General features: G+C 66.9%; 87 protein-coding genes and 2 riboswitches. Of the genes, 49 read left to right on the top strand and 38 right to left on the bottom strand.

The annotated features are described in order from the left end of the window. Nucleotides 1-454: 454 nt before the first annotated feature. The 8 genes from queF to AC1DCU_RS18235 all read left to right on the top strand — a co-directional run bounded on the left by queF (nucleotide 455) and on the right by AC1DCU_RS18235 (nucleotide 7531). Complete coding sequence (gene queF, locus AC1DCU_RS18270) at nucleotides 455-1273, top strand: NADPH-dependent 7-cyano-7-deazaguanine reductase QueF (RefSeq protein ID WP_312964111.1); 819 nt, start codon at nucleotides 455-457, stop codon at nucleotides 1271-1273. A 206-nt stretch (nucleotides 1274-1479) separates the two neighbouring features. Beyond that, entirely contained in the window at nucleotides 1480-1773 is a 294-nt protein-coding gene (locus AC1DCU_RS18265; RefSeq protein ID WP_025878595.1) for a LysM peptidoglycan-binding domain-containing protein, read from the top strand. A 47-nt stretch (nucleotides 1774-1820) separates the two neighbouring features. After that, nucleotides 1821-2324, top strand: coding sequence for a hypothetical protein (locus AC1DCU_RS18260; protein ID WP_025878596.1), 504 nt, complete (start codon nucleotides 1821-1823; stop codon nucleotides 2322-2324). Nucleotides 2325-2695: 371 nt separating this feature from the next. Further along, nucleotides 2696-4918 (top strand): NADP-dependent isocitrate dehydrogenase, encoded by a 2223-nt coding sequence (locus tag AC1DCU_RS18255; RefSeq protein ID WP_080149697.1) that lies wholly within the window; start codon nucleotides 2696-2698, stop codon nucleotides 4916-4918. A 303-nt stretch (nucleotides 4919-5221) separates the two neighbouring features. Then, nucleotides 5222-6169 carry a hypothetical protein gene (locus tag AC1DCU_RS18250; RefSeq protein ID WP_032976420.1) on the top strand — a complete coding sequence of 316 codons (948 nt, stop codon included), beginning with the start codon at nucleotides 5222-5224 and terminating at the stop codon, nucleotides 6167-6169. Continuing rightward, nucleotides 6162-6710, top strand: coding sequence for a GTP-binding protein (locus AC1DCU_RS18245; RefSeq protein WP_025878599.1), 549 nt, complete (start codon nucleotides 6162-6164; stop codon nucleotides 6708-6710). The genes AC1DCU_RS18250 and AC1DCU_RS18245 overlap by 8 nt, the downstream gene beginning before the upstream one ends. After that, the gene (locus tag AC1DCU_RS18240; protein WP_032976421.1) at nucleotides 6703-7119 is read left to right on the top strand and encodes a roadblock/LC7 domain-containing protein; all 417 of its coding nucleotides are present in this window, start codon (nucleotides 6703-6705) and stop codon (nucleotides 7117-7119) included. The genes AC1DCU_RS18245 and AC1DCU_RS18240 overlap by 8 nt, the downstream gene beginning before the upstream one ends. Before the next feature lie 52 nt (nucleotides 7120-7171). Beyond that, nucleotides 7172-7531, top strand: coding sequence for a hypothetical protein (locus AC1DCU_RS18235; protein WP_025878601.1), 360 nt, complete (start codon nucleotides 7172-7174; stop codon nucleotides 7529-7531). Nucleotides 7532-7594: 63 nt separating this feature from the next. Here AC1DCU_RS18235 and AC1DCU_RS18230 read toward each other — a convergent pair whose 3' ends face one another. Beyond that, nucleotides 7595-8341, bottom strand: coding sequence for a KilA-N domain-containing protein (locus AC1DCU_RS18230; RefSeq protein ID WP_025878602.1), 747 nt, complete (start codon nucleotides 8339-8341; stop codon nucleotides 7595-7597). 177 nt (nucleotides 8342-8518) lie between these two features. Between AC1DCU_RS18230 and aceK the strand changes: the two genes are divergently transcribed. From aceK to AC1DCU_RS18215, 3 genes are all read left to right on the top strand, one after another. Further along, a complete protein-coding gene (aceK, locus tag AC1DCU_RS18225; protein ID WP_442251960.1) occupies nucleotides 8519-10249 on the top strand; it encodes a bifunctional isocitrate dehydrogenase kinase/phosphatase in 1731 nt (576 codons plus the stop codon). A gap of 62 nt (nucleotides 10250-10311) precedes the next feature. Then, complete coding sequence (locus AC1DCU_RS18220) at nucleotides 10312-11205, top strand: energy transducer TonB (protein WP_313446724.1); 894 nt, start codon at nucleotides 10312-10314, stop codon at nucleotides 11203-11205. Nucleotides 11206-11287: 82 nt separating this feature from the next. Then, a complete protein-coding gene (locus AC1DCU_RS18215) occupies nucleotides 11288-12163 on the top strand; it encodes an energy transducer TonB (RefSeq protein ID WP_313446726.1) in 876 nt (291 codons plus the stop codon). 58 nt (nucleotides 12164-12221) lie between these two features. Here the strand turns inward: AC1DCU_RS18215 and AC1DCU_RS18210 are convergent, their stop codons facing one another. From AC1DCU_RS18210 to trxA, 3 genes are all read right to left on the bottom strand, one after another. After that, nucleotides 12222-13796 (bottom strand): sensor domain-containing diguanylate cyclase, encoded by a 1575-nt coding sequence (locus tag AC1DCU_RS18210; protein ID WP_282279442.1) that lies wholly within the window; start codon nucleotides 13794-13796, stop codon nucleotides 12222-12224. Nucleotides 13797-14019: 223 nt separating this feature from the next. Then, on the bottom strand, nucleotides 14020-15801 hold the full coding sequence (rho, locus tag AC1DCU_RS18205) for a transcription termination factor Rho (RefSeq protein ID WP_442251961.1): 1782 nt from the start codon (nucleotides 15799-15801) through the stop codon (nucleotides 14020-14022). Between the two features lie 228 nt (nucleotides 15802-16029). Further along, nucleotides 16030-16359 (bottom strand): thioredoxin, encoded by a 330-nt coding sequence (gene trxA, locus AC1DCU_RS18200; RefSeq protein ID WP_025878607.1) that lies wholly within the window; start codon nucleotides 16357-16359, stop codon nucleotides 16030-16032. 512 nt (nucleotides 16360-16871) lie between these two features. Between trxA and rhlB the strand changes: the two genes are divergently transcribed. The 6 genes from rhlB to rpoH all read left to right on the top strand — a co-directional run bounded on the left by rhlB (nucleotide 16872) and on the right by rpoH (nucleotide 23080). Beyond that, the gene (gene rhlB / locus AC1DCU_RS18195) at nucleotides 16872-18602 is read left to right on the top strand and encodes an ATP-dependent RNA helicase RhlB (protein WP_442251962.1); all 1731 of its coding nucleotides are present in this window, start codon (nucleotides 16872-16874) and stop codon (nucleotides 18600-18602) included. Between the two features lie 126 nt (nucleotides 18603-18728). Further along, a complete protein-coding gene (gene ftsE / locus AC1DCU_RS18190; RefSeq protein WP_025878609.1) occupies nucleotides 18729-19415 on the top strand; it encodes a cell division ATP-binding protein FtsE in 687 nt (228 codons plus the stop codon). A gap of 2 nt (nucleotides 19416-19417) precedes the next feature. Further along, a complete protein-coding gene (gene ftsX / locus AC1DCU_RS18185) occupies nucleotides 19418-20365 on the top strand; it encodes a permease-like cell division protein FtsX (protein ID WP_025878610.1) in 948 nt (315 codons plus the stop codon). A gap of 7 nt (nucleotides 20366-20372) precedes the next feature. Continuing rightward, nucleotides 20373-21215: a response regulator gene (locus tag AC1DCU_RS18180; protein ID WP_025878611.1), complete on the top strand. Its 843-nt coding sequence runs from the start codon at nucleotides 20373-20375 to the stop codon at nucleotides 21213-21215. A 9-nt stretch (nucleotides 21216-21224) separates the two neighbouring features. Next, nucleotides 21225-21950: a uracil-DNA glycosylase gene (ung, locus tag AC1DCU_RS18175; protein WP_032976433.1), complete on the top strand. Its 726-nt coding sequence runs from the start codon at nucleotides 21225-21227 to the stop codon at nucleotides 21948-21950. 254 nt (nucleotides 21951-22204) lie between these two features. Next, nucleotides 22205-23080, top strand: a complete 876-nt coding sequence (gene rpoH, locus AC1DCU_RS18170) for an RNA polymerase sigma factor RpoH (RefSeq protein WP_025878613.1) — start codon at nucleotides 22205-22207, stop codon at nucleotides 23078-23080. 129 nt (nucleotides 23081-23209) lie between these two features. Here rpoH and purD read toward each other — a convergent pair whose 3' ends face one another. Genes purD through purH form a run of 3 tightly spaced genes read right to left on the bottom strand, consistent with a single transcriptional unit; the run spans nucleotide 23210 to nucleotide 27031 of the window. Next, the gene (gene purD / locus AC1DCU_RS18165) at nucleotides 23210-24493 is read right to left on the bottom strand and encodes a phosphoribosylamine--glycine ligase (RefSeq protein ID WP_032976434.1); all 1284 of its coding nucleotides are present in this window, start codon (nucleotides 24491-24493) and stop codon (nucleotides 23210-23212) included. Between the two features lie 58 nt (nucleotides 24494-24551). Next, the gene (locus AC1DCU_RS18160; RefSeq protein WP_282279438.1) at nucleotides 24552-25430 is read right to left on the bottom strand and encodes a hypothetical protein; all 879 of its coding nucleotides are present in this window, start codon (nucleotides 25428-25430) and stop codon (nucleotides 24552-24554) included. A gap of 17 nt (nucleotides 25431-25447) precedes the next feature. Next, on the bottom strand, nucleotides 25448-27031 hold the full coding sequence (gene purH, locus AC1DCU_RS18155) for a bifunctional phosphoribosylaminoimidazolecarboxamide formyltransferase/IMP cyclohydrolase (protein WP_442251964.1): 1584 nt from the start codon (nucleotides 27029-27031) through the stop codon (nucleotides 25448-25450). Between the two features lie 213 nt (nucleotides 27032-27244). On the opposite strand from purH, the gene AC1DCU_RS18150 reads away from it, so the two are divergent. From AC1DCU_RS18150 to AC1DCU_RS18125, 6 genes are read left to right on the top strand one after another with little or no spacing between them, the layout of a single operon-like run. After that, on the top strand, nucleotides 27245-27865 hold the full coding sequence (locus AC1DCU_RS18150; protein WP_025878617.1) for a CDP-alcohol phosphatidyltransferase family protein: 621 nt from the start codon (nucleotides 27245-27247) through the stop codon (nucleotides 27863-27865). Nucleotides 27866-27904: 39 nt separating this feature from the next. After that, nucleotides 27905-29656 carry a class I SAM-dependent methyltransferase family protein gene (locus AC1DCU_RS18145; protein WP_312964608.1) on the top strand — a complete coding sequence of 584 codons (1752 nt, stop codon included), beginning with the start codon at nucleotides 27905-27907 and terminating at the stop codon, nucleotides 29654-29656. After that, on the top strand, nucleotides 29656-30990 hold the full coding sequence (locus tag AC1DCU_RS18140) for a phosphatase PAP2/dual specificity phosphatase family protein (RefSeq protein ID WP_032976438.1): 1335 nt from the start codon (nucleotides 29656-29658) through the stop codon (nucleotides 30988-30990). The genes AC1DCU_RS18145 and AC1DCU_RS18140 overlap by 1 nt, the downstream gene beginning before the upstream one ends. Further along, entirely contained in the window at nucleotides 30987-31424 is a 438-nt protein-coding gene (locus tag AC1DCU_RS18135; protein ID WP_442251966.1) for a hypothetical protein, read from the top strand. The genes AC1DCU_RS18140 and AC1DCU_RS18135 overlap by 4 nt, the downstream gene beginning before the upstream one ends. Before the next feature lie 12 nt (nucleotides 31425-31436). Continuing rightward, on the top strand, nucleotides 31437-32066 hold the full coding sequence (locus AC1DCU_RS18130; protein ID WP_025878621.1) for a lysophospholipid acyltransferase family protein: 630 nt from the start codon (nucleotides 31437-31439) through the stop codon (nucleotides 32064-32066). After that, complete coding sequence (locus tag AC1DCU_RS18125) at nucleotides 32063-33058, top strand: phosphatidate cytidylyltransferase (protein ID WP_025878622.1); 996 nt, start codon at nucleotides 32063-32065, stop codon at nucleotides 33056-33058. Before AC1DCU_RS18130 ends, AC1DCU_RS18125 begins: the two co-directional genes overlap by 4 nt. A 134-nt stretch (nucleotides 33059-33192) precedes the next feature. Here AC1DCU_RS18125 and fis read toward each other — a convergent pair whose 3' ends face one another. From fis to prmA, 3 genes are all read right to left on the bottom strand, one after another. Next, complete coding sequence (fis, locus tag AC1DCU_RS18120) at nucleotides 33193-33468, bottom strand: DNA-binding transcriptional regulator Fis (RefSeq protein WP_006397198.1); 276 nt, start codon at nucleotides 33466-33468, stop codon at nucleotides 33193-33195. Nucleotides 33469-33583: 115 nt separating this feature from the next. Next, nucleotides 33584-34333 carry a DUF3426 domain-containing protein gene (locus tag AC1DCU_RS18115; protein WP_442252202.1) on the bottom strand — a complete coding sequence of 250 codons (750 nt, stop codon included), beginning with the start codon at nucleotides 34331-34333 and terminating at the stop codon, nucleotides 33584-33586. Between the two features lie 42 nt (nucleotides 34334-34375). Then, nucleotides 34376-35296 carry a 50S ribosomal protein L11 methyltransferase gene (gene prmA / locus AC1DCU_RS18110; protein ID WP_032976482.1) on the bottom strand — a complete coding sequence of 307 codons (921 nt, stop codon included), beginning with the start codon at nucleotides 35294-35296 and terminating at the stop codon, nucleotides 34376-34378. 150 nt (nucleotides 35297-35446) lie between these two features. On the opposite strand from prmA, the gene AC1DCU_RS18105 reads away from it, so the two are divergent. Then, the gene (locus tag AC1DCU_RS18105) at nucleotides 35447-36412 is read left to right on the top strand and encodes a hypothetical protein (protein ID WP_282279434.1); all 966 of its coding nucleotides are present in this window, start codon (nucleotides 35447-35449) and stop codon (nucleotides 36410-36412) included. Next, entirely contained in the window at nucleotides 36409-36783 is a 375-nt protein-coding gene (locus tag AC1DCU_RS18100; protein ID WP_025878626.1) for a hypothetical protein, read from the top strand. The genes AC1DCU_RS18105 and AC1DCU_RS18100 overlap by 4 nt, the downstream gene beginning before the upstream one ends. A gap of 145 nt (nucleotides 36784-36928) precedes the next feature. On the opposite strand, the gene accC is transcribed toward AC1DCU_RS18100, so the two are convergent. The 4 genes from accC to aroQ are packed head-to-tail and all read right to left on the bottom strand — an operon-like array spanning nucleotide 36929 to nucleotide 39726. After that, entirely contained in the window at nucleotides 36929-38296 is a 1368-nt protein-coding gene (accC, locus tag AC1DCU_RS18095) for an acetyl-CoA carboxylase biotin carboxylase subunit (RefSeq protein ID WP_032976444.1), read from the bottom strand. Between the two features lie 12 nt (nucleotides 38297-38308). After that, nucleotides 38309-38800, bottom strand: coding sequence for an acetyl-CoA carboxylase biotin carboxyl carrier protein (gene accB / locus AC1DCU_RS18090; protein ID WP_025878628.1), 492 nt, complete (start codon nucleotides 38798-38800; stop codon nucleotides 38309-38311). Between the two features lie 54 nt (nucleotides 38801-38854). Then, nucleotides 38855-39277: a lysozyme inhibitor LprI family protein gene (locus AC1DCU_RS18085; protein WP_032976445.1), complete on the bottom strand. Its 423-nt coding sequence runs from the start codon at nucleotides 39275-39277 to the stop codon at nucleotides 38855-38857. Beyond that, a complete protein-coding gene (aroQ, locus tag AC1DCU_RS18080) occupies nucleotides 39274-39726 on the bottom strand; it encodes a type II 3-dehydroquinate dehydratase (protein ID WP_025878630.1) in 453 nt (150 codons plus the stop codon). The genes AC1DCU_RS18085 and aroQ overlap by 4 nt, the downstream gene beginning before the upstream one ends. A gap of 268 nt (nucleotides 39727-39994) precedes the next feature. Here aroQ and AC1DCU_RS18075 point away from each other — a divergent pair, with 268 nt between their 5' ends. Beyond that, nucleotides 39995-41335 (top strand): acetamidase/formamidase family protein, encoded by a 1341-nt coding sequence (locus tag AC1DCU_RS18075; RefSeq protein WP_200867507.1) that lies wholly within the window; start codon nucleotides 39995-39997, stop codon nucleotides 41333-41335. A gap of 46 nt (nucleotides 41336-41381) precedes the next feature. Further along, nucleotides 41382-42209, top strand: coding sequence for an isocitrate lyase/PEP mutase family protein (locus AC1DCU_RS18070; RefSeq protein ID WP_200867508.1), 828 nt, complete (start codon nucleotides 41382-41384; stop codon nucleotides 42207-42209). Between the two features lie 11 nt (nucleotides 42210-42220). Here the strand turns inward: AC1DCU_RS18070 and AC1DCU_RS18065 are convergent, their stop codons facing one another. Next, nucleotides 42221-42622: a response regulator gene (locus AC1DCU_RS18065; RefSeq protein WP_025878633.1), complete on the bottom strand. Its 402-nt coding sequence runs from the start codon at nucleotides 42620-42622 to the stop codon at nucleotides 42221-42223. 190 nt (nucleotides 42623-42812) lie between these two features. Here AC1DCU_RS18065 and AC1DCU_RS18060 point away from each other — a divergent pair, with 190 nt between their 5' ends. Continuing rightward, nucleotides 42813-43409, top strand: coding sequence for an NAD(P)H-dependent oxidoreductase (locus AC1DCU_RS18060; protein WP_025878634.1), 597 nt, complete (start codon nucleotides 42813-42815; stop codon nucleotides 43407-43409). Nucleotides 43410-43457: 48 nt separating this feature from the next. Further along, nucleotides 43458-44021 (top strand): TetR/AcrR family transcriptional regulator, encoded by a 564-nt coding sequence (locus tag AC1DCU_RS18055; RefSeq protein WP_051585022.1) that lies wholly within the window; start codon nucleotides 43458-43460, stop codon nucleotides 44019-44021. A gap of 19 nt (nucleotides 44022-44040) precedes the next feature. On the opposite strand, the gene AC1DCU_RS18050 is transcribed toward AC1DCU_RS18055, so the two are convergent. Further along, complete coding sequence (locus tag AC1DCU_RS18050) at nucleotides 44041-44574, bottom strand: hypothetical protein (protein WP_032976450.1); 534 nt, start codon at nucleotides 44572-44574, stop codon at nucleotides 44041-44043. A 69-nt stretch (nucleotides 44575-44643) separates the two neighbouring features. Then, nucleotides 44644-45441 (bottom strand): D-alanyl-D-alanine carboxypeptidase family protein, encoded by a 798-nt coding sequence (locus AC1DCU_RS18045; RefSeq protein ID WP_032976451.1) that lies wholly within the window; start codon nucleotides 45439-45441, stop codon nucleotides 44644-44646. Nucleotides 45442-45525: 84 nt separating this feature from the next. Between AC1DCU_RS18045 and AC1DCU_RS18040 the strand changes: the two genes are divergently transcribed. Continuing rightward, nucleotides 45526-46080, top strand: a complete 555-nt coding sequence (locus AC1DCU_RS18040; RefSeq protein WP_032976452.1) for a GIY-YIG nuclease family protein — start codon at nucleotides 45526-45528, stop codon at nucleotides 46078-46080. A gap of 243 nt (nucleotides 46081-46323) precedes the next feature. Next, nucleotides 46324-47226, top strand: coding sequence for a LysR substrate-binding domain-containing protein (locus AC1DCU_RS18035; RefSeq protein ID WP_032976453.1), 903 nt, complete (start codon nucleotides 46324-46326; stop codon nucleotides 47224-47226). A 36-nt stretch (nucleotides 47227-47262) separates the two neighbouring features. Here AC1DCU_RS18035 and AC1DCU_RS18030 read toward each other — a convergent pair whose 3' ends face one another. Continuing rightward, on the bottom strand, nucleotides 47263-47979 hold the full coding sequence (locus AC1DCU_RS18030; RefSeq protein ID WP_442252200.1) for a transporter substrate-binding domain-containing protein: 717 nt from the start codon (nucleotides 47977-47979) through the stop codon (nucleotides 47263-47265). A gap of 113 nt (nucleotides 47980-48092) precedes the next feature. Between AC1DCU_RS18030 and AC1DCU_RS18025 the strand changes: the two genes are divergently transcribed. Beyond that, entirely contained in the window at nucleotides 48093-48464 is a 372-nt protein-coding gene (locus AC1DCU_RS18025; RefSeq protein ID WP_442252199.1) for a VOC family protein, read from the top strand. Nucleotides 48465-48496: 32 nt separating this feature from the next. On the opposite strand, the gene AC1DCU_RS18020 is transcribed toward AC1DCU_RS18025, so the two are convergent. Beyond that, the gene (locus tag AC1DCU_RS18020) at nucleotides 48497-49330 is read right to left on the bottom strand and encodes an arylamine N-acetyltransferase family protein (protein WP_442252198.1); all 834 of its coding nucleotides are present in this window, start codon (nucleotides 49328-49330) and stop codon (nucleotides 48497-48499) included. 202 nt (nucleotides 49331-49532) lie between these two features. Here AC1DCU_RS18020 and AC1DCU_RS18015 point away from each other — a divergent pair, with 202 nt between their 5' ends. Continuing rightward, nucleotides 49533-52070 (top strand): methyl-accepting chemotaxis protein, encoded by a 2538-nt coding sequence (locus AC1DCU_RS18015; protein WP_478013604.1) that lies wholly within the window; start codon nucleotides 49533-49535, stop codon nucleotides 52068-52070. A gap of 86 nt (nucleotides 52071-52156) precedes the next feature. Here the strand turns inward: AC1DCU_RS18015 and AC1DCU_RS18010 are convergent, their stop codons facing one another. The 5 genes from AC1DCU_RS18010 to AC1DCU_RS17990 all read right to left on the bottom strand — a co-directional run bounded on the left by AC1DCU_RS18010 (nucleotide 52157) and on the right by AC1DCU_RS17990 (nucleotide 60627). Beyond that, the gene (locus AC1DCU_RS18010) at nucleotides 52157-54682 is read right to left on the bottom strand and encodes a PepSY domain-containing protein (RefSeq protein ID WP_478013603.1); all 2526 of its coding nucleotides are present in this window, start codon (nucleotides 54680-54682) and stop codon (nucleotides 52157-52159) included. Nucleotides 54683-55485: 803 nt separating this feature from the next. After that, nucleotides 55486-56046: a TlpA family protein disulfide reductase gene (locus tag AC1DCU_RS18005; protein ID WP_032976458.1), complete on the bottom strand. Its 561-nt coding sequence runs from the start codon at nucleotides 56044-56046 to the stop codon at nucleotides 55486-55488. Beyond that, complete coding sequence (locus tag AC1DCU_RS18000) at nucleotides 56043-58433, bottom strand: protein-disulfide reductase DsbD domain-containing protein (RefSeq protein WP_140225400.1); 2391 nt, start codon at nucleotides 58431-58433, stop codon at nucleotides 56043-56045. The genes AC1DCU_RS18005 and AC1DCU_RS18000 overlap by 4 nt, the downstream gene beginning before the upstream one ends. Further along, complete coding sequence (cutA, locus tag AC1DCU_RS17995; protein WP_442252402.1) at nucleotides 58430-58768, bottom strand: divalent-cation tolerance protein CutA; 339 nt, start codon at nucleotides 58766-58768, stop codon at nucleotides 58430-58432. The genes AC1DCU_RS18000 and cutA overlap by 4 nt, the downstream gene beginning before the upstream one ends. Before the next feature lie 68 nt (nucleotides 58769-58836). After that, a complete protein-coding gene (locus AC1DCU_RS17990) occupies nucleotides 58837-60627 on the bottom strand; it encodes an endonuclease (protein WP_059065293.1) in 1791 nt (596 codons plus the stop codon). Between the two features lie 352 nt (nucleotides 60628-60979). On the opposite strand from AC1DCU_RS17990, the gene AC1DCU_RS17985 reads away from it, so the two are divergent. Together AC1DCU_RS17985 and groL are read left to right on the top strand one after the other, a co-directional pair. Next, entirely contained in the window at nucleotides 60980-61267 is a 288-nt protein-coding gene (locus tag AC1DCU_RS17985; protein WP_025878649.1) for a co-chaperone GroES, read from the top strand. A gap of 82 nt (nucleotides 61268-61349) precedes the next feature. Beyond that, a complete protein-coding gene (gene groL / locus AC1DCU_RS17980; RefSeq protein WP_025878650.1) occupies nucleotides 61350-62999 on the top strand; it encodes a chaperonin GroEL in 1650 nt (549 codons plus the stop codon). A 156-nt stretch (nucleotides 63000-63155) separates the two neighbouring features. On the opposite strand, the gene AC1DCU_RS17975 is transcribed toward groL, so the two are convergent. Continuing rightward, entirely contained in the window at nucleotides 63156-64319 is a 1164-nt protein-coding gene (locus tag AC1DCU_RS17975) for a serine hydrolase domain-containing protein (protein WP_312308415.1), read from the bottom strand. 178 nt (nucleotides 64320-64497) lie between these two features. Here AC1DCU_RS17975 and AC1DCU_RS17970 point away from each other — a divergent pair, with 178 nt between their 5' ends. The 4 genes from AC1DCU_RS17970 (at nucleotide 64498) to AC1DCU_RS17955 (ending at nucleotide 67508) form a co-directional block, all read left to right on the top strand. After that, nucleotides 64498-64998 (top strand): MarR family winged helix-turn-helix transcriptional regulator, encoded by a 501-nt coding sequence (locus AC1DCU_RS17970; RefSeq protein WP_282279422.1) that lies wholly within the window; start codon nucleotides 64498-64500, stop codon nucleotides 64996-64998. Beyond that, nucleotides 64995-65732: a DNA alkylation repair protein gene (locus AC1DCU_RS17965; protein WP_442251681.1), complete on the top strand. Its 738-nt coding sequence runs from the start codon at nucleotides 64995-64997 to the stop codon at nucleotides 65730-65732. Before AC1DCU_RS17970 ends, AC1DCU_RS17965 begins: the two co-directional genes overlap by 4 nt. Nucleotides 65733-65920: 188 nt before the next feature. Next, a complete protein-coding gene (locus AC1DCU_RS17960; RefSeq protein ID WP_025878654.1) occupies nucleotides 65921-66181 on the top strand; it encodes a hypothetical protein in 261 nt (86 codons plus the stop codon). Between the two features lie 253 nt (nucleotides 66182-66434). Further along, nucleotides 66435-67508, top strand: a complete 1074-nt coding sequence (locus AC1DCU_RS17955) for a 3-deoxy-7-phosphoheptulonate synthase (protein ID WP_478013602.1) — start codon at nucleotides 66435-66437, stop codon at nucleotides 67506-67508. 210 nt (nucleotides 67509-67718) lie between these two features. Here AC1DCU_RS17955 and AC1DCU_RS17950 read toward each other — a convergent pair whose 3' ends face one another. The 4 genes from AC1DCU_RS17950 to AC1DCU_RS17935 all read right to left on the bottom strand — a co-directional run bounded on the left by AC1DCU_RS17950 (nucleotide 67719) and on the right by AC1DCU_RS17935 (nucleotide 75905). Beyond that, nucleotides 67719-70778, bottom strand: a complete 3060-nt coding sequence (locus AC1DCU_RS17950) for an efflux RND transporter permease subunit (protein WP_442251679.1) — start codon at nucleotides 70776-70778, stop codon at nucleotides 67719-67721. Continuing rightward, nucleotides 70775-73906: a multidrug efflux RND transporter permease subunit gene (locus tag AC1DCU_RS17945; protein ID WP_442251678.1), complete on the bottom strand. Its 3132-nt coding sequence runs from the start codon at nucleotides 73904-73906 to the stop codon at nucleotides 70775-70777. The genes AC1DCU_RS17950 and AC1DCU_RS17945 overlap by 4 nt, the downstream gene beginning before the upstream one ends. After that, nucleotides 73903-75069: an MdtA/MuxA family multidrug efflux RND transporter periplasmic adaptor subunit gene (locus AC1DCU_RS17940; protein ID WP_442251677.1), complete on the bottom strand. Its 1167-nt coding sequence runs from the start codon at nucleotides 75067-75069 to the stop codon at nucleotides 73903-73905. The genes AC1DCU_RS17945 and AC1DCU_RS17940 overlap by 4 nt, the downstream gene beginning before the upstream one ends. Before the next feature lie 218 nt (nucleotides 75070-75287). After that, on the bottom strand, nucleotides 75288-75905 hold the full coding sequence (locus tag AC1DCU_RS17935; RefSeq protein WP_442251676.1) for a trimeric intracellular cation channel family protein: 618 nt from the start codon (nucleotides 75903-75905) through the stop codon (nucleotides 75288-75290). Between the two features lie 84 nt (nucleotides 75906-75989). After that, a riboswitch (glycine riboswitch) is annotated at nucleotides 75990-76093 on the bottom strand. A gap of 13 nt (nucleotides 76094-76106) precedes the next feature. After that, a riboswitch (glycine riboswitch) is annotated at nucleotides 76107-76196 on the bottom strand. A gap of 40 nt (nucleotides 76197-76236) precedes the next feature. Between AC1DCU_RS17935 and AC1DCU_RS17930 the strand changes: the two genes are divergently transcribed. The 3 genes from AC1DCU_RS17930 (at nucleotide 76237) to AC1DCU_RS17920 (ending at nucleotide 77457) form a co-directional block, all read left to right on the top strand. Further along, the gene (locus tag AC1DCU_RS17930; protein WP_032952084.1) at nucleotides 76237-76494 is read left to right on the top strand and encodes a GIY-YIG nuclease family protein; all 258 of its coding nucleotides are present in this window, start codon (nucleotides 76237-76239) and stop codon (nucleotides 76492-76494) included. Between the two features lie 72 nt (nucleotides 76495-76566). Further along, nucleotides 76567-76998 (top strand): nuclear transport factor 2 family protein, encoded by a 432-nt coding sequence (locus AC1DCU_RS17925; RefSeq protein ID WP_032976471.1) that lies wholly within the window; start codon nucleotides 76567-76569, stop codon nucleotides 76996-76998. A gap of 3 nt (nucleotides 76999-77001) precedes the next feature. Then, nucleotides 77002-77457: a hypothetical protein gene (locus tag AC1DCU_RS17920; protein ID WP_032976473.1), complete on the top strand. Its 456-nt coding sequence runs from the start codon at nucleotides 77002-77004 to the stop codon at nucleotides 77455-77457. A 405-nt stretch (nucleotides 77458-77862) separates the two neighbouring features. On the opposite strand, the gene AC1DCU_RS17915 is transcribed toward AC1DCU_RS17920, so the two are convergent. Next, entirely contained in the window at nucleotides 77863-79143 is a 1281-nt protein-coding gene (locus AC1DCU_RS17915) for an NAD(P)/FAD-dependent oxidoreductase (protein ID WP_032976474.1), read from the bottom strand. Nucleotides 79144-79264: 121 nt separating this feature from the next. Here AC1DCU_RS17915 and AC1DCU_RS17910 point away from each other — a divergent pair, with 121 nt between their 5' ends. After that, the gene (locus tag AC1DCU_RS17910) at nucleotides 79265-80059 is read left to right on the top strand and encodes an NYN domain-containing protein (RefSeq protein WP_025879390.1); all 795 of its coding nucleotides are present in this window, start codon (nucleotides 79265-79267) and stop codon (nucleotides 80057-80059) included. A gap of 57 nt (nucleotides 80060-80116) precedes the next feature. On the opposite strand, the gene AC1DCU_RS17905 is transcribed toward AC1DCU_RS17910, so the two are convergent. Beyond that, nucleotides 80117-80308 carry a hypothetical protein gene (locus tag AC1DCU_RS17905; protein WP_032976475.1) on the bottom strand — a complete coding sequence of 64 codons (192 nt, stop codon included), beginning with the start codon at nucleotides 80306-80308 and terminating at the stop codon, nucleotides 80117-80119. Nucleotides 80309-80386: 78 nt separating this feature from the next. Here AC1DCU_RS17905 and AC1DCU_RS17900 point away from each other — a divergent pair, with 78 nt between their 5' ends. After that, nucleotides 80387-81007, top strand: a complete 621-nt coding sequence (locus AC1DCU_RS17900; protein WP_025879392.1) for a glutathione S-transferase family protein — start codon at nucleotides 80387-80389, stop codon at nucleotides 81005-81007. A 113-nt stretch (nucleotides 81008-81120) separates the two neighbouring features. Here AC1DCU_RS17900 and AC1DCU_RS17895 read toward each other — a convergent pair whose 3' ends face one another. Continuing rightward, nucleotides 81121-83310 (bottom strand): primosomal protein N', encoded by a 2190-nt coding sequence (locus tag AC1DCU_RS17895; protein WP_032952166.1) that lies wholly within the window; start codon nucleotides 83308-83310, stop codon nucleotides 81121-81123. A 414-nt stretch (nucleotides 83311-83724) separates the two neighbouring features. Here AC1DCU_RS17895 and AC1DCU_RS17890 point away from each other — a divergent pair, with 414 nt between their 5' ends. The 4 genes from AC1DCU_RS17890 (at nucleotide 83725) to sppA (ending at nucleotide 88865) form a co-directional block, all read left to right on the top strand. After that, a complete protein-coding gene (locus tag AC1DCU_RS17890) occupies nucleotides 83725-84726 on the top strand; it encodes a hypothetical protein (RefSeq protein ID WP_032976476.1) in 1002 nt (333 codons plus the stop codon). After that, nucleotides 84719-85282 carry a DUF3106 domain-containing protein gene (locus AC1DCU_RS17885; RefSeq protein ID WP_032976477.1) on the top strand — a complete coding sequence of 188 codons (564 nt, stop codon included), beginning with the start codon at nucleotides 84719-84721 and terminating at the stop codon, nucleotides 85280-85282. The genes AC1DCU_RS17890 and AC1DCU_RS17885 overlap by 8 nt, the downstream gene beginning before the upstream one ends. 181 nt (nucleotides 85283-85463) lie before the next feature. Then, on the top strand, nucleotides 85464-86828 hold the full coding sequence (locus AC1DCU_RS17880) for an MATE family efflux transporter (protein WP_032976478.1): 1365 nt from the start codon (nucleotides 85464-85466) through the stop codon (nucleotides 86826-86828). A 114-nt stretch (nucleotides 86829-86942) separates the two neighbouring features. Continuing rightward, complete coding sequence (gene sppA, locus AC1DCU_RS17875; RefSeq protein WP_312109865.1) at nucleotides 86943-88865, top strand: signal peptide peptidase SppA; 1923 nt, start codon at nucleotides 86943-86945, stop codon at nucleotides 88863-88865. Nucleotides 88866-88942: 77 nt separating this feature from the next. Here the strand turns inward: sppA and AC1DCU_RS17870 are convergent, their stop codons facing one another. Further along, nucleotides 88943-89146 carry a hypothetical protein gene (locus AC1DCU_RS17870; protein ID WP_346602952.1) on the bottom strand — a complete coding sequence of 68 codons (204 nt, stop codon included), beginning with the start codon at nucleotides 89144-89146 and terminating at the stop codon, nucleotides 88943-88945. 111 nt (nucleotides 89147-89257) lie between these two features. On the opposite strand from AC1DCU_RS17870, the gene AC1DCU_RS17865 reads away from it, so the two are divergent. Then, nucleotides 89258-90034 (top strand): SDR family oxidoreductase, encoded by a 777-nt coding sequence (locus AC1DCU_RS17865; RefSeq protein WP_025879399.1) that lies wholly within the window; start codon nucleotides 89258-89260, stop codon nucleotides 90032-90034. A gap of 46 nt (nucleotides 90035-90080) precedes the next feature. Here AC1DCU_RS17865 and AC1DCU_RS17860 read toward each other — a convergent pair whose 3' ends face one another. The 5 genes from AC1DCU_RS17860 to AC1DCU_RS17840 form a co-directional block, all read right to left on the bottom strand. Beyond that, nucleotides 90081-90797, bottom strand: coding sequence for a hypothetical protein (locus AC1DCU_RS17860; RefSeq protein ID WP_442251675.1), 717 nt, complete (start codon nucleotides 90795-90797; stop codon nucleotides 90081-90083). 778 nt (nucleotides 90798-91575) lie between these two features. After that, nucleotides 91576-92283, bottom strand: coding sequence for a DUF4124 domain-containing protein (locus AC1DCU_RS17855; protein ID WP_032976669.1), 708 nt, complete (start codon nucleotides 92281-92283; stop codon nucleotides 91576-91578). Nucleotides 92284-92326: 43 nt separating this feature from the next. After that, complete coding sequence (gene tsaC / locus AC1DCU_RS17850) at nucleotides 92327-92887, bottom strand: L-threonylcarbamoyladenylate synthase type 1 TsaC (protein ID WP_032976670.1); 561 nt, start codon at nucleotides 92885-92887, stop codon at nucleotides 92327-92329. Nucleotides 92888-93008: 121 nt separating this feature from the next. Then, nucleotides 93009-95516 carry a DNA topoisomerase I gene (locus AC1DCU_RS17845; RefSeq protein ID WP_442251674.1) on the bottom strand — a complete coding sequence of 836 codons (2508 nt, stop codon included), beginning with the start codon at nucleotides 95514-95516 and terminating at the stop codon, nucleotides 93009-93011. A gap of 222 nt (nucleotides 95517-95738) precedes the next feature. Next, nucleotides 95739-96668 (bottom strand): RDD family protein, encoded by a 930-nt coding sequence (locus tag AC1DCU_RS17840; RefSeq protein ID WP_032976672.1) that lies wholly within the window; start codon nucleotides 96666-96668, stop codon nucleotides 95739-95741. Nucleotides 96669-96696 lie beyond the last annotated feature (28 nt).

Here is a 96696-nt window from a genome sequence, read left to right as displayed (position 1 = left end):
GTTGCGGGGGACGCCGTAAACCCGTCCATGGGGGCTTGGCCGCGGCATCCATGCCGCGGACACCCCCGCAACCGGACCCACCCCGCCTTCGACAGCTTCCCGCGGCTGTCGGAACGACATCCTGCTTTGGTAGGTGTCGACCTTGGTCGACACGGCGGACATCATGAACGTCTGAAGTATCGGCTTTTGATTTTGTTTTTCTGATCTTTCCCGTGGTGGATCGGCGGCAGAAATGTGTCTGGGGGCCGGGCGGGTGGGGGTGGCGGGGTATCCGCGCCATGGATGGCGCGGCTAAGCCTCCAAGGATGGATTCACGGCGTCCCCGCCAGCCCCACCCGCCCGGCCCGCACCCGGGAGTCGGGGCTTTCCGCGACCAACCAACCCCACCACGGAGGGGCTCCGCCGTTGGCCGACCCGGCCGAAGGCCCGCTCTGCGCGCGATACAATAAGCACCATGAACACCCCACAGGATTCCAGCCTCGGTCGCGAGGTCAGTTACCCGTCGCAGTACGATCCCGGCCTGCTGTTTCCCATCCCGCGCGTCGGCGCCCGTGCCGAGATCGGCCTCGACGAGGCCGCGCTGCCTTTCGTCGGCCATGACCGCTGGCACGCCTTCGAGCTGAGCTGGCTTGACCCGCGTGGCAAACCGCAGGTCGCCGTCGCCACCGTGCAGGTGCCGTGCACCTCGCCGCGGTTGATCGAATCGAAGTCGTTCAAGCTGTACCTGAACTCCCTCAACAGCACCCGCATCGACAGTGCCGAAGCCCTGCGCGAGCGCCTCGTCGCCGACCTGTCGGCCTGCGCCGGCGCCCCGGTCCAGGTCACGTTCGGCCTGCCGGCGTTGCGCGAATCACCGCTGGGCGAGTCGATCGACGGCCTTGAGGTGGACATCGACTGCTATGGCCCGCCGCAGGCGGACTACCTGTCGGCCAACGCCGATGCGCTGGTGGAGGAGACCCTGGTCTCGGCCCTGCTGAAGTCCAACTGCCCGGTCACCGGGCAGCCGGACTGGGCCACTGTCAGCCTGCGCTACCGCGGCCCGCAGATTGATCGTGCCGGCCTGCTGCGCTACCTGGTCAGCTACCGCGAGCACGCCGAGTTCCATGAGCAGTGCGTCGAGCGCATCTTCAGTGAAGTGTCCGCGCGCTGCCGGCCGCAGTGGCTGGAAGTCGAAGGCCGCTATACCCGTCGCGGTGGCCTGGACATCAACCCGTGGCGCGCCAGCCCTGGCATTGCCGCCCCGGCCGCGACCTACCGCGAACTGCGGCAGTAACCGCCGCAGGCGGTTACAGGTAGCGCCGGGCCATGCCCGGCGAGCGCAGCGGCCCCATACGGAGCCGCCCGGCATGGCCCGGCGCTACCGGTTGGGCCCCGATTGTTCAGCCGCCCCGGGGGGCGGCTTCACATCGGCACCATCCCCATTTAACAACCTCTATGACACCGTGCCAGCCATGTAGTCATACAGACGGGAGTGTGTGGATGAGTACCGAGAAGAAAGCCGATTTCTCCGGCGTCAGTGGCAGCGTCGACAGTACCGCCCAGCAGGTCCCCAAGGCGGACTTTTCCGGCGTCAGTGCTTCGGTGGACAGTACCGCCGAGGTGGTCAGCGGTGGCACCTACACCGTGCAGAAGGGTGATTCGCTGTCGAAGATCGCCAAGCAGCACCTGGGCGATGCCAACGCCTGGAAGAAGATCTTCGAAGCCAACCGCGATGTGCTCGACGACCCGGACAAGATCTTCCCGGGCCAGACCCTGAAACTGCCGCCGAAGTAATACCGGCGATCCAATCGCCGTCCGAACAATCCTTGGAGGAACCCCGAATGATCAAGACGACCCCGCTTCAGAATGCCCTGCTGGCCGCGTTGCTGGGCAGCGTCGCCCTGGTGGGCTGCAAGAAGAAGGAAGAAACCGCAGACAACAACGCAGCTCCGGCGGCAACCACGCCGGCCGAGGCGCCCGCGCCGATGACCGGCGCGCCGCCGCCGATGGCTGCATCGGCCGTAGCGGTATCGGCGGTCACTGTCGGCAAGACCGCCGCAGCTGACAAGTCGGTCACCACGGCCGCCCTGTTCGCGCCGAAGGACGATGTCATCGTCTCGGTGAAGACCGATGGCGCGGCCAACAATGTCACCGTCGGCGCCAAGCTGACCTTCCAGGATGGCCAGGTGGCCGGTGAGCAGAACGCAACCCTGAACACCAGCGGTGCAGAGACCACCAACATCACCTTCAAGAATGCCAATGGCTGGCCGGCCGGCAAGTACCGCGCCGAAGTCATGGTTGATGGTAAGGCGGCCGGAACGCCGCAGGAGTTTGAGGTCAAGTAAGTCCCGCCGACTCTCTCCCGGTTGGACTCACGATGGACGCAGCCGCGAGGCTGCGTCCTTTTTTGTTGGTGGTGTTGCGGGAAGGCCTCATCCACGCATGGCGTGGATCTACGGGTGCAGACACCTGGCCGTTCCTCGCGCGGCGATGTTTCCGCAGACCCACGCCATGCGTGGATGGATCACAGCGTTGCCGGCGTGCAGTACCGCCGCGTATGGCACGGCTTTGCCCCGCGCGGCTGAAAACGCGACAATGCAGGGGTTTCCCCGGCGCGCGCCCACCCTGACGGCGGCGGGGAAAGTGACACGGTTGCACGTGGCCCGGCGCTGGCGCCGGCCTTCCCCTGAGCACTGCTACAGAGTCCAAGTCCCCCATGTCCAAGATCCTCTACACGCTGACCGACGAAGCACCGTTCCTGGCCACCCAGTCGCTGCTGCCGATCGTCGACGCCTATACCTCCACCGCGGGCATCGCAGTGGAAACCCGTGACATCTCGTTGTCCGGCCGCATCCTGTCGCTGTTCCCGGAACTGCTGAGCGATGCGCAGAAGGTCAACGATGACCTGGCCGAGCTGGGCCAGCTGGCGACCACCCCCGACGCCAACATCATCAAGCTGCCGAACATCTCCGCCTCGGTGCCGCAGCTGAAGGCCGCCATCAAGGAATTGCAGGACCAGGGCTATCCGCTGCCGGATTACCCGGAAACCCCGGCCGACGACCAGCAGCGCGACTACAAGGCGCGCTACGACAAGGTCAAGGGCAGCGCAGTCAATCCGGTGCTGCGCGAAGGCAACTCCGACCGGCGCGCGCCGCTGTCGGTGAAGAACTACGCCCGCAAGCACCCGCACCGCATGGGCGCCTGGGCGTCCGATTCGAAGTCGCACGTTGCGCACATGGACGCGGGTGATTTCTACGGCAGCGAGAAGTCGGCCACCCTGGCCAACGCCGGCGCGCTGAAGATCACCCTGCACGGCAAGGACGGCAGCACCGTCGTGCTGAAGGAAAAGACCGCGGTCAAGGCCGGTGAGATCGTCGACGCGGCAGTGATGAGCCGCAAGGCGCTGGCCGCCTTCATCGATGCGCAGATCGAAGACGCCAAGTCGCAGGGCGTGCTGTTCTCGCTGCACCTGAAGGCGACCATGATGAAGGTCTCCGACCCGATCATGTTCGGCGTGGTCGTCAACGAGTTCTACAAGGACGTGCTCGCCAAGCACGCCGACACGCTCAAGCAGGCCGGTTTCGATGCCAACAACGGCATCGGTGATCTGGTCGCGCGCCTGCCGTCGCTGCCCGAAGCCACCCGTGCCGCCATCGAAGCCGACCTGCAGGCCGAGTACGCTCAGCGTCCGGGCCTGGCCATGGTCAACTCGGACAAGGGCATCACCAACCTGCACGTGCCGAGCGACGTGATCGTCGACGCCTCGATGCCGGCGATGATCCGCGACTCCGGCAAGATGTGGAATGCCGAAGGCAAGCTGCAGGACACCAAGGCGGTCATTCCGGACCGCTGCTATGCCGGCGTGTACCAGGCTGTCATCGACGACTGCCGCAGCAACGGTGCCTTCAACCCGGCAACCATGGGCTCGGTGCCCAACGTCGGCCTGATGGCGCAGAAGGCTGAAGAGTATGGCTCGCACGACAAGACCTTCCAGATCGCTGCCGACGGCGTGGTCAAGGTCACCGACGAGGCCGGCAACGTGGTGTTCGAACACGCCGTGGAAGCCGGTGACATCTGGCGCATGTGCCAGACCAAGGACGCGCCGATCCAGGACTGGGTCAAGCTGGCCGTCGAACGCGCGCGCCTGAGCAGCACCCCGGCCGTGTTCTGGCTGGACGCCGCCCGCGCCCACGACGCGCAGGTCATCGCCAAGGTCGAGACGTACCTGAAGGACCACGACACCACCGGCCTGGATATCCGCATCCTGCCGCCGGTGGAAGCGACCACCTTCTCGCTGGCCCGCATCCGCAAGGGCGAGGACACCATTTCGGTGACCGGCAACGTGCTGCGCGATTACCTCACCGATCTGTTCCCGATCATGGAGCTGGGCACCAGCGCCAAGATGCTGTCGATCGTGCCGCTGATGGCCGGTGGCGGCCTGTTCGAGACCGGTGCTGGCGGTTCGGCACCGAAGCACGTGCAGCAGTTCGTCGAAGAGGACTACCTGCGCTGGGATTCGCTGGGTGAGTTCCTGGCCCTGGCCGCGTCGCTGGAGCATCTGGGCAACCGCTACGACAACGCTGCCGCCCGCGTGCTGGCCAAGGCACTGGACGAGGCCAACGGCCAGTTCCTGGACAACGACAAGTCGCCGTCGCGCAAGCTCGGTGGCATCGACAACCGTGGCAGCCACTTCTACATCGCCCTGTACTGGGCGCAGGCCCTGGCAGCGCAGAACGAAGATGCCGCACTGCAGGCACGCTTCGCTCCGCTGGCCAAGGCGCTGGCCGACAACGAGCAGAAGATCGTTGACGAGCTGATCGCGGTGCAGGGCAAGGCCGTGGACATCGGCGGCTACTACCGTCCGGATGTGGCCAAGGCCGCTGCCGCGATGCGTCCGAGCGCGACCTTCAATGCCGCGCTGGAGCAGCTGCGCGGCTGATTCATCGCCGCCCGGTTGAGACCTGGAAAGAAACCCGCGCCTCGGCGCGGGTTTCTTTTTGCCCGCATGCCGTTGGTGCCTGTCCACGCGCGGACGGGAGCTGCACAAAACCGTGAAATCCGTCATCTGTCGGAACGCCGTCAACACGGCATGAAACTTGCCCGCGATGGCCGTCGCAGAACGGACGCATGCATGTTCACCACTGCCACCAATATGAGCAGTCGATCACGACGATGGCGGCAAGCCATGGCCTAGCCTTGGCGATGCGAGACCGCCGGGGAGGTGGTCGCACGGGGAACACGGATGGCACGCGTGCTCGTAGTGGGAACCGACATCCAGGGCGAACAGGCCCTGCTGCAGAGGCTGCGGATGGCCTCGGCGCTGCCGGACGGACAGATCCGCCGCAGCCAGGACCTGGACGACTGCGATCTGCTGGTGATTCGCGATACGCCTGCGCTGCGCAACGCGGCACTGCGCATGCGCCAGCAGCGCCCGCGCCTGCACTGCTGGATCGAGGACCTCGGCGGCCAGTTGCGCGAGGGCGATGGCGGCCAGGACGTACTGGATGATGGCGCGATAGGACGGGCGCTGCGCGGCATGCAGACCGGCACCGATGCGACACCGATCCGCTTGGCTGACGGCGCGCATGCGATCACCCGCCTGCTGCGCGAGCGGCTGCCATCGCGGCAGGGCCAGGCGCTGCTGGGCGAGGGTGGAGAGCCGCTGCTGCTGCTGGATCTGGAACAGGACCAGGCGGTGCTGCTGCACGAGCCGGCTACCGTGCTGGTGGAACGGCTGGCACACGGCTTCGAGCACCTGTATCTGGATGCGCTGCTGCCGGCGCAGCTGCAGGCACTGGCGGGTGACCGCACGCGACTGCCGTTGCGTCCGTTGCTGTGGCAATGGGCGCAGCGCAGCCGTCACTGGCAGGCGTTGGATGAGCGCCTGCGCGGGGCGTCGGTGAAGCTGCTGCGCTGGCCGGACTTCCGCGTGCTCGGCCACGATCACGATGGCTTCCGTCTATGTTCGCTGCTGCTCAAGCGTGCCTGCACGGTGGACGAATGCGCGATGCTGCTGGATCTTCCCGCCGCCGCCGTGCGCGATTTCATCCACGCCGCCTACCTGTGCGGTTATGCGCAGCTGCAGGTCGCACCTGCAGTACCGCTGGTGGGTGCGCGTGCCAGCACTGCCGACAACGGCCTGCTCGCACGCCTGTGGCGCACGCTGCGCGGGAGTGACCGCGATGCGTGAGCACAAGGTGGTGGTGCTCGGTGGCATGGGCAGCGGCAAGTCGACATTGGTACGCAGCATCGCCGCCGGAGCGGTGGTCGACACCGACGTAGCCAACAGCGACCGCGCGGGTGCCGACAAGGCTTCGACCACGGTGGCGCTGGACTACGCCGATATCGACCTGCCCAACGGCGAGAGGCTGCGCCTGTATGGCACGCCTGGCCAGCAGCGCTTTGATTTCCTGTGGCCGATCCTGCTGCAGGGTGCGCGCGGTGCGGTGTTGCTGCTGGACGCGCGCCGTGCCGGGGTGGCCGCTGAGCTGGACGCCTACCTGCAGGTGCTGCGCCCGTTCGGTCCGGCATTGGCCCTGGTGGTGGCGGTGACCCATCTTGACCAGGTGCCGGCAGCGGCACTGGATGACTGGGCCGAGCGCGCCCGGCTCGATGGCCAGCCGCTGCCGTTGCTGGCGGTGGATGCCCGTGATCGTGAACAAGGACTGCTGCTGATGGACGTACTGATGAGCGAAATGGAAGCGCATGCACTGGTGGCCGCACATGGCTGATGGACAAGGCGCGCCGTTGCCGGACGCGCAGCAGCGCGAGCGCCTGCAGCCGCTGCTGCAGGACCTGCAGCAGCGGGTGGAAGGGGTGCGGACCGTGGTGCTGGCCAGCGTCGATGGCTTTGCCCTGGTCAGTGCTGGTGCGGAGGGGCGTGGCGAACGCCTGGCGGCGATGACCAGCGCGATGCTGGCCCTGGCTGCAGCAGTGGGGCGCGAACTGGCACTGGGCGATCTGCAGACGCTGATGCTGGAGGCCGCCGGTGGCAAGGTGCTGATGCTGGCCATCCAGGCCGAGGGGCGAGCGCCGTTGCTGCTGATGGCGGCCTGCGACCAGCGCAGCGTGATCGGCCAGGTGCTGTGGCAGAGCAGGGAATGTGGCCAGGCGATCCTGGCCGAACTCAGCGGATCGTGAGCCCGGCCGCAGGGGAACGAGGGGCTCGAACCAACATTGAGAGGGGTGCAACGTGGCTGGATTGAATGATTCGTTGACTGCACTGATGGGTATCGATGGCGCGCAGGCCGTGGCGCTGGTCGACTACGAAAGCGGCATGCTGCTGGGCGAGGCCGGTTCGGGCATGGACATGGAAGTGGCGGCGGCCGGCAACACCGAAGTGATCCGCGCGAAGATGAAAACCGCCGCCTCGCTCAACCTCAACGATGGCATCGAGGACATCCTGATCTCGCTGGGCAAGGCGTATCACATCATGCGCCCGGTGGCGAAGAAGAAGGGCCTGTTCTTCTACATCGTGCTGGACCGGACCAAGTCCAACCTCGCCCTGGCGCGGCGCAAGGTGCAGGACGTGGAGGCCGAACTGGCGATCTGAGCCGGCCCGGTGGGACCGATCCCTGGTGCTGCACGGCAGCCCAGGGATCGGTCCGCTGTGACGTCATGTCGAAGGCAGCAGAAGCGTGCGTACGAAGGTCAGCGCCTGCCTGTCGCGCGCAGCAAAGTATCTGGGCGCATGCAGTGGGAGCCAGGTTTCGTTGAAGTGCCGGCGAAAGTCTTCGTAGAGCTCGTTCGGATAGAGCTTTGCCTGCACGTTGCGGCCGTCTGGATAGCTGTGCTCATAGGTGTCGAAGGTGTTGGGATCGATGCCCTTGTGATCGCGCAGCCACTTGCAGAACAGCCGGCCCTCGGAGATGTCCGGCACCAGCTCCTGCGGCAGCGTATAGCCCGCCTGCTCCAGTGGCGCGATCAGGTTCAGGGTCAGCTCGTTCAACATCGAGAAATGCGTGTAGGGCACTTTCGAGCGGTTCTGCATGTAGCGCTCGATGTGGGCGGGCATGACGGCGTTCGCCCGGCCCTGCTGCCATTCCACCACCCATTGCGACACCTTCACCGCGAATTTGCGTGACAACCATTGGCCGAGATTGATGGCAAGGTAAGGGTGGATCCAGGTGCCCTGCATCGCCGCATTGCCCCCGGACACCACATGGATGAGCTGGTCCTCCGGGAGGCCGGTCTGCAGGGTCAGCTCCTCGATGAACTCACCGGTGGATTTCAGCGACCGATAGTCCGACCAGCGCTTGCCCACTGACTGGCAGAGCGCCGTCGCGCTGATGTAGCCGTCGCGTACCCGTTGCGGGATTACGTTGCCTTCCTCCATGCGTGGGATCAGGGTCATTTGCTGCATGCGTCGCCTCATGCCGTTATGGGCCTGAAAGAGTAGGCAATGCAGTCGCACGGGGTCTGTAGGAATGGTTGCGTTTGTCTGGTTCTCTGAGGCAGCAGCAGCCGAGCGTGGCTCGGCTCTACACAAGCTACCCCACGCCAGCGTATGGTTAGGTCGGTTTCCCCGGATACGTCGTGCATGTCCGATCCTGTCACTGCAACCGAACTGGCACCGCGCATCGCCGAGGCCATCCGCGATGGTTTCGAGCAGTATCACGCCCGCTTTGCCGCGATCACGGCGCGTGCCCGGCTGCGTTTCCAGCAGCGCGACTGGGCGGCGGCGCGCCACGATGCGGTGGAGCGCATCGCCCTGTACGACCAGTGCATCGCCGAGCAGATGGATGCGCTGCGGCGGCTGGCCGGTGACGCCATCAGCGAACGCGCGCTGTGGCTGCAGGTGCACGCGCACTTCAGTGCCCTGCTGCAGGGCCTGATCGACGCCGAGCTCTACAAGACCTTCTACAACACGTTGTCGCGACGGCTGTTCGCCATCCGCGGTGTGGACCCGGAAGTGGAGTTCATCGCCTTCGATGTCGAGCCCTCCGATGCGATCACCCATCCGGTGGCGCGCCACACCTACGCGGTCTCGCCGACGCGGCCGGTAGAGGCGCTGCAACGGGTGCTGGCCGACTACCGCTTCGATGTTCCGTATGCGCACCAGTTGCGCTGTGCCGCCGCCATCGCCGTGCGCCTGCAGGACGATCTGGCGCACTGGGGCGACACGCCGGTACGCAGCATCGAACTGCTCGATACCGTGTTCTACCGCGAGCGTCGCGCCTATCTGGTCGGGCGCGTGTTCGGTGAACACCGTTTCTCGCCGTGCGTGATCGCGCTGGTCAACGACGACCAGGGCCTGCGCGCCGATGCCGTGCTGACCCGGCGTCGCGATGTGGCCCATCTGTTCGGCGTGTCGCGCAGCTATTTCCAGGCTGACCTGGGTACGGTTGGCGATGCGGTGGTGTTCCTGCGCAGCCTGCTGCCGGGCAAGCCGATCGACGAGATCTATACCGTGCTCGGACGCGCCAAACAGGGCAAGACCGAGCGCTACCGGACGTTCTTCCGCCACTTCAATGAACACCCGAACGAGCGTCTGGCGCATGCCGAAGGCACGCCGGGCATGGTCATGGCGGTGTTCACCCTGCCCAGCTACCCGCTGGTGTTCAAGCTGATCCGTGATCGTTTCGCTTGGCCCAAGACGATGTCGCGGCAGCAGGTGGAGGAGAAGTACGCCCTGGTGTTCAACCTCGACCGTGTCGGTCGCCTGCTTGACGCACAGCCCTACCGGCATCTGCGTTTCCCGCGCGAACGCTTCGCCCCGGTGCTGCTGGACGAGCTGCTGCAGCAGTGCGCGCAGAGCGTGCGCGTGGATGGCGACGAGGTGGAGATCGCGTTGTGCTACGTGCAGCGTCGCTTCCGGCCATTGAATCTCTATCTGCGCGAACAGGCTGGCGAGGCCGTGCGCGCAGCGGTACTCGACTACGCGCAGGCGATCACCGACATGGCGCGCAACAACATCTTCCCCGGTGACATGCTGCCGAAGAACTTCGGCGTGTCGCGCCACGGCCGTGCCGTGTTCTACGACTACGACGAGTTGTGCCTGGTCAGCGACTGCGTATTCCGGGCCTGGCCCAAGCCAGGCTCTCCGGAAGAAGCGATGGCCGATGAGCCCTGGTTCCATGTCGGTCCGCGCGATGTTTTCCCCGAGCGGTTCGGGCCGTTCATGGGCTTGCCGGCGCAGGAACTGGCAGCGGTGCGCGAGCACTATCGTCATCTGTTCGATCCTGCCTGGTGGCAGGGGCTACAGGCGCGCTTTGCGGCGGGCGATTATCCGGACACGCCACCGTATTCGGCTGCGCAGCGGTTGGCGTGATTGGCCGCGCCGACTGCGAGGAACTCGGGTAATCTCGGCACTTTCATCACCAAGGATCGGCAATGATGCGTTCTCCCCTGTTTCTCGCCTTCGCGCTTGCGATCGGCTCGGCTGGCGCCCTGCTCAGCACCGATGCGGCAGCGCAGAGCACACGCGCGGTGCGTGCCACCGCCGAAGCCAGCATGGTCTTGACCGGCAACATCGATGTCGCTGCAGATGGTGCGGTCAGTGGCCTTGTGCTGGACCAGCAGGTGTCGATCGCACCGGCCATCGCCGCGTTCGTGGATGGCACGATCCGCAGGTGGCAGTTTGAACCTACCCTGGTGGACGGAAAGCCGGTGGCGAAACATGCACCGTTGCGTGTACGTCTGCTTGGCAGGCCCGGCGTCGATGGCAGCACGGAAGTGCGCATGACCAGCGTGGATTTCAGCGAGTATGACGACAAGGCCACCGACGCAGTGACCGGAAACCAGATGAGGCCTCCGCGCTATCCGGAGGCGGCATTCCGCGTCGGCGCACAGGGCGAGGTGATGCTGCTGGTCAAGGTCGAGCGTGATGGTGTGGTTGCCGACGTCATCGCCGAACAGGTGAACATGGGCGTGGTGGCACCCGAGCACGCGATGCAGAAGATGCGCGACATGCTGGCCAAGGCCAGCATCAGCGAGGCCCGCAAGTGGACGTTCACTCCGCCGACCTCCGGCGGGGACAAAGGCCTGGCGTTCTGGACCGTGCGCGTGCCGGTCACCTTCGCGCTGAACGACAAGGGCAGCAGGCAACCCCCCACTCCTTACGGCCGCTGGCAGGCCTACATTCCCGGCCCCCGCCAGCAGGCCCCGTGGCGCACCACCGACGATGCCGCGCAGGTCGGTACCGATCTGTTGCCGGCCGGTGGCGTCTACATGGTCGATAGCGCTACCCGCGGGCTGCGTCTGTTGACTCCGCTTGCCGAGCAATGATGCCGGTCAACCGCCCCCACGTTTCATCGGCCCCTGCCCGGGGGTCAGACTTCATCATCTTCATGCACAAGGAGTGGCTGTGATGCGTTCTTCTCTTTTCCTGGCACTGGCCCTTGCGGTGTCTGGCGGTGCCGCCCTGATCGATACCGCCGATGCGCAGACCGCGCGCGAGGTACGCAGGCAGGCCGAGGCCAGCATGACCCTTGGTGGCGTCATCGACATCGGCCGCGAAGGCCAGGTTGAAGGGTTCCAGCTCGATCGTCGCGAGAAGATCGACGCGGGTATTGCCGATTTCGTGGACAAGGCCGTGCAGGGCTGGCGTTTCGACCCGGTGCTGGTCAATGGCGCGCCCGTGCAGGCACGCACTGCGGTGCGCCTGCGGCTGATGGCCGACAATGCTGCCGAGGGCACCATGCGGGTCCGCCTGGTCGATGCCAATTTCAGCAAGGTGGATGGCGAGCGTGAGGTCGGCACCGACAGGGTGACCAGCAATGCACTGCGGGGACCGGATTACCCACCGCAGGCGGTGACCATGCAGGGGGAGGGCACGGTCATGCTGATGGTCAAGGTCGGCCGCGATGGCAGGGTGGCTGATGTGATTGCCGAGCAGACCAATCTGACCGTGATTGGTACCGCGCGCGCGATGAACCAGCTGCGCGATATCCTGGCCAAGGCCAGCGTCAATAGCGCCAAGCGTTGGACGTTCAACCCGCCCACAACCGGCGAGGACAAGGATCGCGAGTTCTGGACCGTGCGCGTACCGGTGCGCTTCGCCTTCCAGGATTCGCGTGAGCGTTACGGCCGCTGGACCGCGTACATTCCCGGCCCGCGCCAGCAGGCGCCGTGGAAGACCGGTGAGGAAACCCTGGCCGCCGGAAGCGATCTGCTGCCCGAAGGCGGTGTGTACATGGTCGGTCGTGCGCAGGAAGGCCCGCGCCTGCTCACCCCGCTGGGCTGATGCGTCATTGCGGGATGCGCCGGGCCTGCCCCGGTGCATCCCGCTTGAATCGATGTGCTCAATCGGCGTGCGGGTACACCACCACCCGGTTGCGGCCCTGTTCCTTGGCCAGGTACAGGGCCTTGTCGGCCAAGCGCAGTGCCTGTTCCGGATCGGTATGGAAACTGGGGAAGTGGGCCACTCCCAGTGACACGGTGATGGTGCCCACCGGAGCGAACGGTTCGTCGGCGATGGCCTGGCGCAGGCGCTCGCCGGTGTGCCGGGCCGCTTCGATGCCAACGCCCGGCAGCAGCACCAGGAACTCCTCGCCACCGGCGCGGCACAGCACGTCGGTCTCGCGCGAATGGCGGCGCATCTGTTCGGCGATATGGACGATGGCCGCATCACCGACGTCGTGACCGTGGCTGTCGTTGATCGACTTGAAGCGGTCGATATCCAGCGTCAGGATCGCAAACGGCAGGCCCTGCGCCTGCAGCGCGTCGAGCGCCTGCTGCAGCCCGCGACGGTTGAGCAGGCCGGTCAGCGGATCGGTACGGCTGGCGCGGTTGAGCGTGCCGATCCGGTCCTGCAGCGCATTGAAGCTGTACAGCACAGCCTGTTTCAGCTGCGCCACTTCGAAGTACCAGGCACGGATGCCATTGACGTGGCTGATCGCATTGCCGGTGTCCTCGCCGTCCTGCACGTTGCGCGCCAGCTGCCACAGCGGCAGCGAAATGCGGCGGGCGAACCACCAGGTGATCAGCAGCGACAGCACGCCCAGCGGAATGGCATTCCAGATCACCGCCGACATCAGGCGTGACAGCGGCTGCAGCGTCGCCTCGGTCGGGCGCTGCGCGACGATGCCCCAGCCGGTTGCCGCCACGGGCGCGTAACCGGCCAGCATCGCCACCTGGTGGTTGTTGCGCACCTGCTGCGCACCGCGCTGGCCACGCATCACTTCTTTCACCGCCGGGTTGTTCAACGCGTAGGTGCCCACTTCCTTGGGGTTGTTGTGATAGATCAGGCGGCCATGGCGGTCCACCACGTACAGGTAGGAACCATCGCGGTAGTAGTGCGTACCCAGCAGGGTGTTGAGTGCACTGCGCTGGCGCAGGTACAGGGTGCCGCTCACATAGCCCCGGTACTGGCCGCTGCGGTCGAATACCGGGTGCGAGATCGAAATCAGCAGCTTGCCGGTGGCCGACTGGTAGGGATCGCTGATCATCGGCTGGCGCCGTTCCAACGCTGCCTTGTTGCCAGCGCTGCGCAGGATCTCGCCCTGCAGCTGCAGGCTCTGCGGCGAGGTCGCGATCACCCGCCCGTCGTTGGCCACCACCAGCGAGGAGTTGAAGCTGCTGGACTGCAGCTGCAGGCGACGGGCCTCATCCTGCGCCTGGGCCGGATCCATGTCGTTGTCGCCAAGCCGGGTGGCGGCATAGGCCAGCTGCTGCTGCGCGGCCAGCAGGAAGTTCTGCGTGGTCTCGGCCAGCTTGGTGGCGTACACGCGGTTGGCTTCCAGGGTGTTGCCCACCAGCTGGTCGCGCTGTACGCGATAGCTGGCAAGCAGCGTGTTGGCCAGGGCGATGACGGCGCTGAGCAGGGCCAGGGCAAGGATCAGCTTGCCCAGGTTGAGGCGGGGGGACAGCGTGCGCATGCGGTTGAAGAATCGTGCAGGGCTGGACCCGCCGGATCCTCCGGATGGGGCAACAGCGGAAATCGGCGGCCCGGCCAGCGCGGCCGGGGCGGAGAGTCAGGCATTTGTCCCGCAGATTATCGCCAATTCACAGGGCCGCGAAGTGAAGCCGTTCGTCCTGCCGCCACCCAAAGAAAAAGCCCCGCACTGCGGGGCCTTTCCATATTCCATCAATGCCGCGCGATCAGCGCTTCATCGAACCGAAGAACTCGTCGTTGGACTTGGTGTTCTTCATCTTGTCCAGCAGGAATTCCATCGCCGTCATTTCGTCCATCGGATGCAGCAGCTTGCGCAGGATCCAGATCTTCTGCAGCAGCTCCGGCTCGATCAGCAGGTCTTCGCGACGGGTGCCCGAACGGTTGATGTCGATGGCCGGGAACACGCGCTTTTCAGCGATGCGACGGCTCAGGTGCACTTCGCTGTTGCCGGTGCCCTTGAACTCTTCGTAGATCACCTCGTCCATCTTCGAGCCGGTATCGACCAGCGCGGTGGCGATGATGGTCAGGCTGCCACCTTCTTCCACGTTGCGCGCGGCACCGAAGAAGCGCTTGGGGCGATGCAGGGCGTTGGCGTCCACACCACCGGTCAGCACCTTGCCCGAGCTCGGCACGACGTTGTTGTAGGCACGCGCCAGGCGGGTGATCGAGTCGAGCAGGATCACCACGTCCTTCTTGTGTTCGACCAGGCGCTTGGCACGCTCGATGACCATTTCGGCCACCTGCACGTGGCGCGCGGCCGGTTCGTCGAAGGTCGAGCTGATGACCTCGCCGCGCACGGTGCGCTGCATTTCGGTCACTTCTTCCGGGCGCTCGTCGATCAGCAGCACGATCAGGTGCACGTCCGGATGGTTGGTGGTGATGGCCGTGGCCACCTGCTGCATCATCATCGTCTTGCCGGCCTTCGGCTGGGACACGATGAGCGAGCGCTGGCCCTTGCCCTGCGGCGCCATCAGGTCGAGGATGCGGCCGGTGATGTCTTCCGACGAACCATTGCCGCGCTCCAGGGTGAAACGGCGACGCGGGAACAGGGGGGTCAGGTTCTCGAACAGCACCTTGTTCTTCGACGCTTCCAGCGGCTCACCGTTGATGGTGTCCACGATCGACAGCGCGAAGTAGCGCTCGCCGTCCTTCGGGAAGCGGATGCGGCCGGACAGGTGGTCGCCGGTACGCAGGTTGAAGCGGCGGATCTGGCTGGGCGAAATGTAGGTGTCGTCCGGGCCGGCCAGGTAGCTGGCCTCGGCCGCGCGCAGGAAGCCGAAGCCGTCCGGCAGGATTTCCAGCACGCCGTCGGCGGCAACGCCGTCGCCGTGGCGGGTCAGCACCTTCAGCAGCGCGAAGATCACGTCCTGCTTGCGGGCACGGGCCACGCCTTCGGAAATCTGCAGCTGCTCGGCGATCTCCAGCAGCTTCTGGGCCGGCATGCGCTTGAGGTCGCTCAGCGAATAGACCGGGAAGCCTTCGGGGACGTTGGCGTGCGGACGCGGTACGAACGGCTGCTGTTCGCCGTTGTCGTTGGGCATGCCGTCGTCGCGGAAGCGACCGCCGTTGCCACCACCGCCACCACCACCGCCACCATTGCGATCACGGTCGCGGCGGTTGCGGAAACGGTCACGGCGGTTGCCTTGGCCTTGCTGGCCCTGCTGGCCGCCCTGGTTGTAGGGGCTCTGGTTCTGGCCACCGCCCTGGTTGTTCTGCTGCGACTGCCGCGGCTGGCCGGATTCGCGGCCCTCGCCACCTTCGCCGCCGCCACTGCTGGCAGGGGCCTCGGCGGCGGGTGCGCTCGGCGCGGAAGGCGCTGCGGCCGGTGCCGGCGCCTCGGGCGCGGCTGCCAGCGGCAGGGCAGGCTGCGCAGGGGCGGCGCTGGTTTCGGCGGCGGCCGGAGCGGCAGCCTTGGTTACGCGGGCTTTGCGCACGCGCTTTTCGGCGGGCGCATCAGCGCTACCGGTTTCGGGAGTGTTATCGGACAAGAGCGTTATTCCTCGCTTGAAGGTGCGAGCGCCCGGCTGGGGCGGCGAACATTGGGAATGGGTCTGGAAGAAACTGCGTCCAGAAGATGCGGCACGCGAACGCGGCCGGATGTGCCGACACTATCATCGGCCCGCGGCGCCACGCAAGGGTCGCCGGATACGGTATTCAGTCAGGCGCCGGGGCGCCTGCCCGGCAGCCGTCGAAAACGGCTGCCGGAAAGCGCGGGATCAGGCCAGGGCCTTGTCCAGCAGGCCGGCCAGCTGGGCCTTGCCAACGGCACCGATCTGCTCGCCCACCTTCTCGCCGTCCTTGAAGACGACCAGGTAGGGAATCGAACGCACGTGGTACTTGGCGGCCAGGGCGCGGTTGTTGTCCACGTTGACCTTGGCGATCTTGGCGCGGCCCTGGTAGGCATCGGCCAGTTCATCCAGCGCCGGGGCGATCATCTTGCACGGGCCACACCACTCGGCCCAGAAATCGACCAGCACCGGTTCCTTGGAATTCAGTACGGCGCTATCAAAGTCGGCATCGCCGACGTGTACAACCTTGTCGCTCATCTTGGTTTCTCGTCTTGGATTGCACCCGGCCAGGCCGGAGGTGGGTGAACTGGGCCATGCCCGGTGGCGTGACCCTCGTCGTTGCCTCGCGGCGGACTGCCACGGTGCGTTCGGCGGGATGCCTGGACGCTCACGGCCGGCAGTGTACCCCTATCGCAGGGCAGGGACAGATGCTGGCTGGAACCCAGCGTATCGTGATCGATGCTGAGCCCGGTATGTGTCCGATGTCACTGTCCATGGCTGAAATGGGGGTGCTGGCGCGGTAGGCCATGGGAGCCCGCGCCGCTGTTCAAGCGCGGTACTGCGGGGTGAAGAGGTGCGTCTCCGTAAGCGGTGAGACGCCCGATTCCGGTTTGCTGGCCCGAGTGCGGTAAACTGGGGCATTGTGCGGCGCGCGGACCCGAGGGGTCCCGGCCAGCCCGACCCGCCGCAGGGGCCGCAGTTTGCGACGGAGCCCCAGACAGATTTCAGTGCCGCCGCCCGCAGGCGCGTGGCCATACCAAGACGGACACATGAGCGACAAACCGCTGACCGATTTGACTTTTTCCTCCTTTGATCTGCATCCGGCCCTGCAGGCCGGTCTTGAAGGAGCCGGATTCACCCGCTGCACGCCCATCCAGGCGCTGACCCTGCCGGTCGCGCTGCCCGGTGGCGACGTCGCCGGCCAGGCCCAGACGGGCACCGGCAAGACGCTGGCCTTCCTGGTCGCTGTCGTGAACCGCCTGCTGACCCGCCCGGCACTGGCCGATCGCAAGCCGGAAGACCCGCGCGCGCTGATCCTGGCCCCCACCCGCGAACTGGCCATCCAGATCCACAAGGATGCGGTCAAGTTCGGTTCGGACCTGGGTTTGCGTTTCGCGCTGGTCTACGGCGGCGTTGACTACGACAAGCAGCGCGAGATCCTGCAGCAGGGCGTGGACGTGATCATCGCCACCCCGGGCCGCCTGATCGACTACGTCAAGCAGCACAAGGTGGTGTCGCTGCACGCCTGCGAGATCTGCGTGCTGGACGAAGCCGACCGCATGTTCGACCTGGGCTTCATCAAGGACATCCGCTTCCTGCTGCGCCGCATGCCCGAGCGCTCCACCCGGCAGACCCTGCTGTTCAGCGCCACCCTGAGCCACCGCGTGCTCGAGCTGGCCTATGAGCACATGAACGAGCCGCAGAAGCTGGTGGTCGAAGCCGAGACCATCACCGCCGCGCGCGTGCGCCAGCGCATCTACTTCCCGGCCGACGAAGAGAAGATCCCGTTGCTGCTGGGCCTGCTGTCGCGCAGCGAAGGCGCGCGCACCATGGTCTTCGTCAACACCAAGGTGTTCGTCGAGCGCGTGGCCCGTTCGCTGGAGCGTTCCGGCTACCGCGTCGGCGTGCTGTCCGGTGACGTGCCGCAGAAGAAGCGCGAGAGCCTGCTCAACCGCTTCCAGAAGGGCCAGCTGGAAATCCTGGTGGCCACCGACGTGGCCGCCCGCGGCCTGCATATCGACGGCATCAAGTACGTCTACAACTACGACCTGCCGTTCGACGCCGAAGACTACGTGCACCGCATCGGCCGTACCGCCCGCCTGGGCGAGGAAGGCGATGCCATCAGCTTCGCCTGCGAGCGCTATGCGATGGGCCTGCCGGATATCGAGGCCTACATCGAACAGAAGATCCCGGTCGAAGCGGTCACCAGCGAGATCCTGACGTCGCTGCCGCGCCCTGAGCGTGCCGCCCCGGCACCGGGCGAGGAAGGCGACGAGAACGAAAGCGTCGGCCAGATCTTCCGCGAAGCACGCGAAGCGCGCGCCGCCGAGGAAGAGCGTCGTGGCGGCGGCCGTAGTGGCGGTCGTTCCGGCAGTGGTGCTGGCGCTGGGCGTGGTGGCCGCGATGGCGAGCGCAGCGGCGAACGCCGTCCGCGTGGCCCGCGCAAGCCGCGTGTGGAAGGTGAGCAGGTTGCTGCCGCCGCAGTCGAGGGTGCAGTGACCGCTGAAGCTGCTGCCGTGCAGGCCCCGCGTCCGCCGCGCGCTGAAGCTGCGCCGGAAGTTGCGGTGGACGGCGAGCGCAAGCCGCGCAAGCGCCGTCGTCGTCGCCACGGCCGTCCGGTCGAGGGCGCCGAAGGTGTGGCAAGCAACGCCGGCAACGGCGCCAGCCCGGTTACCCCGGTGCAGGTGGTGGCCAAGCCGGTGCGTACCAGCGCCGATGCCGGCGACTCGTTCCTGACCCGTATCGGCCGCAAGATCCGCCGGATGCTGTCCGGCAATTAAGCCGGAAGCGCCGGGCCATGCCCGGCGAGCGCAGCGGCCTCCGTCCGGGGCCGCGATGCCGGAAGGTTTTCGCCGGGCATGGCCCGGCGCTACCGATCTGTCGCGCCGGTCCTGCATAATCGGGGCATGAGTGTCCTGCGCTTCGACAATGTCAGCAAACAGTACGCCGGTGGCCACGAAGCCCTGACCGATGTCAGCTTCGAGGTCGCGCCGGGCGAAATGCTGTTCGTCACCGGTCACTCCGGGGCGGGCAAGAGCACCCTGCTCAAGTTGATCCACCTCGACGAGCGGCCCAGCCGCGGCGCGGTGATGTTCGACGAGCGCAACCTGCTGAAGGTGCGCGGCGGTGATGTGCCGCGGCATCGACGCGCGGTTGGCGCGGTCTACCAGGACCACCGCCTGCTGATGGACCGCTCCATCGCCGAGAACGTGGCCCTGCCGCTGATCCTGCGCGGTACCCGCCGTGGCGACATCAACAAGCGCGTGCGTTCGGTGCTCGAGCGCATGGGCCTTGGCCACCGCGAAAAGGCGCTGCCCTCGCAGCTGTCGGCCGGTGAGCAGCAGCGCGTCGGCATCGCCCGGGCCATCGTCGGCGAGCCCAAGCTGCTGGTGGCCGACGAGCCGACCGGCAACCTCGATCCCACCCTGGCGGCCGAGATCATGTCCCTGTTCGCCGAGCTGCCTGCGCGCGGCACCAGCGTGCTGGTGGTCAGCCATGACCTGCCGCTGCTGCGCCACATGCGCAAGCGCGTGCTGATCCTCGACCACGGCCGGCTGGTGGACGACATCTCGCCGCAGGATCTGGCGGAGTAACCATGGCCAAGAACGAAAACACCGAAGCTGCTGCGCCGTCGCGCCTGGGCGTGTGGTTCCAGCACCACGTGCACAGCGTGGTGTTCAGCCTCGGCCGTGCCTGCCGCAAGCCGTGGGCGACGCTGCTGACCGTGATGGTCATGGCGCTGGCCCTGGCGCTGCCGCTGGGCCTGTCGATCGCGCTGGACAACCTCAAGCAGTTTGCCGGCAGCGTGCAGCAGTCGCGCGACATCAATGTCTTCCTGAAGGCGGACGTCGACGGCCCGGGTGCGCTGCGCCTGGCCGGGGAGCTGCGCGACCGGCCGGACGTGGCCAGTGTCACCGTGCGCACGCCGGAGCAGGGCCTGGAGGAACTGCGCCAGGCCGGCCTCGGCGAAGCCATCGACGCACTCAACGACAACCCGTTGCCCTCGTTGCTGGTGGTCACCCCCGGCCAGGGCCAGGACGATGCACGACTGGCACGCGCGCTGGAAAGCCTGCCCGGTGCCGACCTGGTGCAGCACGACGCCCTGTGGCGGCAGCGCCTGGATGCCTGGCTCGCGTTTGGTGCGCGGCTGGTGCAGGTGCTGTCGGTGCTGCTCGGCGCCGGTGCCGCGCTGGTGGTCGGCAACACCGTGCGCCTGGACATCCAGGCCCGCCGCGAGGAAATCGGCGTGCTGCAGCTGCTCGGCGCCAGCGATGGTTTCATCCGCCGCCCGTTCCTGTACCTGGGCGCCTGGTATGGCCTGGGCGCCGGTGCGGTCGCGCTGGGCCTGATCGGCATTGCCGGTGCCGCCCTGCGCGCGCCGCTGGCCGAGCTGTCGCGCAGCTACGGCAGCCCGTTCGTGCTGCATGGCCTGGACCTGCTGCATGGCAGCCTGGTGCTGCTTGGCACCTTGTTGCTGGGCTGGCTGGGTGCATGGCTGGTGACCGGCCATTTCCTCCGCCAGACCCGCCCGACCGACACCTGAGACCGGCATGCAACCGCAAGCGCTGAAGCACCTTGAAGGGCCCGCGACGCGGGTGATGGTGGTTGACGGCTCCAAGCTGGTGCGCAAGCTGATCGCCGACGTCCTGCAGCGCGATCTGCCGGGCGTGGAGGTGATCGGCTGCGACAGCATCGAAGACGCACAGCATGCGCTGGCGCAGGGGCCGGTCGATCTGGTCACCACCTCGTTGACCCTGCGCGATGGCGACGGCCTGGCGCTGGCGCGGATGGTGCGCGAAGCGGCAGGGCAGGCCTATGTGCCGGTGATCGTGGTCTCCGGCGACGCCCAGCAGCACCTGGAGCAGCGCCGCTTCACCGAGTACGTCACCGACTACTTCGACAAATCGCTGGGCCACGAAGCCCTGGCGACCTTCGTGCGCGGCTACGTGCAGCCGCAGACCATTCCCGGCGCGACCATTCTCTACATCGAGGACAGCCGGGTGGTGGCCGAGGCGACCAAGCGCATGCTCGAGCGCCAGCAGCTCAACGTGATGCATGTGGTCAGCGCCGAAGAAGCGTTTACCCTGCTCACCGCCGAATCGCTCGGGCGCAGCCGCCATCGCATCGATCTGGTGCTGACCGATGTGACCCTGAAGGGAGAGCTGAGCGGCCGCGACGTGGTGCAGCGCGTGCGCGTGGACTTCGGCTACGGCAAGCGCCGCCTGCCGGTGCTGGTGATGACCGGCGATGGCAATCCGCACAACCAGACCGGCCTGCTCCAGGCCGGCGCCAACGATCTGGTGCTGAAGCCGATCGAAGAGCGCCTGCTGATCACCAAGGTGCTGTTCCAGCTGCGGCTGGCCCGGTTGAATGATGGACCCCTGTTGCGATGACGTGTTGCGATGATCGATGAAGTAGTGGACACCCCGGCGATCCAGCTGGAACCGAGCTGGAAACAGCGTGTGGGCGATTACCTGCTGCAGCCGCAGATGCGCGAGCTGTCCAGCTTCCTGCGGCAGCGCAAGGCCAGCGGTGCGGCGGTGTTCCCGCCTGGACCGCAGATCTTCGCCGCCTTTGATGCGACCCCGTTCGATCAGGTGAAAGTGGTCATCCTCGGCCAGGACCCGTACCACGGCCGTGGACAGGCCCATGGCCTGAGTTTCTCGGTGCAGCCGGGCGTGCCGGTGCCGCCGTCGTTGTTGAACATCTACAAGGAAATCGAGGGTGACCTCGGTATTGCCCGCCCGGACCACGGCTGCCTGATCCCGTGGGCGCAGCGCGGCGTGCTGCTGCTCAACGCGGTGCTGACGGTGGAAGAGGGCAAGGCCGGTGCGCACCAGGGGCGCGGGTGGGAAGGCTTCACCGACCATGTGGTGGACGTGTTGAACCGCGAGCGCGAGGGCCTGGTGTTCATGCTCTGGGGTGCCTACGCGCAGCAGAAGGGCAAGGTGATCGATACCGGCCGCCACCGCGTGCTGAAAGCCCCGCATCCCTCGCCGCTGTCGGCCCACCGCGGCTTCCTCGGCTGCCGTCATTTCTCGATGGCCAACGAGTACCTGCAGCGCCGCGGCCAGGCGCCGATCGACTGGTCGCTGCCGCCGCGGGCGATGCTGGCGCCATCGGGCTGAACGGCGAACAACGCTGCCCCCTGTTGAATGGGCGAAACCGCCACCCGTTCAGCTGCCTTTGACCCGGAATAGCCGCGCTTTCCGGGCTAGTGGGTTGAATTCCAAGGGATTGTGTATCCCGAAAAGCGCGCTCGCCACTGTCATCAAATCGCGTTACGGTAGGGTTCTGTTTGGGACCAGTGTTTCATCAGTGGAATGCTGGAACTTTTTCCTCCTTTAGCAGTCCAAATCCCAGACTGCTAAGATGGGTGCCTATGAGCCAGAACACCTCTACTGCCCTTGTGGCAAACAATCTGCCGATTCCCAGTGCGCTCGGTTCGCTGGACGCCTATATCGGTGCCGTGCACCAGATTCCGGTGCTGTCGGTCGATAACGAACAGGACCTGGCCCGTCGCTTCCGCGACGGCAACGATCTGGACGCTGCCCGTGAGCTGGTGCATTCGCACCTGCGCTTCGTGGTGCACGTGGCCCGCGGTTACAACGGCTACGGCCTTGCGCTGGGCGACCTGATCCAGGAAGGCAACATCGGCCTGATGAAGGCGGTCAAGCGCTTCGACCCCGACATGGGCGTGCGTCTGGTGTCCTTCGCCGTGCATTGGATCCGTGCCGAGATGCACGAGTTCATCCTGAAGAACTGGCGCATCGTGAAGGTCGCCACGACCAAGGCGCAGCGCAAGCTGTTCTTCAACCTGCGCAAGTCGAAGAAGCGCCTGGGCTGGATGAACGCGGCCGAAGTCAGTGCGGTGGCCAAGGACCTGAACGTGTCCGAGCGCGAGGTGCTGGAAATGGAATCGCGCCTGTCCGGCCGCGATATCGGTTTCGATGCCCCCACCGATGAAGACAACGACCACGCGCCGCCGTCGCCGGCTGCGTATCTGGTGGCCAATGACGAAGATCCGTCGATGGCCTACGAGCGCGAGGACAGCGAAGACAACCAGATGCAGCTGCTGCGCGAAGGCCTGGCGGAACTGGATGCGCGTTCGCGCGACATCATCCGCCGCCGTTGGCTGGATGCGGACAGCAAGGTGACGCTGCAGGAGCTGGCGGACGAGTACGGCGTATCGGCCGAGCGTATCCGCCAGGTTGAAGCGAACGCGCTGAAGAAGATGAAGGCGCTGTTCACCGCATAAGGCGGCGAAGCGTTTGAGTAATGGAAAGGCCCGGCATTGCCGGGCCTTTTTTTTCCTGCTGGATCCACGCATGGCGTGGATCTACTTCGCGATCCAGTAGATCCACGCCACGCGTGGATCAGCGCGGTCTCAGATTTCCCGCGCGATCGCCCGCCAGCCGATGTCGGTGCGGTGGAACTCGTTGTCCCAGGTCACCTTCGCCACGCCCGCGTACGCGTTCGCCTGCGCGTCGCGCACGCTGTCACCCAGTGCTGCCACGCACAGCACGCGGCCACCTGCGCTGAGCACCTGGCCCTGCGCATCCAGCGTCGTTCCTGCATGGAACACCTTGGCCGTTGCCGGCACATCATCCAGGCCGGAGATCACCTCGCCGGTGATCGGCGATTCCGGATACGGCCTGGCGGCCAGCACCACGCCGAGCGACGGGCGCGGATCCCACTGCGCGTCCACCTCGTCCAAGCGGCCATCGATCGCCGCGTCCACCAGGTCGACCAGGTCCGACTGCAGGCGCAGCATCACCGGCTGGGTTTCCGGGTCGCCGAAACGCACGTTGAACTCGATCACCTTCGGCGCGCCGCTGGCATCGATCATCAGGCCCGCGTAGAGGAAGCCGGTGAATGGGATGCCGTCGGCGATCATGCCCTGCACGGTCGGGTTCACCACCTCGCGCATCACCCGTGCATGCACTTCAGGTGTCACCACCGGAGCCGGCGAGTACGCACCCATGCCGCCGGTGTTCGGACCGGTGTCGCCGTCGCCGACGCGCTTGTGATCCTGCGAGGTGGCCATCGGCAGTGCATGCACGCCATCGACCATCGAAATGAAGCTGGCCTCCTCGCCGTCGAGGAATTCCTCGATCACCACGCGCGCGCCGGCATCGCCGAAGGCGTTGCCCGAAAGCATGTCGCGCACCGCATCTTCGGCTTCGGCGAGGGTCATCGCCACGATCACGCCCTTGCCGGCGGCCAGGCCGTCGGCCTTGACCACGATCGGCGCGCCCTTCTCGCGCAGGTAGGCCAGTGCCGCGTCCACGTCGGTGTGCACCGAATAGAACGCGGTGGGGATGTTGTGGCGTGCCAGGAAATCCTTGGCGTAGGCCTTGCTGCCTTCCAGCTGTGCGGCCGCCGCCGTCGGCCCGAAGATGCGCAGGCCGGCGGCGCGGAAGCGGTCGACCACGCCGGCCACCAGCGGCACTTCCGGGCCGACCACGGTCAGCGCCACGCCTTCGGCCTGGGCCAGGGCGAGCAGGCCATCGATGTCGGTGACCTTCACCGCCACGTTGCGGCACTTGTCTTCGTTGGCGGTGCCGGCATTGCCGGGCGCCACGAGCACTTCAGTGACACGGGAGGACTGGGCCAGCTTCCATGCCAGGGCGTGTTCGCGGCCGCCAGAGCCGATGACAAGTACGTTCATCACGAGATTCCAGATTGCGTGGGAAGGGAAGTTCCAGGTCCCCGGCGGCGCGTGTGCGTCATTCGCAGCCTTCGCGTCGCAGCGATTCGGGGAAGGAGTAGGTCCAGGACCTCGGGTCCAGGGTGAAGCGGTGCTCCTGACGCACCCGCTTGCCGCCGCAGGTGTTGCCGGATTCCTCGATCAGCAGTGGCCAGATGCGCGCACTGCGGTCGCTGTCGTCGAAACGCAGTGCGAAATCGATGCTGAAGCGGCGGGTGCGGCAGTCTTCGGCGGTATCGGGGTCGGCGGCCGCGTCGACGTTCTCGCATTCGTACTGGGCGTCGTTGTCGATGTGGCTGCGCACGTTGCCGGTGCTGGTCAGGCCTTTCGGGCCCGGCAGGACCAGGGTCTGCGAGAGCAGCGAGAAGCCCTGGCCGAACCAGCCATCCTCGACGCGGAAGCCGTAGAAATCGCTGCCGGCGCGGATGATGCTGGCGGTGCCGGGCTGGCCACCACTGCCGAAGCGCTCGCCGGTCAGTTCGCTGGTTACCCCGAAGCCATCGCCCTTGGGCTGCAGCACGAAGAACTCGATCGTTCCCGGGTCGATATGCGCGCCATCGACCAGCGCACCGCACACCGCCAGTAGTTGTTGCCAGCTGTCACCGGTCACCACCGGTTGCTCGGCGCAGACCTGCCAGTCGATCGCGCGCGTTTCATCGTCCTGGGTCCAGCTGCCGCGCCATTGGCCGGAAAGCTTGGCGTCCTTGCCGTAACGCCCGGTCAGGAAGGCCTGCAGCCGCGCGGTGCGACTGACATGCGCTGCCGGTTCGCTGGCGGCGGGCTTTGCCGCATCTGCCTGGGGGGCAGATGCGGGCTCGGCGGCCGGCTTGCAGCCGGCCAGCAGGGCCGTGCCAGCGAAGGCGAGCACGGCAAGCGGTTTCAAAGAGACTGCAGACATCCGTGTCGCTCCAGGTATCAGTGGCGGAAGTGGCGAACGCCGGTGAACACCATGGCCAGGCCATGTTCATCGGCGGCAGCGATGACTTCAGCATCGCGCATCGAACCGCCCGGCTGGATCACCGCCTTGATGCCGGCGGCGGCAGCGGCGTCGATGCCGTCGCGGAACGGGAAGAACGCATCGGAGGCCATCACCGACCCTTCGACCACCAGGTTCGCGTCGGCGGCCTTGATGCCGGCGATGCGCGCCGAGTAGACGCGGCTCATCTGGCCGGCACCCACGCCGATGGTGCTGTTGTCCTTGGCGTAGACGATCGCATTGGACTTCACGAACTTGGCGACCTTCCAGGCGAACAGCAGGTCGGTGAACTGCTTGTCGGTCGGTGCCAGCTTGCTGACCACCTTCAGTTCGTCGCGGGTCATGCCGCGGTTGTCCGACGACTGCAGCAGCAGGCCGGAGCCCACGCGCTTGTTGTCGAAGTTGTTCAGGCCGTCGCCGTGCGGGATGCGCAGCACGCGCACGTTGGCCTTCTTCTGCGCGTATTCCAGCGCGGCCGGTTCGTAGTCCGGCGCAATCAGGACTTCAACGAACTGGCGGTCCAGGATGACCTGCGCGGTGGCTGCATCGAGCGGCTTGTTGAAGGCGATGATGCCGCCGAAGGCGCTGGTCGGGTCGGTGGCGTAGGCCAGCTCGTAGGCATCGCCGTTGCCGGCGCCAACGGCCACGCCGCACGGGTTGGCATGCTTGACGATGACACAGGCCGGCGCGTCGAACTGGCGCACGCATTCCCAGGCTGCATCGGCATCGGCCAGGTTGTTGTAGCTCAGCTCCTTGCCCTGCAGCTGCTGGAAGGTGGCCAGCGTGCCCGGCACCGGATGCAGGTCGCGATAGAACGCGCCGCTCTGGTGCGGGTTTTCGCCGTAGCGCAGGTCCATCACCTTCACGAAGGTGGAATTCATCTGCGCCGGGTATTCGGCGCGCACCGGCACGGCGGCGTCGGTGGCGGTGACGGCCGACAGGTAGTTGCTGATCGCCGCGTCGTACTGGGCAACGCGGTTGAATGCGGCCACCGAGAAGGCGAAACGGGTGCCGGCCGACAGCTGGCCGTCGTTGGCATCCAGCGAGGCCAGCAGTTCGGCGTACTGCGACGGGTCGGTGGCCACCGCCACGCGGGCGAAGTTCTTGGCCGCCGAGCGCAGCATCGCCGGGCCGCCGATGTCGATGTTCTCCACCGCGTCGGCCAGGGTGCAGTCGGCCTTGGCAGTGACCGATTCGAACGGGTACAGGTTCAGCACCAGCAGGTCGATGGCACCGATGCCGTGTTCGGCCATCACCGCGTCGTCCAGGCCGGAGCGGCCCAGCAGGCCGCCATGCACCATGGGATGCAGGGTCTTGACCCGGCCATCCATCATTTCCGGGAAGCCGGTGACCTCGGCGACATCCTTCACGGCCAGGCCCGCATCGCGGATCGCCTTGGCGGTACCGCCGGTGGACAGCAGCTCCACGCCGCGTGCAGCCAGCGCGGTGGCCAGCTCGACCAGGCCGGTCTTGTCGGAAACGGAGAGGAGGGCCCGGCGGACGGGCAACAGATCAGCAGTCATGGGGACAGGGCAATCGGCAGCGGAGCGGGGCCGATATTGTAGGCGGTGGGGGCCGGTGGCGGGCGCTGGTGGGGGAAATTGGCCGGTGCAGACTCCCTTCCTGATTCGCTCGACAGCACCTGCATGGGCCGGCATTGGGCGCAATTCGATACGTGGCGCTGTCGCAATCAGGTAGGCTGTGCCCGCACTGCCAAGGATTAGCGGGTTCAGATCGTGTCGATCTATGCATTGAAAGGACGTTTCCAGGACCTGCTGCGTCCGGCCGTACACGGCCTGTACCGCATGGGGATCACCGCCAACACGGTGACCGTGGCTGCGGCCGTGGTCTCGCTGCTGGTGGCCGCTGCGGTGTGGTGCTGCGCTCCCACCCAGCCGCTGCTGTATCTGGCCCTGCCGCTGTGGATGCTGCTGCGCATGGCCCTCAACGCCGTCGACGGCATGCTGGCCCGCGAATTCGGCCAGCAATCGCGGCTGGGCGCCTATCTGAACGAGTTGTGCGATGTGATCGCCGACGCGGCGCTGTACCTGAGCCTGCTCAGCGTACCGGGCGTGCGCCCCGAGGCACTGTGGCTGCTGGCCTGGGCCGCCGCGCTGAGCGAGTACGCCGGCGTGCTGGGCCTGATGGTCGGCGCCAGCCGCCGCTATGACGGCCCGATGGGCAAGAGCGACCGTGCGTTCGTGATCGGCGTGCTGGGCCTGCTGCTGGCGTTTGGCTGGGCAGGCGCGACCGTGGTCAGCGCGGTCGCCGCACTGGCCGCACTGCTGTGTGGGGTGACGGTGGTCCGTCGCGTACGCCAGGGATTGAAGGAAGCCGCGGCGATATCGCCGCGGTAAGCACAACACGATTACACGCCCTATCCATACGGAGATTGCATGCGTCAGGCGCAGGAACGGGAATTCCACAGCTTCGACCAGGTACCGCTGTTCTACCGGTACTGGCCGAGCACCACGGCAACCACGCCGGCCAAGGCCATCGTGCTGCTGCATCGCGGCCATGAACACTCCGGCCGGGTCACCCATCTGGTCGACGAGCTGGACCTGCCCGACACCGCGTTCTTCGCGTGGGATGCGCGCGGCAATGGTCGCTCGCCCGGCACGCGCGGCGACGCACCGGGCTTCCCGGCGCTGGTGCGCGACCTGGACAGCTTCATCGCCCACATCAGTGCCGAGCATGGCATCGCGGTGGAGGACATCGTGGTGATCGCGCAGAGCGTGGGCGCGGTGGTTGCCGCCACCTGGGTGCATGACTATGCGCCGCGGCTGCGCGCGCTGGTGATGGCTTCGCCGGCATTCAAGGTGAAGCTGTACGTGCCGTTCGCACGCGCTGGACTGGCGCTGATGCAGAAACTGCGCGGCAACTTCTTCGTCAACAGCTACGTCAAGCCGCAGTGGCTGACCCACGACCCGGCACGGGTGGAAAGCTACCGCACCGATCCGCTGATCACCCGGCCGATCTCGGTGCGCGTGCTGCTGGGCCTGTACGAAGCGGCCGACCGCATCGTGGCCGACGCGCAGGCGATCAGCGTGCCGGTACAGTTGCTGGTATCGGGCTCGGACTTCGTGGTGCATCGCGGCCCGCAGGACCGCTTCTACGAACGCCTGTCCAGCCCGATCAAGGAGCGCGTGCACCTGCCGGGCTTCTTCCACGACACCCTCGGCGAGCGTGACCGTGCACCGGCGCTGGCGCGTATCCGCAGCTTCATCCAGGCACGCTTTGCCGAACCGCTGCAGGAGCTGTCGCGGCGCGATGCGCATCGGCATGGCCCGACCTTCGAGGAATCGGAGATCCTGTCGTGGCCACCGGAGCGCAACAGCCTGGCCGACCTGCGTTGGCGCGTGGTGCGCGGTGGCCTGCGTTTCGGCGGCACGCTGTCGGAGGGCATCGCGCTGGGCCTGCAGACCGGTTTCGACTCGGGCAGCACGCTGGACTACATCTACCGTGATGAGGCGCGGGGCAAGGGCCCGCTGGGCCGGATGGTCGACCGCAACTATCTGGATGCGATCGGTTGGCGCGGCATCCGCGTGCGCGGCAAGCACCTGCAGGAACTGCTGCGCGATGCCGCCCAGCGACTGCGCGGGCAGGGCGCGCCGGTGCGCGTGCTGGACGTGGCGGCCGGCCATGGCCGTTACGTGCTGGAAGCACTCGGCCAGGGCGAACAGCGTGCCGACCGCATCGTGCTGCGCGATTTCAGCGAGCTGAACGTAACGCAGGGCAAGACCTTGATCGAGCGCCTCGGCGCGGCCGACATCGCCCGCTTCGAACAGGGCGATGCGTTCGATCCGGCGCAGCTGGCAGCGGTGGAACCGGCGCCGACGCTGGCGGTGGTGTCCGGCCTGTACGAACTGTTCCCGGACAACGATGCGGTGCTGCGTTCGCTGCAGGGCATCGCTGCGACGGTGCCGGTGGGCGGTTACCTGGCCTATACCGGGCAGCCGTGGCATCCGCAGCTGGAGTTCATCGCGCGTGCGTTGACCAGCCATCGTGGTGGCGCGGCGTGGGTGATGCGCCGCCGTACCCAGCACGAGATGGACGAACTGGTGCGCCTGGCCGGCTTCCAGAAGGTGGCCCAGCGCATCGATGACTTCGGCATCTTCACCGTATCGCTGGCACGACGGATCGCGTGATGGCGACGCTGGCGGCAACCGCATCATCCAGCGAGGCGCGCCCCTGGCGGCGCGCCCTGCTGTGGCTGGCCCTGCTCGGTCCGTTCTTCTTCGCCAGCTATGGCTTCGCCAACTGGATGGCCGGCCGCCATGCCCAGCTGCCGGTGATGGCATTTGCCTGGGAGGCGCGGATTCCGTTCGTGCCGTGGACGATAGTGCCGTACTGGTCGATCGACCTGTTCTATGCGATCTCGTTCTTCCTGTGCCGGCGCCGGCTGGAGCTGGACCGGCACGCGCTGCGCCTGCTCAGCGCGCAGGTGATCGCGGTGGCGTGCTTCCTGTTGTGGCCGTTGCGCTTCAGCTTCGAACGGCCGGAAATCGGCGGTGTGTTCGGCTGGTTGTTCGACGTGCTGCTGGGCTTCGACAAGCCATTCAACCAGGCGCCGTCGCTGCATATCGTGCTGCTGATCGTGCTGTGGGTGAAGTTCGCGCAGTACCTGCACGGGGTCTGGCGGCTGGTGCTGCATGTGTGGGCGCTGCTGATCGGCATTTCGGTGCTGACCACGTTCCAGCATCACTTCATCGACATTCCCACCGGGCTGCTGGCCGGCTGGTTGTGCGTGTGGCTGTGGCCAGAGCAGGGCACGCCGCCGTTGCGTGCCTGGCAGGCTGCAGGTGACCCGAAGCGTTGGCGGCTGGCCGCGTTGTATGTGTTGGGTGCCGGCCTGCTGCTGGTGCCGGTGGTGATGCTGCGCGGCACCGCATTGTGGCTGCTGTGGCCCGTGGTGTCGTTGCTGCTGGTGTCGCTGGCCTATGCCGGGCTGGGCACGGCGGTGTTCCAGAAGCGCGCCGATGGCCGGTTGACGATGGCCGCGCGCTGGCTGCTGGCACCGTACCTGGGTGCGGCGTGGATCAACTCGCGGTTGTGGACGCGCCGCGCGCCGCAGCCGGTGCCGGTCGTCGACGCTGTCTGGCTGGGGCGCCTGCCAGGTACCGCACTGCCGGCACCGCTGGTGGGCGTGGTCGACACCTGTGCGGAGCTGTCCTGCCGCGCGCCGGGAGCAGCGTACGCCAGCGTGCCGATGCTGGACCTGGTGGTGCCTTCAGCGGCGCAGCTGCGCGCCGCGGCAGATGCCATTGAACGCCTGCGCGGGCATGGCCCCGTCCTGGTCTGCTGTGCGCTGGGGTACTCACGTAGCGCGGCCAGCGTGGCGACCTGGTTGCTGCGCACCGGCCGTGCGCGCGATGTGGCCGACGCGGTGTCGATCGTGCGTGGCGCGCGGCCGTCGATCGTGCTGCACGACGTTCATCTACAGGTGATCGCGGCCGCTGCCGCGCAGGAGACCATTGCATGAGCGCCGTGCCCGATCTGCCGATGATGCATCTGCTGCTGCGGCGGGGGCGATTGCCTGCCGCGTTGTCGCTGGGCCTGCTGCTGGTGGCCCTGTTGTTGCTGGGCATCGAGCCTGGGCTGGCGATGTTCGCCGCTGGCCTGCTGCTGCTGAGCCTGGTTGCAGGTGTTGTGCAGGCGTACTACGCGGTGCGGGTGCAGTTGGACGCCAGCCTGCTGCAGCTGCTGCAGCAGGAGGGCCTGCAGGGTGAAGACGCAGCACAACGCGTGGACCAGGCGCTGCACACCGCTGGCCTGCGCAGGCTGGACGCAGCGGCGCCGACGCGTGGCTGGGATGCGCGCTGGACCGGCATGCGGCGTCTGCTGATGCGCCAGTACGCCGCCACGCTGCTGCAGTTCGCTGCCCTGCTGCTGGCCGTGCTGTGGCCGCAGACCTGACCGGAGGTGCCGATGTTTGCTGAACTGATCGCCCGCGCCTGCAGCGCGGCCATCCATGTAGTGACCGGCGCACGCGCGCTGTGGGTTGGCTGCGCGCCGTCCAGCGAGCACCGCGTCTACTACGGCAACCATGCCAGTCATGGTGATTTCGTGCTGATCTGGTCGTCGATGCCGCCGGCGCTGCGGCGCCAGGTGCGGCCGGTCGCCGCCGCCGAGTACTGGCAGCGCGACGGTCTGCGTCGTTATCTGATCGACGCGGTATTCAATGGCGTGCTGGTGGAGCGCGAGGCCGGCAACCGCCATCAGGATCCGCTGCAGGTGCTGCGTGATGCGGTGGATGAGGGCTGTTCGTTGATCCTGTTTCCGGAAGGCACGCGCAACATCGGTGATGAGCCGCTGCTGCCGTTCAAGAGCGGCATCTACCACCTGGCCCGGCAACGCCCGGAGCTGGAGTTCGTGCCGGTGTGGATCGACAACCTCAAGCGTGTGATGCCGAAAGGGCGTTTCCTGCCGCTGCCGTTGCTGTGCACGGCAACCTTCGGTACGCCGCTGCGGCTGCAGGCCGATGAGGACAAGGCCGCGTTCCTGGCACGCAGCCGGCAGGCGCTGCTGGCCCTTGCCCCGAACGGAGGCCGTGCATGAGCTTCATGATCGATGTGTCCGGTGATCTTGCCGCACGCAGCGTGGGCCAGCAGACAGGGCTGCTGTTCGCGGGCGTAGGCGCCGTGCTGGTGCTGGCCACGCTGGTGTCCGAAACCCTGCGCTGGCGCCAGCGTGGACAGCCCAGCGCGGTGATCGCCAACCTGGTCTCGCGCATCCGCGCGTGGTGGGTGATGGCCATCGTGGTCGGGCTGGCGCTGTTCTTCGGGCGCGCCGGAGTGATCGTGCTGTTCGCCATCATCTCGCTGTTCGCACTGCGCGAATTCATCACCCTGGCGCCAACACGATCAGGTGACTACTACGCGTTGCTGGCCGCGTTCTACATCGTGCTGCCGTGGCAGTACTACCTGGTGTGGATCGACTGGTATGGCATGTACACGCTGTTGATCCCGGTGTACGCGTTCCTGTTCCTGCCGATCCTGGCCACCATCGGTGGTGACACCACCCACTACCTGGAGCGCACGTCGAAGGTGCAGTGGGGCTTGATGATCTGCGTGTTCTGCATCTCGCACGTGCCGCTGCTGCTGAACCTGCGCGTGCCGGGCTACGATCCGGCGCGCAACGTGCTGCTGTTCGCCTTCCTGGTGATCGTGGTGCAGTCGTCGGACGTGCTGCAGTACATCTGGGGCAAGCTGCTGGGCAAGCACCTGATCGCGCCGAAGCTGTCGCCGTCGAAGACGGTGGAAGGCTTCGTCGGCGGCGTGCTCTGTGCCAGCGCGTTGGGCGCCGCGCTCTGGTGGATCACCCCGTTCACGCCGCTGCAGGCGTTCGGCCTGTCGCTGCTGATCAACCTGATGGGGTTCTGGGGCGGCCTGGTGATGTCGGCGATCAAGCGCGACCGCGGCATCAAGGACTGGGGCAACATGATCGAGGGCCATGGCGGCATGCTCGATCGGCTGGATTCAGTGTGCTTCGCCGCCCCGGTGTTCTTCCACGTGGTGCGTTACTACTGGAAGGCGGGAGGTGGCGGTTGAGCTGCGGGGGAGATTCATCCACGCATGGCGTGGATCTACCGGAGCCGGTAGTGCCGGCCGCTGGCCGGCAACCCCATGAATGATGACAGTGTGTTGCGGTTGCCGGCCAGCGGCCGGCACTACCCATGCTGCGCTTACGCGCTGATGCCGTATTCCTTCAGCTTCTTGCGCAGGGTGGCGCGGTGGATGCCCAGCATCGCGGCCGCGCGGCTCTGGTTGCCTTCGCAGTGGTTGAGCACTTCCACGAACAGTGGAATCTCCATCTCGCGCAGTACGATCTCGTAGACATCGTCCGCATCGCAGCCATCGAGGTCGCGCAGGTAACGGCGCACGGACTGGGCCACATGTTCGCGCAGCGGTGGCCGGGCAGCGCCACGACTGTTGTCAGGACGAGAAAGGACAGCGTTCAAGGGGGTTCCCGATCTGGTTGGTCCATGCACGCGGGGCGCCGGACCGGATGAGGTGATGGCGGTCAGTCTAGCGCGAGCGTGCCCGACCTGCCACGGCCGGACGGTCAGGCCCAGGTCAAAGGAACTCGAAGGTGAATGCGACCGTGGATGCGGCAGGCTCCTGCACGCGGAAGGCGATGCGTGCGCTTTGGCCCGGTTCCAGAGGGGCCGCCCCCGGGTTTTCGCCGAGGTACTGCGCTGGTGCGAACACGCCGGTGCCGATCACACGACCATCGGCATCGGACAGCGACAGGCGCAGGTCCGGCCATGCCTGCGGCCAGCGCGCGTCGTTGCGGATGCTGGCCTGGATCTGCAGCACGCCGGGCTGGGCCGGCAACGGGCGGATTTCACGGCTGGTCATGGTCAATGCAGTGGGCTCGCGCCAGGCGGGCAGCTCGCAGCGCAGCACGCTGCACAGCGCACCGATCCACGGCCGGGTACCGGCATCGGCGGCCAGCCGTGCACGATCGGCAAGCACGCTCTGCAGCAACAGCAGCAGCGCCAGCGCGGCCACCAGCAGCCAATGCCAGCGCGGGGTGGGCAGCGCCCGCGGGCGTACGCCGAGGAAGCTGGGCGCATCGGCGGCGGTGGCAACGATGCCGGGTTTGGCGGTGAAGTCGGGCTCGATGATTGGATCAGCGGCGGCCAGCGGTTCTGTTTCGGTTGCCGCCACGATGTCCGTTGCCGGGTCGATGTCCTCGATCACCGGCGTTGCATCGGTCGGCACCGGTCCGCGCGGTTCGGTGGCTTCAGGCGTGGCATCGCGTCCCGGCGCGGCGCGCAGGAACGTGGCCAGGGGACGGCGCGGTGGGTTCGGCTCGGACATGCTCAGGGCGCGGGCTCGGATCCAGCGGTCATTCAACCACGATCAGGCGCGGCGTACGCCGGTGATGCGCATCCAGTCGCCATCCTGGGTGGCCTGCAGGTCGTCGAACCAGGCCGCATAGCGTTGCAGCAGTTCGTCTTCCTGGCCATGCAGGATGCCCGACAGGGCGATGCGACCACCGCTGGCGACACGGGCGGCCAGCAGTTCGGCCAGTGCATCCAGCGCGGAGGCCAGGATGTTGGCGACCACGATCGGGTAGGTGGCGACCGGTTCGTCCTGCGGCAGGTACACCTGCATGCGTGCCTGTTCGCCGTTGCGCTCGGCATTGTCGGCGGTGGCGATCAACGCCTGCGGGTCGTTGTCCACGCCAATGGCCTGGGCGGCACCGAGCTTCAGTGCGGCCAGGGCGAGGATGCCCGAGCCACAGCCGAAGTCGAGCACGCGCTGGCCCTGCAGCTGGCCATCAATGGCCAGCTGGTCCAGCCAGCGCAGGCACAGCGCGGTGGTCGGGTGGGTGCCCGAGCCGAAGGCCAGGCCCGGGTCGAGGCGCACGATGGCGGCGTCGGCGGCCTGCGCGGCTTCCGGCAGCTCGTGGTTCCACGGCACGATCCAGGTACGGCTGCCGAAGTCCATCGGCTGGAACTGGTCCAGCCACGCGCGCTCCCAGTCTTCGTCTTCCACGGCGCGGAAGCTGCCGTTGCTCCAGTCCAGCTCCGGGTCGAAGGCTTCCAGCGCGGCCAGCAGCAGCAAGGCATTGCTGTCGGCCGGGAACAGCGCGCTGAGCACCAGGGTGTCCCACAGCGGGGTCTCGCCCACGCCGGGTTCGAGGATGGCCTGTTCGTTGCTGGTGTCGGCTTCGGCATCAAGCAGGGTCACCGCCAGCGCGCCCACATCCTCCAGCGCATTCTCATAACGGGGCTGGGTGGCTTCGGTACAACGCAGGGTCAGTTCCAGGAACGGCATGGCGGTGAGGGCAATCGCGGGAAAGGGGGCCATGCTAGACCATCAGGGCGTCTCCGTATGCCTTGAGATGAACGAAGCCGATTCAGACAGGCCTCACGGGCCTTGCTAAACTCGGCGCTTTCCTGTGCGCCGTACCACCGAACGTTGCCGATGGCTTTCGCCCCGACCCTGAAAACCTGGTTGCTCGTCCTGCCGGCCGTGGCCGTGCTGGGCGTGGCCGGTTATCGGGCCAATGGGCACAGCCGGGACATGGACGCGCGCGTCGACGCGCCGCTGGCTGCCCCGGCCGGCGATGTGCAGGGGGCGTTGGCACCGGTGATGCCGGAAGCCCTGGCACGCCGCCTCGCTGCGTTCGAACCCGGCACCGCGCTGCCTTCGGGCCTGCCGCTGGATATCCGCGCCGACATCGAAAGTGCCACCGATCTGTACGCCTACGCGCAGCGCCTGCGCGTGCAGGCCGACCGGGGCAACCATGAGGCGCGCTGGATGCTCAGCCGGGTCTATGACTACTGCGCGCAGTACGCCGTTGATCCGGGTGGCTACCGCCTGGACAACAACGTGCTGTCCGGCCTTGGCCTGAGTGCTGCACCGGAGATGGTGGAGGCGCGCGAACGGGTGGCGCAGCGCTGCGGTGGCTTCGTGCCCGGCGACAAGCTGGGGCCGGCACTGGTGCTCGGTGAGCGTCGTCGTGCGGCCCAGCAGGGCAACCTCGCTGCCGAAGCGGCGCTGTTTGCCGAAGGTGAGCCACTGCAGGACAGCGAGCAGTACCGCCGCGACCTGGTTGAACGCGTACGTACCTCGCGCGATCCGGAGGCCTATATGGCCATCGCGCCGGGCATGGGGTTGCGCGCGGCCGGCGACAAGGCGCTCGTCGGCATGGTCGCCGGTGAACAGCTCAGTGAACTGGCATGGCGGGTTGCGGCCTGCGAACTCGGTCTTCCCTGTGGAGCCGACAGCGTGCTGGTCAACAGTTTTTGTGCGAATGGAGGGATCTGTTCGCCGGATGGAACGCAGGACTTCCGTGAATTTGTGTATGACGCCGCGGTTTCGCGGCAAGGTGCGGGGAAAATGAAGGAATGGATCAAGCGATTGATTGGAACGAGGGACGGGCGATGAACTACCGTCGATTCCTGCATGGGGCCAAGTTCTGGTTCTGGGTGGTGTTGTTCGTGGCCTATTCGGCCGGTGCGGTAGGCCTGCTGATGATCGACACCTACGAGGACCGCTACCGGCGTCTATCGAAGGTGGAGCTGACCTCGGTGAAGACACAGGAAGACGTGCGTCGTGCCGGTGCCAGCCAGGTTGCCGCCGTTTACCGTGCGCAGAGCGGCGTGCCGTTCTCGTCGTTGCCGGCCGGCAGCACCTTCCAGGTGGTGTGGCCCGATGGGTCCAGCGAGACCATGGTGATCGTCGATCCGACCTCGCCGAACGGCGTGCGTCCTCTGGCGAACTCGCAGATTCCGGCGACCGCGGCCGACGCGCGCTGACGCCACGCCGGTAGCGCCGGGCCATGCCCGGCGGGTGGGCGGTGGCGATGGAAGGCCGCCGGGCATGGCCCGGCGCTACCGTAAAAACGCAAAAAGGGCGGGGAAATCCCCGCCCTTTTCGTGTCCGGCGATGGCACTCTGCCGATCAGGTCAACGCGATCGGCTTGCTCTTGCGCTCGGCAAGGCGCTTTTCCAGATAGTGGATGTTCTGCCCACCGGCCTGGAAGCCCTTGTCACGCATGATCCGCTGCTGCAGGGCAATGTTGGTCTTGATGCCATCGACCACCATCTCGCTCAGCGCCACCCGCATGCGGGCAATGGCGGTCTCGCGGTCCGGACCGTGCACGATCAGCTTGCCGATCATCGAGTCGTAGTTCGACGGCACGCGGTAGCCACTGTAGATGTGGGTATCGACGCGCACTCCGGGACCACCCGGTGCGTGGAAGCCGGTGATGGTGCCCGGGCTCGGCACGAAGGTTTCGGCGTCTTCGGCATTGATGCGGCACTCGATCGCGTGACCGGTCAGCACCACATCGCTCTGCTTGATCGACAGCTTCTGGCCGGCAGCGATCTTCAGCTGTTCGGCGACCAGGTCGATGCCGGTGACCATCTCGGTGACCGGATGCTCCACCTGGATGCGGGTGTTCATTTCGATGAAGTAGAAGCGGCCGTCTTCGTACAGGAACTCGAAGGTGCCGGCGCCGCGGTAGCCGATGCGGATGCAGGCTTCCACGCACACCTTGCCGATCTGCTCGCGCTGCTCGGCGGTGATGCCCGGTGCCGGTGCTTCCTCGACCACCTTCTGGTGACGACGCTGCATCGAGCAGTCGCGCTCGCCGAGGTGGATGGCGTTGCCCTGGCCGTCGGCCAGCACCTGGATCTCCACGTGGCGCGGGTTCTCCAGGAACTTCTCCATGTAGACCTCGCCATTGCCGAACGCGGCCTTGGCCTCGCTCTTGGTGGTTTCGATGGAGGTTTTCAGGGAAGCTTCGGCGTGCACCACGCGCATGCCGCGGCCACCGCCGCCGCCGGCCGCCTTGATGATGACCGGGTAGCCGATCTCACGGGCGATCTTGGTGTTGGCGACGATGTCGTCGCCCAGCGGGCCGCCCGAACCGGGCACGCACGGCACACCGGCCGACTTCATGGCACGGATCGCTTCGACCTTGTCGCCCATCAGGCGGATGGTGTCTGCCTTCGGGCCGATGAAGATGAAGCCGGACTCTTCCACGCGCTCGGCGAAGTTGGCGTTCTCGGACAGGAAGCCATAACCCGGGTGGATGGCCTGGGCGTCGGTGACCTCGGCCGCGGCGATCAACGCCGGGATGTTGAGGTAGCTTTCCGCCGACGGCGCCGGACCGATGCAGACCGATTCATCGGCCATGGCCACGTGCTTGAGATTGCGGTCGACCGTGGAGTGCACGGCCACCGTGCGGATGCCCAGGGTGTTGCACGCGCGCAGGATGCGCAGCGCGATTTCCCCTCGGTTGGCGATGACGACTTTGTCGAGCATGGCAGCCGCCCCTTAGCCGATCACGAACAGCGGCTGGTCGAATTCCACCGGCTGGCCGTTCTCGCCGAGGATGGCGACGATGGTGCCCGACGCATCGGCTTCGATCGGGTTGAACATCTTCATCGCTTCGATGATGGCCAGGGTCTCGCCGGCCTTGACCTGCTGGCCGATGCTGACGAACGCCGGCTTGTCCGGTGCGGACGAGGCATAGAAGGTGCCGACCATCGGCGAGCGCAGCACGTGGCCTTCCGGCAGCGCGTTGCCCGGCTTGGCGGTGCCGCCGGTGGAGGCTTCGGTCGGCGATTGCATCGGCATCGCCGGGGTGGCCGGCTGGGCAGCGGCCGGAGCGGCCATCATCATCTGCGGCGGGGCCTGCATCATGCCGTAGCCGGACACCGGAGCGCGCGACAGGCGCACCGACTCTTCGCCTTCCTTGATTTCGATTTCAGCCAGGTTCGACTCTTCCAGCAGGTCGATCAGCTTCTTGATTTTGCGGAGATCCATGGTGGCCTCTTTGCTCTTTGATGTCAGTGTGGTGGGAAGCGCGTTGCGCTCGGGTCAAAGCAGTTCGTAGAAGTCGCGCAGCTGCCGGGTACGGTCGCGCGCGAGGGTGATCAGGCAGCGCATCTGTGCGCCATTGCGCGCGGTGCCGTCGGAATTGAGGGCGTACACCGCTTGGCAGTCGTGGTCGCGCAGCTGCATCCATGCGCGCTGGGCCAGCACCAGTTCCTGTTCGGCGTTGCCGCAGTAGCTGCAGGTGCCGCCGTTGGCCGGCGTGCGCAGCTGCCTGCGTGCCTGGGCGTAGACGGTGTTGAGTTCAACGTCGGCGGCCGCTGCCACGTCCGAGGCGCACAGGTCGCTCTCCATCGTGGTGGTCGGATGCGCGCAGTCGATGCCCTCGTCCTTGCGGTCGAACGCGCTGGCAGCGCCGCACAGGCCGGCCCACAGCACTACGCTGGCGAGGACGCGCGACAGGCTCATGATGCGGCGGCGGCCTGCACGCGTGCCAATGCCGCGTCCATCGCATAGCGGTAACTGTCGGCACCGAAGCCACACACCACGCCCACCGCCTTGTCGCTGAAATAGCTGTGCTGGCGGAAGGGCTCGCGGGTATGCGGGTTGGACAGGTGGATCTCGATGAACGGCACCGCCACCGCCGCCAGCGCATCGCGCAGGGCAACCGAGGTATGGGTGAAGGCGGCCGGGTTGATCAGGATGAAGGCCGTTCCGTCGGTGCGTGCGGCCTGTACACGATCCACCAGGACGTGCTCGGCGTTGGACTGCAGGCTCTCCAGCGCATGACCTGCGGCAGCGGCCTGGGCGGCCAGCGCCTGGTCGATGTCGGCCAGCGTGGTGTGGCCGTAGACCTCCGGCTCGCGGCTGCCGAGCAGGTTGAGGTTGGGGCCATGCAGGACCAGCAGCTTCGCCATGGGATCCGATTGACGGGAAAGGGCGGCAGTCTGGCGGAAGCTGAGGATGCTGTCCAGTTCGGCGAAATTAGTGGTGTTTAAAGCGATCGTTTGAAAAGGCCGTGCGCCGCATGTCTGCTCACTATAGACAGTGGAAACTGCGCGTGCCGACCATCCCTCAGCCCCGGAGACTGCAGCCGGACCGCATTACGTTCGACACTGCGGAGGTTGCCAGGGTGTTCCTACACTGGGTCAACCCGCCATGTCGGCGCTCCTGGATGCTCGCGCCGTGCCCACCCCCATGCGATTGCCTGCAGTGCTGCTGGCGCTGCTGCCCTTGAATGCGCTGGCTGCCGAACAATGGATCGTTGCCACCGACCTGTGGGGCAGCAGGAACTACCAGACCCTGCAGGTGGACGTGCAGGACGGGCGTATCGCCGGCCGTCTGGACGCCGACCCGGTCACCGGCACCCTGGGTGCCGGGCAGATGGTATTCACCGCAACCGACAGCCAGGGCCAGCGCTACCAGTTCGACGGGCGCATTGACGGGGCGCGGATGCAGGGACAGAGCGATCAGCCGGATACCAACAACCGCGAGGCGCGTGCCGTCCACGCCTTCAGCGCCTGGAAAGTACCGGCGCGGGTTTCGACCGCACCTCAGCGCCATGTGTTCACGCCGACCGACTACTCCAATACGTTCAGCGCCGACCGGGCGCCGGTGCTGGTGATCTGGCCGGGGGACTCGGTGCAGACCCGTACGCTGGACTCCGGCGGCGTGGACGAGAAGGGCGTCACCCGCGCGCTGTTCGGCAATCCACAGGTCGGGCCGTTTTTCGTGGTCGGCGCCGAACCCGGCGACACGCTGGCGATCACGCTCACCTCGTTGAAGCTCAACCGTGACTACGCCGACAGCCTGGATGGCCTGGTGGGACGCTTGAAGACGCCGCGGGTGGCTGCCGAAGCCACTGGGCTGGGCAAGCGGGTGCGCTGGCAGCTGGACCGCAGCAGGGGCGTCGCCCGTCCGCAGGGCGCAAGTGGTGGCCTGCGGCATTTCGAAGTGCCGGTGAAGCCGATGCTCGGCGGCCTGGCGCTGGCGCCGGGCTTCGGCTACCCGCCGCTTTCAACCGGCGATACCAGTGACTTCGGCGGCAACATGGACTTCAACGCCGTGGTCGAAGGCAATACGGTCTACCTGCCCGTGCAGCAGCCTGGTGCCCTGATGTACCTGGGTGATGGCCACGCGCTCCAGGGTGATGGCGAAACCACGCAGTGGGCGCTGGAAACGTCGCTGGATGTGGTGGTGAAGGTCGAGCTGCTGAAGCAGCATGCGATCGCAACGCCACGGGTGGAATCGGCAACGCAGATCATGACCCTGGGCCAGGGGGGCTCCAGCGATGATGCGCTGCGCATCGCCACCTCGGGCATGCTGCAGTGGCTGCGCCAGGCCTATGGGTTGACGCTGTCCGAGGCGACCCAGGTGCTGGGCGTGGCGGTGCAGTACCAGGTGGCCAACCTGGCCGGGCGCAGTGTGGGCGTGGCGGCAAAGCTGGATAAGGCACTGTTGCAGGGGCTGCAGTTGCAGACGACAGTGGAACCGGGCCGCGCCGCCGTGAAGCCTGCTGCCAGGTGACCACTGCGCGGGCAGCAGCCGGGGAAGAAGTATCCAGCAGGAGTCCGTGATGAGTGCCGACGCCATCCGAAACCGCCGCGCTGCCTTCAGGGCGCTTCATGCCTCCGGTTGCTTCCTGCTGCCCAATCCATGGGACGTGGGCAGTGCGGTGGCGCTGGCGCGGCTGGGTGCCCAGGCACTGGCTACCACCAGTTCCGGCCATGCCTGGGCCCACGGGCAGCCTGACGGGGCGATGGGCCGCAGCGAGATCCTCGCTCATCTGCAGGCGATGGTGGCGGCGACCGATCTACCGGTGAACGCCGACTTCGAAGATGGTTTTGGCCCCAGCCCGGAGGCGGTGCACGAGAGCGTGTCGATGGCGATCGCTACCGGTGTGGCTGGCCTGTCGATCGAAGATTCCAGCGGCGATGCGGACCATCCGCTGCGCAGCATCGAAGACAGCGTGGCCCGGCTGCAGGCCGCGCGCCGTGCCATTGATGAAAGCGGGCACGACGTGATGCTGGTGGGGCGCGCGGAGAACTTCTTCGTCGGGCGACCCGATCTGGACGATACATTGGCTCGCATCCGCGCCTATGCGCAGGCGGGTGCCGACTGTCTGTATGCGCCCGGCATCCGGACCGCAGAGCAGATCCGCGCCGTGGTGGAGGCCGCCGGTGGCAAACCGGTCAACCTGCTGATCGGTGCGCCCGGCGTGATGACGCTGCAGCAGGCCGCCAGTCTGGGCGTGCGCCGGGTCAGTGTCGGCGGTGCGCTGGCCCGCAGCGCGTGGTCGGGCTTTCTCGACGCCTCCCGGCAGATGCTTGCCAGTGGATCATTCGATGCGCTGCCGGCCACCCCGTCCGGTGCCGAGCTCAACGGGTTGTTCAAGCCGTAGGTGCGTGCAGGCTAGTGCGGCGGCGTCGGCGGGGCGGCCGTCCTGCCGAGCGCTTCTCGCACCGCGCGCTGCAGGCCCTGCACATGGAACGGTTTGGCCAGGAAGGGCGCGCGCCGATGCCGGACCGGCACCAGCTGGTCGTATACCGCTGAAGCGAAAAGATAGGGGATGCCCAGTTCGAGCAGCCGATCGGCCACAGGGAATACCACGCCATCACGAAGTTCCACGTCCAGCACGGCGCCATCGAAGTGGCCACTGTCGAGCATGCCCAATGCCTCGAAGACGCTGTTGGCGTGGGCGATTTCGTTGCCTTCGTCGGTCAGGGCCTGTTCCATCAGATCTGCCAGATCGAGCTGGTCTTCCACAAGGAGCAGGCGGGGTAGCGGTGCGGGTCGTTCGTTGTTGCTCTGCATGGTGTGTTGTCGTGCGAATGCTGCGTTGGTCCGGCAAGCATCCGCTTACCGGCATCAAGGCCGTGGCAGCCCGGTGTGGCTGTGATGTGCACAACAGCGACAGCAGCGCGCAACAGCATTCCACCGATGGTGCTGGTGCTGGCTGCAATCGTAGTTACCATTGGTAACTAGTGAACAGCAGAGCCCCATCATGCATACCCATATTGTCGTGGCACATCCTGACCCGGCCTCGCTCACCCACGCGGTCGCCGCGCGGATCGGTGAGGCCATCGCCAACGCCGATGCCGGCAATACGGTCACCTCGGTGGATCTGATGGCCGAAGGCTTCGATCCACGTTTCAACGCCCAGGACCACGCGTTCTTCCGCAGGACCACGACGCTGCCGGCCGATGTCGCCGCCGAGCACGCCCGGCTGGATGCGGCCGATGCGCTGGTGCTGGTCTACCCGCTCTACTGGTGGTCGTTCCCGGCGCTGCTGAAGGGATGGATCGACCGCGTCTTCACCCAGGGCTGGGCCTATGACGAAGGTGCCGACGGCAAGGTGGAAAAAAAGCTGCAGCGTCTGCAGGTGCATCTGGTCGGGCTGGGCGGCGCGGGCCAGCAGATGATCGACCGGCGTGGCTATGGCGCGGCGATGAAGACCCAGATCGACCAGGGCATCTTCGACTACTGCGGGGCGCCGGTGCTGTCCTCCACGCTGCTGCTGGACGCCGACAGCGGCATGGCCGAAGCGCATCTGCAGACGGCAGTGGACATCGGACGTAAGATCGGAACCCCCGCGCCCTGACGATCTCCCTTGCCTTCCAGACCTGCCGCGCCCGAGCCCCGTCGCCGCCTGACCCGTGAACAGCGCGCCCGGCAGCTGCTGGACGTGGCGTGGGCGCTGGTTGGCGAAGAGGGCACCGATGCGCTGACCCTGGCCCGCCTGGCCGAGGCGGCCGGTGTCACCAAGCCGCTGGCCTACGACCACTTCGAAACCCGCAACGGCCTGCTGGCCGCGCTGTATGCCGACTATGACCACAAGCAGACCGTGGTCTTCGACGACCGCATCGGCAGTGCGAAGGCGCGGCTGAAGGATCGCGCGCATGCCATCGCCTCGGGCTACATCGATTGTGTGCTGTCGCAGGGCAGCGAGATCCAGGACATTCTCGCCGCGTTGGCCGGGTCACCGGAACTGCGTGCGGTACGCCGTTGCTATCAGCAGGATTTCATCGACAAGTGCGCGCGGTGGCTGGGCCCGTTCGCAGTAGGCGAGGCCGTGCCGGCTACCGGGCTGTGGGCCATTCTCGGTGCCGCCGAAACCCTGTCTGAAGCGGTTGCGGCCGGTGCGGTGGAACACACGGCTGCCGAGGCCGAGCTGGAGCGCGTGATCGTCGCCATCGTCAAGCGTGGCAGCTGAATCGTGTGGGCGAAGCGGCCTAGAGTTGCTCGACGCTGACTGATGGCAGTGGCACGTCACGCGGCAGGTCCGGCAACAGCTGTCGCAGCAGCTCCGGCATTGCCTGCATGGCGGCACCATCGATGTAGCGCCACTGCGTACCACCGACCTGCCGGATGGCGACCATGAAGGTGAGGCTTTTCACTGTCTGTGCGTCGGTGGTGAATACCGTGGTCCGCGGCACGAAGCAGACTTCTTCGTCGCCGGCAGCGTAGGTGCGGGTCGGTTCGCCGACATCATCGCTGATGACCTTCAGGCCCATGTCGCCGAGTGCCTTCATCGCATCGCGCGCGGCTTTCGCATACGCCGCGTCGCCGCCAGCGAAGCGCTTCACGCTGGGATGGCTGCGCTCGATCATGGCATCGGTATCGCCACGCGCGAAGGTGGAGAGCAGAGAACGCACATCCTGCTGCAGCGCGTCGGTCTCGGCAGGGCTGAGTTCGCCGGCATGGGTGATTGCAGCGGCGAACATGCAGGACAGCGCAAGCATCCAGCACAACAGTCGTCGATCCATCGGTGGGGGTACTCCTTCGGGCGCTGGACTATAGAGCGCATTGCCCGTGGTGTCTGCCCAGCCTGCCGGTCACGCGCGTTGGGCGTCGGCCATTCCGGCGCTGGCGAAGCCTGCATCAAGCTGCGCACGTACCTGCTCATCGCGCGACGCACGGGAATCAGCACCCAGCACCACGGTGATCAGGCGCAGTGGCAGCGCGTGCCCAGCGCACCTGCGACGGGCGGTGGCTGCCAGGCAGAAGCCTGCAGCCTGTGTGTAACCGGTCTTCAAACCATCCACGCCGTCTTCGCCCAGCAGCGCATTCTGGTTGGCCTTGTGCAGGGTGCGGTGCACGAAGCTGCGCTGTGCGGTGATCGCCAGCAGATCGGGGTAGCGGCCAAGCACCTGCGCGGCCAATATCGCCATGTCGCGTGCGGTCGACAGATGCCCCGGGGTAGTGATGCCGGACACGGAAATGAAGTGCGTATCGTGCAGGCCCAGCGCTCGCGCGTGATCGTTCATGTGCTGCGCGAACGCCGCGTGCGATCCGGCCAGGTGACGGGCCAGGGCGAGCGCGGCATCGTTGCCGGAGACCACCATCAGGCCCTCCAGCAGTCTGCCGAGGACGATGCTTTCGCCGGGCACCAGGCCCATCCGTGTTTCATCGTCGGCCACCTCGTGCACGTCGCGCGGATCGATGGTGATCATGTCCGACCACGAACCGCCCGACTGCGCGAGCAGGTCGTAGGCGGTGTAGGCGGTCATCAGCTTGGTCAGCGAGGCCGGTGGTCGTCGCAGATCCGCGTGCTGCTGCTGCAGGATGTCGAGCGAGACGGCATCGATCGTGATCGATGACACGGGCGGGCGAGGGGCGTGCGATGAAGGCATGGTCGCGCAAGCGTAGCCGGAACTACGCATGCCGTGGGCATTGCCTGCACATCCTGCGAATACCCGCCACGCGATCCTGTGGAAATGGATTCCGACATCCGCATCGATGGCCGCGTGTTCGCCTACGTCTTTCCCTGTGCCTGGGAGGACTACGCGAAGATCGGCTTCTCGCGCGATCCGCTGGGCCGGATCAGTGCGCTGCATCGGCGCTGGTTCGAGTTCTTCGATCTGGAAGCAGGCGCGCTGGTCGAGGCGGAATCAGAGCGGGATGCGCGTGACCTGGAACTGCACTTGCGCCGGCCCTTCAAGCTGCATCGTGCGCCGGCACCGATGACGGTGCAGGACAAGGCCGGTGGGCACACCGAGTGGGTGCGCGGGGCCAACGCTGCATTGGCCGAGGCTGTGCAAGCGCTGGCGCAGCAGGGCTATCACACCTATCCGCTGCGGCTGTGGCTGCGGGCTGCAATGGTCCAGCGCCTGGACCGGTTGCATGACTGGGCTGCAGTGCAGGTGCCGGAAGAGGAAAGCCTGCGTTCGCCCGTCGGCGTGGCCGCACTGCGCGACGCCATCGATGCGTATCGCGCGCTCGCTATCGATCCGCAGCCGTTGTTGCCCGATCACCTGCAGCGCGGGTGGTGACACTGCCCGGGGCGGCCGGGGTGTTGCCCGGACGGGGTGCCCGGCGTGCATCGGGCGCTGCGGGAACGGGGCTGGCCAGGCGCTGGGCCAGGGCAACGTTGGTCACATGACCCTGCAGGAACAACAGACCGCTGAAGATGTTCATGATCGTGCCTCCACTTGAGTGGAATGCACGATACGGGCAGCATGGCGGTGCAAAAAGCGACATTTCCGCAAGGTCGACTTGAGAGGAATTCAAGGCTTATGTCCCGCCCACCGCTGCATGCCCTGCAGGGCTTCGTCGCTGCCGCACGCCTGGGCAACCTGTCCCGCGCCGCCGCGTCGATGAACCTGACGGTCAGTGCGCTCAGCCATCAGATGCGCCAGCTCGAGGAACGCCTGGGCCAGCCGCTGCTGATACGGCAGGCACGCGGTGTTGCCTTGACCCTGGAAGGGCAGCGCCTGCTGGATCAGATCGGCCCCCACCTGGATGCGATCAACGAAGCCTTCCAGCCCTACGCCGCGCGACCGGAGCATGTGCTCACCCTCAGCGCCGTGCCGTCGATGGCCAGCGCCTGGCTGGTGCCACGCCTGGGCAACTTCGTGGCCGCGCATCCGCAGATCGAAATCAATCTGCAGTCGAGCGAGCGACTGATCGACTTCGACCGGCAACTGCAGTTCGACGCAGCACTGCGGCTGGGCAGCGGACAATGGCCGGGGCTGGTGGTGGAACCGTTGTTCGACGAATGGCTGCTGCCCATGGCCAGCCCGGCACTGATCGAGCGCATGGGCGGCATCGGCCACCTGCCGTTGGCACAGTGGCCGCTGCTGGGAGACCCCGACGGCGCGTGGGGTGCATGGTTCGCGCTGACCGGGCAGCGCCCGCCGGCGCGGTACGTGGCGGTGCTGGATGATTCCGAAGCCCACCATCGCGCCGCACTGGACGGCGTCGGTGTTGCCCTGGGACGGGTGACGCGGGCGCGGCTGCTGCTGGATTCCGGCCAGTTGGTTGCGTTGTCGGACCGGCGCCTGAAAACCGCATGGCCGCATTGGCTGGTGTATCCGCAGCGCTCGGTGCGGCACCGTGGTTTCCTGGCCTTCCGCGAATGGTTGCACGCCCAGGCGGCCGAGCATGTGCGGCACATGCAGGCCGCAGACGCGGGGTAGCGCCACGCGGGCAGGCGCGACGCCATGGAGTGTGCGTCACCGCAACAGCGTGACTGCCTGCCCGGCACGCGCGAAGGCCTCGCCCAGCAGCGGCCCGGCCTTGATCGCCTGCACTTCCGCGAACAGCGCCTGCAACGCCGCTGCGGGTCGTGCGACGGGCGCGGCAACCGCTTGCTGGATGACGGTGAAGCGATCGGCCAGCACGCGATGGCCGGGATGTGCCTGCGCCCAGGCCAGAAGGGGCTGGCGTACGCCGGCCGCTGCATCCAGCCGCTGCTGGTCGAACAGGGTGATGGCCGCGGCCGAGGTGTCGGCACGTTCAATCGCCGCGTGCCGCAGCTCACGGCTGAGGAACAGATCGTAGGCGGCGCCGCGTCCCACCGCGATGCGCAGCCCGTTGCGATCAAGGTCTGCAACCCGGTGCGCTGGACTGTCATCGCGCACCAGATAGGTGCCTTCGATCTCCACATACGGCGCGCTGAAGGCAATGCGGTCGGCACGTGCCGGGTCCACCGCCAGGAAGGCCAGATCCCATGCATCGTCGCTCGCCGCTGCAACCACCGATGCGGCCGCGTCGTGGCAACTGAAGCGTGCCTGCACACCCAGCCGCTGTGCCAGCGCGGTGGCCAGTTCCACCGACGGCCCACGCGGTGAATTGGCGTCGCCCTGGGCCAGCACCGGGTTGCCCAGGTTGATGGCAACGCGCAGGTGGCCCAACGGGGCCAGGGCATGACGGTGATCGGCCAGGGACATGGGCGCTTCCAGTACGATGGCAGGCTGTCCAGCATGCCAGTCGGGGCCGTATCGTGCAGTGCACAGGGCTGCGATGCTGCCTTTCATCAACCTGCACGCCGAGCACGATCACCATGAATCCCATCCTGCATGTTGAAGTTCCGGTCGCCGATCTCGAACGCGCCGTGATGTTCTACGAGCACTGGCTGCAGGTACGCATCGAAGCGCCGATCGACCTGCATGACTGCCGGATGGCCTACCTGTCGTTCAACGACGACGCCGCAGGTGCCAGCATGGCGCTGGTGCACGGCACCGACTACGTGCCGTCGGAGCAGGGCCCGCGCATCTACCTGGGCGTGGACGATGTGGATCGGAGCCTGCAGCGTGCCCTGCAGGCCGGCGCGGTGCTGTGCTTTGGCCCGGCCGTGGCGGGTGGCTGGCGGGTAGCCGAGATCCGCGACAGCGAGGGCAACCGGATTGCTCTGCAGGCACCCGTCAACCCATAGCCGCAAGCACAGCAGCCGAGCATTGCGCGGCGCTACACGGATGTGGCCTGTGATCGCTGCAGCCAGTCGGCGATGGCCGGATCCAACCGCGGATCGTCGGGGAGGCGCATGCCGAAGCCCTGCTGCAGCACCTCACGCACGTCCTGCACATCCCGCAGCGGGCGCTTGGCCGGCGCCTGGCCCGGGCGGTATTCGGTGTAGTTGCCGCTGCCGATGGTGCGTCGCCAATCCGGCCCGGTCAGTGATGCACGCAGCTGGCCGGGAAAGCTCGACTGCGGATGCGTGCACACGTACCAGTTGCCTACCTCGTTGTCGATCGGCGCCGGTGGCTGCAGGTCGAAGCGGTACAGCGCCCGCCAGTCATCCCCCGCCTCGGCGGCGAGCATGAAGTCGCCATCATCCAGCGTCTGCACGCGGTAACGCTCGTGCGGTGTGTCCTGCACTGCGGTCTCGTGCAGGCGCAGCGGTACGGTCGGGGTCAGGCTGCCGAAGCCGGTATCGACCAGCCAATCCTCTTCCTGCAGACGCACCCGCAGGAGCAGATGCGTACACGCAGTCAGCTCGCCCTCGGTGGCCGACAGCAGCACGCGTGCACTCAGTGGCTGCGCATCGAAGCCCAAGGCCTGCAGCAGCGCCAGGAACGCGCCATTGAGTTCGAAGCAGTAACCGCCGCGCTGCGCGTGCAGCAGCTTGTGCTGGACGCTGTCCAGGTCGATTGCCACCGCGTCGCGCAGCAGGCTGGTCAGGGTCTCGAACGGCAGCAGGGCGTTGTGGCGCTGCTGCAGCAGGGTCAGCCCGGCCAGGGTGAGCGGGGGCGGGGCATCCAGCTGCAGGCGCTGCAGGTAGCGGGGGACGTCGATGGGCATGGCAGGCATCACGGGCGGGGGGCTCCACTGTGATACCGCAACCGGGGTTGAGGTCAAGCGCATCCCGCCGGTGTCATCCCCCGGTCGTCTGCGGCCGGTACAACAGCGACAACTGCCCGCCGCTCGTAGCAGGAATCAATCCGGGGCTAAAGTTCTGCTGCAACCAGTCGATAAAGGTGCGTCCTTCCGCCTGGAGTCTGTCATGTCGGCCGTCGTTCCCCACCTTCGGTCCCTGCGTAGCCGCGTTGCCGGCTTGCGTTCCCGTTTCCCTGGCCTGCTGCGCTGGTTGCAGCCCCATCGGCTGAGCGTCGCCGACAAGCTCAAGGCGACCCTGCTGGTCTGCAGCCTGGGCCTGGTGGCCATTGCCGCCGTCCATGCCTGGACCAGCCATGCGAGCAAGCAGGCGGCGCGCGATCAGGCCAGCTACCAGCACGGCAGTGACCGCGTCGCTTCGCTGGCAGCGCGGGTGGCCGAGGCCCGGCGCCTGCAGACCCAGTATGCGCGAAGTTTCGACGATGCCGACCGCAGCCAGTTGCTGGCCACGCAACGGATGTTGAAGCAGGATCTGCAGGCGTTGCGTGCAATGCCGATGGATGCGGGTCGGCGCAAGGTGCTGCAGGCGATGACTGAAGCCGTCGACGCATTCTCACAGGGCATCGCCGCGTTGTTCGAGCGGGTGGATGAGATGGGGCGCGGCGACGCAGGCCTGGCCGCGCAGCTGCAGCAGTCCGCCGACGCACTGCAGGCACAGGTGGACGCGCTGGAGCGCCCTGCGCTTTCCCTGCATGTGCAGCGGATGCGGCGGCAGGAAGCGCTGCTGCTGCTCGATGGCGATTCCACCCACGCCGATCGTGCCAGCGAAGAAAAGCTGCCCTTCGATCTGGCATTGGCGGGCCTGCCAGCCGAGGTGCAGGAGCAGGTGCGCATGGGCATGGAGGCCTACCAGGCCGCGCTGCTGGGCTATACCGCCGCGCGTGTCGGCCTGGACGTGGAAGCACAGTCGCTGCTCGAGACGGCGGCAGCCGTGGGCCCGGCACTGGCCGCATTCCAGCAGGCGCAAAGTGTGGCCCTGGCCCAGGCGCAGCTTCGTCAGCAGTCGGGTGCACGGATGGCCAGCGTGCTGTTTGTGGCCACTCTGCTGCTGGTGGCCGGTGTGCTGATCACCAGCCTGGTGCTGGTCGTCCGCGCGGTGCGTCGACCGATCCAGGACACCCTGCGTTTCGCTGGCGATATCGCCGATGATCGGCTCGACACCACGCTGCGCGTGCACAACGCCAACGATGAGATCGGTCAGCTTGCGCAGTGCCTGGTCGACATGCAGCAACGCCTGCGTGCGCGGATCGAAACCGAGCGCGCGGTTGCGCGCGGCAATACGCGCGTGCGGCAGGCGCTGGACAGCGCGCAGACCGGCTTGATGGTGGTCGACGCGGAAGGGCAGGTGGCCTACGCCAATCCAGCGCTGCTGCAGCTGCTGGATCTTCCCGCAGAGACGTTGCTTGGCAGCGACGCGGTCCGCCTGCACCCGGTACTGGCGGGGCTGATTGGTGTCCGTCAGCGCGAAGAGCGCGAGATCGGCCACGCCGGCACCCGCTACCAGCTGATCGCCAACGCCATCGTCGAGGACGACCACTTCCTCGGCGTGGCAGTGGAATGGCGCAGCCGCGCGCTGGAGACACTGCTGGAAACCGAAGTGGCGGCACTGGTCGACGCGGCGGCGCATGGCGAGCTGCAGGGGCGCATCGTACTGGAGGGCAAGCAGGGCTTCGTGCGCACGCTGTCGACCAGCATCAATCGCCTGCTGTCCACCTTCGAGGCCAACCTCGGCGATCTGCAGGCGCTGCTGGCCGCACTGGCACGCGGCGACCTGAGCGTGCGCCTGGAGGGCGACCTGCAGGGCGTGTTCGCCCGCATGCGTGACGATGCCAACGCCACCGTCGCGCAGCTGGGCCACATCGTCACCCGCATCCAGCAGGCCACCGTCCGCCTGGATGTGGGGGTGGGTGAAATCGTTGCCGGCCATCACGATCTTTCCCAGCGCACGGAACAGCAGGCCGCCAACCTGGAAGAAACCGCTGCATCGATGCATGAACTGACCGATACCGTCGGCCGCAACGCCGATGCGACGGAGCGCGCCGATGGACTGGTACGTGAGGCCGCCCGGGTTGCCGAGCGCGGCGGCACCGCGGTCGGCCAGGTGGTGGCCACCATGCAGGGCATCAGCAACGCATCGCGGCGCATCGGCGACATCATCCAGCTGATCGATGGCATCGCTTTCCAGACCAATATCCTTGCCCTCAACGCGGCAGTGGAGGCCGCGCGTGCAGGCGAGCAGGGCCGAAGCTTCGCGGTGGTGGCGGCCGAAGTGCGCTTGCTGGCCCAGCGCAGTGCTGATGCCGCCAAGCAGATCAAGGGGCTGATCGAGGATTCGGTGACGCGGGTCGACCAGGGCAGTACGCAGGCCGAGCAGGCGGGTACGACGATGGACGAGATCGTCAGCAGCGTGCAGCAGTTGGCCGGCCTGCTGGCCGGTATCCGCAGTGCCTCGCACGACCAGCATGCGGGCATTGCCCAGGTAAACCAGACCGTCGTACAGATGGAGGCCAGCACGCAGCGCAATGCGAGCCTGGTGGAAGAGGCCGGCGCGTCGACTGCGCAGATGCAGACCCAGGTGCGTGCGCTGGCCGAAGCGGTGGCCGCGTTCCGGCTGCAGCCCGAGCGCCGGTCACGGGCGGCGGCGTGATGGCCTGATCGCCTTCGCCAGGCATGGCCCGGCGCTACCGTTGAAACCCATGACGGGTAGCGCCGGGCCATGCCCGGCGAACGGATTCAATACACGTCGCGCCGGTAGCGCCCGTTCTCCAGCAGCAGTTCCACCCTTTCATCGCCCAGTGCCTCGCGCAGCACCTGGTCCACGCCTTCGGCCATGCCGTGCAGCGATCCACACACATGGATCACTGCACCCCGTGCCAACCACGCCTGCAGTTCATCTGTCGCAGCGCGCAATCGATGCTGTACGTAGCTGCCATCGTCCACATCACGCGAATAGGCCTGATCCAAGCGCAGCAGGTGCCCGTCAGCCTGCCACTGGATGATCTCGTCGGCGAACAGGAAATCGTGCGCGCGCTGACGCTCGCCGAACAGCAGCCAGTGACCGTGCTCGCCCCGGTGCGCGGCTTCGCGCAGCAGGCTGCGCAGGCCGGCGATGCCCGTGCCGTTGCCGATCAGCAGCATCGGCGCGCCCGGCTGCCGATGGAAGCCCGGGTTGCGATGCACGCGGGCGGCTATCGCACCGTCCAGCGGCGCATGCAGGGCCAGCCAGCCCGAGCCCAGTCCTGCGCGACCTGCTGCGTCGTGGACCAACCGCACCACCAGCTCCACTTCGCCATCGGCGGCGCATGAGGCGATGGAGTACTCACGCCCAGGCAGTGACGGCAGGCCCGACAACCACAGGCCTGCATCCTGCACCTGCAACGCACGGCCGGGTTCGGGCAGCACGCGTTCGCTGGCCAGTTCCAGCAGGGTCTTCGCAACGCCATCGATCAGCTGTGGCTGCTGGGGATCCAGGCCATGCGCGCGCAGTACCGCGCTGGCATGCATCGCGTCGTGGCGGGGCGCGATGTGCAGGATGTCGCCGGCCTGCCAATCGACATCGGCCGGCGGTGCCAGGCGGATCTTCCAGATCTGGCCGCCGACGCTGCCAGCGTTGAGCAGGGTGCGGCCGAGCAGGCGCCAGCCGTGCATCACTGTGGCGGCCGGCAACACGCTGTCGTCGGTGTCGATGCCAGTCAGTGCGGTCAGCTGCAGCTGCCACTGGCGCAGCGCCACCACCGAAGCAGCATCGACGTCGATGCGGGCGAACAAGGGTTGCGCGCCCGAGCGCGTCAACCAGTCGTCGATCTGCACGCCGAACCCGCAGAACTGCGCGTACTGGTGATCACCCAGCGCGAGCATGCCGTAACGCAGCCCGGAAAGGTCCGGACGCTGTGCCAGCAACTGGCGCGTGCTGCGCCGTGCGTTGTCCGGTGGTTCGCCATCACCGAAGGTGCTGAGCACGAACAGCGCTTGCGTGGTGGCCTGCAGCTGCGCGGCAGCCACGCGCGCAAGCGGCAGTACCTGCACCGCGTGGCCGGCCGCCTGCAGCTGTGCCGCCGCACGCCAGGCCAACTGTTCGGCCAGGCCGCTCTGGCTGGCATGCACCACCAGCCACGGCGTGCCCGCGGCATGGGGTGCTGCTGCCGGCACGGTCTGCCGCAGCGCGCGGGCGGCACGCTGGCCGCGGCGGCGGTCCAGGTACAACAGCCAGCCGGTAACGAAGAACAGGCACATGCCCAGGCTGCTGAGCATCACCACGATGCGCCCGGGCATGCCGAAGAAGCTGCCCGAGTGCAGGGCGAACATGCTGGTGGTGAGCTGGCCGCCGGCACCCTGGCGCGCGTAGGGGCGCGCGTCGAGGACCGCGCCGGTGGCCGGGTCGAGCTGCAGCAGGTCATGCGCGCGGTCGTGATGGCCGCCCCGTTGTGCGGGATCCGCCGACATCACCCGTACGTTGAGCGCTTGACCGGGCTTCTCCGGCAGGCGCAGGTCGATGAAGCCCTGGCGCACGCCGGGCAGTGCATACAGCGTGGCCTCGACCTTGTGCAGATCCAGGGGCAGATCCGTGGCGACCTTGTGCTTGGCGGGGGGCGCGACACCCAGCAGCTGGGTCAGCCCGTTGCGATACCAGTCGAACGACCACCACAACCCGGTCAGTGCGCTCATCAGGTAGATCAGCAGCACCCAGGTGCCGATCACCGAATGCAGGCTCCACAGGAAGCCCCGGCCCTTGCGCGACCATTCCACCGCCAGCCAGCTGCGCCAGTGCCACCAGCGGCGTGGCCAGCGCAGGTACAGCCCGGACAGGGTGAAGAACAACAGTGCGATCGCACAGCTGCCGGTGATCCACGAGCCGCGTTCACCGGCGACCATGTGGCGGTGCAGGTCCTCGACGAAATCGAAGAAGGCCTGTCCACGCAGCGCGCTGAAGCGTTCGCCGCTGTAGGGGTCGAAATAGACCCAGTGGTCCTTGCCGCCGGCAAAGCGTGCCACCGATGGCCGCTGGCCGCTGGCATCCACCCGCAGGCGCTGCAGCGGCCGCTCGCTGCCTGCCTGCAGCAACGGCACCAGCTCGCTCAGGGCGAGCGGCTGCTGGTTGTCGGCATGGTGCTCGGCGATCTCGGCGAAGCCGGGATTGGCGGCGCGCAGCAGTTCATCCTCGAACGACAGGACTGCACCGCTCAGGCCCATCACGGCCAGGATGGCACCCGCGCTGATGCCCAGCAGCCAGTGCAGTTGGAAGAGGACGTTCTTGAACATCGGGATCGAGGGCCGTCGAGGCTGCCGCCCGCATCCTGCGCAACAGCAAATGAGAATTAATCTCGTAATTCTCCGGGTCGCGGGCCGCTGCGGTCAAGGAGGGTTTGCCGGCAGGGCTGCGCCCTGCACCCGCCGTAGTGCCGGTCCGGTTGCGGGGGACGCCGTAAACCCATCCATGGGGGCTTGGCCGCGGCATCCATGCCGCGGACACCCCCGCAACCGGACCCACCCCGCCTTCGACAGTTTTCCGCGATCTGCCGGAATGGCGTTCTGCGATGCTCTTGGTAGGTGTCGACCTTGGTCGACACGTAGATCCACGCCACGCGTGGATGCTCTTCGTTCAATTGTCCAACTATTCGATTCCGATGAAGATTCATCGCCCCGCCTTCGACAATTCCCCGCCGCTGTTGGTAGGTGTCGACCTTGGTCGACACGTAGATCCACGCCACGCGTGGATGCTCTTCGTTCAATTGTCGACATATTCGATTCCGATGAAGATTCATCCACGCACGAGGTAGATCCATCAGACACCGGAAATCTGTCAGAGGCGGGGCGGTGTCGGAGTGCGGGGTGTCAGCCGCATGGGCCCGAGGCATGCCTCGGGCGGGCTGGGCAGGACGCCCAACCCCGGTCTTGCCGTGTGCGCAGGACAGCGCACACGAGCTACAAGGACGTACTTGCGGCGTCCCCGCACTCCGACACCGCCCCGCCATCCCACGCAATGCCGCTTTGGCCGTTGCTTCGGCTGTTGCTGTTGCTGTTGCCTGAAAGCATCCGCAGGTGCAGGGCGCAGCCCTGCCGACCTACTTCGCCCAGCCTTCGATTTCGCCGTGCGCGAACGGTCCGAGCTTGGCCTTCACCATCCGTCCCTGTGCGTCGAACAGCACGCTGTAGGGCAGCAGACCCTGCGCGTTGCCCAACTGCACGCTGGCATCGCGTGGGCCGGGGGTATCGAGCACGATGGGATAGTCCACCGGCACTCGCTGCAGGAAATCACGCACGCCGTCCGGCGTATCCAGTGCCAGGCCCAACACCTGCACGCCGTGTGCGCCCTGGCCCTCGGCAAAGCGGGCCAGTTCGGGCATCTCTTCCACGCAGGGGCCGCACCAGCTGGCCCACACATTGACCAGCAATGGGCGGCCCTTGAAGCGTTCGTGGATATCCAGCGCGTGACCTTCAGCATCGGCAAGCACCAGCGCCGGCAGCGGATCACCGGGCCGCAGCATCGGCAGCGCCGGCGGCGATACCGCAACAGGCGCTGCAGCTTCCGTCGCCGGCTCCGGCGCCAGCCGGTTGCCGGCCCATAGGCCAAGACCGGCAGCCAGCACTGCTGTCCACAGCAGCGCTGGCCGTTGCCACTTCATCGCGCGGTGCGCAGCAGTGCTTCTTCCACCAGCGCCTGCGTCAGCAGGGTCGGCAGCACCGTCGGCGGGGCGCCGGGGCCGTACACCACGTACAGCGGCACGCCCACGGCCTTGTGCTCATCCAGGAACGCGGTGATCTGCGGGTCGACATTGGTGTAGTCGCCACGCATGTACACCGCGTTGGTACGCTTGAGCAGTTCCTTGAACTCCGGGCGCGACAGCACCGCGCGCTCGTTGGCCTTGCAGCTCACGCACCAGTCGGCGGTCATGTTGACGAACACCACGCGGTTGTCGGCGCGCAGGCGGTCCAGCATCTGCGGCGAATAATCCACCACGTTCTCGCTGCTCGCCTGCGCGGCACGCGCCGGCGGTGCCAGCTGGGTCACCGCCCACACCGGCACCAGCGCGGCGATCACCAGCAGCACGCCCAGCAGCCCGGCCGCGCGCTGGCTGCGCCAGCGGCTGCGCTCGAACAGCCACAGGCCGCCGGTGAGCAGCAGCAGGCCACCCAGCGCCAGCGCCATGCCATCCACGCCGCGCTGCTTGCCCAGCACCCAAAGCAGCCACAACGCGGCGGCGTACATCGGGAAGGCCAGCACGTGCTTGAGGGTTTCCATCCACTGGCCCGGCTTGGGCAGGCGACGGGCCAGCGCCGGCACGAAGCCGATCAGCAGGAACGGCAGGGCCAGGCCCAGGCCGAGGAACAGGAACACCAGCATCGCCGCCACCGGCGGTGCAACGAAGGCATAGGCCACCGCCGGGCCGAAGAACGGTCCCACGCAGGCACTGCCGACCACGCAGGCCAGCACGCCGGTGAAGAAGTCGCCGGCCGGGCCACTGCGTCGCGCCAGCGACTGGCCGAAGTTGCCGATGCCGCCGCCCATGGTGAACACGCCGGACAGGCTCAGGCCCACCGCGAACATGATGTAGGCCAACGCCGCGACCACGCCGGGATGCTGCAGCTGGAAACCGATGCCGACCGCATTGCCGAGCATGCGCAGGCCGACCATCAGCGCGCCGATCACCGCAAAGGCGACCAGCACGCCCAGCGTGTACCACATGGCATGGCTGCGGGCGCGCTCGGCGCTTTCACCGCTCTGCGCCAGGCTCAGCACTTTCAGCGACAGGATCGGCAGCACGCAGGGCATCAGATTCAGCACCAGGCCACCGCCCAGTGCCAGCAGCAGTACCCACAGCAGCGAGCTGTCGGTTTTCGGTACGCGGCTCGGAGCCTTGGTACGCAGCGCATTGTCCTGCTGCGCGTCGGCGGCGAAGGCATCGCGCGAGCCGTTGCTGGCGTCGGCACCACCCGTGGCGGCCGGCGCGTCGTTGGGCACGGTCGGAAGCAGGCGCAGCGGTGTGCCGTTGGCGCCCTCGCGGGTGCCGGCAGTGGCCGAAGCCGGCAGCGAACGAATCACTTCGTCGCGTGCGGCAGGTGCATCACTGGTGGTGTTGGCCTTGCCGGCGGGGATCGACAACTTCACCCGGCGGGTCATCGGCGGGTAGCAGATGCCATCGGTCTGGCAACCCTGGAAGGTCACCACCAGCGTGCTGTCGACCGCCTCGGCGCGGCTGCGGCGCAGCGGCACCGGCACTTCCACCTGGTTGAAATAGACCGCCACATCACCGAAGTGCTCGTCGCGGTGCGACTGCGCCGCCGGCCAACGCGGCTTGTCGGCCAGTACCCCGGCGCTGCCTTCCAGCTTCAGCGAGGTGCGGTCGCGATACAGGTAATAGCCCGGTGCCGGGCTGAAGCGCAGCAGCAGGGTATTGCCATCGCTGGCGATGGCATCGAAGCCGAATGCCTGATCCGACGGCAGCGGCAGTGCCTGGCTGTTGCTGGTGCCCGGCAGCCGCAGGCCACCGCCACTGCCGGCGCCGGCCAGCGGGTTGTTGAATGCACTGGCGCCGGTGGCGCGTGCGGTCGGCAGCGTGGCCGCCGCACCGCCTGCACCGGGCAGGGTCACCTGCACCACGCGCTTCTGCGGCGGGTAGCACACACCAGCATCGGCGCAGCCCTGGTAACGCACTTCCAGGCTGATGGTGCCGGCGGCATCGGTGGGCGCGCCGGGCAGGGTGGCCTGCAGGCGCTCGCGGTAGGTCTCCACCTCACCGAAGAAATCGTCGTGGTGCTTCTTGCCTGCGGGCATCTGCAGCGCAGCGGCGTTGAACGCCGGATCGGCCTTCACCGTGGTGCGGTGGCGATACAGGTAGTAGCCCGGGGCGATCTTGAACTGCAGTTGGATCTGGCCACGCTCGGGCGCGCTGGCGGTCAGCGCGAACGCCTGGTCCACCGGCAGCAGATCCTTCTCATCCAGCGCGAAGGCCGGCAATGAAAGCCACAACAGAGCGCACAAGGCGGCGCCACGCGCAAACAGAGTCTTCAATCAATGTCCTCCCGGGTCTGTGCCCGGATCCAGTCCAGATACGCCGGCAGGCCGGCCCGGGTTTCGACCGCGATGCACTCCGGGAGTTCATACGGATGCAGTTCGACGATCCGGGCGATGGCTTCATCGACACGGCTTGCGGTGGTCTTCACCAGCAGCTGCAGCTCGGCGTCGGTGGTGACCTCACCCTGCCAGCGGTAAGTCGACTGAGCGCCGTCCAGGCGGGTCACGCAGGCAGCCAGATGCTCGGCGACCAGCGCGTGCGCGATGCGCTCGGCACTGGCCCGGTCCGGGCAGGTGGTCAACAGCAGCAGGACGGGATCGACGGTCGACATGACCGTCGAGTATAGGGCCGTCGCCGGGGCAGGGCCCGGCGACGGCAGTGGACCGCAGCGTTGCGCGGTCAGTTGGCCAGCTGGCAGGTGGCCGGCTTGGCCGAGGTGAACAGGCCCGGGGTGGCCCACTCGGGGTGGTCGATGAAGGGGTTGCGGTTGCCCTGGAACGAGTAGATCACGTCATTACGCGCCTGCTCGGCGGCATCCGGCGGATCGGACAGGTGCCAGTCGATCAGGGTCGACAGCAGGCCCATGTAGGCCGGCGAGCTGCTGGTCTTGACGATCTTGCTGCGGTCGTCGGTCAGTTCCAGGTCCGGTTCGGACTGGCCGGTGGCCGCATCCTTGCCACCTTCATAGCGGATGGCCATGTACATCACCGCGCGTGCCATGTCGCCCTTGCGATGGCCCCACACCTCGAAGGTACCGGCATTGCCATCCGGTGTACGCACCCAGTTCGAATTGCCCGGGTAGCCACCGCTGCCACCGCCGTGGCCGTTGTTGGCTTCGGTGGCACGCTCGCCGCAGTTGGCATCGCACTTGCCGAACGGCTTGTTGCCGCGGTCGGCATTCCACTGTGCGTCGGTCAGGTACAGCATGTGGGTATCGGTGTAGGGCGCGTACGGCAGGCCCTTGTCGCCGGTGGTGCTGGCAAAGCCCAGCGAGTTCGGCCAGGTGTGCTCGCGGTTGTACTTCAGGCCGCTGCCACTGCCTGCACGGTCGGTCACCTTGGCGAAGCTGTGGTTGCGGTAGGCATCGAGGATCCGGCCGCTGTTGTTCGGATCTTCGTCGGCGATTTCCAGGATGGTCCAGGTGCTGGTGCCCGAGCCACTGTACGGATACGCGGTGTGGCCCTTGATGGTAGCGTGCAGCGAGCAGCGCAGCTGGCTGGGGCTGCTGGTGTTGACCTTCGAGTAGTAACCGGCCGGTCCGCCGGGATTGCCCGGGTCCGGATTGCCGGTGGTGGTGGCCACGGTGAAGGCGATGCGGCTGTCGGTCGCCGGGCGGGCACCCTGCGCATCGGTGATGCGTGCGGCACGGATGTCGAAGCGGCAGGCTTCACCGGCGACCAGCGCGGTGTTGGTCGACAGCTTCACGCTCTTGCCGCTGGCCGGCCAGGTCAGCGGCACGCTGCCCGAAGTGCCGCAGGTCAGTGCGAAGGCGCCGCTGGCGAGGTTGACCGTCTCGCTGAACACCACTTCCAGGTCGGCGGCGGCAGGGAAGGTGCTGCTGCCCTGTGCCGGCGTGGTGGTGGACACCGACGGCGGCGTGTTCGGGCCCGGGGTGCCGCCGCCACTGAAGGTCTGGTTGTTGTTGCAGCTGCCGAAGGTCTGCCTGGCCGATTCGGCCCAGGTGAAGTGCGCGTACTGGCTGCCGCTGCCGGTCAGCTGCAGCGAGGTGCCCGCCGCGGTGCTGTTGGTTTCGGCAACCGGAATGTTCTGGCTGGTCATGCCGGCGGCGGGGCCACCGGAAGCGGTGATCGCGCCCTCGTAGCTGAGGAACTGGACCACCTTGCCGCTGGCGTCGACCAGGGCGATGCCGTCGTTGGCACCGTTCTGCAGGCCGTTGCTGGGGTAGGTGACCACCGCCAGGGTGGCGCTGCCGCAGCTCGCCGCGGTTCCGGCCGGCACCGCGTTGTTGGCGTAGACCGTGGCGGCCGACGGGTTGCTGCCGTTGTAGAGGTACAGGCGGTAGCCGGACAGGTCTTCGCCGGCGGTGGCGACCACTTCGATGGCTTCGCCGACGTCACCGGCAGCGGTGCTGTCGTCGTAGTGCAGTTCGTTGATGAAGACCTCGGCCTGGGCCGGCGCGGCAGCCAGGGCCAGCAGGCAGGCGGCGGCGAGCGGGGACAGCAATCGCATCGACTACTCCTTGTGATTGGGAATGCCGGGCCACCCTAAAGCCGATCCGGTGACACTTTGTCGTAAATGAACGCCAGATATCTGACAGTGCGACGGCGGTCACCAAATGGTGGCCAACTCCCCCTTGGCTTGCCGCGACGCATCCCTATAAAGGCGTCCGCGCGGGGATGGAGTGCCGCCGGGCCGCCGGGAAAAATTTCGGGGGCGGGCCTTGAAAGGCCTCCGGAGGTCTCCATCTCTGTCGTGCTCCCGACCTGTCGGGCTTTTTCACGCGCGTTGCTGGCAGTCGCTTGGTGCGAGTGCTAACATCGCCGGACTTTTTCAGATCAATCAATAACTTAAGAGGTCCCACATGAGCATCAAGCCGCTGCACGACCGCGTTGTGGTCAAGCCGATCGAAGCCGACGAAGTTTCCGCCGGTGGCATCCTGATCCCGGACTCCGCCAAGGAAAAGTCCACCAAGGGTGAAGTCGTGGCCGTGGGCCCGGGCAAGCCGCTGGACAACGGCAACGTGCGCGCTCCGTCGCTGAAGGTCGGTGACAAGGTCATCTACGGCCAGTACGCCGGCAGCTCGTACAAGAGCGAAGGCGTCGAGTACAAGGTCCTGCGCGAAGACGACGTGCTCGCCGTCATCGGCTGAGCGTCGGCGCGACCTGCTTCATCCCCTGATTCCAACACCCAGCCGCCGGGCATGGCCCGGCGCTACCAATGAGGTAAACGCAATGGCTGCCAAGGATATTCGTTTCGGTGAAGACGCCCGTTCGCGCATGGTGCGCGGCGTCAACGTTCTCGCCAATGCCGTCAAGGCCACCCTGGGCCCGAAGGGCCGCAACGTCGTGCTCGAGAAGAGCTTCGGCGCCCCGACCATCACCAAGGACGGCGTGTCCGTCGCCAAGGAAATCGAACTGGCTGACAAGTTCGAGAACATGGGCGCGCAGATGGTGAAGGAAGTCGCCTCCCGTACCAACGACGACGCCGGCGACGGCACCACCACCGCCACCGTGCTGGCCCAGGCCCTGATCCGCGAAGGCGCCAAGGCCGTTGCTGCCGGCATGAACCCGATGGACCTCAAGCGCGGTATCGACAAGGCCGTCGTGGCTGCCGTCGCCGAGCTGAAGAACATCTCCAAGCCGACCGCTGACGACAAGGCCATTGCCCAGGTCGGCACGATCTCGGCCAACTCGGACGAGTCGATCGGCCAGATCATCGCCAACGCGATGAAGGAAGTCGGCAAGGAAGGCGTGATCACCGTTGAAGAAGGCTCGGGCCTGGACAACGAGCTGGACGTGGTCAAGGGCATGCAGTTCGACCGCGGCTACCTGTCCCCGTACTTCATCAACAACCAGCAGTCGCAGACCGCTGACCTGGATGACCCGTACATCCTGCTGCACGACAAGAAGATCTCCAACGTCCGTGACCTGCTGCCGGTGCTGGAAGGCGTCGCCAAGGCTGGCAAGCCGCTGCTGATCGTTGCCGAGGAAGTCGAAGGCGAAGCGCTGGCGACCCTGGTGGTCAACACCATCCGCGGCATCGTCAAGGTCGTGGCCGTCAAGGCTCCGGGCTTCGGCGACCGTCGCAAGGCGATGCTGGAAGACATGGCCGTGCTGACCGGCGGCACCGTGATCTCCGAGGAAGTCGGCCTGTCGCTGGAAAAGGCCACCATCAAGGACCTGGGCCGCGCCAAGAAGGTGCAGGTCTCCAAGGAAAACACCACCATCATCGATGGCGTGGGTGACAAGGCTGCGGTCGATTCGCGCGTTGCGCAGATCAAGACCCAGATCGAAGACACCTCCTCGGACTACGACCGCGAGAAGCTGCAGGAGCGCGTGGCCAAGCTGGCCGGTGGCGTTGCAGTGATCAAGGTCGGCGCTTCGACCGAAATCGAAATGAAGGAAAAGAAGGATCGCGTCGACGACGCCCTGCACGCGACCCGTGCGGCCGTTGAAGAAGGCGTGGTTCCGGGCGGCGGCGTTGCCCTGGTCCGTGCGGTCTCCGCACTGGCTGGCCTGAAGGGTGCCAACGAAGACCAGAACCACGGCATCCAGATCGCCCTGCGCGCGATGGAAGCCCCGCTGCGCGAAATCGTTGCCAACGCCGGTGAAGAGCCGTCGGTCATCGTCAACAAGGTCAAGGAAGGCACCGGCAGCTTCGGCTACAACGCCGCTACGGGCGAGTTCGGCGACATGCTGCAGTTCGGCATCCTAGACCCGACCAAGGTGACCCGTTCGGCGCTGCAGAACGCAGCCTCGATCGCTGGCCTGATGATCACCACCGAAGCCATGGTTGCCGACGCTCCGAAGAAGGACGAGCCGGCCATGGGTGGCGCTGGTGGCATGGGCGGCATGGGTGGCATGGGCGGCATGGACTTCTAAGTCCCGCTGCACTGCTGCAATGAAAAACCCCGCCGCAAGGCGGGGTTTTTTTGTGGGTGGCGTGTTGCCGCCAATGGGTTCACAGCAATGGGTCCATGCCAATGAATCCATGCCCATCGGTCCATGCCAGTAGATCCACGCCATGCGTGGATGGCGTCAGCGCACGAGCACCTTCTCCGCGCCGTACTCCCAGTCCCACGGCACTCCGGTATCGCCAAGCACGAACGCCACCAGCGCCGGAAACGCCGCCTCGGCGCGGACATCGTTGCCCAGCATCACCACGCAGCGCTGGCCCTGCTCGATGCACACCAGGGTGTTGCCCACCGCGTCATCGTGGCCGCCCTTGTAGAAGCCGGGCCCCTGCGGTCCGCGGAAGGTGACCACGCCCAGGCCGGCTGCCAGGTCCCTGCGCCGCTCCGCTACCGGCAGTTCCGCCTGCAGGGTCGGAAACTGGCTGGCCGTGGTGATCGGCAGCTGCGGACGTACCAGCTCCTGCCGCATCGCCGCTGAAAGGCCTTCGCCGCGCACATAGCCCGCTGCGAAGTTGGCCATGTCGGCGATGGTGGTATCCATCGAGCCGGCGGCCCGCACCCGGCTGCGCTCGTCATGCGGCTCGGGCGTGCCATCGGCGGTCCAGCCGTCGGCCAGGTTGGTGGCGAAATCCTCGCGCCACATCATGCTGGTGCGGGGCATGCCGAAGCGGTCGAACACGCGACGCTGCATCAGCGCGCCGATGTCCTGGCCAAGGCGCCCCCGTTCGAGCACGAACTGCAGCAGGATCAAGCCTTCGCCGGAATAGCCGTAGCGGCTGCCCGGATCGAAATGGAATTGCAGCCTGCCATCCGGTTCCAGAAACGCGAAGTTGGCAAAGCCGCTGCCATGATTGAGCAGCAGGCGCGGGGTGAGCCGGCGCCAGCGTTCGTCGCCGGCCAATACGCTGTAATCGGCGTAGTGCTTCGTATCGACGGGGTAGTCCGGCAATGGCTTGTCCAGATACGTGGCAATGCCGGCGTCCAGCGCGATCACCTGGTCCTGTGCCAGCTGCGCGACCAGGTGGCCGAAGGCCATCTTGGTCAGCGAAGCGGCGTACATCACGGTGTCGGTACGCAGCGGTTCGCCGGCGGCGTTGCGCTCGCCATAGGCGGCCACGTGCACCACCTTGCCGGCGTCGATCACCGCCAGCGCCATGCCACGTGCGTGTGCGGCCTGCATCAGCCGGTGCGCCTGGGCATCAATGCGGGCTGGCGATGGCAGCGGTGGTGGCGCAGCGACTACGGCCATCGGCAACAGCGTCAGCAACAACAGGACGACACGGCACATGCGTGGAACTCCTGGCGGGACGTGGCGCGATGCTACCGCAGCTTTGGCTGCTGGCGCCGGTCGACCCCATCCAGGCCCCGGGGCGGCGCCGCGTCATGCCCTGCGGCAGCCCGGTCCGGACTTGCGCCCTGCGGGATCGAAAATATAATAAGGCACCTAATCATCACGGATATGATGGATGCTTGAAGCAAAACACACGGCTCTCATCCAGGAGGCTGGCCGTCGCGGCGATCCCCACCTGGCCCAGCTGCGCCTGTGCTTCCAGCTGCTGGCCTTGTCCAGCGCGATCGACCGTGACTGCGCTTCACGCCTGGCGCCGCACGGCCTCAGCGAGGGCCGTTTCATTGTGCTGTTCCTGCTGCACGGTGCTGGTGGCACGTTGCCTCCGCACGCGTTGGCCGAGCGCGCTGGCGTCACCCGCGCCACCATCAGCGGGTTGCTCGATGGCCTGCAGCGTGACGGCCTGCTGCAGCGACGCAACGATGCCGAGGATGGCCGCCGTCTGCAGATCGTGCTGACCGCGCGCGGCAAGCGCCTGGCTGACGATCTGTTCGACCAGCACACCCATTGGATCGGTGGACTGTTCAACGGCCTTGATTCCGGTGAACAGGTGCAGTTGTCGCTGCTGCTGGAAAAAGTCTGGCGACACACCGACGCAGGCCAGGAAACAGGCACATGAGCGGCACCATCGGCACGGCACGCCTGCAGGCACTCAATGCGGGCAGCGTATCCAGCACGCACCTGGCCGAGTGCCTCGCAGTGGATTTCGCCACACTGCTGCAGGCGGTGGCACCAACCTTGCCCCAGGCATCCATGCAGCGCATGCGCGCCGCTGCAGGCAAGGGAATCACCCAGCGCATGGCATTGGCCGCAGCGGTACTGCGCGAGGCAGGGCAGGGTGACGTGCACTGCTGGCAGGCGCATCCCTCGGACACCGTGCGCGGATGGGCCTGCTATCTGATCGGCGGCGACGCGCAGGCGGCATTGGCCGACAAGCTGCAGGCCATGCGTTCACTGGCAGATGATCCGCACTTCGGTGTGCGCGAATGGGCATGGTTGGCCTTGCGCAGCGATATCGTCGCCGAGCCGCTGGAAGCGCTTGCCCTGCTGCAACCCTGGACGCAGCAGCGCTCGCCGCATCAGCGCCGCTTCGCCTGTGAGGCGCTTCGCCCCCGCGGTGTATGGGCCACGCACATTGCGCTGTTCAAGCAGCAACCCGAGCACGCGTTGCCCCTGCTGGAGGCCCTCGCTGACGATCCCGAGCGCTATGTGCAGGACTCGGTCGGCAACTGGCTGAACGACGCAGGCAAGAGCCAGCCCGGATGGGTGCGCGATGTATGCACGCGGTGGCAGTCAACGCACGACAGCGCAGCCAATACATACATCCGCAAGCGCGCGCTGCGCTCGCTGTAGCGCCGTACCGTTCACCCGCGTTTCCCGGTAGTGCCGGCCGCTGGCCGGCAACCCCATGACCTTCAAGGGAGACCCCATGCGCCATCGCCTCATCGGACGGCATTCCAGCACCCTCGTGGCACATGCGCGTGTCATCCATTCCGGGTAAAGATGGCGCTCGGCCGTGTCCACCCGCAGGGAAGTCGAGCATGCAGAGCAAGATCCAGGTGACGTTGTACGGAGCGCTGGGCAGCAGTCCAGCGCTGCAGGTGCCCGGCCTGGAAGGGCCGGTGGTGGCCATCCAGGAAGCCACGCTGCGGCAGCTGGTGTCCGATCTGTATACGGCCAGGTCCATGCTCAACCCCGAACAGCTTGATGAGGCCAGGCAGGAACTGGACCGCGTGGTGGAGCGTTGGGTCGACATCCACGAGACGCTGCTGCTGGATGTGGAAGTGCATGGCGGCCGATAGTCCGCTGAACCGCGCCCGCAGTTGCGGATGAAACAGTTGGCACCCGCCAAAACCCTGTGTTATCAATAGATCCCATGAACGCAGCCCACGCCAGCTTTTATTGGTATTACTTTCCGAAGCCCCCGGCGGAGGAAGGATTGCGCTCACCCTGAAGAAAGCTTCAGACGCATTCCCGAAAGCCGCCAGCGAACCTGGCGGCTTTTTTCATGTCGCCACGCTGCGGACCCCCAACGTTCCGTAGAGACCCCTCACCATGCCCCCGCACACCGACGACCTGCGTATCCGCACCATCGAACCGCTGACACCGCCTGCCCAGCTGCTGGCGATGCTGCCCTGCGATGACGAAGCCTCCGACACCGTCAGCGCTTCGCGCGCCGCCCTGCACCAGATCCTGCATGGCCGCGACGACCGCCTGGCGGTGGTGGTCGGGCCGTGCTCGATCCACGATCCGAAAGCCGCCATCGAGTACGCACAGCGCCTGAAGCCGCTGCGCGATGCGCTGGCCGGCGAGCTGGAAATCGTCATGCGCGTGTACTTCGAGAAGCCACGCACCACGGTGGGCTGGAAGGGCCTGATCAACGATCCGGACCTGGACGGCAGCTTCAAGATCGACAAGGGCCTGCGCATCGCCCGTGGCCTGCTGCGCGACATCAACAAGCTCGGCCTGCCGGCCGGCGTCGAGTTCCTCGACGTGATCTCGCCGCAGTACATCGCCGACCTGGTGGCATGGGGCGCGATCGGCGCACGCACCACCGAAAGCCAGGTGCATCGTGAACTTGCGTCGGGGCTGTCGTGCCCGGTCGGCTTCAAGAACGGCACCGACGGCAACGTCAAGATCGCCGCCGATGCCGTGGGCGCGGCCTCCAATCCGCATCACTTCCTGTCGGTCACCAAGCAGGGCGGCACCGCCATCGTCTCCACCACCGGCAACCCCGACTGCCATGTGATCCTGCGTGGTGGCAAGCAGCCGAACTACGATGCGGCCAGCGTGGCCGATGCCTGCCAGGCGCTGGCCAAGGCCAAGCTGCCGACGCGCCTGATGATCGATGCCAGCCACGCCAACAGCCTGAAGAACCACGAAAACCAGCCGAAGGTGATCGAAGACATCGCCATCCAGCTGGAAGATGGCGAGCAGCGCATCGTCGGTGTGATGGTCGAAAGCCATCTGGTCGGCGGTCGCCAGGAACTGGTGGAAGGCCAGCCGCTGGTCTACGGCCAGAGCATCACCGATGGCTGCATTGATTGGGACACCACCGTGCAGGTGCTGGAGCGGCTTGCCGCTGCCGTGCGCGCCCGCCGTGAGATGAAGGTGTCCGAAGCCGCTTGAGTGCGGCACGTGTGTGGATGGCGGCCAGTGCCTGCGGGGGTGCGGCCGCGATCAGGGCCGGTCGGAGTTGGAGACCGGCCCGTCTGCACCGGCGATGCGCCTGGCGCTGCGTATGTGCGACAGCGCCAGGTACATCGCCGGGGGGGCGTGAGACCCGAACCGTCGATGGCCGCAGTAGACCCACGCCATGCGTGGATGAAGCCGCCTCGCTCACCGCCCCGCCCGTACTCGCGCCAACGCCAGATACATCGCCGGCGTGGTGTACAGCGTCAACCACTGGCTGACCAGCAACCCGCCGACGATGGCGATGCCCAGCGGCTGCCGCAGCTCCCAACCTTCACCGTTGGCCAGCATCAGCGGCAACGTACCCAGCAGTGCCGCCAGCGAGGTCATCAGGATCGGCCGCAGGCGCAATCGTGCCGCTTCCATCACTGCATCCTGCGCACTCAGCCCGCGGCGTTCGCCGGCCAGGGCGAAGTCGACCAGCAGGATCGTGTTCTTCATCACCACGCCCACCAGCAGGAACAGGCCGAGCAGGGCGATCAGGTTCAGTTCGTTGCCGAACAGCCACAGCGCCAGCAACGCCCCGATGCCGGCCGACGGCAGCGTGGACAGGATCACCAATGGCTGCAGGAAACTCTCGTAGAGGATGCCCAGCACCAGGTACACCGCCAGCGTCGCACCCAGTACCAGCCACAACTGGCGCGAACGCAGCTGCTCCAGGCCATCGGCCTCGCCGGAAAGCCTGGCCTGCACCGAGCGCGGCAGCATCAGTTTGGCCATCGCCGCATCAATGGCCAGGGTGGCCTGTTCCAGGCCCACGCCCGGCGCCAGTGCGAACTCGATCCAGATCGAGGCGAACTGCTCGCTGTGATACACGCGGTCCGGCGCCATGCCATAGCGCCAGCTGGCGATGCTCGACAGGGGAATGCGCTGGCCGCTGCCATCGATCACCTGCAGCCGTGCCAGCGTGCCCGGGTCCTGGGTGTGCTTCGGGTCCAGCTCCATCACCACCCGGTACTGGTTGAGGCTGTCGTACAACGTGGCGACCTGGCGCTGGCTGAAGGCGTTGTTGAGCATGTTGGCCACAATGCGCAGGTCCACGCCGTGGCGCGCCGCTGCCTCGCGGTCGATGTCCAGCATCACCTGGCGCATGCCGGCCTCGCCCTGCGCTTCCACGTCCACCAGTTCCGGCAGGCCACGCAGCGCAGCAGCGACCTTCGGTGCCCATTGGCGCAAGGGTGCGGTGTCCGCTGACAGCAGCTGGAATTCGTATTTGCCGCTGCTGCCGGCGCCTTCCAAGCGGATGTCCTGGTCCACCCACAGGTACAGATTGCCGCCGGGCAGCTTGGGCAGGCGCGCGCGCAGGCGATCGATCACCTGCTGGCTGGAGACACCGCGCTCGGCCAGCGGCTTCATCTTGATCATGATGAAGGCGTTGTTGACCCCGTTGCTGCCACCGATATACCCGATGATGTCCTCGATGGCCGGGTCGGACAGCAGCAGTCTGCGGTAGGCATCGATCTTCGGCTGCATCGCCTGGAAGGACAGGCCGTCATCGCCACGCGCGAAGCCGCGCAGCTGTGCGGTGTCCTGCTGCGGAACGATGCCCTTGGGTACCTGCTGGAACAGCCAGGCGTTGAGTGCGATCACTGCCACGAAGGCCAGCAAGGGCCAGCGCAGGTGACGCAGGCTTGCCTGCAGGGTGCGCAGATAGGTGCCACGCACGCGCTCGAACAGCGCATTGCTGCCGCGTTGCCAGCGCGAGGGTTGTTGTGTGTCATCGACGAACAGGCGCGCGCACAGCATCGGCACCAGGCTGAGTGCCACCAGTACCGATACCGTCATCGCCGCTACCAGGGTCAGCGAGAATTCGCGGAACAGGCGCTCGACGAAATCGTCCAGGAACAGGATCGAGACGAACACCACCGCCAGCGCCAGGTTCATCGACAGCAGGGTGGCGCCTACTTCGGACGCACCGCGCACCGCCGCCTGCCAGCGGTCGGCGCCCAGCTCGCGATGGCGCGCGATGTTCTCCAGCACCACGATGGCGTCGTCCACCACCAGTACCGCCGCCACGATCAGGGCCATCAGCGAGAGCGTATTGAGCGAGAAGCCCATCAGCGCGATCAACGCCAGCGTGCCGAACAGCACCACCGGAATCGCCACGCTGGGTACCAGTGCTGCGCGCCAGTGGCCGAGGAAGCCGAGCACCACCAGTACCACCAGCGCGATCGCCAGCAGCAGGGTCACTTCTGCTTCGTGCAGGGTGGCGCGGATCACCGGCGAGCGGTCCATCACCAGGCGCATGTCCACCGTGCTGGGCAGCAGGGCGTGCAGCTGCGGCAACTGCGCCTGGATGGCATCGACGGTGGCGATGATGTTGGCGCCGGGCTGGCGGCTGACGATCAGCAGCACGGCGGGGCGTTCGTTGTGGAAGCCACTGGCATAGCGATCCTCCACGCCATCGACGACGGCAGCGACATCGCCCAGCCGCAGCAGGCGGTCATCGCTGGCCTTCAGCGCCAGCTGGCGATACTGCGTTGCCTGGCGCAGTTGCAGCGGCGCTTCCAGTTGCCAGTGCTGCTGCGCGCCTGCGACCGCACCCAGTGGGCGCACTGCATTGGCGCGGCTGATTGCCTGTGCCACGTCTTCCAGTGCCAGGCCTGCGTGATTGAGAGCATTGGGGTCCAGCGACACGCGAACCGCCGGCAGCGCGCTGCCGCCCACCTGCACTTCGCCCACGCCCGGCACCTGCGACAGCTTCTGCGCCAGCACGGTCGAACCCAGGTCGTACAGCTGTCCCGGCGAGAGCGTATCGGAGGTCAGCGCCAGCGCCAGGATCGGCGCCTGCGACGGATTGACCTTGCGGTACTGCGGCATGCCCGGCATGCCGCTGGGCAGCTGGCCGCGGGCGAGGTTGATCGCGGCCTGCACTTCGCGCGCGGCCTCGTCGATGTCGCGGCCGAGCACGAACTTCAGTTCGATCTCGGTCTTCCCCTGGGTGCTGGCCGAATCGATGCGCGAGATGCCGGGCAGGCTGCCCAGCGCACGCTCCAGCGGCGTGGCGACGGTGGCCGCCATCGATTCGGGCGAGGCGCCGGGCAGGCTGGCACTGACTTCAATGGCGGGATAGTCGACCTGGGGCAGCGGTGCCACCGGCAGCAGGCGCAGCGCCAGCAGGCCGGCCAGTACCAGCGCCACCGCCAAGAGGATGGTCGCCACCGGACGCTGCACGCAGGCCTGTGCCAGGCGTGCTACAGGGGTCATGCGCCGGCCTCGCCAGCGGTTGCCGGTGCTGTCGCGCGGCGACGCTGCAGACGGTCGAAGGCCAGGTAGATCACCGGCGTGGTGAACAGCGTCAACACCTGGCTGACCATCAGGCCACCCACCATCACCCAGCCCAGCGGCTGCCGCAGCTCTGCGCCCGAGCCACTGGCCAGCATCAGCGGTACCGCGCCGAACAGCGCGGCCAGGGTGGTCATCAGGATCGGCCGGAAGCGCAGCAGCGCCGCCTGGTGGATCGCCTCACGCGGGCTCATGCCGCGCGTGCGCTGCGCGTCCAGCGCGAAGTCGATCATCATGATCGCGTTCTTCTTCACCAGGCCGATCAGCAGCACGATGCCGATCACTGCGATCAGGTCCAGGCTGCGTCCGCTCACCCACAACGCGGCCAGGGCGCCCACGGTCGCCGAGGGCGGGGTGGAGAGAATGGTGATGGGGTGGATGAAGCTCTCGTAGAGCACGCCCAGCACGATGTACATCACCACCACCGCCGCCAGGATCAGCCACAGCGTGCTCGACAGCGAACTGCTGAAGGCCGCCGCCGCGCCCTGCAGGCGCAGCTCGATGCTCTGCGGCAATGCCACCTGTGCCTGCGCGGCATGCACGGCATCCACCGCTTCGCCCAGCGATGCGCCGGGCGCAAGGTTGAACGACAGCGTGGCCGCCGGGAACTGACCGACATGGTTGCGCAGCAGCGCCGTTGGCCCCTGCTCGACGCGCGCCACCGCGCCCAGCGGCACGGTCTGGCCGTTGCTGCTGCGCACGCGCAGGCCGCTGATCGCCTCCGGCCCCGGTTGCCGCGCCGGATCGGCCTCAAGCACCACCCGGTACTGGCTGGCTTGGGTGAATATGGTCGAGATCTGCCGTTGCCCATAGGCGTCGTACAGTGCGTCGGCCACCGCTTCCACACTCACGCCAAGGCGTGCGGCGGCATCGCGGTCGATGCTCACCCTGGCCTGCCGGCCCTGCATCTGCAGGTCACTGGCCACATCACGCAGCGCCGACGATTGGCGAAGCGCGTGCAACAGCTTTGGGGTCCAGGTTTCCAGCGTCTGCAGGTCCGGCGTGGTCAGGGTGAACTGGTACTGGTTGCGGCTGATGCGGTCTTCGATGCCCAGCTCCTGCACCGGTTGCAGGTACAGGGTGATGCCGGGAATCCTCGCCACGCGTTGCTGCAGCCGCGCCATCACCACATCGGCGCCCTCGCGCTCGCCATGTGGCTTCAGTTCGATCAGCAGGCGGCCGGTGTTGAGGGCGGCATTGTTGCCGTCCACGCCGATGTAGGAAGACAGGCTGGCCACGGCCGGGTCCTGTTCAATGGCCGTGGCCAAGGCAAGCTGGCGCTCGCGCATGGCCTGGAACGAGATCGCCTGCGGGGCTTCGCTGATGCCCTGCACCAGGCCGGCATCCTGCACCGGGAAGAAGCCCTTCGGCACGGCGAAATACAGCGCCACCGTCAGCGCAAGCGTGGCCACGGTCGCCAGCAGCATCAGTGGCTGGCGCTGCAGTACCCAGCGCAGCTGTCGGTCGTAGAGGGCAATGATGCGATCGAACACGTCGCGCTTCGGGGTCGGAGCCCTGACCGGATCCGACCCGGGCGGGGTCAGATTCCCGTGGGGCGCTGACCCTTTGGCATGTGGTTTCAGGAAGCGCGCACACAGCATCGGCGTCAAGGTCAGCGACACCAGCAGCGAAATGCCGATGGCCACCGCCAGCGTCACTGCGAACTCATGGAACAGCGCGCCCACCAGGTCGGCCATGAACAGCAGCGGGATCAGCACGGCGATCAACGAGACCGTCAGCGACACCAGGGTGAAGCCAATCTCGCTGGCACCTTTCAGCGCTGCCTCGCGCGGGCTTTCGCCGTCTTCCAAGTGGCGGGCGATGTTCTCCAGCATCACGATCGCATCGTCCACCACGAAGCCGGTGGCGATGGTCAACGCCATCAGCGTGAGGTTGTTGAGCGAATAGCCGGCCAGCAGCATCACCGCGAACGTACCGATCAGCGACAGCGGCACCGCCACGCTGGGAATCAGCGTAGCCGGCAGGTTGCGCAGGAATACCCAGGTGACCAGCACCACCAGCGCGATGGCCAGCACCAGTTCCTTCTGTACGCCGCGCACGGACGCGCGGATCGATTCGGTGCGGTCGCTGAGCACGGTCATCTGCACGCCGGCCGGCAGCGTGGCCTGCAGCTGCGGCAGCAACGCACGCACCTGTCCGACCACGGCGATGACGTTCGCACCGGGTTGGCGCTGGATGTTCACCAGCACCGCCGGGGTGGTGCCGCTCCATGCCGCCAGCTGGCGGTTCTCGGCGCCGTCGGTGATGGTGGCCACATCGCCCAGCCGCAGCGGTGCGCCCTCACGCCAGGCCAGCACCAGTGCGCGGTATTCGGCAACGCTGCGCATCTGGTCGTTGGCATCGAGCATCACCGCGCGGATCGGGCCATCGAAGCTGCCCTTGGGCAGGTTGACGTTGGCTGCGGCAATCGCAGTGCGGATGTGGTCCATGCCCAGGTTGTTGGCGGCCAGCGCGGCCGGATTGACCTGGATGCGCACGGCGGGGCGCTGGCCACCGGCCAGGCTGACCAGGCCCACACCCGGCAACTGCGCCAAGCGCTGGGCGATGCGGGTATCGACCAGGTCATGCACCTGGGGCAGTGACAGGCCCTGCGAGGTCACCGCCAGGGTCAGGATCGGCGTGTCGGCCGGATTGACCTTGCGATACACCGGCGGCACCGGCAGGTCGCCGGGCAGGAAGCTGCCGGCGGCGTTGATCGCCGCCTGCACGTCCTGTTCGGCCACGCCCAGCGACACCTCCAGGCCGAACTGCAGAGTGATCACCGATGCCCCCCCGGAACTGGTGGACGACAGCTGCTTCAGGCCGGGGATCTGCCCGAGCTGGCGCTCCAGCGGCGCGGTGATGGTGCGCGTGGTCAGCTCGGGGCTGGCACCGGGGTACAGCGTGGTGATCTGGATGATCGGATAGTCGACCTGCGGCAGCGCCGCCACCGGCAGCAGGCGATAGGCCAGTACCCCGGACAGCAGCAGCGCCACCATCAGCAGGGTGGTGGCGACCGGGCGCAGGATGAAGGCGCGCGAGAGGTTCATGCGCCGGCCCTGGTCGATGCCTCCTCGGTGATGATCTCCACCGCGGTGCCGTCTTCCAGCCCGTCGATGCCTTCGATCACCACCTTGTCACCAGCCACCAGGCCGGAACGCACCGCCACGCGTCCGGCGTCGGCCGGACCGAGCACCACCGAGCGACGTTGTGCCTTGTTGTCCTTGTCGACGATGTGCACGTAGTTGCCCTGGCTGCCGAACTGCACGGCGGCATCGGGAATCAGCAGCGCGGGATGCTCACCCAGCTGCAGGCGCACATTGACGAACTGGTTGGGGAACAGCGCCTGGTCGGCGTTGTCGAACTGCGCGCGCAGCTTCAGCGTGCCGGTGGCGGTATCGATGCGGTTGTCGACGCTGGACAGGGTGCCGCTGGCGAGCTGCCGTCGTTCTTCGCGGTCCCAGCTTTCCACCGCCAGCGCCGGCTGCGCCTGCACGGCATCGAGCAGGGCGGGAAGCTCCGGCTCGGGCACGGTGAACAGCACGCTGATCGGCGCCGTCTGCGCCAGCGTGACCAGGCCTTCGGTATCGCTGGCGTGCACCAGGTTGCCTACGTCCAGCCGGCGCAGGCCGACACGGCCGCTGACCGGGGCGATGATGCGCGTGTACTGCAACTGCAGGCGTGCTTCGTCCACCGATGCCTGGTCGCTGAGGCGGCGCCCCTGCAGCTGCCGCACCTTGCTCTGCTGGTCGCTCAGTTCCTGTGCCGACACGTAGTTCTGTCGCTGCAGTTCGCGGTAGCGCTGCAGCTGGCGCTCGGCATTCTCCAGCTCGGCCAGGTTCTGCTGCTGCGTACCCTGTGCGTGCGCAAGCTTCACTTGGTAGGGGCGGGGATCGATCTGTGCCAGCAGGTCGCCGGCGTTGACCTGCTGACCTTCCTGGAAATGCAGGCGCATCAGTTCGCCGTCCACGCGGCTGCGCACCACCACGCTGTGCAGCGGAGTGACCGTACCGACCGCCTTCATCCGCAGCACCAGCGGCTCGGCGCTGGCAAGGGCGATGCGTACAGGCACCGTCTTGCCGCTGCCGGCTTCGCCACTGCCCGCCTCGGCCCGCGGCCACAGCCACCACGCCAGGCCAGCGACAAAGGCAAGACCGGCAACGACCAGCAGCAGGCGGGCACGACGTGAGCGGGAGTTTTCGGCGACAGACATGGGGCATCCTGCGCCCTGCGTGCACGCAGGGTCATGCGGGCCCGTCGGCACCACGAAGGGCCACGGGCAGCGGGGGAGGGGGATTGTCTGGCGGGGCCGCAGGCGCGGCGTGGCTGGATGCCGTCGCGCGTGCGACGGGGCGCCAATGGTAGCGGTTTACGCGGGCGGTCGCCGCGTGACCTTGGTCATGCCACCCCGCCGGTAGTGCCGGCCAGCGCTCAATGTACTTCGTCGTGGTACACGAACTTGGGCATTTCCCAGCGGTAATGGATCGCCAGCAGACGCATGGCGAAACCACCGCCCAGGCAGCACAGGATCGCCGTGGCATCGGCCACGCCCCAGTGCAGCAACAGCAGATACACCGCACCGGTCAGCAGCGAGATGATGGCGTACAGCTCCTTCTGGAAGATCAACGGCACCTCGTTGCAGAGGATGTCGCGCAGCACGCCGCCGAAGGCGCCGGTGAGCATGCCGGCGATCAGCACGATCGGGAGTGCATGGCCGGCCTCGCGCGCGATCGAGCAGCCGATCAGGGTGAAGGCGATCAGGCCCAGGCCATCGAGCACCAGGAAGGTGCGGCGGAAGTGGTGCATCCAGCGCGCCACCCAGGTGGCGATCAGTGCGGCGCACACAGTGAAACCGAGGTACTCCGGGTGTTTCACCCAGCCCAGCGGATAGTGGCCGAGCAGGATGTCGCGCAGCGAGCCGCCACCGAGGGCGGTGACACAGGCGATCATGACCACGCCGAACAGGTCCATGCGGCGGCGGCCGGCAGACAGGGCACCGGTCATGGCTTCGGCGGAAATGGCGATAAGGTAGATGATGGACAGCAGCATGGGACAGGCTCCGGGCGCGGTGGGGCCGGCCATGCGCACATACCGCCACTGCCTGCGCAATGACGGGATGACGATGACCGGTGCCGCTCCCGCTGTCCTTTTGCCTGAGAGTTCAGCGGCGTGAGCCGCGTGCCCCTTCGGCGGATCGTCCCGGGCGTGCCCGGTGACCTCTCTCCAGCTCGGCGAGTCGAATGCATGGTTGGTGGGATTCCAGCCCACCGGCCTGAGCGATCATGGGAGCCTGCGCCTTCGGCGGGCGCCAGCGCGGCGCCTCTCTCCTGCATTCGGTCGCCAGTATATCCGCTGCAGTGCAGCACGGCATAATCCGGCCATGGTTTCGCCCTCCCGCCCGTGGTTCCTGTACCTGCTCGAATGCCGCGACGGCAGCTATTACGCCGGCATCAGCACCGACGTGCAGGCCCGCTTTGCTGCTCACCAGGCCGGCAAGGGGGCCCGCTACACCCGGTCGCGGCCGCCACTGCGGGTCCTGGCGGTGCGTGAGTACCCGGACCGGGCAGCGGCCTCGCGTGCCGAATGGGAGCTCAAGCGGCAGCCGCGCGAACGCAAACTGGCGTGGCTGTTGCAGTAGATCCACGCCATGCGTGGATGGGGCGCATCCGGCCATGCCATGATCGCCCAGCCCTCAGCGCTGGAGACCCGGATGTCCACCGTTGCCCTGTTGTTCGCACTTTCCGCAGCAGCAAGCCCTGCCGCCGACGCCGCCACGATCGCAGCCATCGATGCCACCTGCCACGACTACGTCGACGGTCAACTGGAAGCCGACCCGCAGCGCGTCGCCCGTTCCCTGCATCCGGACCTGGCCAAGCGCGCGGTGCTCGGTGATACACCGGACGAGCGCCTGGGCCTGCGCCGGATGTCGAAGGAAGAGCTGGTTGCGCTGACGAAGCAGGGCGCGTTGAAGACCCCGAAAGATCAATGGGATCGCCGCTGCACGGTGCTGGACGTGACCGGCAACGCCGCATCGGTGCGGCTGGAAACCCCGTGGTTCGTCGACTACTTCCACATGGGCCGCTTCGAGCAGCGCTGGGTCATCGTCAACGCGCTGTGGTACCCGAAGCCGAAGGCGGAGTGACGCATGCGTGCTGCGGGCCGTGCATGGATCGCGCTACTGCTGTTGCTGGCCTTCGTTGACCTGCTACCGGGGCTGTTGTACCTGCTTGGGCTCGCTTGGGTGGAGGGCTGGCCGCAGCCCGCCGACCGCGCGCCCAGTGGTGTGGCGGCATGCAGCAGTGAGCCGCGCATGGGGCACCAACCGATCAACCCCTGGAGCTTCACCGCGCAGTTTTTCGACAAGGATGCGATGAAGAAGAAGGTGCCGGATGTCGAGCGGGAGGCCTACTGGATTGCCCGCCGCCACCTGTGGCGGCAGCCGCAGCACGACATGCTGCGCTGGCACCTGAGCAGCACCGCGTTGGCGATCTGGATCACCCGGCATTGGAGTGCCGCACAGATTGCCGATACCGCGAGGAAGGAAGATTTCTGCCGGGCATGGTCGAAACGGCGTGTGCCCGGCGGCCCGATGAAACGGTGAATCCACGGCATGCGTGGCTACGCTCCCTGCGGCCTGCACAGAAATTCATCCACGCATGGCGTGGATCTACTGTGCCGGTCGAGGATGTGCCCGCGGCACTACCTACCGCGAAGATTTCTGCCGGACATGATCCAGGCCCGATGAAGCAGTAGAGCCACGCCATGCGTGGCTGCGCTCCATGCAGCCTGCGCAGAACTTCATCCACGCATGGCGTGGATCTACTGTGTCGGTCGAGGGCGCTCGCCGCGCTACCTACCGCGAAGATTTCTACCGGACATGATCCAGGCCCGATGAAGCAGTAGAGCCACGCCATGCGTGGCTGTGCTCCATGCAACCTGCACAGAAATTCATCCACGCATGGCGTGGATCTACTGTGTCGGTCGAGAGGTCACGCATGGCGTGGATCTACCGCTTCGGTCGCCGGTCTTCGCGGTCATCGCCGAAGATGATCCGCGCGCTGCGCTGGTAGCTCCAGTACGCCACCGCCCAGTTCAACAGCACCACGACGCGGTTGCGGAACCCGATCAGGAAGAACACGTGCGCGGCCAGCCAGAACCACCAGGCCAGCACGCCGGACAGCTGGAGCTTGCCCAGGTGCACGATCGCGGCCATGCGGCCGATGGTGGCCAGGTTGCCGAAGTCGGCGTACTTGAACGGTCCGGGTGCTGCCTTGCCATGCAGGCGCGCGCGAATCACGTCCGCCACGTACTTGCCCATCTGCTTGGCGGCAGGCGCAACGCCCGGTACCGGCTTGCCGTTGGCCTGGTTCAGCGCAGCGAGGTCGCCGGCCACGAACAGTTCCGGGTGACCAGACAGGGTTAGGTCGGGCTGCACCTGCACGCGACCGGCGCGGTCCAGCGGCACGTCCAGCGTGCGCGCCAGCGGTGAGGCGGCCACGCCGGCGGCCCAGACCACGGTGCGCGCGGGCACGAAGTGGTCGCCCAGCTTGAAGCCCTGTCCATCGATGTGGCTCACCGGCGTGCCGGTCATCACTTCCACGCCCAGCTTTTCCAGCTGTCGGCGTGCCTTCAGCGAAAGCACTTCGGGGAAGGTGGACAACACGCGCGGACCGGCCTCGACCAGCCGCACCTTGGCGCTGGCCGGATCGATGTGGCGGAATTCATTGCGCAGCGTATGCCTGGCGATTTCCGCGAGGGTGCCGGCCAGCTCGACCCCGGTCGGGCCACCCCCCACCACGGCAAAGCTCAGCCATGCCGCCTTCTTTTCCGGGTCCGGCTCGGCTTCGGCGCGTTCGAACGCCAGCAGCAGTTTGCGGCGCAGGGCGATGGCATCGTCCAGGGTCTTCAGGCCGGGCGCATCGTCCGCCCATTCGTCGTGGCCGAAGTAGGCGTGGGTGGCGCCGGTGGCCAGCAGCAGGCTGTCGTAGTCCAGCGTGCTGCCATCGGCCATGCGTACCTGGCGGGCCTGCTTGTCGATGGCCACCACTTCGCCCAGCCGCACCTCCACGTTGCGCTGGTGGCCGAGGATGTGGCGCAGCGGTGCGGCGATATCCGGAGCGGACAGCCCAGCGGTGGCCACTTGGTAAAGCAGCGGCTGGAACAGGTGGTGGTTGCGACGGTCGACCAGGGTGATGCGTATGCGTTCGCGGGCCAGCGCACGGGTGGCCCACAGGCCGGCGAAACCGCCGCCGACAACGACCAGGTGGGGGACGCGATCACGACTCATCGACTCACTCCAGGGGGGCATGGGGGAAGTGCCTGGCATCTTCGCACGGTCGCTCCTTGTCACGTCAGCGTGCATCGGGATCGGCGATACTCGGGTTCAGGCAACTGCCCGTGAGGAGTCCATGAGCGAACCGGAAAAGCGCATCGCCCTGTTGATCGACGCCGACAATGCACCGGCCTCGAAGATCGACGAAGTCCTGGCCGAGGTCGCGCGCTACGGTGTGGCCAACGTCCGCCGTGCCTACGGCAACTGGAAGAGCCCACGACTGAAGGGCTGGGAGGCGGTGCTGCACGAGTACGCGATCCGCCCGATCCAGCAGTTCGCCTACAGCAAGGGCAAGAACGCGTCGGACATGGCGATGGTGATCGACGCGATGGATCTGCTGTACGCGCGCAACCTCGATGGCTTCGCGATCGTGTCCAGCGATGCCGACTTCACTCCGATGGTGATGCGCCTGCTGACCGATGGCGTAAAGGTGTATGGCTTCGGCGAAAAGAAAACGCCGGAACCCTTCGTCAACGCGTGCTCGAAGTTCACCTACCTCGAAGCGTTGGGCCAGACCCACGCCAGCGTGCAGGATGTGGAGCAGGCAGCGAACGAACAATCATCGAACGGACAGGCGCCCAGCGAGCAGGCCACCAGCGATGATGCGCGCCCACGCAAGAGCGGGGCGGAAATGCGCAGCGATACGCGCCTTGTGAAGATGCTGCGCCGTGCGGTGTCCTCGGCAGAAGGCGAGGATGGCTGGTCGCACCTGGGTCCGGTCGGCAGCCAGATCGGCAACCAGGCCTCGTTCGATCCGCGCAACTACGGTTACGGCAAACTCAGTGACCTGCTGGCGGCGATCGGTTTGTTCGAACTCAAGAAGGACGGTAAGTCCTCCTACGTACGCGCGCTGCCGAAGAAGAACCGGTAGCGCCGGGCGTTGCCCAGCGTGTGCCGGTCGCGCAGCACTGCAGAAGACATGGTGTGGCTACAGCGTACGTGCGCTGGAGCCGGCATGGCCTTCCGCAAATCCGTTGGCGAAGTCTTCAACGCCATTGAAGGCCAGCAGCAGCACGCCGGCGCACAGCAGCATGTTGCGGTTCGAGCGCCGGTACCCGAGCACCAGCATCACCAGTCCTGCTGCCAGAAGCGTGTAGTTCACTGCATCCCATGCGGTCATGTCGTCTCTCCCTGTGGATGGGCGTATCGTAGCGGCTCCGCGCCATCGCGGCGCACTGCTGCACGCAAGGAAACCCGCATGTTGAAGATCTGGGGCCGCCGCAATTCCAGCAACGTCCGCAAGGTGCTGTGGTGCGCCGAGGAAATCGGCCTGCCGTACGAGTCCATCGAAGTGGGTGGCAGCCACGGTGGCACGCAGTCGCCGGAGTACGTGGCGATGAACCCGAACGGCCTGGTGCCGGTGATCGAAGACCACGGCCTGCCGCTGTGGGAGTCGAACACCATCGTGCGCTACCTCAGTGCGCGCTATTCGCTGGGCACGCTGTATGCCGAAGATCCGATGGAGCGCGCCCAGGCCGAAAAGTGGATGGACTGGAGCACCTCGCGGATGGCGCCGCTGTACTCCGAACTGATCTGGGGCATCATGCGCACCGCACCGGCCGACCGCGATGAGGCGCGCATCAATGCAGCGATCGTGCGCGCGGGTGATTTCCTGGCGCTGCCCAACGCAACCCTGGCCAAGCAGCCGTGGCTGTCGGGCGACACGTTCGCCATGGGTGACATCGCGTTGGGCTCGTTGATCTACGCCTGGTTCGAACTGCCGATCCAGCGCCCGGACCTGCCGCACCTGGCCGAGTGGTATGCACGCCTGCGCGAACGTCCGGCGTACCAGCGCGGCGTGATGTCACCGATGACGTAAGCGAAGGCGCGACGTTCGGGGTCAGAGCCCTTTTCTGCGGAAAGGGATCCGACCTCAAGCCATCGGGGTCGGATCCCACCCAGCGGGTGGGCTCTGACCCCAGCGTATTGCCCTCAGTACAGATCCGTCGGATCCACATCCAGCGACCAGCGCACCTTGCGTGCCTCCGGCAGCGCGTACAACTGCGGCACCAGCTGTGCCAGTACCCCATGCAGCGGCGGCCGCTGTGCCGCCGACAGCAGCAGCTGCGTTCGCTGATAACCGGCACGGCGTGGCATCGGCGCCGGCATCGGCCCGTAGGCCTCTACCATGTCCTGTTCACCCAGCAGTTTCCGCGCAGCGAGCAGGAACGCGTTGGCATGCTCGACCTGCTGTGCTTCGGCACGCATCAATGCCAGGTGCGCGAATGGTGGAAAACCTGCCGCCTGGCGCTGGTTGAGTTCGGCCTGGGCGAACGGGTGGTAGCCACCGTTGACCAGTGTCTCCAGCAGCGGATGGCCCGGATGATGGGTCTGCAGCCACACTTCACCCGGATCGCGCGCGCGACCGGCGCGGCCGGCTACCTGGATCAGCTGCTGCGCCAGTTTTTCGCTGGCGCGGAAATCGGCCGAGAACAGGCCTTCGTCGATGCCCACCACCACCACCAGCGTCAGCTTGGGCAGGTCGTGGCCCTTGGCCAGGATCTGCGTGCCGACCAGGATGCCGGGCGCGTTGCCGAGCTTGGCCAGCTGCTGCTCCAGCGCATCGCGGCGGGCGGTGGTGCCACGGTCGATGCGCACCACCGGGAAATCGGCGAAGGCACTGACCAGGTGTTCTTCCAGCCGCTCGGTGCCGATGCCCTGTGGCTGCAGGGCCAGGCTGCCGCAGGCGGGGCAGGCCAGTGGTGCCGGCTGCCGCGCACCGCAGTGATGGCATTGCAGGCGACGGCCACCGCCATGCACGGTCATCGGTGCATCGCAGCGGTTGCAGGGTGCGGTCCAGCCGCAGTCGTGGCACAGCAGCACCGGCGCATAGCCGCGGCGGTTCTTGAACACCAGCACCTGCTGGCCACGCTGCAGGTGTTCGCCGATGCCGGCCAGTACGTCGGCGGAAAGGCCATCGCGCAGCGGACGCTTGCGGACGTCGAGGATGCGCACGCGCGGCGGTCGGGCATCACCGGCGCGCTGTTTCAGGCGCAGGTGCGCATAGCGGCCGGCATAGGCGTTGTGCAGGGTTTCCAATGACGGCGTGGCGCTGCCCAGCAGCACCGGAATGCCCTGCGCCTTGGCCCGCACCAGAGCGAAATCACGTGCATGGTAGCGGATGCCGTCCTGCTGCTTGTAGCTGCCGTCGTGCTCTTCGTCCACGATCAGCAGGCCGGGCTGCGGCAGCGGAATGAACACCGCCGAACGCGTGCCCACGATCACCCGTGCTTCGCCGCGCGAGGCCGCAGCCCAGACCCGCGCGCGTTCGTTGTCGGTCAGCCCCGAGTGCAACGCGTGCACGGCGATGCCGAGACGGCCGCGGAAGCGCGCCAGGGTCTGCGGGGTCAGGCCGATCTCGGGCACCAGCACCAGGGCCTGCCTGCCCTGCGCCAGGCAATGGATGATGGCCTGCAGGTAGACCTCGGTCTTGCCGCTGCCGGTCACCCCGTCCAGCAGGAATGCCTGGAAGCTTTCGGCGGCGGTGATCGCGGCCACCGCTTCGGCCTGCTCCGCATTGAGGGTGGGGCCGGGCAGGGGCTGGGCGTGCTGCGGCGCCACGCTCAGGGCGATGCGCTCGGCCAGGTCGCGCTTGCCCAGGCTGCGTGCGGCCACCCGCCAGTCCTGCATGCGTGCGGACAGGACATCTTCGTCCACCACGGCTTCGGCCAGCAGCTCGGCCAATTGCCGCGGTCGGCTGCCGGCGCGCAGCTTCTCGCGCTGGGCATGGCCTTCGGCTGTCAGCTGCCAGCCCCAGTGATGGGTGTCGGGCAGCGGTTCGCCATGCCGCAGCGGGCCGGGCAGGGCGGTGCTCAGTACTTCGCCCAAGGGGGCGTGGGTATAGCGGGCCAGCCACTGCAGGCTCTGCCACAACTCGCCCTGCAGCAGTGGTGTCGTGTCACACCAGGCCAGTGCCTGGCGCAGGCCCTGGCTGTCCTCGGTTTGCCCGTGGCCGGCCACCACGCCGATCAGTTCGCGGTTGCCGAACGGCACCTTCAGCCGGCAGCCGACCGCTACCGTCGGGCCTTCGCCCTGCGGTGGCAGGTAGTCGAACAGGCGCGGCAGGGGCACGGGCAGGGCGACCTGCAGGGTCGGGACAGGGCCGGATTCAGGGGCGAGCATCGGGTCAGTGTAACGGCCCATGCGAGGGCGCATGGCAGTGGCAGATGCGACTGGCATGCCCTCCGGCGAATCATAAATGTCACCTAAATATCGGTGTCTATTGGAGATTCAGTCTTATCCACATCTTCTGTGGATAAGTCTGTGCGTTAGCGGCTCATGGCGCCGTATGAGGCCGATGGTGACGGCCTCACGCTTCGGTTGGTCAAAAAATAGCCACACTTTAAATGCAATTGAAATCAATAACTTAAGTGTGAAACATTGCTGAAACAGGGTGAATTCAGCCATTCACGCAGGAATCGCCCGGTTCCCGCGTGGTGCTGTGCACAACCTGCAGCAGAAAGCGTCTGCAATCGCAAGTCCTGCCGGGCAGTGATGGGCTGCCGCTATCATGCCGGCAGACCTTTGGAGTGACCGATGACGGCTGTGCCCGCCCCTGTTTCCTCGACCGCGGCCGGCGCGCTGTCGGCATTTCTGCGTGGCGTCGAACGCCGTGCCTTGGTCGTGGCCGAACTGCAGTGCGGTGACCCCGCCCGTGCCGAACAGACGCTGGTGGCGGTGATGCGCGCCTTCGCCGCGGTCGCCAGCGACCTGCCGATGGCGCAGTGGCCCAGCCGCTTCTGGACCCTGCTGGGCCAGCGCCAGGCGCTGCGCGAGCCGGCCACCGGTCAGTGGCCACCTTCATTGGCCGCGCTGGGCGAGATGGCCCCCTTGCCGCGGCTGGCCTTGCTGCTGCGGGTGGGGGGCAGCCTGGACGAAGGCATCGCCACCCGCGTTCTGGATGTCGACGACGAAGGCTATCAGCGCCTGTTGGCCACGGCCTGCCCACGCGATGCCGATGGCCAGCCCGACGCCGCTGCATGGCGCGCTCTGGCCGAACAGGTGCAGCTGCGTGTCCGCGACCTGCCGGCCAAGCGCCTGCAGCAGCTGCAGCAACCGTCCGCGCCAGCGGCCAACAACCAGGCGCCTGCGTCCAGCTGGCGTGCACCGCCGCGCGACGAACGCGCATCTGCAAGCGGCAAGCGTCGCCGCCCCAATGCCAAGCCGCGCTGGCGTGGCCCGGTGATCCTGTTGATCACCGTGGCGGTGCTGCTGCTGGCTGCGTTGGGCTGGCGCCATTGGCAGGGCCGTGCGCTGACTGCCGATGGCCCCCTGCCCGAAGGCGTGGTGGGTGAGGCCGGGCCGGTCACCGTCGAGGCGCTGCCAGCCAGCGATGTCCGCCCCGCTGCGGGCAGCGATGCGCAGGCCAGCGAAGATGCCGCGATGCTGGCCGACCGCGATTACCCGCTGCTGGCCGAGGCCGACATGCATGCCTGGAGTGCCGCCGGTGGCCCGTTGCCGGTGGACGAGTCACAACCCAAGCCGACCCGTCCGGAACCGGTCGGCGCAGCGCTGGAAACCTCTGCTGCCGATGAATAAGCTCCTCTTCGCCGGCCTGCTGCTGGCCCTGCCGCTGTCGCTGGCGGCCGCTCCGCAATCAGTGAACGTGCCGCTGCCCGCACCGTCGGCAACACCGTCGGCCGCGCCCACTGCGGCGGCGGCATTCGCGCAACTCGATCCCGCCCAGCAACGCCAGCGTCGCAGCGACTACGCCGCGTGGCGCGCCCTGCCGGAGGGCGAGCGCGAGCGCATCCGCCAGGCCGCCAGCCGCTTCGCCGCGTTGCCGGCCGATCAGCAGCAACGGCTGCGCGCGCAGTTCCAGGCACAGGACCAGGCCTTCCGCGAAGGCTGGCGGCTGGGCCCGCAACTGGGCGCCGAGTTCCCCAAGCTGCACGGCCTGTTCGGCTTCGTACCGCCGCAACAGCGCGATGCCGTGCTTGCCGTGCTGCGCCAGCTGAGTCCGTCGCAGTTGGCGCAGCTGGCCCTGGTCGCCCAGCGCACGCCGCCGCAGGAACGCGACAGCGTACGCAGCGCATTCCTGACGGTCCCCGCCGCCGAACGCGACACCTGGCTCAAGCGCCAGGCCGGCCAATAAGCGAAAAGGGGACGGAGGGAATTAAGTCGTTTCTGGCGCGACTGTGCCGGATACGACTTAATTCCCTCCGTCCCCTTTATGGGGCAGTCATGGGAATGACCGCCCGGCGCGCGTAAGATGGCCGGCCGCAACCCGGTGCCTGTGCCCTTCGCGCGCAACCGTAGTTCGCGTCAAGCACCTTATGTCTACTGCAACCTCCACGCCGCGCTTCAGCAAGGAAGTCGGCGCTACCGGTCTGCTTGCCCTGCCGCTTGTGCTCGGGCACGTCTCCACCGGTCTGATCTCCTTCGTCGACAACGTGATTGCCGGCCACCATGCGACATCCACCCTGGCCGCAGTGACCATCGGCACTGCGCTGCTGTGGCTGCCGATGCTGATCCCGATCGGCACGCTGATCTCGCTCACCGCCTCGGTGTCGCAGCTGCATGGCGCTGGCCGTGAGCGCGAGATCGGCCCGCTGTTCCGGCAGGCGCTGTGGCTGGCGCTGGGCCTGGGCCTGATCATGTTCACCTTCCTCACCGTGGTGCCGCCGCTGCTGCCGGCATTCGGCATCGCCCCGGACATCGTGCCCGGCGCAACGGCCTTCCTGCATGCGGTGCGCTGGGGTGGCCCGGCGCTGACGCTGTACTTCTGCATGCGCTATCTCAGTGAAGGCATGCATTGGACGCTGCCGACCATGCTGCTCGGTTTTGGTGGCCTGCTGGTGCTGGCGCCGATGGGGTACGTGCTGGCCAACGGCAAGCTGGGCTTCCCGGAAATGGGCGCTGAAGGCCTGGGCATCGCCTCGGCGGTGATGATGTGGCTGCAGGCGATCGCCTTCGGTACCTACCTGTGGTTCACCAAGCGCTTTGCCCATCTGCAGCTGTTCTCGCACTTCGAGGGGCCGCGCTGGTCAGCGATCTGGGACCTGCTGCGCACCGGCCTGCCGATCGGCATCACCGTGCTGATGGAAGGTGGCCTGTTCATCGTCACTGCATTGCTGATTGGTCGCCTGGGCGCCAATGAAGCGGCCGCGCACCAGATCGCGATCAACGTGGCGCAGCTGTGCTTCATGATCCCGATGGGTGTGGCCGAGGCGACCACCGTGCGGGTCGGCCATGCGGTTGGCCGTGGCGATGGCTTCGGCGTGCGCCGTGCGGCGTGGGCCGGCTACGCGATCATCATGGGTACGCAGACGCTGTCGGCGGCGGCACTGCTGTTCGGCCACGACGCCATCGTCGGCGTCTACACCAACGACCTGGCCGTGGCCGGGCTGGCCTCGACCCTGCTGCTGTACGCGGCCACCTTCCAGTTCCCCGATGGCATCCAGGTGCTGTCGGCCGGCGCGCTGCGCGGCCTGAAGGACACCCGCGTGCCGATGTTCATCGCCATGTTCGCCTACTGGGGCCTGGGCATGCCGCTGGGTGCCGGGCTCGGCCTGGGCCTGGGCATGGGGCCGCAGGGCATGTGGATCGGCCTGATCGTCGGCCTGACCGCCGCCGCCATCCTGATGGGCTGGCGCCTGAGCCGCAGCAGCAAACGCATTGGCCAGTCCACGCTGGCCTGACATCACGCCGGTCCCGGGCAACCGTGACTGGCGATCCCCTGACTTGTGTCCGATGCTGCCTCACGCGGCACCGGCTATGCTGTTACCACGGCAAGAAGCCATCCGGAGTGCTCCATGAACCAACCCGTGCCGCCGCTGCCCCCGGCGAACCGCAATCCTGTCGCCAGCTTCTTCATCGGGCTGTGGGACGTGATGAATTTCACCCGCCGGTTGATCCTCAACCTGGTGTTCTTCGGCCTGTTGCTGCTGGTGCTGGTGATGTTCATCGTCGCTGCGGGCATGGGCGCAGGTGCCAGCAAGGCGCTGCAGGACCGCACCACCCTGGTGATCGCGCCGGAAGGCCGCCTGGTCGAGCAGTACAGTGCCGATCCGGTCAGCCGCGCGCTGGCCAAGGCCGTCGGTGACAACGGTGCCGAGGAAGTGCAGCTGCGCGATCTGATCCGGGTGATCGAGAGCGCGCGCGATGACAAGAAGATCGAGCGGGTGGTGCTGGAACTGGACAAGCTGCAGCCGTCCGGTTTCGCCTCGCTGCGCGAAGTGTCCGCCGCGCTGCAGGACCTGCGCGCCTCGGGCAAGCAGCTGGTGGCCTTCAGCGAGAGCATGGGGCAGTCGCAGTATCTGCTTGCCGCACAGGCCGACGAGGTCTACCTGGACCCCATGGGGTCGGTGGTGCTGGAAGGCCTGGGTCGCTACCGCCAGTATTTCCGCACCGGCCTGCAGGACAAGCTGGGCGTGGACGTGCACCTGTTCAAGGTAGGCGAGTACAAGTCGGCGGCCGAGCCGTACGTGCTCGACGCGGCGTCGCCGGCGTCCAAGGAAGCCGATCTGTTCTGGATGAACGATGTGTGGCAGCGCTACCTCGGCGATATCGCCAAGGCCCGCCGCCTGGATCCGGCACAGCTGGCGGCCGGTATCGACACCCTGCCTGAAGGCGTCGCTGCCGCTGGCGGCGACCTGGCCAAGTTCGCCCTGCAGCAGAAGCTGGTGACCGCGCTGAAGACCCGCGAGGAATTCGAGGATCTGATGATCGAGCGCGGCGTGGCCGACGAAGACGCCGACGGTGGTTTCCGCAACATCGATTTCGGCACCTACATGGCCCAGCTCGATGCGCGCCGCAACCCGGTTGATTCGCGTCCGCAGGTCGCGGTCATCGTGGCCTCCGGTGAAATCAGCGGCGGCGATCTGCCGGCCGGCCGTATCGGTGGTGAATCGACCTCGGCGCTGCTGCGTGCGGCCCGCGACGATGACGACGTCAAGGCCGTGGTGCTGCGCGTGGATTCGCCGGGCGGCGAAGTCTACGCCTCCGAGCAGATCCGTCGCGAAGTGGTGGCACTGCAGGCTGCCGGAAAGCCGGTGGTTGTGTCCATGGGTGACCTCGCTGCGTCCGGTGGTTACTGGATCAGCATGAACGCCGATCGCATCTATGCCGATCCGTCGACCATCACCGGTTCGATCGGCATCTTCGGCATGATCCCCAACTTCAGCCGTGCGCTGGACAAGTTCGGCGTGCACACCGATGGCGTCGGCACCACCCGTTTCGCCGGTGCCTTCGATGTCACCCGGCCGATGGACCCGGCCGTGGGCCAGGTCATCCAGTCGGTGATCAACAAGGGCTATGCCGATTTCACCGGCCGTGTTGCCGAGGCCCGCAAGAAGCCGGTCGAGGCGATTGACGAAGTGGCCCGTGGGCGCGTCTGGAGCGGTGCGCAGGCCAAGGAGCGCGGTCTGGTCGATGCCTTCGGTGGCCTGAAGGACGCCGTGGCTGACGCTGCTGGCCGGGCCAAGCTGGGCGCGACCGACAAGTACCGCGTGCGTTACATCGAGAAGGCGGCGACGCCGTTCGCGCAGTTCGTCAGCGGCTTCGCTGGCAGCCACGCCGGCGCCTGGATGCTGGCCGATTCCGGCGTGGGCCGGATGATGCTGGCGCGCACGATGCCGGAAATCGATACGCAGCTGCGCTTCGTTGAGAACGCGGCCCGCGAGAAGGGCAACGGTGCACCGGTGAAGTCGCTGGCGTATTGCTTCTGCGGGTTCTGATGGCCCATCCACGCATGGCGTGGATCTACTGAATGCACAACGCCCGGCCTTGGCCGGGCGTTGTTGCATGCGGGGTTCTACTGCGCGTCGGCCTCTGCCTTGCGCTCGCGTTCGGCCGCCTCGTCCAGTGTCTTCTGCACGGACTTTGCGCGGTCCAGCGGTTGATTGATCGCCTTGGCCATCGCCTGCGGTTGCGGTGGTCGTTCGGGATTGGGCGGTGCAGGGCGCTGGCACCCGGCCAGCGCGACGGCCGACAGCAGGACGGGAATCAGGACGCGCATGGCAGCTCTCCACGAGGGACGTGCAGCCAGTGTCGCATCCCGGGCGACGGACGGTCGTGAGCGCGTATCCTTGCCGCATCGAAACACAGCGGGCGCGGCCCCGGAGGACATATGACCCAGCAACGGTGGCGCCTGGATGGGCAGACGGCCCTGATCACCGGTGCCAGCGCCGGTATCGGCCTGGCGATCGCGCATGAACTGGCCGGTCTCGGCGCCGATCTGATGATCGTCGGCCGCGACCTGGACATGCTCGAGAGTGCTCGCGACGAACTGCTGGATGTGTATCCGCAGCACCAGGTGCACGCCTTGGCCGCCGATGTGTCCGACGACGAAGATCGCCGGCAGATCCTGGACTGGGTCGAGGACCACGCCGACGGCCTGCACATCCTGGTCAACAATGCCGGTGGCAACATCACCAAGCCCGCCACGGAGTATTCCGAAGACGAGTGGCGCGGCATTTTCGAGACCAATCTGTTCTCGGCGTTCGAGCTGTCGCGCTATGCGCATCCGTTGCTCGCGCGACACGCTTCATCGGCCATCGTCAACGTCGGCAGCGTGTCCGGCCTGACCCATGTGCGCAGCGGCGTGGTCTATGGCATGACCAAGGCGGCGATGCACCAGATGACCCGCAACCTCGCGGTGGAGTGGGCCGAGGATGGCATCCGGGTCAATGCAGTGGCGCCGTGGTACATCCGGACCCGTCGCACTTCGGGCCCGCTGTCCGATACCGACTACTACGAGGAAGTGATCGGACGCACGCCGATGCGGCGCATCGGTGAGCCGGAGGAAGTGGCCTCGGCCGTGGGCTTCCTGTGCCTGCCGGCATCGAGCTATGTCACCGGCGAATGCATCGCGGTGGATGGCGGCTTCCTGCGCTACGGGTTCTGACGGGACCACCCGCTGCGAATCGGCAACCACGGCGGGCGTGGATGCTCTACTTCGGCACGGGGCAGTCGCTGGCTTCCAGCACGGCCTGCAGGCGTTCGCGTTCGCCGCGGGCTGCCGGTTGGTTTTCGGGCGCAGCAAAGCGCTCGCGACCGCGTGCATCGCGGAAGCGCTGCTGCCAGCTGCCGCAGCGCTGCGCTTCGGCCACTTCAGTGCAGCGGTCCCTGACCACCTCACAGCTGGCGGCGTTCACCGGTGTCGCTCCGCCCAGGCCCTGCACGTTCAACAGTTCGCAGCGGCCTGGTGCAGCCTCGTACTCATGCAGGTACGAGCTTCCCTCGCTGCTGAGGCATTGATAGATCGCCGGCAGCGGTGGCTTTGACGGTGTGTTGCCATCCCCCGACGTGGCGTCGCTCGAACGTGGCAGCACCGCGCTGTCGAGTATGGCGTCGCCGCCTTCGTGCTCGACCATGCGTGCTTCCATGATCGTTCGGCCCTCACGTGGCTGCGTAGCGGCAGGCTCGGTGGCGGCGTCCACGGACGGCATCGCTGCAGGCGTCGGAGCGGGGCTGTTCTGCACCGGCGCAGCGGGTGCTGCAGCGGCTGGCGCAGGGACGCGCTGGATCTGCTGGCGGGTGCCGGCGGGGCAGGGGGTGCGCTGCAACGTAGGAACATCGCTGCTGCCCATGCAGCGGTAGATCACCATATCGTCGGCCAACGCGTTGCCGGGCAACAGGGCCATGGCCAGCCAGATCAGTCTTTTCATGCGATCAGCCTACAGCGGTGGTCCATGCCCGGGTAGTTGCCAACCTTGGTTGGCACCCGCAGTGCCCATGCCGTGGTAGTTGCCAACCTTGGTTGGCACCGTTGTTTGCCAGTGCCCACCAAGGTGGGCGTCTACCAAAGCGGGGGCACAGCCCCAGCGCAGGGCTCAGATGCCCCGGTAGTTGCCAACCTTGGTTGGCACCGCTGTTTGCCAGTGCCCACCAAGGTGGGCGTCTACCAAAGCGGGGGCACAGCCCCAGCGCAGGGCTCAGATGCCCCGGTAGTTGCCAACCTTGGTTGGCACCGTTGTTTGCCAGCGCCCACCAAGGTGGGCGTCTACCAAAGCGGGGGCACAGCCCCAGCGCAGGGCTCAGATGCCCCGGTAATTGCCAACCTTGGTTGGCACCGCTGTTTGCCAGTGCCCACCAAGGTGGGCGTCTACCAAAGCGGGGGCACAGCCCCAGCGCAGGGCTCAGATGCCCCGGTAGTTGCCAACCTTGGTTGGCACCGCTGTTTGCCAGTGCCCACCAAGGTGTGCGTCTACCAAAGCGGGGGCATAGCCCCAGCGCAGGGCTCAGATGCCCCGGTAGTTGCCAACCTTGGTTGGCACCGCTGTTTGCCAGTGCCCACCAAGGTGGGCATCTACCAAAGCGGGGGCACAGCCCCAGCGCAGGGCTCAGATGCCCCGGTAGTTGCCAACCTTGGTTGGCACCGTTGTTTGCCAGTGCCCACCAAGGTGGGCATCTACCAAAGCGGGGGCATAGCCCCCAGCGCAGAGCTCAGCCGCCGCAGTCCTGCGCCAGCCGCGCGTCGATGCCACGCTGCTCCCTGCTGATCGCGGTGCGCTCGCTCTGCAGCGCGCTGTTGTAACGCCGGTCCAGTTCCCAGCGACGATCACGCAGGCGTGCGCACACTTCCTGCGGGGGCAGGGCGTGGCAGGTATCGCGCACCAGGATGTTGCCGGCAGGCACGTTGACACCGACGCCCACTGACGGCGGGCGATACACCGGAGGCCCGCCGCCGATGGGGGTACCGATGGTGTTGCCGCTGCCGGCCGGACGCGGCCCCGGATGCGGTCCGGGGTACGCACCGCCAGGATGACCATGCGGGTACCAGACCGTCGTCCACAGCGGCACCCAGCGCGGATTCCCTTCGTTGTTGTCGCTGGTGTAGCGGTCGCCGTCTTCACTCACGCATTCGTACATCGGCTGTGGCGGCTGGATGTAGACATGGCGCACCTCGCGCTCGCGCATCGCTGGCGTCTGCACCGATGCGGGCGGCGCGGCCTCGGTGCTGACCACCCGTGGCGGCGGGTCGCGCGGCCGTTGCAGGTCGCGCACTTGCTGGCGGCCGGCCGTGCAGGGCTTGTCCTGCAGCGCGACGGCACCATTGCTGCCGACGCAGCGGTAGACCCGCACGTCGTCGGCGGCAAGGGCCGGCAACGACAGCAGCAGGGCCAGAGACAGGACAGCGCGCAGCAGGGTCATGGGCGCAGCGTGCGCGATCGGCAACACCGACGCAATGGACCTGTCAGGACCGCAGTACGTTGCCACTGAGCGCGTCGCGGATCGGCGTGGGTTGGGCCAGGCCGCCGGTCTGCCCATCGAGGATGCCGTCGAGCAGGCGCAGCAGGCGAGCGTCCAGCTCTTCGCGGCTGCGCGCGGGGGGCTCGCCGGCAAGGTTGGCGCTGGTGGAGACCAGGGGGCCACCCCAGGCCTGGCACAGGGCTGCTACCAGGGGATGGGCGCTGATTCGCACCGCGATGCCGCTGTGTTCGCCGGTGATCCAGCCGGGCGCGCGCGTGCCGGCGGGCAGGATCCAGGTGTTGGCGCCGGGCCAGCTGGCGAGCACTGCGCGCTGGCGTGCATCGGGCAGCGCCTGCAGGCGCACCCAGCCCTGCAGCTGCGACAGGTCAGCGGCCACCAGGATCATGCCTTTCTCGATCGGGCGCTGCTTCAGTCGCAGCAGCGTGTGCACCGCTGCCTCGTGCGCAGGATCGCAACCCAGGCCCCAGACCGCTTCGGTCGGGTAGGCAATCACCCCGCCACTGCGGAGCGTGGCGACTGCGGTGTCCAGTGTGAGTTCTTTCATGGCGGCGACCGGGCCCGGCGTGGGCCTTCATTATCCCCCCGCTGCGTGCAGAGCGGGTGGAGCGGTGGGGGCGGACCGTGGGTCCGCTCACCTTGGCAGATCATCCACGCATGGCGTGGATCTACTTGGCAGCCTTCTTGACCGCCTTCTTGACGGCCTTCTTGACGGCCTTCTTTGCCGGTGCCTTCTTGGCCACGGACTTCTTCGCAGCCGCCTTCTTGGCCGGCGCCTTCTTGGCAGCAGCCTTCTTCGGCGCGGCTTCCTTCTTCACTGCCGCCTTCTTTGCCGGTGCCTTCTTGGCGGCGGCCTTCTTGGCGCCGAAGCCCTTGCGCACCGGCTTGCCGGTTTCTTCCATCAACTGCTGCACCTCGGCCAGGGTCAGCGATGCCGGTTCACGATCCTTGGGGATCTTGCCGTTCATCTTGCCGTCGCTGATGTACGGGCCGAAACGACCGTTCAGCACCTGGATGTCGCTGCCCTCGAACTCCTTGATGATCCGGTTGCGCGCGATTTCTTCCTTCTCTTCGATCAGGAACACGGCGCGGGCCAGGTCGATGGTGTACGGATCGTCTTCCTTCTTCAGCGAGGCGTAGGTGCTGCCGCGCTTGGCGAACGGGCCGAAGCGGCCGATGCCGACGCTGACGTCCTCGCCCTTGTCCTCACCCAGCGCGCGCGGCATCAGGAACAGTTCCAGCGCGTCTTCCAGGGAAATGGTGTGCATTGACTGGCCCGGCCGCAGCGAGGCGAACTTGGGCTTGTCCTCGGCATCCTCGGCGGTGCTGCCGATGGCCGCGTACGGCCCGAACCGGCCCAGGCGCACGCTGACCGGCTTGCCGGTCTTCGGGTCGGTACCCAGTTCGCGCGCACCACTGGCCTCGGCACGGTCGACCGATTCCTTCTTGTCTTCGACCAGTTCCTTGAACGGTCCCCAGAAGCGCGACATCAGCGGAATCCACTCTTCCTCGCCACGCGAGACGGCATCGAGCTCGTCCTCCAGCTTGGCGGTGAAGTCGTAGTCGACGTACTGGGTGAAGTGGCTGGACAGGAACTTGGACACCGCACGGCCGACATCGGACGGGCGGAAGCTGCGGCCTTCCATTTCCACGTACTTGCGGAACAGCAGGGTCTGGATGATCGAGGCGTAGGTCGAAGGACGACCGATGCCGTACTCTTCCAGCGCCTTCACCAGCGCCGCTTCAGTGAAGCGCGGCGGCGGCTGGGTGAAGTGCTGGTCGGCCACGATGCGCTCCAGCGGCACGCGGTCGCCCGGCTTCATCGCCGGCAGCTTGCGGCCTTCATCGTCATCCTCGGCGCTCTTGCTGTCCTTGCCTTCCTCGTACACGGCCAGGAAGCCGGGCACCACCACCGTGGTGCCGCTGGCGCGGAACACATGTTCGCTGCCGGCCGACAGGTCCACGCTGACGGTGTTGAGCGTTGCCGGGATCATCTGGCAGGCCACCGCACGCTTCCAGATCAGTTCGTACAGCTTGCGCTCGTCGTCGGTCAGGAACCGCGCGACCTGGGCCGGGGTGCGCAGTGCCGATGTCGGGCGCACCGCTTCGTGCGCTTCCTGGGCGTTCTTGGACTTGGTCTGGTAGGTGTTGGGCTGGTCGGGCAGCGAGGCGATGCCGTAATCACGGGCAATCACGTCGCGGATTTCAGCCAGCGCGTCCTGCGACAGGTTCACCGAGTCGGTACGCATGTACGAGATCAGGCCGACCGTGCCTTCGTCGCCGCCGATGTCCACGCCTTCGTACAGCTTCTGCGCGACCTGCATGGTCTTGCGCGTGGTGAAACCGAGCTTGCGCGAGGCTTCCTGCTGCAGCGTGGAGGTGGTGAATGGCGGCGCGGGGCGGCGCTTGCGCTCCTTGCTGGCCACGTCTGTGACATGCAGGGCGCCCTGTGCGGCCTGCTGGATGCGCAGGCGGGCGGCCTCGGCGGTGTCGCCGTCGGTGACGGTGAACTGCTCGAACTTCTGCCCGTCCAGCTTGACCAGCTTGGCGTTGAAATGCTGCGAGGGGTGCGCGCACTCGGCGGCGATCGACCAGTACTCGCGGGCGATGAAGGCTTCGATCTCTTCCTCGCGCTCGACGATCATGCGCAGCGCCGGGCTCTGCACGCGGCCTGCCGACAGGCCGCGCTGGACCTTGCGCCACAACACCGGCGACAGGTTGAAACCGACCAGGTAGTCCAGCGCGCGGCGCGCCTGCTGGGCGTCGACCAGGTCGCTGGCGATCTCGCGCGGCTGGCTGATGGCTTCCTTGATCGCGCGCGGGGTGATCTCGGTGAACACCACGCGCTGCATCGGCTTGTCCTTGACCAGCCCGCGCTCCTTCAGGATCTCGGCGATATGCCAGCTGATCGCTTCACCCTCGCGATCCGGGTCGGTCGCCAGCAGGATGTCGTCGGCGCCCTTTGCGGCCTTGGCGATCGCATCGACATGCTTTTCGTTCTTCTCGATCACGTCGTAATGCATGGCGAACCCGTTGTCCGGGTCAACCGCGCCTTCCTTCGGGATCAGGTCACGCACGTGCCCATACGAGGCCAGGACCGTGTAGTCCTTGCCGAGGTATTTGTTGATCGTCTTGGCTTTGGCCGGCGATTCAACGATGAGCAGGTGCTTGGGCATGGCAGCAGGGTCTGTGGGTAAGCCGCGGGGAAGGGCCGCTAGGGTGGAGCAAACGGCCGCATTAGTGAAGCGGCCACGGGCAAATCAATAAACTGAACGCCCGGGACTGTGCCGGGCGTTCAGGTTTCACCTTATTAGAGGAATCACGCCCGGCCTGCCATTGTCAAGCAGGGGGGCGTGAGGATGGCCGTCCGCGACGGCGCATTGGCCCTCGATCCGCGATCACGACGCCATGTTGGCGATGACGCCGACGGCGAAGATGATCGCGGCGAAACCGGCCAGCATCAGCAGGCCGCCCAGCACCAGGATCACGATGGTCACCGTGCCCATCTCGCGGCGCTGCAGCTGCGGCTGGTCGGTATAGGCCCAGCGGTCGACCACCACCGTGTCGCAGATCAGGTCATGCAGGCCCTGCTTGCGCTCGGTGAAGGCGGCCATCAGGTAGCCGATGCACAGTGTCAGGCCACTGAGGATGGTGGCGAAATAGCGGCCGATGCTGCGGCCCAGGGTCAGGCGATCGCCATTGCCGCGCACGACCTTGATGCCGATGGCCATCTTGCCGAGGGTGGCACCGCCGCGGGAGGCATGGAACCAGCCGTAGTAAGCGGCGGCGATGAACAGGCCGGCCAGGCCACTGATCAGCTGGGTGACCACTTCAACCGCTGTTTCGCCGCTGCCGGCAGCACCCATGCCCGCGCCGAGCACGAAGCCCAGTACGCCACCGACCACGCCGCTGGGAATCAGCAGGACGAAGTAGTCGATCAGGTAGGCGGCAAAGCGCTTCCAGAAGCCGGCATAGACCACCTCGCCGCCATGCACCGGCTGCGAGTAGTCACTGCCGCCTGCACCGGGCGCGGTGTACGGCGAGCTGCTGAGGGCGCCGGTGCCCGGCAGGGGCGCGGTGCCGTTGTCGATCGCGGCGTAGTCGTTGCGCAGGTCGAAGCCACCGGTGGCGGTGGACGTGCTGGCATCGGCCAGGGTCTGCAGGCCCAGCTCTTCCACCATCTGCCGCAGCGGCGCCCACTGCCCCATGCCTTCGCGCCAGACCAGGGTGTCCAGGTTCAACTGGCCACGTTGGAAGCGCTGGCGGATCTCGGTGACCTCCAGCGGTCCCTGGCGTTGCTGTCCTTCGGCGTAGTACCACTCAGTCATTGCATGTCCCCTGTTGGGTCGTCCTTGG

The sequence above is a fragment of the Stenotrophomonas sp. 10L48 genome (assembly GCF_056395105.1).
The sequence above is the reverse complement of the archived record's forward strand: the minus strand, read 5'-3'. Positions and strand labels throughout refer to the sequence as shown.

Excerpts from the sequence above, each read along its gene's own strand:
- AC1DCU_RS18005 (WP_032976458.1), bottom strand. The coding sequence starts at position 56,046 with ATGAAGTGGCAACGGCCAGCGCTGCTGTGGACAGCAGTGCTGGCTGCC.
- aroQ (WP_025878630.1), bottom strand. The coding sequence starts at position 39,726 with ATGGCGAAGCTGCTGGTCCTGCATGGCCCCAACCTCAACCTGCTCGGC.
- AC1DCU_RS18130 (WP_025878621.1), top strand. The coding sequence starts at position 31,437 with ATGTTTGCTGAACTGATCGCCCGCGCCTGCAGCGCGGCCATCCATGTA.
- AC1DCU_RS18135 (WP_442251966.1), top strand. The coding sequence starts at position 30,987 with ATGAGCGCCGTGCCCGATCTGCCGATGATGCATCTGCTGCTGCGGCGG.
- rpoH (WP_025878613.1), top strand. The coding sequence starts at position 22,205 with ATGAGCCAGAACACCTCTACTGCCCTTGTGGCAAACAATCTGCCGATT.
- AC1DCU_RS18020 (WP_442252198.1), bottom strand. The coding sequence starts at position 49,330 with ATGCCCATCGACGTCCCCCGCTACCTGCAGCGCCTGCAGCTGGATGCC.
- AC1DCU_RS17950 (WP_442251679.1), bottom strand. The coding sequence starts at position 70,778 with ATGACCCCTGTAGCACGCCTGGCACAGGCCTGCGTGCAGCGTCCGGTG.
- AC1DCU_RS18065 (WP_025878633.1), bottom strand. The coding sequence starts at position 42,622 with ATGCAGAGCAACAACGAACGACCCGCACCGCTACCCCGCCTGCTCCTT.
- AC1DCU_RS18035 (WP_032976453.1), top strand. The coding sequence starts at position 46,324 with ATGTCCCGCCCACCGCTGCATGCCCTGCAGGGCTTCGTCGCTGCCGCA.
- AC1DCU_RS17945 (WP_442251678.1), bottom strand. The coding sequence starts at position 73,906 with ATGAACCTCTCGCGCGCCTTCATCCTGCGCCCGGTCGCCACCACCCTG.
- AC1DCU_RS17935 (WP_442251676.1), bottom strand. The coding sequence starts at position 75,905 with ATGCTGCTGTCCATCATCTACCTTATCGCCATTTCCGCCGAAGCCATG.
- AC1DCU_RS17990 (WP_059065293.1), bottom strand. The coding sequence starts at position 60,627 with ATGCGATTGCTGTCCCCGCTCGCCGCCGCCTGCCTGCTGGCCCTGGCT.
- AC1DCU_RS18100 (WP_025878626.1), top strand. The coding sequence starts at position 36,409 with ATGAACTACCGTCGATTCCTGCATGGGGCCAAGTTCTGGTTCTGGGTG.
- AC1DCU_RS18240 (WP_032976421.1), top strand. The coding sequence starts at position 6,703 with ATGGCTGATGGACAAGGCGCGCCGTTGCCGGACGCGCAGCAGCGCGAG.
- AC1DCU_RS17915 (WP_032976474.1), bottom strand. The coding sequence starts at position 79,143 with ATGAGTCGTGATCGCGTCCCCCACCTGGTCGTTGTCGGCGGCGGTTTC.
- rhlB (WP_442251962.1), top strand. The coding sequence starts at position 16,872 with ATGAGCGACAAACCGCTGACCGATTTGACTTTTTCCTCCTTTGATCTG.
- AC1DCU_RS18250 (WP_032976420.1), top strand. The coding sequence starts at position 5,222 with ATGGCACGCGTGCTCGTAGTGGGAACCGACATCCAGGGCGAACAGGCC.
- AC1DCU_RS17960 (WP_025878654.1), top strand. The coding sequence starts at position 65,921 with ATGCAGAGCAAGATCCAGGTGACGTTGTACGGAGCGCTGGGCAGCAGT.
- AC1DCU_RS17905 (WP_032976475.1), bottom strand. The coding sequence starts at position 80,308 with ATGACCGCATGGGATGCAGTGAACTACACGCTTCTGGCAGCAGGACTG.
- AC1DCU_RS17925 (WP_032976471.1), top strand. The coding sequence starts at position 76,567 with ATGTCCACCGTTGCCCTGTTGTTCGCACTTTCCGCAGCAGCAAGCCCT.
- AC1DCU_RS18115 (WP_442252202.1), bottom strand. The coding sequence starts at position 34,333 with ATGTCCGAGCCGAACCCACCGCGCCGTCCCCTGGCCACGTTCCTGCGC.
- AC1DCU_RS17975 (WP_312308415.1), bottom strand. The coding sequence starts at position 64,319 with ATGTGCCGTGTCGTCCTGTTGTTGCTGACGCTGTTGCCGATGGCCGTA.
- AC1DCU_RS17880 (WP_032976478.1), top strand. The coding sequence starts at position 85,464 with ATGTCTACTGCAACCTCCACGCCGCGCTTCAGCAAGGAAGTCGGCGCT.
- AC1DCU_RS18230 (WP_025878602.1), bottom strand. The coding sequence starts at position 8,341 with ATGCAGCAAATGACCCTGATCCCACGCATGGAGGAAGGCAACGTAATC.
- sppA (WP_312109865.1), top strand. The coding sequence starts at position 86,943 with ATGAACCAACCCGTGCCGCCGCTGCCCCCGGCGAACCGCAATCCTGTC.
- AC1DCU_RS17885 (WP_032976477.1), top strand. The coding sequence starts at position 84,719 with ATGAATAAGCTCCTCTTCGCCGGCCTGCTGCTGGCCCTGCCGCTGTCG.
- AC1DCU_RS18265 (WP_025878595.1), top strand. The coding sequence starts at position 1,480 with ATGAGTACCGAGAAGAAAGCCGATTTCTCCGGCGTCAGTGGCAGCGTC.
- prmA (WP_032976482.1), bottom strand. The coding sequence starts at position 35,296 with ATGCCGTTCCTGGAACTGACCCTGCGTTGTACCGAAGCCACCCAGCCC.
- AC1DCU_RS18220 (WP_313446724.1), top strand. The coding sequence starts at position 10,312 with ATGATGCGTTCTCCCCTGTTTCTCGCCTTCGCGCTTGCGATCGGCTCG.
- AC1DCU_RS18025 (WP_442252199.1), top strand. The coding sequence starts at position 48,093 with ATGAATCCCATCCTGCATGTTGAAGTTCCGGTCGCCGATCTCGAACGC.
- AC1DCU_RS18260 (WP_025878596.1), top strand. The coding sequence starts at position 1,821 with ATGATCAAGACGACCCCGCTTCAGAATGCCCTGCTGGCCGCGTTGCTG.
- trxA (WP_025878607.1), bottom strand. The coding sequence starts at position 16,359 with ATGAGCGACAAGGTTGTACACGTCGGCGATGCCGACTTTGATAGCGCC.
- queF (WP_312964111.1), top strand. The coding sequence starts at position 455 with ATGAACACCCCACAGGATTCCAGCCTCGGTCGCGAGGTCAGTTACCCG.
- ung (WP_032976433.1), top strand. The coding sequence starts at position 21,225 with ATGATCGATGAAGTAGTGGACACCCCGGCGATCCAGCTGGAACCGAGC.
- AC1DCU_RS17890 (WP_032976476.1), top strand. The coding sequence starts at position 83,725 with ATGACGGCTGTGCCCGCCCCTGTTTCCTCGACCGCGGCCGGCGCGCTG.
- AC1DCU_RS18210 (WP_282279442.1), bottom strand. The coding sequence starts at position 13,796 with ATGCGCACGCTGTCCCCCCGCCTCAACCTGGGCAAGCTGATCCTTGCC.
- ftsE (WP_025878609.1), top strand. The coding sequence starts at position 18,729 with ATGAGTGTCCTGCGCTTCGACAATGTCAGCAAACAGTACGCCGGTGGC.
- AC1DCU_RS18160 (WP_282279438.1), bottom strand. The coding sequence starts at position 25,430 with ATGTCTGCAGTCTCTTTGAAACCGCTTGCCGTGCTCGCCTTCGCTGGC.
- AC1DCU_RS17895 (WP_032952166.1), bottom strand. The coding sequence starts at position 83,310 with ATGCTCGCCCCTGAATCCGGCCCTGTCCCGACCCTGCAGGTCGCCCTG.
- AC1DCU_RS18215 (WP_313446726.1), top strand. The coding sequence starts at position 11,288 with ATGCGTTCTTCTCTTTTCCTGGCACTGGCCCTTGCGGTGTCTGGCGGT.
- cutA (WP_442252402.1), bottom strand. The coding sequence starts at position 58,768 with ATGTCGACCGTCGATCCCGTCCTGCTGCTGTTGACCACCTGCCCGGAC.
- AC1DCU_RS18145 (WP_312964608.1), top strand. The coding sequence starts at position 27,905 with ATGCGTCAGGCGCAGGAACGGGAATTCCACAGCTTCGACCAGGTACCG.
- AC1DCU_RS18010 (WP_478013603.1), bottom strand. The coding sequence starts at position 54,682 with ATGTTCAAGAACGTCCTCTTCCAACTGCACTGGCTGCTGGGCATCAGC.
- AC1DCU_RS18180 (WP_025878611.1), top strand. The coding sequence starts at position 20,373 with ATGCAACCGCAAGCGCTGAAGCACCTTGAAGGGCCCGCGACGCGGGTG.
- AC1DCU_RS18255 (WP_080149697.1), top strand. The coding sequence starts at position 2,696 with ATGTCCAAGATCCTCTACACGCTGACCGACGAAGCACCGTTCCTGGCC.
- purH (WP_442251964.1), bottom strand. The coding sequence starts at position 27,031 with ATGACTGCTGATCTGTTGCCCGTCCGCCGGGCCCTCCTCTCCGTTTCC.
- AC1DCU_RS17985 (WP_025878649.1), top strand. The coding sequence starts at position 60,980 with ATGAGCATCAAGCCGCTGCACGACCGCGTTGTGGTCAAGCCGATCGAA.
- AC1DCU_RS18245 (WP_025878599.1), top strand. The coding sequence starts at position 6,162 with ATGCGTGAGCACAAGGTGGTGGTGCTCGGTGGCATGGGCAGCGGCAAG.
- AC1DCU_RS17855 (WP_032976669.1), bottom strand. The coding sequence starts at position 92,283 with ATGACCCTGCTGCGCGCTGTCCTGTCTCTGGCCCTGCTGCTGTCGTTG.
- AC1DCU_RS17900 (WP_025879392.1), top strand. The coding sequence starts at position 80,387 with ATGTTGAAGATCTGGGGCCGCCGCAATTCCAGCAACGTCCGCAAGGTG.
- AC1DCU_RS17920 (WP_032976473.1), top strand. The coding sequence starts at position 77,002 with ATGCGTGCTGCGGGCCGTGCATGGATCGCGCTACTGCTGTTGCTGGCC.
- AC1DCU_RS18125 (WP_025878622.1), top strand. The coding sequence starts at position 32,063 with ATGAGCTTCATGATCGATGTGTCCGGTGATCTTGCCGCACGCAGCGTG.
- accC (WP_032976444.1), bottom strand. The coding sequence starts at position 38,296 with ATGCTCGACAAAGTCGTCATCGCCAACCGAGGGGAAATCGCGCTGCGC.
- purD (WP_032976434.1), bottom strand. The coding sequence starts at position 24,493 with ATGAACGTACTTGTCATCGGCTCTGGCGGCCGCGAACACGCCCTGGCA.
- AC1DCU_RS18085 (WP_032976445.1), bottom strand. The coding sequence starts at position 39,277 with ATGAGCCTGTCGCGCGTCCTCGCCAGCGTAGTGCTGTGGGCCGGCCTG.
- AC1DCU_RS18045 (WP_032976451.1), bottom strand. The coding sequence starts at position 45,441 with ATGCCTTCATCGCACGCCCCTCGCCCGCCCGTGTCATCGATCACGATC.
- accB (WP_025878628.1), bottom strand. The coding sequence starts at position 38,800 with ATGGATCTCCGCAAAATCAAGAAGCTGATCGACCTGCTGGAAGAGTCG.
- AC1DCU_RS17845 (WP_442251674.1), bottom strand. The coding sequence starts at position 95,516 with ATGCCCAAGCACCTGCTCATCGTTGAATCGCCGGCCAAAGCCAAGACG.
- AC1DCU_RS18015 (WP_478013604.1), top strand. The coding sequence starts at position 49,533 with ATGTCGGCCGTCGTTCCCCACCTTCGGTCCCTGCGTAGCCGCGTTGCC.
- AC1DCU_RS17870 (WP_346602952.1), bottom strand. The coding sequence starts at position 89,146 with ATGCGCGTCCTGATTCCCGTCCTGCTGTCGGCCGTCGCGCTGGCCGGG.
- tsaC (WP_032976670.1), bottom strand. The coding sequence starts at position 92,887 with ATGAAAGAACTCACACTGGACACCGCAGTCGCCACGCTCCGCAGTGGC.
- AC1DCU_RS17930 (WP_032952084.1), top strand. The coding sequence starts at position 76,237 with ATGGTTTCGCCCTCCCGCCCGTGGTTCCTGTACCTGCTCGAATGCCGC.
- AC1DCU_RS17955 (WP_478013602.1), top strand. The coding sequence starts at position 66,435 with ATGCCCCCGCACACCGACGACCTGCGTATCCGCACCATCGAACCGCTG.
- AC1DCU_RS18105 (WP_282279434.1), top strand. The coding sequence starts at position 35,447 with ATGGCTTTCGCCCCGACCCTGAAAACCTGGTTGCTCGTCCTGCCGGCC.
- AC1DCU_RS17940 (WP_442251677.1), bottom strand. The coding sequence starts at position 75,069 with ATGTCTGTCGCCGAAAACTCCCGCTCACGTCGTGCCCGCCTGCTGCTG.
- AC1DCU_RS17970 (WP_282279422.1), top strand. The coding sequence starts at position 64,498 with ATGCTTGAAGCAAAACACACGGCTCTCATCCAGGAGGCTGGCCGTCGC.
- AC1DCU_RS17910 (WP_025879390.1), top strand. The coding sequence starts at position 79,265 with ATGAGCGAACCGGAAAAGCGCATCGCCCTGTTGATCGACGCCGACAAT.
- AC1DCU_RS18040 (WP_032976452.1), top strand. The coding sequence starts at position 45,526 with ATGGATTCCGACATCCGCATCGATGGCCGCGTGTTCGCCTACGTCTTT.
- AC1DCU_RS17865 (WP_025879399.1), top strand. The coding sequence starts at position 89,258 with ATGACCCAGCAACGGTGGCGCCTGGATGGGCAGACGGCCCTGATCACC.
- AC1DCU_RS18060 (WP_025878634.1), top strand. The coding sequence starts at position 42,813 with ATGCATACCCATATTGTCGTGGCACATCCTGACCCGGCCTCGCTCACC.
- ftsX (WP_025878610.1), top strand. The coding sequence starts at position 19,418 with ATGGCCAAGAACGAAAACACCGAAGCTGCTGCGCCGTCGCGCCTGGGC.
- AC1DCU_RS18140 (WP_032976438.1), top strand. The coding sequence starts at position 29,656 with ATGGCGACGCTGGCGGCAACCGCATCATCCAGCGAGGCGCGCCCCTGG.
- groL (WP_025878650.1), top strand. The coding sequence starts at position 61,350 with ATGGCTGCCAAGGATATTCGTTTCGGTGAAGACGCCCGTTCGCGCATG.
- AC1DCU_RS17860 (WP_442251675.1), bottom strand. The coding sequence starts at position 90,797 with ATGAAAAGACTGATCTGGCTGGCCATGGCCCTGTTGCCCGGCAACGCG.
- AC1DCU_RS18030 (WP_442252200.1), bottom strand. The coding sequence starts at position 47,979 with ATGTCCCTGGCCGATCACCGTCATGCCCTGGCCCCGTTGGGCCACCTG.
- AC1DCU_RS17965 (WP_442251681.1), top strand. The coding sequence starts at position 64,995 with ATGAGCGGCACCATCGGCACGGCACGCCTGCAGGCACTCAATGCGGGC.
- AC1DCU_RS17840 (WP_032976672.1), bottom strand. The coding sequence starts at position 96,668 with ATGACTGAGTGGTACTACGCCGAAGGACAGCAACGCCAGGGACCGCTG.
- AC1DCU_RS18050 (WP_032976450.1), bottom strand. The coding sequence starts at position 44,574 with ATGGATCGACGACTGTTGTGCTGGATGCTTGCGCTGTCCTGCATGTTC.
- aceK (WP_442251960.1), top strand. The coding sequence starts at position 8,519 with ATGTCCGATCCTGTCACTGCAACCGAACTGGCACCGCGCATCGCCGAG.